Below are 115,343 nucleotides of genomic sequence, written 5' to 3'. Positions count from 1 at the left end.
CCAGCGGAGGAAAGTGGCGCTTTGAGTTTAGTACGTACGTATACTCAAGCTCCTCTTTCCCGTGGAAGAGGAGCTTTTTCGTTATTTAATAGAGAGCGATTTTACTAAGTTTTGTTCTTCTGTGGGAAAAGGTGGGTATTCTCCTAAAAAATTTTTAAGGAGGAATACGACATGAAGTTTTCTGAGCAGTTACGAAGAGAGGCAGATCCGATTTTTCAGGCAATCTTTGAACACCCATTTGTAAAAGGTATTGGGGAAGGAAATGTACCAAAAGAAGCACTTATTCATTATGTAGAGCAAGATTTTGAGTATCTCTCTACTTTTTGCAGAATTTATGGGCTGGCGGTTTCTAAATGCACCGACCGCGAAGATATGGCATTTTTCCAACAACAAATAGGATTCGTGCTAAATTCGGAAGTGCATCCACACAATAACTTTTGTGAAGTAGCTGGCGTCCGTTATGAAGATTTACAGAAAGCTCCACTTGCCCCAACTGCCCACCACTATACTCGGCATATGATGGAAGCAGCAGCAAACGGGACATTAGGCGAAACACTTGCAGCCCTCGCCCCTTGCCCTTGGACATATTGGGAGATTGGAAAAAAGCTAATCCAAGAAGTGAACCCAACACCTGATCATCCTTTCTATGAATGGATCATGTTTTACGGAAACAAGGAAGTGACTTCGATTACACAAGTATTCATGGACAAGATTGATGCTTGTGCATCAACAGCAGGTGAAGAAGAAAAGCAACGCATGCGAGACCACTTCATCACTAGCACTCAATTAGAACATCAATTTTGGACAATGGCTTATACGCAGGAAAAGTGGCCTGTTGCTTTAGATTTTATGAGGGTTTAATAATATAAAGGCTAAATTATACTAAAAATGCAGGCAATCATAATGATTACCTGCATTTTGTCGTCTATGTTTCATTATTGCATTGCAGCTTGATCCATGTAAAAGAGTTCCCAAAGATGACCGTCTATATCCTGAAAGCTCCAACCATACATAAAGCCATGGTCCTGCGGTTCTTTTGAGGGCTTTCCACCAGATTCCAAAGCAGCATGGACAATTTTATCCACTGTTTCCCTACTATCGACAGATAAAGCTATGATTGCTTCTGTGTATACGGTTGAATCTGCAATTTCCTTACCGGTAAACGTCTTGAAATGGTCCTCCGTTAATAACATCGCATAACTATGATCATTGATAACCATACATGCTGCTAGTTCATTTGTGAACTGTTGATTAAATTCAAATCCAAGACCAGAGAAAAACGCTTTGGATTTATTCAAATCTTTAACTGCCATATTAATGAAGATTTTTTCAGCTTGCACACCCATAACATCCACCTCATTATAAAGTTATTTATAATTCAAAATTTCGCTAGCCTACACTCCAATCCCTCTGAAAAAATTAAACTTAATATATTTGTAATAATGATAAGAGGCTCCTAATTAGCCTTTTATTTTAGTAGGAGTGTGTTACATCCAAGGACTTCATTAGTACCCTTTAGCAAGGATTAGCCGTTGTTCTATGTGCTACCTAAATGAAGATTAGCTTATTGTAGGAATTTATAAATTATGAAATAATTGGTATAAATTAACTTAATACACAATATTTACAGATTCATAGAATACTAGGGGGCTATATGTTGTACATCATACTATCCATCTCTTTGACCATTATTTTAGTTTGTGTATCACTCATATTGGATCCAATGGCAGGCGGTTTACTGGCATTCGGAATTATTGTGGGCATTTTACTTAAAGGTTTGTTCCTTCTAAAAGAAATACACAAAAGGCTCACAAAAGATGAACCCAAATACGATCCAGTCAAAGAGGCTTATGATAACTATTTGAAGGAAAAAGAAAGCAAAGGTCAAGGATAAGGGAATGCACAGCAAAAAAAGGGTCGCCGTGCCTGTCCCCATGGACCAGGTAAAGATATTGGAGATTAATTTAGTTGATATGGGGGAGTATTGATTGCGAAGGTTAATTATAGGTTGGTCACTTGTTTTAATACTCCTAGGAAGCTGCTCATCTCCCGAAATAAGTGAAGAACACTTAAGGTATTTGAATGACAATGGTTGGACAGTAAGTCGTGTATTGGAAAAAGAACCTTTTTCACTTCCAGATAATGAAGAATTGTTAAATGAACTACGTGAACAGGGTCTAAATCCGGATGAATTAGTAAAGCAAGAGACCTTATACATCCAAGTCGTACTATTAAAAGAGAGATGTGAGGGTAAATTAAAAGGCGTAATTTATAGTAATCAAGACAATGATATTGTTGGTGCTCAAATAGTAATAGAAGCTGTAAGTCCAGGTGTATCAAAACTTGTTGATACTACCACTTATATGAGCAGATGCAAAGTATTAATAAAACGAGACTAGATAATAGTTTACTAACAACTTAATTCTAATCGAAATTTTTGATATTAGGATTTACAACCATTCACTACTTATAAACTATCCTGCCCCGTTACTTTATAGAATTATAAGCAATCCTTCGTTATTGAAGCATCGTACCCGTTAGCTATGTTCATCAATCTAGGAGCTTTAACGGAATAAGTAGGTCAGTATCTCTAATAGGAGGAGTTATGATCAGATTAAAGAAAACTATTATTCAATTATTTTGTATTTCTCTACTTTTTGGCTGTACGTCCAATACAGAAGATAATGATTATTATGTGGAAGATATCGAAAACATTATAAACAGTAAATATTCAGAAGAAAGCGTATTAAAAACTCAATTAGAAGACAATAGAGACATTATTATATATGAAGCAGAGGAGTCCATATACTATTTTTACTTCTTGGATAATACGTTAAGAAACCACCATAGAATCTATTTAGAACTTGTTGATAAGGAAGGTATTTGGTGGACTGCTGGAACAGAAATAAACGGTGATTCCCATGTATAGGGGATTGTAAATGAAAACGAAGAGGTTCCAGTGGGGTTATCCAATCATGATATGAAATTTCTTTACTTAGATTTCGAGAATTACACTATTTTTTATATTGTTACAGAAGAGAAGATAAACTCTTCAATCCTATTTACTTATTAGTAGAATTAAAAGCACCATCAGCAACTGTACGGAAGTAAATCCGTTAAGGTATTCTAGCAGCTTTATTTATTCAGATAATACAGTACTAATCTTATCTAAAGGAGAATGACGATGGCTCAAATATCAATTCAAGAATTAACGGTGAAAAACATGTATAAATGTCTAGACCTAAAGTTAGCGGAGGATCAAGTTCATCGAGTTGCACCTAATGTTTATTCCATTGCAGAGTCTAAGGTAAATCCCAATCTTACACCGTACGCAATACATTTGGATGAGGAAGTTATTGGTTTTGTGATGACGGAAAATGATCCAAACGAGATGGAAGAGAGGAAGTATTGGATTCCTAGGTTCATGATCGATGTCTCTTATCAACGTAGGGGACTCGGGAAAGAGGCGATGCAACAAGTGGTTGATATGTTCAAAAAGAATGATGACTGTCATTATATTGGTCTCTCAACAGAGCCAGATAATTATTCGGCACTTCAATTCTATGAGTCACTTGGATTCGTAAACACAGGCGAGTTGTTAGAGGAAAGTGAAGTTATTTTACTATTAAAAGTATAGACGGTAAATTTACTAATGCAGAGGGGAAGGTTAGCGAAAGCAGGAAAGTGGATTGCTCCTGATATACGTATTAGACAGGACGGTTATAAATGGGAGGAGCTAATTTAATTGGATTTTGTCTACGTAGCATCAATTATTGTCGCAGTTCTTTGTATGTCCGTAGCTGCTTTTCAGGTGTTACTTTCACTTGGCTACCCTTTTGGTGAATTTGCAATGGGCGGATATTATAAAGTTTTGCCTATAAAATTACGAATGGTGAGTGCGCTAAATGCTTTCATCCTCATATTTATGGGCTTCGTTTTTCTGCAACATGCTAATGTTTTAAATAGTTTAGAATTTTTATCTACCAATATATTAGTCTGGGTCATTACAATTTTTCTTGGATTAAATACAATAGCGAATCTAATGTCTCGCAGTAAAAAAGAAAGACTCTTTATGACACCTTTATCAGGTTTTATTTTTATACTATGTTTATTTATTTCTTTAGCATAAGGAAGACAATGAGTTTCGGGGGTACTTATGAAAACACATTATTATTTAGGTTGGTTCAGCAATTTCATACCTGAGGATTTGGCGAGGGTGCTGCAGGAGGATATTACGGATACGAAATCGATTGCCATGATTAGCTCAAATCCAGCTATATATGAAGAGGAGGGTGCTACGGAACGTTCGTGGCTTGATGTGGCAGGAATTGCATTTGATGAATATGATTTAATCAACTACCAGGTTCAGAAGGGTGATGCCCAAGCATTGATTCAGAAGGCTTCCGTCATTTTCTTGTTGGGCGGGAATCCAGTAAAACAAAATGAATTTTTGATGGAATATGAGTTATCAGAGCCAATTAAACAAAGCAATGCAGTTGTGATGGGAGCTAGCGCTGGTGCAATCAATATGGCCGCTAAGTGGCTGTGCTCAAAAAAACTTGGGTTTGAAGTGGAAACAAGTTCTTTAATAGAAGGAGTTGGTCTGGACGATTTTTCCGTCCTATCTCATTATGATTTGGAAAATAACACAGATCTGGTACTAAGCGAGTTGTCTCCGTTATCCCAAGAAATGGACATATATGCGTCAAACAAGGATTGCGCTATACGTGTTAAGGGTGATCAAATCGACATTTACGGTAATGTCTATGTAATTTCTAATTCAGTTATTCTGAAATTGGATGAAACACTAAATTTATAAAGTACATAATACGAGGTGTGTAATATATGGGACAGAGTCCATTTCAAACCTTGTGCAAATTATCTTTGCAATAGGAGTCATTATCACTTTAACAGGTTTTTTCAAGAAATAGAGAGAGGGGAGTTTTCCATAGAGCGGCAGCTTGCATGCGTGTACGACTGAGAAATGAAATGAGAGTTCCATACTCCATAACCAGGCGCTACCTTTGTATTAAGGATTAGAGCTTATTTTTTTGATAAGGCGAGAATGCTGTAGCAGAACTTATGAAACTTTTATCATTTATACGCGTATATATTTCCAAAAGATGTAACCAAAGGAGGAGTGTTTCATGTCAGATCCATATATGGGTGGTGGCGATTTTATGTTTCAGATCGGGCCTATTTTTATTGGCATTGTTTTTGTGCTTATTATTGGTGTTATCTTAGTTTCAGTTTTCCAAGGGATTGGTCAATGGCACAAAAATGAGCAGTCTCCGAGGCTAAGTGTGCCAGCTGTTGTGACATCAAAACGAATAGATGTTACCAAAAGGTCCAATATGCATCATCATGACAACCATCACCACCATTCCTCCAGCGCACATACCAGCTATTATGTTACGTTCGAGTTCGAAAGTGGAGACCGCTCGGAGTTTCATGTTGCCGGTAAGGAGTATGGTTTACTCTCTGAAGATGACAAGGGAGTATTGAGCTTTCAAGGGACTAGGTATTTAGGATTTGAGCGGAACAAAGGGAGTATATCGGGAGGAGCGGAGTACCAAGGTGACTACAAGTGAAAAAGAAACTCTACTGTTGAATAGTGACAAAAACTTTAATAGATTACTTGAAATTATTGAATCTGTACCAAGTAGAAAAAGAGGCATCGCCATTGAAACGCAAGAAAGAGACAAGAATTTCCGTGATGTCGTCATGCACCTGTATGAATGGCATGCCATGCTGGAGAGGTGGTAAAGAGAAGGAATGGAAGGGGATACCCCGTCTATGCCGGAACCGGGTTATAAATGGAATAAGATCGGGCTACTCAATATGCGAACCTGGGGAAACTACCAAGACTTAACATTAAATCAAGCGATGGCAAAATGGAATTTTCGTTAACGTTTAATAATAATAAAGTAATTAAGGATGAGAACTATAATGGGAAAATACAAAGAATCTATTTGGCTTGTTGGGATACTAGGCTTTGCAGCATTTATGACTGATGTAATACAAAATAATATTGATTCATTTAGTGTTATTTTCATCTCAGCAGTAAGCGGCGGAGCAATGATAATACTTACGTTTTATTTATATAAAGTAAACCAAAAAGTAGTTGATTTGAATAAGAAACAATTACAATTTAACAAAAGAATAGTAATCTATCAGGAAAATAAAGAGTTTGATAGGTTGTTAGGTAGTTTAGTTTCATACCAAAACGATTTAAAAAATTTGACATATTTAACGTTACCCTATTTGTCAGTAGCTAAAAAAAAGATGATGTTACTTAATAATGATGAAATTTTATTTGGTCATTTATTACTATTAGAGAAAACAGTAAAAGGAGAATTGGAAAAAAGAACAAACATTAAAGGTCCGATACAGGAATCTTTAACAAGTGAGGAAACAGAGGACGAAAAATATGTTAGGCAAATTTTTTACAATTGTTTACCTAATTCAGTCAAAGCCTTTTATAAAATTCAAGATATGATTGATTCCTTTGAAAGGCTAATAAGTATTAGAGACCAGCAAGATTTTTATAGATATAGTTTAGATTATGAAGTAATAAAAAGTTCAGTCTTAAATTTAGAAAAAAGATTGATTTCAATACTTGCAGAATGTGATAAAGATAATTTAATTACGAGTATTGAAATGAAGAATTTAGATGCTGATAGTGTTTATGCATTATTAATTTCATTAAAATATTCAATTAATATGTTGCAGGAAAGAATACTTGCTGAAAGACACGACTTAACAATTTCAAGTTAGTTATAGCACCGTTTATGAATGGAAAATAAAGAAACAGTATCTTATTGCGTTCGTCTAGTATTCAATTGAGTTCTAGGTAAAACTAGTAAAATGAAACCATATATCCTTTCAAACGTAAAAATATAATGAGAGGGTGTTTGTATGTGAAGAAATTAAAGGAAAAAGGTAATTTATTTTTAAGAATTTGTTTAACAGGAATGATTATATTTCTAATTATTACTACATTCTTAGCTATTACTTTGAAGGAGTTAAATCAAAATACACAGCTGATTACGACAATTTCTTTAATTATGGTGCTTCTTAATATACCGGGAATTATTGATCAGCTTGCAAAGGAATTTAACCCAAAGAAAAAAGAGTACAAACTGTCTTGCAAATGTCCTAAATGTAAGCATTTAATTCAAATGGATATGAAAGAAAAGTAGTGGGTACATAAAAATGTTTAAAATAGGAAGGTAAATCATAGAGTTAGATAACGTGGTTGCGGATATAGGATTTTAAGTAATTTCCATAGTGATTTACATGAGTTTTTTAGCCATATAATAGGATTTGTTCATTCAGAAGAAGGAGGAATAAAAAATGAAAATTAATTGTTCATATTGCAGAAAAACATTAAATACGAATGATAAAGTGGTAATTGATGTATTGAACTCTTTATATCACTCAGATTGTTATAATGAAAATGGATTACATGAAATTCTTATTGATTGGAAAGATTTTGGTACACTTGAAGATATCTTCGAAAAGCATAGTTTATAAGTATATCCTAATCTCTAACTCTACCATAAAATAGAAGGTTACCCTAGATACTTGAGTATCATTGAATTATTGGTAAGAAGTGATTTGTAAAGAATGATTCAAGCTGCAACAAAACCCAAATTTACTTAAACTAACTTAAAACATTATTATATAAGTTATAAATCAGTAAAAAAAATTCTAAGGATGAGAGTTTTATGGCTGGATATATTTTTAATTTAGATAGTGAAGAGTCTCTGGTATATTGTATTGAAAATGGTATTTATGGGACAAATTTTAAGAAAATTCCTGATAATAATATATGGAGAAAGGAACATGAAGGGACCTTTGCTGACTATCTTAGTATGAAAGAACAAGATAATATCTACTTTTTTAGGGACAGGATGATTTATGGTATTGGGAAACTAATCAACGTTGGGCACGACTGTAAGTATTTGAATTTTCCCAATTCAGACTTGCCTTACTCAGTCGATTTTTTCGATATTAAGGATTCAATGTTAATCAACCAAACTCAACACAATGTGAACACAAGGTGCATGTGTACGTTCCATCCGTCACCTCACTTTTTCAAGAGGGGAATTGACATGGATGATGTATTGTCTTCAAACCCTAGCAGCTTTAGAATGTTAAGGGCATATTGGAAAACTAGTTTTATTAAAATTGATGATGAAGAAAATAAAGCATTGAAAGATATAATATTAAAAAGAAATGAAGAGTTCATCAATCAACAGGAAGGTATTTTTTGCTCTAAAATAGATACAACTTCTAATATAAAACAAAAAGTTAACGGAAGTTACTCAATTACGTCAGAAAATTTATTGTCATTGTGCTCCCATGGCAAAGTTATAAATCATGAAATGGCAATTGAAGCAGGAATAATTGATGTAATTTCACAAGGTATACCTTCACCTTTTGGGAGTTGGGACTATGTTTCTAGGCAAGTAGTTGCTTCACCATTTAAGCCTATAGATTATATGGACAGAATGGATGTATTTGGTTATAAATACATAAATGGCTTTGATACCATCTCCAAATACTTAATTATTGAAATTAAAAAAGGTCCCGGAACATTTGATGCTATTGATCAAATTATGAAGTATGTTGATTGGGTCAATCAAGAATATTCTTATGGAGATTATTCAATGGTAAATGCTTTTCTAGTTTGCTCCGGTTTTTCAAAAGAAGTTATAGACTATAAATACAAGGTCTGTAAACGGAACTATATTAAAGGGAGAAGGCCTGCAATTTCAGATGAGTGGTCAAATGTAAGGTTAATAAAATATGAGTTCGATTCATCTGAGAAAAAATTACGGTTTGTTGAAATAAAGTGAAAAAAGGCATCCATATTATTTGGATGCTTTTTCTAGATTATGAAACCATTCTAATCTCCACCGCATTCGGTAAATTTCCAACATGACTTATATTATTTTATGTATATGGAATAAATTAAATGGATTATCAAGCAAGCAATATACTAATATTTTACGAGATTGATAAATTAAATTTTTGACCAAATATAGTAGAATCATTCTAATGTCAATATATCAAAAGGGGAAGAATTAAGGTGAGATAGAAGCTTCAAATTTTTATTTCATCACCTACATTGATTTAAAGAATGAAAGACAAGCAACAATAGGAAGGGATACTGGATGTTAGTCATATTCTGCAGGTACGGACCAATTTAAAGCAGGAAATGAAGCCCTTTAAAAACGGTAAAATGATAGATTGATGAATGAGATGTATATCTCCGGATTTCACTCCTTGTATAGATACTTAATTATGAAATGCTGGCAAAAGGATCTTCTATCAAATTATTTAGATTAGTGTAGTTACCTGAATAATTTCCATGTTAAAGATATGGGGATTGGGAAGGCTTACAGTAATTATTTTAAAAAAATATCTTTCTAAAACTAGTTTAATTGATACTCAGAGGAAGATTGTCCTGTTTCTAAAGAAGTGGAATTGTTCTTGTTCTCTTTGTCATATCAAACTGGTTTATAGTTTACAGAAGATAGAAAAAATGGTATTTTGCTTATTGGAGACCCCTATTCTGGTTTTTAATCAGAAGGTTTCTTTAATTTTAAGGAATGTGGCTAATTAACGGGGATGATACATATCCTCTAAAAGTTGGTAAGTTTTTCTTTCTTTGCTGGCTTTGGCTTTGGAAAAAGTGATAATGTAATGGAGTTAGGGGTCTCCAGTATTATAAAAGATAGATGGAAGTGAAAAAATTGAATGATAAAATGGTAAAGGCTTTAATCAATAAGATATGGATTACACGTAAGTGCAGAATAAATACATCAGAGAGGCTTATTTTAACGAATAGAATTGCACAAATTTTTACTAACTATTATTCAATAGTAATTTTAAGTATTTCCATCTGGAGTCTATACTCAAGTAGTGAAAGTAATCATCTTTCCTTCATTTCAGTAATTGCCTCTTTATTTTTATTAGTTGGATCAATTGGGGTGAACTCATTAAATTATAAAGAAAGAATAGTTAACTTAAGAAGTTGCTATATAAAACTAGATGGGTTACTAACGGATTTAGAGATATTGCAGCATCAGTTATCTCGATTAAGTAATGAAGAGTCGATAAAGAAGTTTGAAAGAATAAGTGATAATTATAATGCTATTCTTGAAAGTGTAGAGAATCATAGTTCATATGATTATTTGAAATTTAAGATAACACAAAAAGAGTACCGTCACTGGTTTGACTACTTGAAACTCTATTTACTAAAATTTCTTTTTGTCATTTTAATATTACTTTTAACAATCATCCCTTTTTCACCAATCATTATTATTTATGGGGGGATTTAAGCTGAGTGCGTCAAAAATTTTTAATAAGTCATTTAGAAAAAAAGCTATTAAGAAGATTTATGAAGAACGGGTAAAATTAAAACCCTCTACAGGAATAGATGGAGTTAATGATGTCTCTTTTGGAAAACATATAGATTTATACGTAGAAGTAATAAATAGAAAAGTATTTAACGATACTTATAAATTTTCTCCCTATAAAGAAAAATTAATTAATAAAGGAAAGGGTAAATTTCCGCGAGTAATTTCAGTTCCAACACTTAGAGACAAGTTAACACTTGCTATTCTACATAATATTTTATCAGAAGTATTTGAAAAAGATATAGACGATGAGATAGTTCAAACTGTTATATCTAGGCTTCAGGTTACTCTGAAAAATCCTTCTTTTAACTACTTTATTAAGATAGATATTGAAAAGTTTTATGATAATATAGACCACGAAATTATTCTAAAAAAACTTAAAAGAAGAATCCGAAAAAAAGAGGTTCTTAACCTTATAACAAAATCCTTTAGTACACCCACTATTCTACCTTCTTCTAAAAAACCGTATGGGGTTAACTCAAAGGGAGTCCCACAAGGATTGTCAATTTCAAATATATTAGCCAACGTGTATATGAATGATTTTGATAATATATTCACCCAACAGACAAACCTTGCTTATTTTAGGTATGTTGACGATATACTGATTATATGTAATGAAAGCGATAAGAAAACGATTGAAACTTCAGTCAAAGAGCAAATAAAAGCCTTGAAGCTAAGTATAAACTGGGATAAAAATGTAGATGGTTTTTTATCTGAGGAATTTTCATTCCTGGGTTACTACTTTAAAAACAAGGTAGCAGGTGTAAAAGAAAATAATATTTATAAACTTGAAAAGAATATTATTGAAATTTTTACTCGTTACAAGTATTCTGATTATTCTAGGACAACTGAATTTATTTGGAGTTTAAACTTGGTGATAACTGGAGGGATAATAGACGAAAAAAAGTATGGATGGTTATTCTTCTATTCACAAATAGACGACCTAGAGGTTCTGTTTAAATTAGATTGGTTCATTGAAAAACAATTTAAAAGGTTTAAAATAACCCATATTAATAAGAAAGATATTAAGAGGTTTATTAAGACTTATTATGAAATTCATTTCAACAGGTCGACAAGTAAATATATTCCTAATTTTGATAAATACACGACTCCTCAAAAAAAAGAATTCTTAAGAGGTGTGGTGAAATATAAAAACTTAAATAAGTTAAGTGATGAAACAGTAGACAAAAATTTTAGGAAATACGTGTTTAAAGCTATAAAAAAACTAGAAAAAGATATACAGCATATTTCTTTCTAGTTTGTAAATAAAGTGCCTATGGGTGTACATGTGAAAAGAACAAGGGTGAGTAGTATTCCCCTGTTCTTTATGTTAAAGTACACTTAAAAAAAGGCTGGACAATTTAGAATGGCTTTATTAAGTACTACTTTCCAATAGTTCATTCCATGTTGGTTTTGCAAACTTTTAGTACTTATTTGAAGAGAGGCTTTCAATAATTCACCAGTAAGTCCTTCTTGTAAGGCGTATTGGTTTTGTTTATAGTAATCATCTACATAACTATTAGAAATACTCTCAAGCCTAGTAATTATTTTGAGTTGCTGTATATGGTTACCAATTATTTTATAAAGATAATCCTCATTCGGTGCTTCGAACATAAATTCAATAATAAAACTATTGTTGATTCTCTCTATGTTGGCAAAAAGATAAGTTTCTTCAGGTATTTCGTCAAAATAAAAGTTTATGAATAATCTTTCCCCATTAATTATATCTACAGTATGCCTATCCTTAATATTATTACATGCTGAACAACATGGTATAAGGTTATAGCTATGTATCGAGAATTCAGGATATATGCCTTGGGGGAGAAAGTGATCTAGTGTTTCAGGATTCCCAAAGCCACAGTAGCAGCATATCGCTTTTGAATGGACATCCCTTCTCTCCATTATGTTCTTAACTAACTTATTTCTATTAGCAGTTTCACTCTCGTAGCAACCTTTCAAGCAGTCTTTCTCATTTTTGCTAAATGTAATTGGTGTTATGTTTTCAAGGGATGTAAGATTATTCTCATATTCTTCATACCTTTCATGCACAATGTTTTTAACTCCACTGGGTGAGTTACTTGTAAGCATAACTCTACAAGAAAGATTTTTTGTTCCTACAATATCGTCATAAATTTCTGATGGAATCTCCTCTGTATATCTTTCTAACTTAACATGTCTCATATTTATCTATAAGTCCCTATTTTTTTGATTTAATAATATATTTAAATATGTCATAGCATGAAGGCTAAGTCCCAATGGGAAAAGTGAATTAATTTCTTCGGGTGTTTTGTTATCCACTAGCACAGCTTTTTCTAAGAGGGTTTTATAATTACTTTCTATAGCTCTAACATTAAATACGTCATTTATAATGGAAGAAACATTTTCACCGAAAGTTTCAGTGTTTAATCTATTTACAAATAGTAAATCTTCCTTAGTTCTTTCCATTTTATTTATATAATGGGAAGGGATTTCTTGTACTAGTAACGGTGAATGAGTTGAAATGATAGCATATGAATTAAATTCCTCTAATAATTTGTACAGCATTCTAACAAGATTAGAGATTGCATTTGGATGAAGATGGAGTTCTGGTTCATCAAATAACAAAATAGACTCATCTTCAATATTTGCTACTATCTCTGTAATTACAGAAACAATAATATTTTGACCAGAACTAAATTCCTGAGTGAATAAATCTTCTGGTGAAGTCAAATACCTGCTTGGGATCTCTGTATTTAAAAGTATTTCTTTCCACTTTTCTAAAAAATTTATTTTTTCCGAATTGCGATTTTTAATTTTTTGGTAGTTTCTTTTTCCGTTCTCCTTTAGTTCCTGAAGAGAGAAAGTCTTTCCTTTAGAGTCTTGTATTCCGCAATAAACATAATTATTTACTTTACGCATATTTGATAAATCATCAAAATTAAACTTTTCTTGCTTTTTTTCTGCTAGTTCTTTGTTTACATTGGAATGTTCATTATATGGTTTCCTAAAATTATCAAATGCACTAAAGGAAACAGCAATTACCTTGCTAAATAAAGGGATTGAAGGAGGCTCAAAAAGATCTTGTGCTTTGCTTGATTTTCCGCAAAGTGCGTCAGCAAATGAAGAAAGTAACTGAGTTTTCCCTGTTCCGTTTTTTCCGATTAGTATATTCATTCTATTAGGAAGAAAGCCGTACTTTTCATAATCAAATGAAATCTCGTTAGAGAACTCCGAATAGGGTGGCTTGTATTTGAATTTAAATTTAAAAATTTCTGAAGCAATGTCCTCATTCAAAAAGAACTTTTCGTATGCTGTTTTGTATGCTTTATTAGCTTCACTCGACCTAAGAAGAGAATCTTTAAAACCTTCAATTTCTAGAAAGTCTATTGCGTGTTTCCTATCAAAAGCAATATCCCTTAAGCCGTATAGAACCTCACTATAAATATTTTTAGGTAACTCGCTTAATTTTCTATAGTAATCCATTGTTTGTCCTAGAGAGCAATAATTATCAGACAGCTCTGTGAAACTAGCATCTAGAGATTGGCTAGTTATTAATTTTTCTTTGTGTAAGATTTTCACTTCGCCAAGTTTCTTTCTTTGTTTGTCTTGATCAAAATAATAGGCTGTAAAAAGTGTTTTATAACTAAAGTCGTCCCAATTATCACTGAGCAGTTCTATATAAGGTGTTTCTCTAACTGTTTCACCTATAGACCACGGTTTGTGTACTATAATAAATTTCATTATATATCCCTCATTATAAGTATTTTAAAGTTAATGATAATTTTACCATTTAAAGTATAAATTTTAAAAATAATGAGGAATAAAAATATCGATATATAACTAAAAAACTCAAAAGGAAAACATATAACCTTATTAAAGAAAACTCATTTGGAAACGGTCGTTATTAGGATTAGTGGGGAGTAACGTGTTAGGGATAGTCATTCAGAGGCTTTATTACGAGAATGTCATATTACATTGAGGGACTTTAAAAGTAGATGTTTAAAGCTTAAAGACAATTACCAAATGGCATATACCTTATTAATCATCTCCTCAAGGTGTTTAAGAAGGAATTATGGAACTCTGACTTTACGCTATGGTTTTTCAGGTCATAGGTAGCATATTAATTAAGGGCTATTTTGTGCCTGTTTTTTAGCAAACCACAATGTTTAACGAGAAGAGTTTTGTTCATTGCAATTACAGCTGAACACCAGAATCAATATTTATAGGTATTAGGCATGTACTTAAACAAGCACAAACCCTGATATAACAACGTTCAATATACATTCGAATCAAACTTGGTGCAACGGGTAGCACATGTGATTAGGTCTTTAAAAGGTGGGGGAGATTCTTCCGCGTACCAGAGTCTTTCAATCAACAAATTGTTTTATAATCAATAAACAATGATAACAATTGTGTTAAATAATTGGGTCGACGTGTTTTTAGCTTTTGTATTATTGTTAATGTGAATCTATTTATAATAGTTGACGATAAAATATTGTTTGTACTTTGATTTATGGTAGGTATAACAAAAATAATATTAACTATAAATATAACAATTCAAACTAAACAATATTAGCGGCTAGGTCGTGTAACTACTCTACTATATGCATTAGGTGATTATAAGTAATATTATGGTTTGCTATTGCAAAAAACTATAAGTCTAATTCCTTAGTTTATCTAAGGAGATTAGGCTTTTAATATTTTCAATTAAAAAATGTATTATATTCGCAAAAAAGTTTACGGAACGTAGTGAAGCATAATGGCGACAATGTACAACACATGGCATAGGTGGTGCATCACATTAGTTATTACTATATTTTCACTAAAGCATTAGTTTATTTTTTTTGATATAATGAGAACTTATATTATTGATATAATCATTTATAAATTTAATGTAAAATAGTTAATCTATTGTAGAATTTTTTGTATAATAAGTTTAAGTAACTAACCGAAAGGATGTTCGGTCTTAATGAATGTAATAGAATTATTTGCCGGTGTAGGTGGTTTTCGCATTGGGCTAGAGGCCGTAGGTGGATTTCAGGTTGTTTGGGGAAATCAATGGGAGCCATCTAAGAAAATACAACATGCCTTTGATTGTTATTCTCGCCAATTTCATAATAACGGAGTACATTCAAATGAGGATGTATCTACTGTAGATACAAATATTTTTAATGGGAAAGAAATAGATTTAATTGTTGGCGGATTTCCTTGTCAGGATTATTCAGTGGCAAGAAGCCTCAGCGGTGAAAAAGGCATACAAGGGAAAAAGGGGGTGCTCTTTTGGGAGATTGTTCGATTCGTAAAAGAAACAAGCCCAAAGTACATTTTATTGGAAAATGTTGATCGTCTCTTAAAGTCTCCTTCTAAACAACGTGGTCGGGATTTTTCTATTATGTTAGCTAGTCTAAGGGATTTGGATTATACAGTTGAATGGCGCGTTGTGAATGCTGCAGATTATGGGCAAGCCCAAAGAAGAAGAAGAGTGTTTATTTTTGCTACGAAAAATCAAACGCCATATGTATTTAATAATAGAATTCGTTCTGAAAGTGACATGTTACATGATGCAGGCTTTTTTGCGCAAGCTTTCCCAGTTAAAAGTGAAATTAGCGAAAAGAAAAAGCCTCAGTCATTTATTATGAAAAAAGACCTTGTTGAGATTTCAGACGAAGTTTCAATGAATTATTACAATGCAGGAATAATGAGAGATGGTCTGGTTTATACAGAAGAAGTAGCTCCTATTGAAGAAAAACCGGTATTACTTGGAGAAATCCTAGAATCCAATGTGGATGAAAAATATTATCTATCAGAGGCAGCTATAGAAAAGTTTGAATACTTAAAAGGACCTAAAAGAATTGAAAGAACATCTGCCACAGGTCATCAATATACTTTTTCAGAGGGTGGAATGTCTTTTCCAGAACCATTAGACAAACCTGGAAGAACTATGTTAACTAGTGAAGGAACAGTTAATAGAAGTACTCATGTTGTAGAAGATCCCTTAACAAAAAGATTGAGAGTATTGACACCAGTAGAATGTGAACGACTAAATGGATTCCCTGATAATTGGACTGAAGGCATGACAGAAAGAATGAGATACTTCTGTATGGGAAATGCCCTAGTAGTAGGACTAATTGAACGAATGGGCAAAAGGATAATTGAAATTGAAAGTGAAAATAGTCGTGGTCGCCAAGAAGAGTTGGATTTGGTATTTAAAGATTAAAAAACTGAGAGCCTGTGTGCTCCCAGTTTTTTTATTTATCCAAGATACTTAATACGTACTGTTTATCTAGCCAATAACACTGCTTTGTAATATATTGACCATCGGGCAGTTTTACTTTATCCTTGCTATCTTTAGCCTTTGGTCGAACATGACAAAGGTTATTAAACTTAGGACCAGGAAGATTATTATAAGTTTTACTCCCTATAATAGTTAACTTTACCCCGTATCTTAAAACATCGCCAATTTCATTCCATAACCCGTATAACTCTTCTTCAATTGTTTTTTGCGGCATATTCCACAATTTTATTCCTTCAAAATATGGGATTCTCTTTACTTTTGGCTGGTGCTCTTCGGTATAACGGAAAACTAAGAAAAGAAACTTTTGTCCTGCAAATAACTCGTAAAGTTCACTCTCTTCCCAATCCTCATGTAAAAATGTCTTGAAATCTATGTTTTTAAAAGACATATGTTCTCTTAAACTACCGTTAGGTTCTAGGCTAACAGTTTTAAATGTGATGTTTGCTTTTGCGAACTCTTCAATATCAGAAAGGTTATTTTTCTTAACCCCGAGCAGCTTTGTCATAATATGAGGGACCATGGATTTATTTCTGGAGTTGTATGGTATGCCTACTTCACGACAAAGTTGATCTATTCTCTTCCCATAGTGCGGCTTGAATCTCTCCTGTAAAATTTGCTCTAATGTTTTTTCTTTTAATTCCTGGTGAGTAGAAAGACTTTCTAAATGATCTGGTGTTAATTGCTTCCGTATAATACCTGTCATATAAGATGCCTTTAAAGCAAAGGCACGTTGTTTTGCTTTCAATGGAGAGAAAGGCTGTTTTCGAACGGAATCCTTGTTTGCGCCTTTTGTACATGCAGAGAGATACATGGTATCAGCTTCAGAAATTAGATGAGCTTCCCCGTTTTTAATTTTAGTTACTATTATCTCCCAGTCTCTTTGGATTACAGCCAAGTCTTCTTCAGAGAACTCGTTTAAAAATACTTTTAAAATTCTATAATCCCCTAAACTTTGTTCCTTCTCATATTGATAAAGCATAATTAACATTTTATTAGCTTTCGTATAAAAAGAAGAGGTTTCAAAGGTTAATTCAAACTCTTTCATATAATCAATAATATTTAATACTAGTCGTTCTTTCGAGGAAAGAGTTCCGTTCTTATTCTTCTTAATAGGAGTTACTTTTAACTCCACACCAAGTTCCACAAAGTCAGGCTCCGCGATTGAATTAACAGAGTAACCAAAGAAACTTTCTTCAATAATATGTCCTAAAGTCCCTTTAGATTTGATTTTTTTTATTCGTCCGGTATTATCTAATTCCCCAAATGTTTTACCTTCCGCTTGATACGCTTTGTCCATTAGTTCATCTATCGTTTCGTATTTCATCAGCATGCTCCTAAACAATAATATTTATAGTCTATAATAGTATCTTAGCAAAGGATAGTTAATTTCTGTATGATTATTAGTATTTTTTTACAAACAATCTTTGATAGAATAGAAATATAGACTAACCTCTGCTAGAGCATTCGTTTTTATACGAAACAGTAAATATTCCTCAATACTCAAATATGGTGGTGAAGATATGTCCAATTATCAAGTCAATAACACTAACATAAATGCGTTAGTTAGTTGGATTGAACAAGGAATCGTAGCTATTCCAGAAATCCAACGTCCTTTTGTATGGAAACCTTCTAAAGTAAGGGACTTATTAGATTCTTTATATAATGATTATCCAGTGGGTTATATAATTACATGGCAAAATCCAGACGCGCGACTCAAAGATGGTACAGTGTCACATGGAAAGAAAATTCTTATTGATGGGCAGCAAAGGGTAACTGCTATAATGGCTGCAGTATCGGGTAAAGAGGTTGTCACAAAAGAATATAGTAAAAGAAGGATTAAAATTGCTTTTAATCCTATGGAGCAAGCATTTGAAGTGCAAAATCCAGCTATACTGAAAGATAGGAGATGGATACCAGATATATCTGAAGTATTTGACCAAGGGTTTGATACATTTGGATTTATTCATCAGTATTGTAAGGCGAATCCTGAAATAAGTAATAATAAACTCAATGAAATTTTACAGAAGTTAACGAGTATGAAGTATAGCTCTATAGGGGTTATTGAACTTGCTCATACTTTGGATATTGAGGTTGTGACAGAAATTTTTATAAGGATAAATTCTGCTGGCGTTACACTAAGTCAAGCAGACTTTGCAATGTCAAAAGTATCAGTTAATGATGTACATAATGGACCTTTAATTCGGAAAACAATAGATTATTTTTGCCATTTAATTAAGAGTCCTTCAATATACGACAAAATTGTACACAATGATCAAGAGTTTGCAGAAACGGATAACTTTTACAAGATTAAGTGGCTTAAAGGTTATAATACAAATATTTATGAACCAAGTTATTCTGACCTCTTAAGGGTTGCTTTTACGTTTAAATTCCTTAGAGGGAGACTCTCCAATCTTGTAAGTTTATTGTCAGGTAGGGACTTTGAAACAAGAGAATATAAAGAAGATATTGTTAAAGATTCTTTTGAAAGACTTCATGATGGGGTACTAAAGTTTATAAGTGAAACTAACTTCAAACGGTTTATAATGATTCTGAAATCGGCGGGTGTCATAAATGCAAAGCTTGTACGTTCTCAAAATGCTTTGAATTTTGCCTATGCCTTGTTCTTGCTATTGAGAGAAAAGAAGGTAAATGACTCAACCATAAATAAAGTGGTAAGAAAATGGTTGGTGGCATCCTTATTGACGGAACGTTATTCAGGATCGCCTGAATCTATGTTTGATTTCGACATAAAACGTTTTAATTCATCGGAGAACCCTATGGACTATGTAACAAAGGTGGAAGCTGGGGAATTATCACAAGCATATTGGGACAATATTCTGCCAACTAATTTAGATACTTCCGTAACTAGTAGTCCTTACTTTAATCTTTTTGTCATGTCACAGATTTACGATAAAGATAATGCTTTTCTATCAAAATCTATTACAGTTCAACAGTTGATTGAAGAAAGAGGAGATGTTCACCACGTCTTCCCTAAAAAATATTTACAGAACAATGGATTTAATAATACTAGGCAGTACAACCAAATTGCAAATTACGCTTACACTGAACAAGTAGTGAATTTAGCAGTCAAAGCTCAATCACCAAAGGACTACATGGAAACAGTAAAAAAACAGATTGAGAACGATAGCAAAAAGATTGGTGAAATTGATAACAGGGATTATTTAACGCGAAATTTGGAAATGAACTGTATTCCGGATTCGATTTTTGACTTGAATCATAGTAACTATGAAGAATTCTTACAACAAAGAAGATCACTTATGGCGAAAAAAATTGGTGATTATTATAGTAAACTTTAACAACTAAGAACGGTATTTAAATTAGATGAATACCGTTCTATACTTTATAAATTTAGTCTGAGGTGTTACCCATGCCCACCTACAACAAACTAGTCCGAGATAAAATACCACAAATTATAGAAGCAACAGGTAAGAAGTACAAAACTGAGAGGTTAAATGACGATGATTACATAAAATATCTTAAACACAAGGGCTATGAAGAACTGGACGAGTACTGTGCAGCCCAATCAAACGAGGAAGCAGTGGAGGAACTAGCTGATTTACTAGAAGTTATCCATGCTCTAGCAAACTATCATGGTTTTTCAATGGAAGAAGTAGAGAAAGTACGTAAAGAAAAAACGGACAAACGCGGTGGATTCCAAGAGAAGATACTTTTAATAGAAGTCAAGGACGGTAAGCAGGATGAATCTTGATGAAATAAAAAATTCAATAAGTAATTTAACTATATGGAAAAAGGGGAACCAAAGGGCTCCACATAAGCCTTTACTGTTATTGTATGCTTTGGGACAGTTGCAGAAAGGTAATCCTAGGTTTTTGCCTTATGAGCAAGCTGGACAGGATCTAAAGTAGTTGTTAGTGGATTTTGGACCTATCAGAAAGTCTTATCATCCAGAGGAACCGTTTGTGAGACTTTCGAGAGATGGCATTTGGGAATTGGACAAGCCTGTTGATCTATCAAGTCCTAATAATAGGAAATTGATTGAGGATACTGTTGCTGGCGGATTTACCCCTGAGGTATATAAGACGTTAAAAGATAATATGAATCTCATTTCGGAGCTTGCTCAGATAATTCTTGAACAACATTTTCCTGCTTCCATTCATGATGATATTTTGAGTGCGGTTGGACTGGACTTCTTATTTACCTATACCAAAAAGAGAAAACGAGATTCGAAATTTAGAGATAAGATTCTTAGAGCATACGGGTATAGCTGTGCTGTTTGTGGGTTTAATGTTCGGCTGGCACATACTTTGGTAGGAGTGGAAGCTGCTCACATCAAATGGCACCAGGCTGGAGGCCCTGATGTAGAAGAGAACGGTATTGCCCTATGCTCCCTGCACCATAAGCTTTTTGATAGAGGCGTTTTTACAATCAATAATGATTGCAGAATGATTGTTTCACAGGATGCTCATGGAACAAATGGATTTGATGAATGGCTGATGCGATACCACGGGAATGAGATTTTAAAGCCGATAGAGGCAAGCTACTACCCTAAAGATGACTTTATTTACTGGCATGTGAAGGAAGTATTTAAGGGGCCAGAGAGATATATTATCAATTAAATACTGGTGTGAAAAAATAGAAGAATTGAAGGTGCACATTATGAAATCACTTAAAAGAATGCTCTACGAATTAACAATGGATAAGGATTTTGTGGCGTTAAAGTTCCTCATTGATCGACCGAATGTCTTTCATGTGGCTGGTGCCACTCATTTGGAAACTTGGCATTCAAGATTCTTGTCTTGGTTATTGGACCCTACCGAACAACATAATCTTGGTTATTATCCTTTTCAGCGATTTCTGATGGCTGTAGCTGACTCAGCGGATGCTGACATTGATGAAATTACCGATATTGCCATGCTGAATATGAAGCAATTCAGAGATCCAGAGGTAGTAGCGGAAAAAGATATTAATAAGCTGAATATCATGGAGCTGGATACACTAGAGGAAACAGCAGGTAGTGATGACAAGGGAAGACTCGATGTCTTTTTTAAAGTGAATATTGTGGATGATACAGATCCTATCCAGGTGAAAAAGTTAATTCTGGCAGTGGAGCAAAAAGTGTATGCAAGAGTAGACGTAAAACAATGTAACAAGTACTTGCGAAAGTTTGAGGAAACCTTTAAGGATGAGCAGTATTTGTTGGTAGGTTTGGTTCCAAAGAGTCAAATCAAGGAAAGCAATAAGGAAACGTTCGGAAGCTCCGAGTGGATTGGGATAGACTATCAGCAATTGGTGGACATCGTCTTAATGCCATGCCTGGAGAATCCCGATTTAAATGCGTTTGCAAAGCCTATTATCCAACAGTATTTAGACGCTTTACGTATGCCTTATAAAGGGAAACGCGAGAAACTTGCTACAATTGAAGAAGAGCGTGTGTTAGTCCGTTCCCTATATGATCGCTTTGAAGATGTATTTAAAGCTGTGACAAAAATAGCAGCAGAAGACGAAAGTGAAGAAAGAAACTATGTGAAGAATGTTGTGAACGATACTTACGGGGAAGTTTTTAGAACCATCAAGTGGATTCTGGATGAAGAGAGTGATATAGAAGAAACCTGGAACTTTGCCAATCCATTTCAGCGGAACATCTATAAAAGATGGGATGAACTTAGAGTCATCGTGAAACATAACAATGATGAGTTTGTTATTGTTGCGGACAAAGTCCCTGATCTCTTCAAGAGAACATTGCGGTGGATGGAAGAGCAAAACTTGCCACTAAGAGAACAATTGGAAGAAGGCATTATCCTAGGTGGTGGCAACAATGGAAAACGATATGCATTCGCATTACAACCTATTCACAAAGATAGGAAGAAGTTTGCGTCTATACACACCTACGAATCTATTCATACAGGTGAGACCTACTACATAGAGACAAAGATAAATCCGAAGAGTGCGATGTTAACTATTGCGAAGATGTTGAGGGAGTTAGGTGTTGGGGTGGAGACGCCGTTGTTGGAAAGTGACAAAGAAGTATTAGTTTAATATTTTTCAAAAAGACATGTGATGCATGTCTTTTTGTTGTGGAAAATAAAGGATGTTGTTGGTTTTTGTAGAATTTTAATTAAGGAAGAAAATTAAGTGAACATCTGTAAAAGGAAGGGCTTGAATGCTATGAATAAACCACACCTCAACCTCATGCACTTCTTTGAAGGCTTTGTAAAAAACTATCGGAAACTAAATTTGAATACGCAACATAACAGGTCCATGTTTACGCAGAAAGAAATAAATTATTTTGCAGACTTAGGGGAGATGCTGGGGTTTGAAAGCTTTATAGAAGATTCGAAGTTTGATAAGTCAAAAAATCGTTCGCGTCCTATGGATTTAGCCTGGTGGAAGTGGGACAAGCGAGAGGGGGCGGAGAACTATCACTATCTTGCGCTTCATCTAGAAAGAGAAAGTCTCCCGATGAAGGATGAAGAAACGGTTGAGAAGCTATTTTCTTAAACGGAAGAAGGCTTTATTCCTAATGACGTTGTGGGAATTCAATATGTGGATTCGGAAGAACGTATATCCTATTTAAACAATTTAGTCTTACATAAGAATAAGCAACAGCAATCTAATGCGCTTATGGTGTATAGGTATTTTGATGAAAGCTTACAGGTACAGATAGTATGGGCGTATCACTTTTCAGTAGATGGAATGTTGGAAGAAAGAAAAGCGGTTTGTAAGGAAGATGAGTTTGGTTATTTTAGTATGATTTTTGAGGAAGAGTTTACAGAAACAAAGAGTAAAAGAATACCGGAGTTGTTTAAGTAGTGATGAAAAGGTTAATACCAAGCATCTGGGAGACTAAAAGACTCACAATTGAAGACCTTTTAGAAGAAAATCGTAAAAGGGGGATAAGACTATGCAACATATCAACGAATTGCTAAGGGAATTTGACTTAACACACAAAAAATCATCCGTCACCGCTGAATTTAAAAACTCTATCAGACTAAACAAAATCAAAACTGATGAAACGGAAGTCCCACTTGGCTCTTCTAAAATAGGAGGCTCCCCAGACTTGCCTGCTGGTTGGGAGTTCCCTTGTTATGAAGACAACTATCTTACATTTATACTGCAAGTTAATTTGTCAGAAGCAAAGCCCTATGACATAGATAACTTGTTGTCTGAGAGCGGTATTTTGTATTTATTTTATGAAGCATTGGAGCAGCCTTGGGGATTTGAAGAGGACGAGGGATGCTTTAAGGTGCTTTATTATGATGGGGATCTCGGAGGCTTAGAGAGGAAGAAAAGCCCGAGTAGTAGGACGGAATTCGTTGCATTCCCGGCGTTCCAACTTTCGTTTGAGAATATAGTGACATTGCCGGAAAGTCCTGAGAATCTGGATTTTGCAGATGATGATGAAGAAGCGAATTATTTTGATTACCGTCAGGAGCTAGTGCAGCCAAAGGACGAGGATGGTAAAGTGGTACCGGCTCATTATATGTTAGGCGCCCCAATGAGTATTCAAAATGATGTGTTTGAGGAGCTTTTTGAGGATGGAAAGGACCCAGTTCTCTTGTTCCAGATTGATTCGGACGAAGAACTGGCAGATGTCATGTGGGGAGATAGTGGCATGTTGTACTTCTGTATGGAGAAAGAGGATTTGATGGCGAAGCGGTTTGATCGGGTGAGGTTTACGTTGCAGTGTTTTTAATAGATAAAGTTTATATAGGCTTATCGGAGGTATAAACTATGGATATTTTTGAGTATTTAGATGAATTACAACTAGATTTAAGAGAAAAATGCTCGGAGCAAATAGAAGATAAATTTTATGTTATTTGTTCTGAACTAGCTGGAACAGAGAAAGCAAATACAATTAAACAAGTAGATTTAAGTAAATATGTAAATGAACTAAAAAAAGGTCTTGAACTGTCTTTAAATATAGCACAAGAACAAACAGCTAGAGCCATTTATTTTGAATATGATTTAGATAATAATTGGGACAGTGCTTTTTTTATCTGTGCTGAATATAACAATTTAGTAGACGAAGATGACGATTGGGCTAGTGATTGGATAGAGGATTTTGATGGTCCAAGTTTAGAACAGTTCAGTAATATTTATGAAATGGATGGGTTCGATAGAAGTGATGTAGCAATTGGCTCAACTATTTATTTGGTTGCCAGAACGGTTACAGCATTTACAAAAGCATATAAATCAATTTCCGATGAAAATTCAACTGCTGTGTGCATCGGTTTTCACGACCAAGATCCTATTATAAGAATTAATGAATAGTGCATGGGTGTTGAAACTTAGTAAAAAAGGAGGTGCAAAATGACATCAATCAAAGGATACACGTGTAGTTGCTGCGGAGTATACCACGATGAACTTCCGATTAGTTACGGAAACCGCGCCCCAGCTTATTATGAAGTTGCCAATCCACAAGAACGGGAAGAAAGGTTTGAATTAAGTGAAGAGTTATGTGTGATGGACAATGAACACTACTTTATTCGAGGTTGTTTAGAAATACCTATAATTGGTACAGACGAAGAGTTTATTTGGGGAGCTTGGGTTTCCTTGAGTGAAGCTAATTATAAGAAAGTAAAAGAACACTGGAATAATCCAGAACTATTAGAACCAATGGTTGGTTGGTTTTCTACTGCATTGCCTTGTTATCCTGATACGATTAACTTGAAGGCAAAGGTCCACCACAGAACAGGTAGAATTAGACCATTTATTGAGCTTGAACCAACTGACCATCCTTTGTCAGTGGAAAGTAGAAACGGAATTTCAATCGAACGAATACAAGAAATAGCGGAAGAACTTTGTGTGAATAGTGAACACGAAGAGAAAGAGCATTGATTTTATTAGCAATGCTCTTTTGGTTAGCCCCTTTTAAATTGGTGTTAGCTCGAGCAAACCGAATGGATTATAGAATACATCCTCTTCCTCATACCTGGTATCATTGGTTAAATTGATAGTATATACGGCGGTATTCTCTCCTATGCTAAATGTTTCGCCACTTCTGAAAGTAGGATTTTCCACTATGCTGTATAGATTGACGTTATTGAGTAGGTCGGCAGCTTCTTCAGGTGGAAGGGAAGAGGGAATAACGGTATCTGGCAACCCGAATGCTTTCATGCCACAAGAAAAGTAGTGGCCTTCATCACCAATTAGGGTTACAAAGTGTGAATAAATAGGAAAGTATTCTTGTTCTGTGTTGAGCTGATTCCATTCTTCTTTTGTAAAGGCAATCCCTGTGGTCTCAATCTTCACGGCTAAACCACCAGATCGCAATAATCCTGCACCAACATCTACTACGTCGAGAACATCCTCGAACCTGTTGATATCTGCTATAACATAAACGGTGAAGGTGTGTTGTTCAATCTCATCTAATAGGCCATCATCAAACGTCTCTCGACTCGCATAGTAGAAAGCGTCCCTTAATCCTGGATCTTGTTCATACACTTCCACTTGAAAGCCTACATCCTTTTTCGCATTATGAATGATATGGCCAGCCATTAAGCATCCTTCGCTTTGAGAGGCAATAGCTTGTATCAATTCTGTCCTTGACTTCCATTTACCTGGTACCCCAATTATAACTTGAGCTTCCGACATAATCGCACATCCTTTTTATCATGATAGTTACTAATTTCTTCACAGCTGTACAAAACCCTCTATTCTATACGGCGGGTAAACTACTAATAAGAGGTGTCTACCATGCAACCGACAAACGACTGCCTAGGCTGCCGATTAGCCAACAAAAGCGAAACCATCTATATGGTCTACGAAGATGAATATGTCACATGCTTTTTAGACTACGATCCGTTTAATGAGGGACATACCTTGATTCTTCCAAAACAACATGTCCTAGATGTCGATGACCTCGATGAGGATACCGCCAATGCCATTATGAAAGCTTCTATATTAATATCCAAAGCGTTGAAGCGCCTATACCAACCGGACGGTATCACCATTACCCAAAATGGTGGCGTGTTTAATGAGCTGACTCATTACCATATGCATGTGGTGCCGAGGTATGAAGGGCAATGGTTTGGGGAGTTTTATCGTGAGGAAGATATAGGGGAAGTGAACGTTAGGGAGTTGGAGCGGGTTAGGGGGAGGATGGTGGAGGTGATTGAGGAAATAATTTAAAATTCCCTGTTATGAAGAGGTGTTTTTGACTTCAGATTTAGTAATGTTGCATTCATTACTAGCATTGTTGCTGCCTTTGTCACGTATAGTGGTGGTGGTTCTAGTTTTGGGGAAGCCACTGCAGCCATAGAGACGAATGGAAACTATGTGCCTTCCTCTGCCAAAGAAAAAATCAGCTACTTAAACCCTTTCTTCCTTGCATCGTGTTCTATTATTATGGGCTGCTTTGTGTCTTACTTTTTCTATTATTAATTCATCCATTGCTTTTATAAACAAAATGAAAGCTACAGCATCACCCGTAGCTTTCATTTTACACATCATAAATCATCAACATCTAACTCCCAAACCCCCTTTAGTAGCCGTCAAGATTGCTGAAGTACCCGCTATCTCCGCCCCAGTCCGTTTTTGTGGCTTTTTCTGAACGGTCGCTCCTGCTAAATTCGCTTTCTTCACACCTTCGCCCACTTCACCCATTGATTTTGTCAGACAAAAGATTTAGTTTGTAACATTATTGAGGTAATTTTATCTATTACTTTAGACTTATAGACTTATAGAACTTATAGGTAGGAGCTTGTATAATGATAGATAAATACATAGAGGGAAGTGCTAAGATGTCTATTGGAAGAGTTATTTACTACCATCGCAAAAAGCAAAATAAGACTCAAGACCAACTTTGCCAGGGCATATGTTCAACGACCCATTTAAGTAAGATTGAGAATAATTCCAAAGAGGTGAATCTGGAAACCCTGGAATTGCTTTGCAAACGACTTGGCATTTCGATCGAGGAAGAAAATAAGAAAACACAGATGTTAATGCGAAAGCTGTCACAATTTTATGAAGCGATGGAGAGGCTTCATAGAGATCATGCCGAAAGATTGAAAAAAGAATTGGAAGAGCATAGAGACTATATACAATGTACGGAAATGATCTACTTGTATGAATTATACAAGCTTCGATATTTACTTTTTACAAATAATCCTTCTGAATTTGAAAGAGTTTCTCAAAAGCAAAAAAAAAATATAAACAAGTACTCTGCGTTTGAAAAATACCTTTGGGATTTCTTTCAGGGAATTTATCATGCACAAAAACTTCAATATTTCGAAGCGATTTCCATAATGGATAAAATAGAGAATATTGCCGAACTTTTCAGCGATAAAGTAACCGATTTCTACTACTACAAAGCTGCTGTGCATGGACTATTAAAGCATTTTACGTTATCCCTCCACTACTCTCATAAGGCATTGCAAATCTTTCAAAATACCGGGAACATCTCTCGGATCCTGCATGTGAAGATAGGCTTATCCGCAAATCTAATTTACATCAATGACCTTGAACGGGCGGAAACCATGCTGGAAACCGCTTTAAATGATGCAGAAATGCTGAAGGATGATGCCACGAAGATAACTGCTCTTCATAACTTTGGTTTGTTGAATAAAAAAAAGGGGAGATTCCGCGAGTCGTTGGGTTACTTCACTCAGTCTCTTAACTTGAAAAACAAACATACTACCTCTTATTACGGCACCTTAATAGAAATAGTACAAATTTTGCTCGATTTAAATGAAAATGAGAAGGCCCTTACTATGTTGAAGGATGTCTTGAAGAATTTCAAAAATGAACAGTCCAGTAAGTATGTAGAGTTAATGGTTCTATATTTGGAGGCCATACAAGATGACAAAAGACTCACTGATTATTTAATCGAATGTGCTTTGCCCATGATGAAGCAGTATAACCTCTATAAAGCTGTAACATACTCCGAGCGGTTAGCAGACATTTTCAAAAATAAGGGAGATATGAACTCCTCCAATAAGTATTTACAAATATCGAATGAATTGTTAAAGAAATTACTCTTTAACCATACAAGCACAAAATAAGTAAGAGTCTGGGACAAAAGTATTTTAGTCTAAATGAAACCCGAACAAATTTTAATTTGAAATCTCAAATTAAAATTGTTCGGGTCTTTTTTCGTTTAGAAGATACATTTAGTTACTGGGGTGCACCAGCTGTTGATTGGAGCAAAAGGCGAAGACTCCTGAGGGAGATAGCGGTAGCTTGAGACCCCTCAAGCGTTGCGAGGAGGCTCAAGCACCGCCCCTAGGAAAGCGAAGCCATTTGTGGAAATCAACAGCGGTATTTAAAACCGATACCTAAGATAACCTATATTGTTCTGTCTTTTAATAGGCTTTTTTAGTTATGTCCCAGCCTCTTTATTTATTCCTTTTTTCAGGTGAAGTCTGAACTATTAGGTATTTATACCTGAAAATCAAGAGTTGATTGAGATTTGCTAGGTATAAAGACTATTCTGCGAAAAACTTTCCCAACTTTAATGTTGTGTTTCTTTATTGACCATCAGGAAATGCAACAATTAGGGAGCATTTTTATAAAAGTACTGTCGAACAATGTAAGGAATTTTCCCAATTAACAGAATTTAATTTCACCCGTACAATTTAAATCAGAAGATAGATTGCAGCTTTGATAAACGAAAGAGGGGCGAAATGATGAAGAAGAAAAGTTCAGGAAAAGTTTTGACTATTGCACTGGCAATGAGTCTTTTGGGCACATCAGGTATTCCGGTGAATGTTATGGCGGAAGGTACGCCAAATGCACCCGGGTTTACAGAGATCAAAGATGTTGAAAGCGTATTAATGAATCTTTCAGACGAACAAAGAAAAGCAATTAAAGAAATCCAAGCAACTCCACACTTTGACATCTCACCGAATATCAATACACAGAGCGAAGGGCTCGTCGATGTAATCGTAGAGTTTCATCAAGCACCAGCCAAAGTTGAAGTGATGAAGCAAGCGGCAAAAGGGATCCGTACTTCTGAAAAGGAAGCGGCTGTTAAGGTAGAGAAAGCTCACAAAAAGTTTAAAGAGAGCTTTAATTCTATGAAAAACAAAAAAGATGCAAGTCCTCAATTGAAAGAAGCAAAAATTACGAAAGAATATCGTTCGGCCATCAATGGTGTAGCGATGGCCATTCCAGGTAACGAGATTGAGAGCTTACTAGATTCCGGAGTCGTTAAACGGGTTTGGAAGGATGAGACGGTTCAGCTGGAACTTCCTGATATGGGAGAAGCAGCTTCTGAATCCAAAATGATGGATAGTATCCCTCAAATCAATGTGGACAAGCTTCATGCTGAAAACGTGACAGGTAAAGGCATCAAGGTGGGGGTACTGGACACAGGGATTGATTACAATCATCCTGATTTGAAAGATGTATACAAGGGTGGATATGATTTCGTCGATAACGATAATGATCCAATGGAAGCAACTTACGAAGACTGGAAAAATTCCGGTCTGCCTGAAAGACATCCTGCCTCGGGATCCGCTTACTATACCGAGCACGGAACACACGTATCAGGAACGATTGCCGGGGGGCAGAAGAACGGTGTCGATTATGCCGTAAAAGGTGTAGCTCCTGATGTGGAATTGTATGGCTATCGTGTCCTTGGACCTTATGGTTCCGGTGCAACATCAGGTATCCTTGCTGCCATTGAAAAATCAATTGCCGATCAAATGGATGTCATCAACCTTTCACTTGGTGCTTCAACGAATAATCCTTTATATCCAACTTCTGTAGCAGTTAATAACGCCATGCTGTCAGGAGTGGTGACAGTTGTCGCGGCAGGCAACAGCGGCCCTAATGAAGGAACACTTGGGTCTCCCGGTACAGCTACGTTAGGGATTACAGTTGGGGCAAGTGACTTTGCCATGGATATCCCTTCCTTTGAGTCCCTGAGTGCCAATGGAGAAACATTTGAGAATGTTTTATTAATGGGGAAGAATTTTTCAGATGACTTAGCATCTCTTGAAGGTCAGTCCAAGCAGTTGGTTTTTGCGGGTCTTGGATATGCAGCTGATTTTGAAGGGAAAGACTTATCAGGTAAAATTGCTCTGATTCAACGCGGGGAAATTACCTTTGTGGATAAAATCAAACATGCGAAAGAAGCAGGTGCAGAAGCGGTCATTATCTACAATAATACAGATGGAAACATTCCGGCTTATTTAGGAGAAGGAATAGACTATATCCCAACCTTCCGTATGGCAAAAGCGGATGGAGAGCGTTTGAAAGAGATAGGAAATAACACGGACATTACATTTGGCGATTTAGCAAGCGTTCAAACTGAGGGAGACAACCTTGCAGGCTTCAGTTCTAGAGGACCAGTTGCTGGCAGCTATGATATTAAACCAGATGTTGTGGCACCTGGCGTAGCAATCTTCTCAACCATTCCTGAATTTATCAATAGTCCGGAAGAAGGAGTGGACTACACAGCGTCTTACGCACGTTTACAAGGAACATCCATGGCAACCCCTCACGTCGCAGGTGTGGCAGCTCTCATGCTTCAAGAAGATCCAGATGCTACCCCATTTGATATAAAAGCTGCATTGATGAATACAGCCGAAGATTTAAATGGTGACGTATCTGTATTTGAACAGGGAGCCGGGCGTATAAATGCTTATGAGGCAGTTCATGCCGATGTATCTGTCAAAGTGTTAGGTAAAACAAAAAATCTAAATGAAAATGGTGAAGTAGTCGAGATTGATGATGAGACGGCATCGATTAACTTCGGAAGCCATTACAAAACAGGAGCTACTGTTGAAGCCAGCAGTAAGATGGTCATTGAGAATCGCGGAGAAGACAACAAGACATTCACCGTTGAAGTGGAATACCATGGAGAACGACCTGGTGTAATGGATGCAGCGGCAAATGGAATCCACGTGGATGTTCCAGCTAGTCTTAATGTTTCCAGCGGCACCGAGGAAATTGTTGCACCAACTATCACCATTTCTGAAAATGCAAAAGAAGGACGTTATGAAGGGTACATCCATTTGACGAATGCAAGTGATAGCAGCGAAACATACCAGGTTCCATTTGCTGTCCGATTGACGGAAAAGGGATTTGAGTACTTGGAAACAACCAGACCGTCACTTGCAAATAATACAGCAAAATGGCAGTATTATAACCCGGGAATTACGGCAGCTTTTCAGATGAAAAGTGCCTTCAACAGGATTGATATTTTGGTGAAAGATGGTCAATCTGGAAACGCCATTGGTTTAGTAGCTTCACTCACACAAGCTTCAGCAAAGCCTGACTTTAGATATTATATCCCTAATGTGTTTGCTGGATCTGTATATCCATTTACAGGGGATGAGGAAAATCCAATAGCTGACCAGTTTATTGATTTACCTGAAGGGGATTATGATCTTGAGTTCATAGGTTATGATGAAGATGGGAAAACGTACTCAATCGACACACCTGTCATCATTGACAATACAAAACCTCAAGTGACATTCGATAAAGCTCCTGATGTATATGAAATCAGTGAAGATATGTACACAGTAGAGAATGGACAGACAGCGTTCTTTATCCACGGAAATATACAGGATGAAACAGTGGATGTCTTAAAATCAAAAGGGATGGATTATGATCAATCATCCAACAAATTCTTAATATCAACCGGATTTCGTGAGTACTTCGATTGTTGTTTCCCGCCGGCTGATTCAAATGGAGATACTTATTTTGGCATTGAGCCTTCCGACATTTCAAACGGACCATTACGATTAAGTCTTGCAGCCACTGACATAGCATTGAATGTCAATTACCAAAGATATATCTTCCTACAAGAAGGAACGGAGTATTTAACTTCGGATTACAACAAGGAAGAAGTGAAACTCGGGGATACTTTCACAATGACCCTTAGCTTAAACAACGTAAAGAATCTCGTTTCTGGAAAATATACGGTTCAATATAAAGGGGATATGTATTCTTTTGAATCTGCGGAGTTAAATGAAGAGTTCAAGAACTATGCAGAGGAAAATGGGCTTCAAGTCTCGCTTCAAGAGCCAGATGTGAAAGATAGTGGCTATTATGACACTGTTACAGTTGGCGCAATGCTGGACGGTGAGGGGTATGACGGTTTTAGTGGGGACATGCCATTAGTGGATGTGACCTTTAAAGTTACAGCCGATAACTGGTATTACGGATTTGATAAATTGGAAGTTATAACGTCCACCTACATGAAATCCGGTCAAGAACAAGCAGTGAACCTCCCGTATTACAGTACATCGAAATTTGATTTCGTTAGTGAACATGCAGATATTCAAGGATATATCAGACCAGAAGCATTCCTAAAACCTAATTTACCATATGGTGTAGCTCAGACTATAGGAGCAAAGGTATATGCGTTATCACCAGATGGTGAGAGATATGAAGGTACGATTGCTCCAAATGGAAAGTATCAAATAACAGGGGTTCCCGCTTCACGGGAAACATACCATGTCGTTGTGGAAGTGCCTGGGCATTTGAAAACCTACACACCTGTTATCACTGGATTTGAATTGAACGGTGAGACTCTGGGAAGATATATTAACTCCGGGTCCAAGGTGAACCTTGCAGGAGATGTAAACAACGACAGTTTGATCGACATAAAAGATGTTCGTGATATCGTTGAATATTACGGTAAACAAAACCCTGAAGTTCCGACATTTGATGTCAATCAAGACGGTACAGTGGACGAGACAGACGTCCGTTTCATTGAAAAGAACTTCTTGACAAAAGGACCTGATGCACCAAAAGAAAAGCCACTGAAAGAAACAGTCGGTAAAAAGGATCTAGAATATTATTTAAATGAGATGGGATTAGAAGCCGCGGAATAAGAAGCTTACGTTTCTGACCATTGAGGAGGAAGGGATGTTTTTAACATTCCTTTCTCTTTTTTTATTAGCAAAGGAAGCGATGATTAAAATTTGCATCTAATACAGATTGTTAGGTCATAAGAAAAGCTACAGGTCAACGCCTGTAGCTATGTTCATACATCCTCGATCACCAACATATTCGATTCATCAAACTCCCAAGCTTCCCCATATGCAACTTCCCAATAGTAACCGTCAAGGTCTGTAAAGTATCCACTATAGCCGCCCCAGTCCGTTTTCTGCGGCTTTTTCTGGATGGTCGCTCCTGCTAACTCCGCTTTCTTCATGACTTCATCCACTTCATCTATTGATTTTGTATTATAAGCCAAGGTGATTCCAGGGAAACCTCTTCCGATCTCCGGTGGTTGCTGTTCATTCACATCTTTCGCTAATTCATCTACCGGATAAAGCGCAATCCGTGTGCCTTCATTTTTAAAGAATATTATGGCCGGAGCGGATTCTGGTCCTCTGACGGATGTTTCAAAGCCTAACTCCTTGTAAAAATGGTGCGATTTTACGATGTCCTTAGTGCCTAGTGTGATGATATTTACGCGATTCATTGTTTTTCCTCCTTTGAGATTCCTGTATGTGAATTATTCTACATGGAGGTGGGAAACCCTTTTTGGTTTAAATGTAAAGGCTTAAATACAAAAAACAGGATAGAATGAATACAAATTCTATCCTGCTATGGGTAAGGTATCTATTAAACTTGTACTATCCATTCTTTTAAGGTTGATATGCCAACACCGCTCCGACTACTGATAAAAACTAAAGGAATAGCCTTATACTTATATTTTAAATGTTTATTCAAATCCTTTTTCACTTCAAGAATATCCTCTTCTGTCAGGGTTTCTGAAGAAGATCTGCAAATGATCATCTTATGTTCGAATCCCTGAAGAATTAGCATATCAAACAGCTCCTGATCCTCAAAACGCAGTTTGCCACGAACAACAAAAATAATTTTGGAAAAGGCGTAAAACGGAAGATACGAATAGCTACTTACTGGATGCTTCCTGGTGCCATACCCTGGAGTATCAATAAAGACCGTTTCCTTGTATGTATGGAACAAAGGCACTTCCTCGTTAACAGTCCAGTCCGTGGCATCTGTCACCTGACTGATAAAGGGCTTTGGTATACACTTACCTTTTGTCAGCGAATGCAATAGGGTTGATTTACCAGCTCCAGGCAGACCTATCAATGCTATTTTACTTCCATCCACATGTTCTAACTCGTACCCTAATCGATTAAAATTTCTTTCCAGGGTACTGGGGTAGTATTGGTACTGATGCTTTGTACTTTTTTGGGAATCAATGATTTTCTTTGCTACAAAGCCTCCTACTGCTACTGCCGGTATCCACCACATTGGCGGTTTAGACCCTTGCTGCTTCTTTCATCAATTCTTTATTTAAAATCTCTTCAGCTAAAATGTGGACATCATCCAAGTACGCAAGACCCGCTGCAAGAGTCATGGCAAAAGAGGCGGAAGCGGCGATGGCTTGTCCAACAAAGGGAACGTATTTCGCCGTGCTTTTTACCGCCATACGGGTGGCATACTTTTTCAAGATAATCATGATCCCCTCCTTAGTAGCATATTCAATGACACGGTTTGCTATTGGAACAAGGGCAGGTGCCATATTCTTGATATTCTTCTCCTCGATGCCATAGGAATCGCGAAGTTCCGTGAAAAGCTTCAGCATAATGGAAACATCGACTGTAAGATCGACCCCTGGTATCGGGTTAAGCCCATTTGCAGCAGCCACTCCTGCAAAACGATACACCATCTTCTTACACTCTTCTTTCTTCTTAGTTAAATGCTCCAACGTGTAAGACTTTGCACTACGCGTGTATTTATCTTGTTGGGCTGGTCCGAGTGAATCTTGGATACCTTCCTGCAGGCGGTCGAAACCATAGCCGGTACGACAGCTGGTGAAATATACATTCACCGCTTCCCCAACTTGTTGTTGAACATCAATTTGTACTTCTTTTTCTAACTCCTCGACTTCCTTTTCAGGATCCCAAAGCTGATCATGCATATTTCGAACGAAAAGACATACGCGATTATTATCCTTCAACTCACGGAAAAACTTCGTGTCTGCTTCATGAAACTTCCCAGAAAATACGCATAGGAATAAATCAAAATCCTCGGGCTTAAATTCATTAAACCACTGATTTGGTGGGAATTTGGAAGTACCATAACCTGGAAGGTCCACTAGTACCATTTGATTATAAGGATAGATCCCGGCTGTCGTCGTAACATCTGTGGATGCACCAGTCTTTGCTAAGTTCTTTCCTATCAATTTGTTAATCAAAGAGGATTTTCCTGAACCGGGCTGGCCAAATAAAGCTATACGTAAAGAATGTTCTTGATCTTGTTCAAGCTTCTCCTTAATTGCTTGAATATCTTCATAAATGGTCATAGGTAATACCTCATCTCTATAATTTAGAAATCTATGAATATATTACCATAATACCATAATGCTAAATTTTTAAAATAGGGTCCTTGGTCAACTGAGGGGAGGAAGTATTAAGGGTCCTGAAAATTTAATAAAGGGTAGTTTACAAAATAGTCCAATTAGATTAAATTTATTTACATAGTAAAATATTCCTAATTTAATATTGGCAAACTACTTGAAAAAGTAGGACGCAAAACTAGAGGGGCTTATTCTTATTGGATTGCCAGCCAGTTGTATCTTCTTCTAGATTTTTTACGTCCTTTTTTAGGACGTTTTTTTATTGGATTAGAACGTTGGGGAGGACGGTTATGAATCAGGATTGGATACAGGAGCAAATAGATACAACTCATCATAGAGTGGCTATATTTTTGTTTCCACTTGTAATATTTTTTGGTTATTTACATCCATTCATTTTTGGAATAGGAATGGTGATATTCTTTCTTGTCACTTCTTTTAAATTGTTAAAATCGATGTTGTTTTGGATGATCATCTTAGGTGCCATATCTATTGTCCTACCATTTTTGGCTCCGGTTATTTTTCTTGTAATGATTGTCCTGTTTATCCTCCGAATAAAATATGTAATAGTCAATTGGCGTCCATTTGTATCCGGTATTTTCCTATATGGGATCGTAGGAGTTATGATTGGACGCTCTACATATTTAAGCACCTACGCTTTTCTTTCGATGGGCACTGTAATTGAAGGGGCAATTATGAGTGCAATAGCATTTGTTGGTTTGCGGACTATTTTACGTTGGCTATACAGTTTCAATTATACTAGTTATGGAGCTTTAGGGATAATGGGGAGTGTTCCAGTAATTATTATTGCCTTCGTATTGCCGTTTCTTAAATTGCATATCGGGGGAGATTTCTTTATGGAAAAGGCGGCGGTTGAGACCAAGCCTGTCACTGGAGAACCATTGGGGAGTAGAACCATTCCATCTTCTGGTGAGCCTCTTATTCACGTGAAAGAACACATTCGGACTGCTCCAGATGGCGACCCTACCAATAATCTATCCTATAACGGTCCTGATAAGAAAATGCCTTCTGGTGAAATAGTGACAGTAAAAGAACATGTGAGAACCGCTCCAGATGGAGATCTTACCAATAATTTATCTTACAATGGAAATTCTACAGCAGGGATTGTTATGGAAGAACAACCAGAAGAACTTAAATGGAAAAGAACTATTGTAGAAAATGCTCAAGCTTCTGTGCCAGGTCAAACTGCTGTCGACCAATTACTACGAGAATTAAAGAGACAACAACAGTCGTCCTAGTTGTATAAAAAAAGAATTATTCCCAACAAGCATTTCCATTGACATGTGTTCTACATTGAAAAAACCAAGAAAAAAGGAAAGAACCCATACGGAGTTCTTTCCTTATATAATGTTCTACCAAATCATCTCCGCAAATTCGGGGTGGTCGATGAATGGATTGCGATTTCCTTGGTAGTTTTCGAAAATGATATTGTTGCGGCGGATTTCTCTTGCATCCACTGGGTCTTGTGCGTGCCATTGTAATAGGACGGACAGTTTGCCGTGGTAAGGGGCACTGCCGTTGTTAACTAAGTTATTAAGCTCTAAATCTAGTTCCCCGCTGTCTCCTTCATAGCGAACCGCCATATAGAAAATCATCCGTGCTACGTCGCCTTTTACTTCATCACGCGGCTCCCAAGAATCACTGTCATAGTAGTTTCCTGGTGCTTCAGAATGCTGGCTTCCACCGTTATCAAAGTCAAGGTTTCCTCTGGAGGAATTTACCGTCACATCCGTTGGGCGCAGATGATGAAGGTCTGTTCCAGGACCTTGAGTTGTACCGAAGTTACCGTGGGATTTTGCCCACACGTGCTCGCGGTTCCAGTCGTCTACTCCGCCGCCGTTTAAGAACTTGGATTGAGAACGGCCGGTATACAATAAAAGAACATTGTTTGGGTTTGCTGGGTCTTCATCTGTATTACGCAACGCATCCCACACTGCATCATAGGATAGAGTCTGGTGATCGTCGATGATGTTATGTAGCGCTGTTTTTAATGCGGATCCTGTTTTCCCTTCTGCAGAACTGTAATAGGAATCATAGCTTGGTGGTGGGTCAGTAGGGTCTGTGGTCCCGCCATCCACTACCTCAAATGCAGAAGCATTTCTGACACCGGAATGAGAGAAGTATGCTGATAAAGAACCAGTGACCTTCAATTTTTTTCCCATTAGATCAGGGTTGCTCTGTAATCCATAGCCTGAACGGAAGGAAGAAGGAATCTGAACATAAATCATATTGGATGTGTTTGTTTCAGACGCGCTGTCAGCTAACGCTAATGCGTAGTCGTTAGGGAAATTGCTCGTAACCACTGTATTGGTTGCGGTTGGTTGTCCCACTACATAGCCTTCGACGGTCTGAGTAGAACCGTTTTGATTGGAGTTTGCTTGACTGACAGTAAACGGAGAGTTCCAAGTACCGGAACCTGCAGCGCTCATCTTATCAGGTACGGCGTGTGAGCATGCAAGGGTAAAAACAAATAAGAAAATAAATAAGCCTCTAACTCTTTTGTTAATTTGATTCAAACTGTTTCTCCTCCTAGTGGTTGCTTCGTTACATAAATAGCGTACATCAGGATGTTTGAAAATTGTGTAAAAATTGTGTAAATCGTAATAAATGAGGCTTTTAGCATGTGTTGGGAAAACCATGATGTTGTGTGTCCTGGGGAAATGTTACTGCTTTAGGTGGGAAATGGTACCTGTCTTCGTTATTATGGCGCAAGGAGTCCATCTCATTTAAACTTACGGAGGAGTTTAGCTCTTAAAGGATTTGTTACCCCTTTGGAGAATTTCTAAATTATCTTTATATAAAAAGAGGTGATTTTTATATGAAATTTCATCAAAAAGATTTCACAGAAGAATTAAAGACAAAAATTAACAACACTGAATCTGTTTTAAAAGAACATAATGTAGAATTGTCAAAAGATTATAAGTCTATTTTTTCAAAGAAGAAACTTATATTAAATGTTGATTTCGATAAAGAGGGAGAGGACCCTTTCGAGCCAGGTTATAGTTCTTCTTTAGTACTGGGTGTATCAGATAGAGCTAACAAAAATGGTGAACTAATGGACTTACATAGAATAAAAATCTGGGAATGTGAACGCATATTTTTAGGTATACCGATTTCAGCAAACCTGCCGGGAAGCAAGATTATCGGCGAACTTCTTGATGAATCAGTGGAAGAAATAAAAGAGGAATTGAAGGAATATATCGAAGAATTTTTGAATGAAGGTTGAGGGGACAGGCACGAAGAATATTTAGCAACTTTAACGAAACACAAAGAGACATGTCAATGCGACATGTCTTTTGGTGTTAGTGAATAGTGGATAGTGGAACTATAACCCTACTTCATCCACAGCATAAGTGGCATCCTCGTTGCTGAAACCTTCAAATTCTAGCTGTTGGATTAAGCCACTTCTTGAGAAGGCAGTGTAATCAAGGTAGTCTTGAGCCATTTGGACTGCTTGGGCTCGCCAATCTTCATTGAGTTGATCTACAGCAAATGTAGCATCCTCATTGCTGAAACCTTCAAATTCTAATTGTTCAATCAAGCCACTTCTTGAAAATGCAGTGTAATCAAGGTAATCTTCCGCCGTTTTCACTGCTTGGGCTTGCCAATCTACATTGAGTTTATCTGCAGCATAGGTAGCATCCTCATTGCTGAACCCTTCAAATTCTAACTGTGCAATCAAGCCGCTTCTTGAAAATGCAGTGTAATTAAGGTAGTCTTCCGCCATTTGAACTGCTTGGGTTTGTGACATGGTTTCCGCATTCTTTGCCGCTTCTTCGGCTTCTTTTCTAGCTTGCTCTTCAGCCTCTTTTCTGGCTTGCTCTTCCGCCTCTTTTCTGGCTTGCTCTTCAGCTTCTTTTCTGGCTTGCTCTTCAGCTTCTTTTCTGGCTTGCTCTTCAGCTTCTTTTCTAGCTTGCTCTTCGGCGTCTTTTCTAGCTTGTTCTTCAGCTTCTTTTCTAGCTTGCTCTTCGGCGTCTTTTTTAGCTTGCTCTTCGGCATCTTGGTCAGCTTCTTCTTTTACTGGCTCATTAGCGGTTTCCTCAGATTCTTCTACATTATCTCTTTGTTCGCTCTTAGTTTCATGCTCGCTTGTGGAAGGTGTGGTTATTCCAAATAAAATAAAAAAAGCTACGGTTGCAACTCCAAAATACATCGCCACATACTTTCTTTTCCTTTTGCCTTCAGGAGACCATGATAATACTATACTGGGCTTAATCATGCCAATAAGAAATGCTAAGATGGAAATAAGAGATAATATCAAAAAGAAATCATCCATCCGATCCCCTCCTAATCATTAACATAAACCAATATATGTTAATTGGTCGGGGGATATGAAAAGCGATGGAGTTAATTATAAAGAACGGTAGAAGTTGATAGATGGAGCAAATGGCTGGTACAACTGGGTTTAGCCCTCCCTAAGCTTTAGGTAATAATGGTAAAATTGATCATCCTTTTTATATCCATTTTTTACATATAATCGCTGAGCTCCTTCATTATCTGGTGTTGTTTCTAACGTGATACTTTTTGCGCCTGTTTGAATAGCAAATTCCTTTGCTTTTTGTAAAAGCATTCCTCCAACCCCGTGGTTTCTGGCCTTTGAATCTACAAACATGTCATTTAAGATCCACGCTCGCTTCATTGATATGGATGAAAAGGTGGGATAGAGTTGGGTAAATCCAACATATTCATGGTTCAATTTTGCAACGAATATTACTGAATCCTCATTTTCTAAGCGGTTTTTTATAAATGCCCTAGCTCCTTCTAAATCTGGTGTTTGTTGATAGAAAGTACGATACATATAAAATAAATTTGCAGCCCCTTCTAGATCTTTCATGGTAGCTTGATAAATCTCCATTTGCCGTTATCCCCCTTACTTTAAGTTAGTTATATTTTATAGGGTTTACGGATTTATTCACATTATTTTTAGAAGGTAATTTGCGTTCATTACATGATATTTTATTATAATAATAGTTAATTACTTTAAATTTTATTGGTGTGGAGGGAAGTAGCTTGGATGAGATAGATCAGAGTATCCTTCGTCATCTTCAGGAAAACGCAAGAATGTCGATGACAGAACTAGGGAAAAGGGTTGGGCTTTCGACCCCAGCAACAAATGAGCGGGTGAAAAAGCTAGAAGATAAAGAAGTGATAAAAGGCTACCGGGCCATTGTTGATCCCGAGAAACTTGATAAAAATGTGACGGCTTTTATTCTATTTGATACCAAACAAGGGAAGAAATTTAGGGACTTTTGCAGAGAGCATCCTGTTGTAGTGGAATGCCATCGACTGGCAGGTCAATATAGTTATTTGGTGAAGGTGGTAGGGGAGTCGGTTAAAGAGCTTGAGGAATTTATTGATGCGACTTTGCCTTTTGGAGAGCCGTCTACTTTGATTAAGTTGTCTTCGGTGGTGGAGTTTAAGCCGATGGTGTAAGGGGCAGGTTCCTCAGTTATTTGTGGTGGGTTGTGGTGCCTGTCCGTTCAAGTTTTCCGAGCTGTCAGTGTTTATATATAACTGAAGCTTTTATTAAATTGGAGAATGGTCAAATAGAAGGGTTCTATAGGCTAATGATGCCTTCCAAAGCAAACTAAGGGTAAATAAAAAACAGAAAGGCACAACTACCGATACCTTTCTGTTCATTCAAAAAATTATCAACTAAGTATACTTTCCTTGCCGTTAAATATGACAATGATCTGATTACGCCGTCTCCGCTCGAGCATATATTGCTGGAAGATTTGAAAAAGGTAAATAGAGAGAAAGTAAATGACGGCGACTATGTTGAGGGTTAGGCGTATTTTGAGCATAGCTAGTTGTTCAACCTCTATCAATCCACTCACCATAAAGGAAATCACCCAGCATCCTACTAACACCCAAAAACCTATCCAATATCCAAAGGTCCCGTTGTTCTTATCATGATGTTCCATTCTGCACCTCCAGATGGGATCTTAAATCATGACGCCGTTAAAAATGGTATGTGGGGTGGACGGTTAATATGTATGAAAAAGTAAGGAGTGATATGGTCGCATTGGTCAACAAACGTAAAGCCCTGTAGGTTTTCATAAATTTCTTGGTGTTTGGAAGAGAAGATTGATTTTTTAGTTGAAGAAGTGCCTTTTGGTAGTGTCTATTGCTAGAACATTCGGATAAAATAGAGTTGTACGTATTAAATACTAGGGGTGAAGCTTGTGTCTGTAGATGTTTATCTTGTATTTGATGGGAATTGTAGAGAAGCGGTTGAATTTTATGCAAAGGTGTTTCAAACAGAAGCTCCGCAGATTATGACCTTTGGGGAAAGCCCACAACATCCGGATTATCCACTTCCAGAGGAGGCGAAAGAACGCATCATGCATACCCGCCTCTCTATAGATGGAAGCAATGTGATGTTCTCCGACACCTTCCCGGGGCAAGAATATATTCAAGGCAACAATGTTACACTGGCACTGGTTAGCCATAGCACAGAAGACTTAACATCTTGGTTTGAGCAACTAAAAGAAGGCGGGAAGGTTGATATGGAACTGCAAGAAACCTTCTGGAGCAAGCTTTACGGGCAAGTAACAGATAAGTTTGGTGTACACTGGCAATTAAATTATGGAGAATAAAGATTTAATAAAAATGCCTTCGTTACTGAGGGCATTTTTTTGATATGGAAATAAATAGTTAAAGCCATCCTGGGACAAAATAAACCCTCCTGTTAATAACAAAGATAAGGATAGTTTAGATAAAAGAAGGGGAAAGTATACGGGCTGAGGGGACGGGCAAGATGACCAATTTGGGTTACGGTGCCTGTTCCTACGACATCATAATGAAACAGGAGGGATATTTACCATGGTGAAAAGAAACGGCAAAACAGACGCAGAACAAAAAAATAAAAAAGGCTTCGACGCTAGCCAAACAGACGCTGAATTCTCTAAGGAATTAGGCAGTGCTGCTGCTAACAAAGAGCATAAAGAGAAAGCCAAAAAAGAAAAAGCCTCTAAGAATCAAGGGGAATGGAATGGAATGAACTAAGGGTAGGGGTTTGTAGGCACGGCGACCCATTTGCCGTGCCTGTCCCTAAAGATTTTAATCAGCGTTCTTATAATATACCAAGTTGTCGGTCCACTCATCGTTTTCGAAAATAAAGCCTTTCCGTATACATTCAAATTTCATGCCGACACTTTCCGCTAATTTTACAGAAGGTGTATTATCCAAGTTAATGTGAGCTTCAATGCGATGGAAGTTCAACTGTTGAAAAGCGATGTCAAGTGCTGCTTTCACGGCTTCTTTTCCGTAACCTACTCTCCAATACTGATTATGAATGGTATATCCAATCCTCCCCCATTGGAAATCATCTCTGGCAAGAGTGGAAAAATCGATCATGCCGATGTGAGTCCCATCATTTTTTCTAAACACTCCAAATATATGAGCTTTGTCTGCCAGTGCCAACTCTTGATGTTTATCCACAAGCTTGTGAAACCATTCTAGTGTACAAATGCTCATATCCATTTTTCCTTCATCAAGCCGATGTTGGGAAGGTAGCCTGCTTTCATATTCGTGTAACCAGTTTTCATAGTCTACCTTCTTTAGTGGCCTTACTACTAATCTATCTGTCTCTGATAGAAAGTCGAATTTATCTTTTATAGTCAATGGAACATCTCCCTTAGCGTTTGCTATCTGTTTTATTGTCCAGATTTTTGATTTATTAGCCAACTTTTAATTTTATTATCCACTTTCTCATTATATTGTCCATTTGAGGTCACATAAATGCCATTCGACAAAATGTGATGGTGAAATTTGGAGTTTAATAGTTGCTGGTGGATATTCAATGATCCCATTAGGAGTGGCGTGCTCTGTATCCAACATCGCGAACGACTCTGCTGTTTTTGAGCGAAGTTTTGTTGGGTTTTGTCGCTTCTCTTGTATTTCGGGGGGACAAGAAAATTGAGGCCCCTACATCTAAAGTCGCACCTATCCCATCACCAAAGCCGTATCCAAACTTCCTTCCTTCGCTGAATGTTGCTAATTTCCTCTTCGATTATGATAAAAGTAACAAAGGTGGAGAGGGAGAACGGCAATGAAAAGTTTATATAAGGACACCAGGTTTAGATATATAATGTTAGCGAATTTGGCGTCATCGATTGGGAGTGGGATCACCATGATTGCGATTCCGTGGCTGTTGGTGACAAGTGATAATGGAAATGAAGTGTTTGGCTTTGTGGCAATTTGTATGACGGTCATCAACTTTATGCTTACACCATATTTGGGGTATTTAATTGATAAAATTTCTAGGAAGAGAATGATTGTAAGCAGCAAGGTGGTCAGTCTCATCGCTTTGAGTTTGTTTTCCGGTGTCGGCTTTGTGGGGCTGGATTACGATTTGTGGCATTACATCGTCATTTATATGATTGGCAGCCTGTATTACACGATTTTCTATCCAACGATGTTTGCACTAAATCAGGAGTTGTTTCATAAAAATCAGTTTAAGGTATTGAATGGCACGATGGAGGTTCAGGGGCAGCTGTCGAGCATGGTGGCCGGAGCGATTGCGAGTATTCTTCTATTAAAGTGGGACCTTCATTACATTTTGCTTTTGGATGTATGTACGTACGCAATTGCAATCTACTTTTTTGTGAGAATACCGTATGTTAGAACGCGAAAAGAAAAAGTAGTTTCAGTAAGCACCTCTGAAGCTATTAATTTTATGAAAAGAGAGCCGGTTTTGTTCCTGTTTCTGCTGGCCTCGTCCTTACCGTTCATTGGGGTCATGCTCACCAACTATTTGTTTCCTGTCTACTTGGCAGATGTGTTGAGAGTGGAAGGGGATATCTATGGTATCCAAGGGATGCTGTATGGGATGGGTGCCGTGTTGGCTGGGATTTTTGTTCCGATTGCCGCGCGGAGATTTGAGGATGAGAAGCTGGTTGCAGGGACGGTGGTACTTTTTACAGTAGCTATATCCGTTATGGTGTATCTACCTGTGGGCGGCTATCTGTTCATGATGCTGTTGATCGCCCTCGGTAACGGCGGTGCAAGGGTTGCTCGGAATGCCTTTATGATGGAGCGGATTCCCAATGAGATTATTGGCAGGGTCGATGGCTTGCTTAGAGCAGTGGGGCTGTTGTTGCGAATTGTGTTGTTGGGGTTGTTCACGGGGCTTGTTTCGATGGGGCAGATAATGTTGTGTTTTATGATTTTGACCGGAATTCTGGTGGCCGCTTCAGTATTTGTGGTCGTTTTTTCTAGGAAAGGTCTGCGAGTGGCTGGTCGGGAGGTCCTTAAAGTGTAATGGGAGCCAAAATGCATGGCTCCTTTTGGTTTGGTGGGGGTGGCGGGTAAGTTTATTGTCCAACTACTGGATTTATTGTCCAAACTCTTGAATTTATTTGCCGTTTTCTTATTTTATTAGCGACTTTAGGCAATATATTTGCCATTCGACAAAGTACGTCAAAAACCCCCCATATATTAAAGGACATTCCATACACTGGGTCTGCGTGCCTGTCCCCTCAACCCAAAGAGAATTCCTATTTCTTCCTAACTACTTATTGAACCCTTGTCTATCAATGATTTATGATAGAGAGGTAAGTTGGTACATATTTGTAAAATTAATCTAGTAGGAGGGGTACTATGGGAAGATTAATTCATTTCGAAATTCATGTGGATGACATGGAGCGTGCGAAGGGGTTTTATGGAGAGGTGTTCGGTTGGACGTTTCAAGATTGGAGCGAATATGCTGGAACTCCTTATTTTGGAGCGGTTACAGGGGACGAAGGAGCGCCAGGGATCAATGGTGCGTTGATGAAACGCAAAGGTGCTGCGCCTGAGGCCAATCAACCTCTAAATGGTTTTGCCTGCACAATGGGTGTGGAGGAGTACGATGTAACGGAAAAATTGATACTTGAGAACGGCGGTAAAGTGGCTTTGCCAAAGCATGCGTTGCCTGGAATGGCGTGGCAGGGTTACTACATGGACACAGAAGGCAATGTGTTTGGTATCCATCAGCCAGACCAGAATGCAAAATAGATAAAGTTAGAGACAAGACCTGAGTTGGGGTCTTGTTTTTTCTTTATGAGCTAGAAAGTCTTGAGAATCAGCCAGTTTGGTAGTTTAAGTGGGAGATTAAGGGACCAATGGATGACGAGCTAGCCCCAATTGAGGGGGATATGGTCCGTTGGGGTGACTTATTTTCCAAAAGCGGGTATTTATTTTCCGTTCAGGTGATTTTATTTTCCAAAGTTGCAGTTTATTTTCCGTTAGGCCCAATTTATTTTCCAAAACCACCGATTTATTTTCCGTTACACCTGTTTTATTTTCCAAAGCCCACAATTTACTTTCCCTCTTCCCAAAACCATCTCTGGGTCACCGAACCTGTCCCCTCAACCCACGGTTCAAAAACTCATTCAGCAACCCGGCCATCTCCTTAGGTGTCTTGTTCATCCCACTCTCCAACCAATTCTTTATCATATAAATACTCCCACTCACAAAGAATATACTTAGATATTCAAAGGTCTCCGCGTCGATTTGTTTACTAGGAATAAAATTCTTTAAAATGTATTCCTTCGCGATCATCATGCCTTTTTTCTGGAATTGCACTTCGGTGTTTTCGCTTAACAGAATACAACAAATATCACTTTTTGAAGCAATGTATTCAAAGATTTTCTCGGTCATTTGGTATGCCTCGTCTTCTTTTGAGAAATTATATTGGTTAAGCGTTTTGACCATGTCCTCGGTGAATTCGTCGTCAATGGAATCGAGGAGGTCGTATTGACTGGAATAGTGGGCATAGAAGGTGGAGCGGTTTATATCGGCTTTTGTACATATCTCTTTTATGGTAATGCTTGCAATGGATTTTTCCTTTAATAAATCTAACAAACTTTCCTTCAGCACCTTGCGTGTGTACTGCTTTCTTCTATCCATTTTTTCGCTCATCTTCATCACTACCTTTCTTAAAAAACAACACAATAAAACAATTTGTTGTCTATCTAACACTCAGAACCCAACTGTCTGTTGAATACCCAACACGGTGTCTAATATAATAATAAGATGAAAAGGGGTACGACACAAGAGAGGATGAACAACGATAAATATTGCATCACGTATTATAAAACATAAAAAGGCTGTTTTAATTGTGTTTGCGTTGGTGACCATCATCTCGACCGTGGCGCAGTTTTTTGTCTCGGTCAATTATAATATGGTAGATTATCTGCCGGATGATGCCCAATCGACAAAGGCCATGGAGATCATGGAAAAAGAATTTACAGGCTCTGTGCCGGATACGAGGGTCATGATATCCGATGTGACGATACAGGAGGCCGTTTCGTATAAAGAAAAATTAGAAGCTATCGATGGAGTGGCCGAAGTGATCTGGCTTGATGATGTGGTCGACTTGAAAACGCCACTTGAAATAGCGGATCAGGAGATGGTGGAAAGTTACTACAAGGACGGAAATGCCTTATTTTCTATCAGCGTCCGCAGTGGGGATGAGGTGGCGATCACAGATGCCATCTATGAATTAATTGGGGAAAATGGCGCGATTGCGGGGGAAGCTATTAATACCGCAACCTCACAAAAAATGGCCGGAAACGAATCCATGTATGCGGCCATGCTGCTTGTGCCTATCATTATTTTCATTCTGGTCATCTCCACAACATCTTGGGTGGAGCCGATATTCTTCCTTACAGCAATTGGGGTATCTGTCTTGATAAACCTAGGAACCAACATTTTTATTGGAGAGGTTTCCTTTGTGACGCAGTCTGTGGCGCCAATTTTACAGCTTGCCGTATCGCTTGATTATGCAGTGTTCCTCCTACACAGCTTTTCAGAATATCGTAAAAAAACCAACAATCCTGAAGAGGCCATGGAGCTTGCGATGAAAAAATCGTTTCCGGCCATTACGGCAAGTGCAGCGACAACATTTTTCGGATTTATCGCTCTGACGTTTATGGATTTTGAGATTGGTTCTGACCTTGGGTTGAATCTGGTAAAAGGAATCGTGCTGAGTTTTATCAGTGTAATGGTATTCCTCCCAGCATTAACGCTGTTCTTTTATAAATGGATGGATAAGACGCAACATAAGAGCTTCATTCCAAGCTTTGAGGGAATTGGGAACTTCGTGGTGAAGTTAAGGGTTCCTAGTTTACTTATTGTGCTTGCATTATTGGTGCCTGCGTTCCTCGCACAGACCAATACTTCTTTTACATATGGATTTGGTGAACTGCCAGACCATACAAGAGCAGGAGCGGACTATAAGAAAATCAATGAATCGTTTGGTGAGATCACACCTATTGTCCTCTTGGTACCAAAAGGTGAGGTGGCAAAAGAGGAGGAGCTTGTGGCAGAACTTGAAGCAATGGATTATGTCACAAGTGTGGTGTCCTACGTGAATATGGTCGATCCGGTAATTCCACCAGAGTACTTGGACGAAGAAGTTCGGAATGAATTTTACTCGGAAAATTATAGCCGGATCGTTATCAACACCAACCAGGCGACAGAAGGGGACATTCCGTTTGCGATTGTGGAAAATGTGGATAAAGCCGCATCGGCATATTACGGGGATTCCGCGCTCAGCCTTGGGGAGAGTGTGACCCTAAATGATATCAAAAAAACGGTAACTAAAGATAATATCTTGGTCAATGTACTGACGGTCGTGACGATTGCCATCGTGTTATTGATAGGTTTCCGGTCGATTTCCATACCGGTTGTATTGTTACTGGCCATTCAGTCGTCTGTGTGGATAAACTTATCCATTCCGTATTTCTCACAAACATCGCTGGTGTTCGTGGGATACCTCATCATCAGTACAGTGCAGCTAGCGGCAACGGTGGATTATGGAATCTTATTTACAGAAGCCTACACGCACCATCGCAAGGAAATGTCTGCGAGGAAGGCCATCATTAAAACGTTGGATGAGAAGACCTTCTCGATTTCCATCTCAGCAGCCATCCTTTCAAGTGTCGGGTTTATTTTATGGATTACGTCTTCTAACCCGATTGTCGGCTCGATTGGTCTGTTACTAGGAAGAGGGGCGTTGCTGGCGTTTATCATGGTGTTGTTCTTCCTGCCGGCGATGCTGCTTGTGTGTGATAGGTTCATCAAGAAAACTACCTATAAATCCAATTTTAAAGAGGAGAAGTGATGATGAGAAAGAAAAAAGTACTTTATGTTACACTTGCCGGAATGCTTTTCTTGCCTTCATTTCTTGGGAATGCGAGTGAGGTTTACGCTAAGGATCAACGGAATGTCCGGACTAAGGAAGAAGTGGTCTATGCCACACTGAAAGCAAACGGAGACCTTGGCCCAATCTATGTCGTGAATACCCTTGAGGTTGCGAAAGCTGGGGAAATACTCGATTTTGGTGAGTATAAAACAGTGAAAAACCTGACGGACATGACGAAGCTTGAGAAAGAAGGCGAGCGAGTTGTGGCCGATGTGGAACAGGAAGGGAAGTTCTACTACCAAGGGGACTTGGAAGAAGGAACGGAACTGCCTTGGGATGTGACGGTTACGTATCTTTTGGATGGACGCGAAGTGGAACCTGAAGAGCTTGCAGGGGAAAGCGGTCATGTAGAAGTACAAGTCGAGACAGCGGCTAACAACAACGTTCCATCAGTCTTTTATGAAAATTATTTGCTGCAAATCTCCCTGACACTGCCGAATACGTATAAGAATATCGAAGCATCCTCTGGTGGCATGCAGGCGAATGTCGGGAAAAATAAACAAATCACGTTTACGGTGATGCCTGGAAAAGAAGAGCAGCTTCGTGTGGAAGCGGATGTGGAAAACTTTGAATTTAACGGTGTCGAGATTGCCGCAGTCCCTTCCAGCCTTCCGATTGATACAACCGGAACGGAAGGGATGACCGATGATATGGCGGAGCTGTCTGATGCCATTGGGCAATTGAATGATGGCGTTGGCCAGCTGGAGGACGGGGTTTCTGAGTTGAACAACGGGGCCGCAAAACTTCGTGATGGCTCTGCACAATATAAAAATGGCATTAATCAGCTGAGTGGATCGTCTTCTGAACTTGTCGGCGCATCGAGTTCAATAAAAGAAGCGTTAGGAACAATCAACCAGGAACTATCCGCTGGTGCGGCCGACGTTGATCTGAGCAGTTTGACCGAATTGCCGGCTGGATTGCGTGAGCTTGCAAAAGGCTTGAATGATACGGCGGATGGTCTTGTTAAGTTACAGGAGAACTACGCGGGGGCATACGCCTCACTAGATGGTGCAATTACAGAAATTCCTGCAGGAGACCTATCCGAAGAAGAGATTGCCGGGTTATATGAGAGCGGTGCAGACCCTGCCGTTGTGGATAAGTTGGCAGCCAATTATGCAGCTGCTCAAAAGGTAAAAGGGACTTATGCACAGGTGCGGGAAGCATTTGCGGCGGTGGAGCCATCCTTGAGGCAAGTCGATGGAGCAGTAAGAGGGATAAGTGGCACGTTGACGACGATTGCGGATGAGCTATCGGCTTCACTAGAGGAAACAGATTTGAGCGGGTTGGCAGAGCTGACAAAAGGCATGGAAACATTAGCAGCCAACTATAGTCAGTTCCACTCCGGGCTAGTAAATTATACAAATGGTGTTGGCGAGCTATCCACATCCTATTCACAACTTCACACAGGCTTGATTGGTTTGACGGATGGTACGAGTGAACTTTCATCAGGAGTGAATGAGTTATCTGAGGGAACAGAGGAATTGTATTCTGAAACCAAAGATTTGCCTGCGAAAATGCAAGCCGAGGTCGATAAGATGATTCAGGAATACGATAAGTCGGATTTCAAACCAGTATCATTTGTTTCTGAAGAGAATGAGAAAGTAACTTCCGTTCAGTTTGTCATCAAAACAGAGGCAATCAAGATGGAAGAGAAGAAAATGAAGGAAGCGGAGCCTGAGAAGAAGAAGGGATTCTGGACTTTGTTGAAAGAGTTGTTTATGTAAAGGCTCTGTAAAACACCGCTGTTGATTTACGCACTAGGGTCCGCTTTCCTAGGGGCGTTTGGGGAGCTTCCTCGGCTTGCGAGGAGGCCACTGAAAAATCTTTGATTTTATAAATTGGTTAAACACCGCTTTTGATTTCCGCAAATGGCTTCGCTTTCCTAGGGGGAACTGCTGGAGCCTCCTCGGCTACGCCTGCGGGGTCTCCACCTAGCGCTAGCTCCCTCAGGAGTCTTCGCCTTTTGCTCCAATCACCAGCTAGGTTGCTGCATAAATCAACCATATGCTTTAACACTTTAACAGAGTCAAATAATAAAAGGGAGGTTACTACTATTACTCACAGTAGAAACCGCCCTTTCATTTCAGAACTAAATCTTACTTGGTTCGACGATATCTTTCCGTCTGTAAACACTTAAAATAATCCCTAAAATCGCGGAATAAAAAATCAGTGTGGTTCCGCCATAACTGATAAACGGTAAAGATACCCCTATTATTGGTGCTAAGCCTAACCCCATAAGAATGTTCCATATGGCTGGAACCGCAATTAAGGTAACTCCGCCTACTACTAAAATCCTTCCATAAGTATCCTTCGTCTTGCTTGCATTTCGTGAAATTTTCCATATAAAAACAATCAGTAAAATACAAAGAGCTATTCCAAATGCCCAGCCGAGTGAATAAACAAGATAAGGGAAAGCGAAATCTGTATGGGCGTCCGGAAGGGTTTGGATGGCACTATTCCCATTTAGACCAATTCCGAACCAGCCTGCGTCAGCAAGGAGTCCCTTGATTAAGATGTACATATAACCCGGTCCATTAAAATATTCTTCAGGGGAAAGAAAAGAAAAAAATCTTTCACTTAAAAGGCTACCACGAGAGGTAATTAAAATCAGCACAATAAAAAGTAGGCACGTGGTCAATTCTGCTGTAATCATGATGATCTCACCCATTTTCCGTATATGGGAAAAAATAAACATCATTAATACACATAAAAAATAAAAAATACTGTAAGGAAAGGAAGGAAGCATCATGAAAAGAATGAAAGGTATCCAGAAAAGTCCAAACATCATTACTTGTCTCCAGCCGTTAAACATGTCAGGTTTAGTGAAAATACCAGACCATGCAAGGAAAAACAAAAGCATAGAAATGGTAGCCGCATCCACCGTAAATCCGCCAATTGAGATCCATCTCTTGACTCCTCCTACTGAAAGGCCGAATACAGGTAGGTATAGAAGCACAAGCACGCCACTACTATAAAAAATCCACCACCAATTTCTCAGTTTTCTATAATCAAAGAATAGAAAAGCAATCAGGACGATTGTTCCGAGGCTGTACCAAATTGCCTGCTGTTTCAAAAATAATGAGCCAGGTGCATTCCCGATTAAGGGGAGAAAGCTGATCGCACCTATAATAAAAAATAGAATAATGAGCATCCAGTCCATTCTAGGTTTATGAAGCTTATTTAATTTTTCGCCAATTGAATAAGGATTTCCCATTTCTTGAACGGCTTTTTCCTCTGCTTTTTCTTTGGAATCCTCACGATTCTGGAATGACTGGCTTAGTTCTAAAAGGTGATGGTGGAGCTCTTTTCTAATCATGCTGTGAGCTTCTTTGGATTTTACTTTTGAAATTACTTTTGTTAAAAATTCATCAAAGATGGGCGAACTCATAAGGAGGCCTCCTCTAATATCTCTTTTAATAGAAACGGTTGTTTGGCATATCCTTTTTTAGAGGCGGCTGCCAAGTACTTCCGGCCTTTTGCAGTTAGTGCATAATACTTCTTATCCTCTCTCCACATAGAAGTAAGTACTTCTTTTTTCTCTAACAAATGTAAAAGTGTATATAGCTGTCCTTCATTGTGTAAAAAGCTGTGTTCTTCTTTTTGGAAAAGTTGTGTGGATATCTCAAAGCCATGTTTGGACTCCATTTGTAGAGATTTCAAAATGGAAAGGACGGTTTCTTCCTTAAATGATTGAAGCGTAGAGGATGATTGCTTGGACTGTATCGCTTCGTTCACTCTAGCTTTTCTTTCTTCCGTAAAAGAGAGATCCTTGAAAACATTCTTTTTCATAGACTTTTTGAAATTCAGAAATGGATCATTCATTCTTTAAACCTCCTCTATCAAGTGTTCTTTTAATATCTCTTTTGCGCGTTTAAGTCTTGTTTTTATCGTATTAACATTAACCGAGGTAATCTTGCTAATTTCAGCCAAAGGAAGTTCCTCATAGTAATGAAGGACCACCACTTCACGATATTTTACAGGCAATCCCATTACTGCATTGGTCAGGCTTTCTTCTTCGTTTTTGGATATAACCTCTACTTCCACATCCTTTGATTTGGAAGGTATATAGTCCAATAGTTTTTCATTGAGAATTAGCTTTCGATAATGCCAACTCCTTAAATAGTCTTTACAATGATTGCTAGCAATTCGGTATAGCCATGTTTTTATTGAAGCTTGATAATTGAATTGGTCTAGCTTCTCATAGCATTTAATAAAAATCTCTTGCGTTAAATCCTCTGCTATCGTCCGGTTCTTAACATATGTAAAAACAAGATGGAGAACCGCGTCTCCGTTCTCATTCATTAGCTCGTTGATAAGTTGTTCCTTATCTATCACATTTTCCTTAGAAACAACTACATGTTCTAGCTCGTTCATGTAGACAACCCTCCTTTCTCCATTTTAGACGATGCATTCACTGATTGGGTTTGGAAAAAAAATAAATAGTTTTTATAGCAAATAAAAGAGCCAATCCCACTTTAAGGATTGGCTCTTCTTCGCTTTACAGCACTCTATCAATAATCTTCTCAAACTCATCACTCACAGATCTTCTGTCATACAAGATCTGCTCATTTTTAAACGTCACGCTGCCTCTGTTCTTATCCAAATTCAACTTATCCACAACCATGGTGGCTTTCACACTTAGGTAAATCATTGAGAGAGGTGTTGGCGCACCTCTCTTTTTTTTATTATACACCAGAGTATTATGCAGCTACATCCTCTTTTACCTGTAAAAGGTTAGCTTGCTTCAGACGTCTTCTTACTGTAATCCCAATCCAACTTGCCAAGAATGCTTTAATCAATCCCACCACAATAAAAGGATAAACCCCGAACTTCAACGCATTTGCCCATGTCATATCCATCACCAATTTTAACTGAATAGTTCCCATCACAAGCGTAATAATCATCCCCACAGTGTTGGCGAGCATTGCCCATTTTAATGTAAAAGATGTTTTTTCTAATATGTAGCCAGTGAAAAATGCAGCTAGGATAAAGCCGAATATGTAACCTCCTGTAGGACCAACAAGTACTCCAGCCCCGCCTTTCATTTCTGCAAACACCGGTAAGCCGACTGCTCCAAGCAAAACGTAGCACACCATGGACATAGCCCCGTATCTACTTCCAAGGATGGTTGCTGCAAGTCCTACCGCAAGTGTTTGCCCGCTGATTGGCACGAGCGGTAAAGGGATTTCCATTTGTGCGAGTACCGCTGTAATCGCGGCGAACATAGAGCATAGTATTAGCCATCTTAATCTTTCGTTTTTTGCTGTCAATTGAGGTTCCTCCTATTATGTAAACTTTTAATAAATATAAGTTTACATAAAATGCGGATTAATTGGAAGGATTTTTTTGGATATGATGGTATGGATTAAGTGAGGCTATTTAGAGGGTTTTTATAGATGAACCTAGAACTTGTTACTATATCAATCTAGCTGGAGGGAAACAAACAATGATCAATAAGCTCGGTCAAGTCATGCTCTATGTAGATAATCAAGATGAAGCGTTGAGGTTTTGGACAGAGACAGTAGGGTTCCACGTCATTTCTGAAGAGGACAATGGAGAGGGAATGAGATGGATTGAGATAGCACCGTCAAAAAGTTCGGAAACAAGTATCATCCTACACAACAAGGAATTCGTTGCGAAAATGTCACCGGAACTTAACCTTGGTACGCCTTCTTTATTGTTTTTTACTGAAAATCTTGAAAGGTTATATGATGATTTATCCAGCAAAAGTGTGACAGTGGGGGAAATGGTAAATATGCCTTCTGGTAAAGTGTTCAATTTTGCCGACTTTGAAGGCAATTATTTTGCGGTAATGGAGAAGAAGTAGAATAGATGGTCTTAAGACCTTGGAGGAATTATCCTCTGAGGTTTTTTTTATTGATAACGGGAAAATGGAAAAATGGTAGGGGATCTACCTTATTATGTAAGCGCACCTTTCATTTCCTAGTGTAAACTAGAAGAGCGGGAGAACCGCTTTTTTCTTTTGAAAAACTGTAACCAATGAACAATCCTCACGTCCTTAAAGTAAGCAAATTTGCGATAGCTATAGAGAGATAGGTGAAATAAATGGAGGGAGAATGGTCAATTCGCAAGCTGGATGATTGGTATGAGCGTTATAGTGATGAGGTTTTTCGATATGTTCTGATGATGACCGGTGATCCAGAGATGGCGAAGGACTTGACGCATGATACGTATATTAAGGCTTATCAAGCAATAGATCGTTTTAAAGGAGAAACAAGTGAAAGGAATTGGCTGTACAGGATTGCCCGGAATGCGACAATCGATGAATTTCGGAAGCGGAAGCCTTTTCGGTTTGTGGCGGATTCCTTTGCCGCTACTGCGATGCTTTCGACAACAGAATATCTACCAGAGCAGATAACGCAGCGAGGGGAATATGAGGCGTATCTGTATCGTGCCTTGCAACAGTTGAAAAGGTCTTATCGGGAGGTCATTATTTTACGAAAAATAAAGGAGTTGACGGTGCGGGAAACCGCAGAGATCCTGGGTTGGAGTGAAGGCAAGGTGAAGACCACCTTGCACAGAGCGTTGGAAGCCTTGAAGAAACAAATGCTGAAGGAGGGCTATAACCATGACGCATGAAAAAGAGGAGAGTCGCTTGGAGCATACATTAAAAGGATATCAAGCGATCAGGATGGATGAGGAAGGAAAGAAGGAAATTCATGAACGAGTAATGGAGTCGGTTAGGCAACCGGAGAAAAGACAACAATGGAGATGGGATATGAGGCCAGTCGTTTCATTTATGTTGGCTGGGTTGTTGTTGGTGATTGGTGGGTACTTTCTTGCGACAGAGTTGATTTTTTCAAATGATACGGAAAAGAGTTTGACTGTGGAGGATGAGAATGACACTGAAGCTGTGGCTGGAGGGGTAACCCCGTATACCAATTTAGAAAAAGCGGCATCTGCTAAGCTTAGAACAGAGGTTCATATACCGTTTCATGCTGATGTTCCTTTACGGACTGCTTTTATCATAGATGACGGGTATTTTCTTGATGATGAGCGGTTTGTAGGCGATCCGGTAGTGGCAACTTTTGTGTATAGTACTCTTGAAGCGGGTGATGAGGAAGAGAAGTCAGAGGAACTTGCTAAGTTATTGCGGGGTACGGATCTAATTTATGGGGAGTTTCTTGTGAATGATAAACACATGGTGGGGCTGAACATATTAAATGGAGAAACTACTCATATTGATAGGATTAATTACAACCTTATTGGTGAAGAGAAGAGTATCGCTGGTAAAACGGTTTACTATAATTATTTGAAACATTCTATTCCAGATACGTTCAGAATAAGTTTCCGAGTGAACGAAGATGTGTATGCATTCTATTTTAATGCGGAAAGAGTGTCGGAGAGTTATGCGTATGCTTTTGTGGAGAAGTCGTTGAAGCAGATAGGAGAATGAGGGGTGGGAGGGTTCATTCGCATTAGCGGGAGAATCCTCTTTTATTGTTGTAATGTTTAGAAAAAAGACTATCACGAGTGTTGGTTGTGGATTAAAATGTAGAGTAAATAAAAGTGTGAAGGAGGTTATTGAAATGTTGTTATCCCTCTCATTTCTCACGATGCTTCTTGGTGTTTTTTATCTGTTTGCGGTAGAGAAACATCATAAATTATGGACGTATATGTTAAAGCCAGGGACCATGGTGATAATTATTTTTATAGCAATATTGCGGTTGGGCGATATATCTTTTACATATGGCTGGTGGATCCTAGCAGGATTATTATTTTCTATAATAGGTGATATTCTTCTGATGCTTCCAAAGGATCGTTTCGTATATGGATTAGGTTCTTTTTTGGCCGGTCATGTATGCTATGTTGTGGCTTTTTGGTATTTTCCTGGGGGTGATGCGGTAAATGTCTGGATTTCTGGAGCACTATTTCTTGTCGCAATTCTCTACCTTTTGAAACTTTCGAAAGGGGTTGTGAATTCGGGAGGCATTGTTCTTTTTCTAGCAGTCACAACGTATGTAGCGATCATCACGTCTATGGTATTAGCAGCATTCTATAGTCAACAGCCTCTAATCATTGCAGGCGCCATCTTGTTTTTCTTTTCCGATGCCATTCTTGCTTGGGATAGGTTTGTCGGTAAGCTGACCTATAGAAATTATCTTGTGATGATTCCTTATTATTTGGCACAATATCTATTTGCGATTTCTTTGCATTGGATTTAAATTTTTTTTATGTAGATGTACCTTAGCATCAATGAAAAATTAGCTTGGATATTATCTTTCTTCATGGGAAACGTAAAAGTATTAAAATTATCATTCTTGATGAAAGGGTGTCCCAATGGAGAGAAGGTTGGTAAATCTTTTAAATTTACTGTGTATGATTTCTTTACCATTTGTATTTAGAGGTTCAAAAATGAGAGAAAATTTACTGGTTTTTTTCCTAAAGGGAGTTATTTCGATTCTACTGGATTCTTATGTAGTGGGAACGAAAAAAATTGCTTATCCAGTAAGGCCTTTTCCCAAAATTTTTAGTACTAACATTATTTATGATTTATTGTTCTTTCCAATATTAAGTGTTATCTGGGTCAGAATATCCTACCATGATAAATGGAGTAGCTTGCTCCTAAAAAGTTTAATTTTTAGTGTTCCAATGAGTTTATGTCAATGGTGGCTAGAAAAAAACTCAAGATTATTTGAGTGGAAAAAATGGTCTGTTTTTCATACATTTGGAAGTGTTAATTTCACCTTGTTTTTGGTGAGAGGTATTATAGGCTTCTTGAAAAGACTAGATGTGATGAATCAAGAGAGTATAACCAATTCAATCAATCATTGCTCCACCCAAGGTAATTAAACTTTGGGTTTTTTATGCTTTTCATAATCAATAACTACATAGGAAAGATATTTCAAGCGTTATTTTAGACTGTTCAGGACAATATCTAGTCATCCTGTACCTTTTTATACTCCAATTTGTGGAAATGAAAAGTCAAAAACACTTTAATATGGTAAAGTTATTATTAGAATAGTAGAAAAATATAAGAGGAATGTTGAGGGGCATACTATGCTGAATGAACTTTTACATAAAAATCCTTTTGAACATGATGATACGGTAGAGAAGATATTATCTCGTTTGGTGGTAGAGTTGCAAGAGATGCTCTCAGAAGATGCAATTGTAACGACGATGATCTTTGATGATGTGACGCAAACATTGAATCCAGGACCGGGTTATGATGGGTTTCCGGAATGTTATGTGGAGAAGGCCAAAAATCTTCCGCTTGGCGTGGGCGGATGCGGGATAGCGGCGAACGAGAAGCGTATTGTCGTTTGCGAAGATATGCATACGGATCCGGTTTGGGAGCCTTTCTTGGAACTTACTAACTTGTCTAGAGTACGTGCTGTCTGGTCTATCCCTATTTATTATCGAGAGAAAATATATGGAACGTTTGCTATCTATCATCGTTATCCATATACTCCTACCGAAATGGATATACGTCTGTCCATTTTGATGAGTAAGCATGCGGTGACCGCCTTTACTTTTTTACGAAAACAGGAATTTGAAAATATGTATCAGCTCATTTCAGAACATGCGAAGGACATCATTACGCTAGCTTCACCTGACGGGACGGTTCAATATATCAATCCTGCCGTGACTGATATTCTTGGTTACAGTCAAAAGGATATCATTGGAGTGGATTTTGCCCAGTTCATACCATCAGAGGATCTAGAAACCGTACAAAGTTTTAATGGAGAAATTAACCGTGCTCAAACATCTTTAAGTAAAGAGTTTCGTGTTTTAGCAAAGGATGGCAGAGCGGTTTGGCTTGAAACTGTGTCAAAGCCAGTCTTGGATGAAAACGGAAAACTTAAGCAAATAATTAGTACTACAAGGGATATTTCTGAACGCAGGGAATCAGAAGTCGCGCTTGTCAATTCAGAGAAACTAACGGCAGTGGGGCAGTTGGCTGCAGGGGTTGCTCATGAAATACGAAATCCGCTGACTTCCTTAAAAGGATTCTTGCAGTTAATTAACATACAAAACGGAGTAAATCCTCAATACTATGAAATTATGGCAAGTGAGTTGGAACGGATTGAACTGATTTCTAATGAAATGCTAGTGCTTGCCAAACCACAAGCAAAATTCTTGGAAAGTGTGGACATGGTTAAGGTTTTGAAGAATGTCGTATTTTTGCTGGACTCACAGGCATTGTTCCTCAATATAGGAATCAAGCTGGAAGTAGCGGAATCACTGATGCATGACTGTGTGGAAAGCGAAATGAAACAAGTGTTCATCAACCTCTTGAAAAATGCCTTTGAAGCGATGCCGCGTGGTGGAGAGGTAACCATCCGTCTAAAGGAAACAGCTGAATCGGTTTATGTAGAATTTGAAGATCAAGGTGTCGGCATCTCTCCTGAAAAGATTAAGGAGTTGGGTAAACCGTTTTTTACAACAAAAGAAAAAGGAACCGGCTTAGGCCTGCTTGTTACAAATAAAATCATTAAAAATCATAATGGCTCGCTTGATTATAAGAGTGAATTGAATAAAGGAACGGTTGCAAGGATTACACTGGAAAAGCTAAACGCTGGCACAGCGGAAGTGAAGTTTACTGCAAATGTGATGGAATAGAGGAGAGTGCTGGGATAGTGAGCACTCTCTTAATTTTTTCCAGAAAATCCACTTGCAAGCTTGGAAGCAAGCGCTTTGGATTGGGCTCTCCTGTTTCGACGCGCTTTTGCACGTTCTTCCCCTGTTTTGTTTAAATAAATCTCTTCTTCTGTTTCAGGTTTGATGGAAGGTACAGAAGCGGGTTTTCCGTTATCGTCTAGTGCTACAAATGTTAAAAAGGCTGTCGCTGCAATGTTTTTAGTGCCTTTTGTTAAATTCTCCGCTGTCACTTTCACGAAAACTTCCATAGAAGAATTCCCTGTCCAAGTTACAAATGATTCAAAAATAACAGCATCAGTTGGCCGGATTGGGGACAGGAAATCCACTGAGTCCATGGAGGCTGTTACACATTCACATCGGCACATACGGGCAGCTGAAATGGAAGCAAGCATGTCTACATCAGACAATAGCTTTCCTCCAAAAAGAGTATTGTGATTGTTGATGTCGTTTGGAAACACACGGCTTGTTCGGATGACGCGGGTATCTTTGCAAGTTTTGCTCATGGAGAATCTCCTTGTCTGTTACTTGTTTGGGGTTTATTTTAGCATTATTTTCCTGATATGAGAAATTTGAACTCTCTATAGGCAAGGCTGATTTTATTAAATTTGGCGGTACAAAGGGTATAATAAATGTATTGACTAGACAGATGAGAGGAAGGGGATTAGATGACCATTACTAACAATATAGAATGGAAATTTGATAATAGCTATGAATCATTACCTGAATTGTTTTTTTCAAAAATAGAGCCGAATCCTGTGGATGCACCGAAGTTGGTTGTCCTAAACGAGACGGTTGCTAGTAAGCTTGGACTGAGAGCGGAAGCATTGCAAGAGGGTGTCGGTTTATCGGTGCTTGCAGGTAACACCGTTCCAGAAGGTGGTTCTGGTATAGCTCAAGCGTATGCGGGTCATCAGTTCGGCAATTTTACGATGCTTGGGGATGGCCGTGCCTTGTTGGTCGGGGAGCAGATTACTCCTTCAGGCGAGCGTTTTGATATTCAGTTGAAGGGTTCGGGGCGGACTCCATATTCCCGGGGCGGTGATGGACGTGCAACTTTGGGACCCATGCTGCGTGAGTATATCATAAGTGAAGCAATGCATGGCTTGGGTATCCCGACAACACGAAGCTTGGCTGTGGTTACTACCGGGGAAGAGGTCTTGCGGGAAGGTTTGTTACCTGGAGCAGTCATGACCAGAGTTGCGTCGAGTCATCTTCGTTTTGGAACATTTCAGTTTGTTGCTCAATGGGGTGACTTGGAAAAATTGCATGCTTTAGCAGACTATGCAATGAAACGTCACTATCCTGAGTTGGACGCAGGTGACTATCTTGGCTTTTTTAGAAAAGTAATGGAACGACAGGCAGAGCTGATTGCAAAATGGCAGCTGGTTGGTTTCATCCACGGTGTGATGAACACGGATAACATGACAATTAGCGGAGAAACCATCGACTATGGACCATGTGCGTTTATGGATATGTATGACCCGGCGACCGTGTTCAGTTCCATTGATGTGCAGGGGCGTTATTCGTATGAAAACCAGCCGCGAATAGGGGGCTGGAATTTGGCAAGGTTTGCGGAAGCGTTGTTACCGTTGTTTGATGAGGATCAAAAGCGTGCAGTTGAGTTGGCGCAAGAGGAGCTATATAAGTTCTCGGACCTTTATAAGGGGTATTGGCTTGCAGGAATGCGTGCGAAACTTGGGTTGTTTGGTGAGGAATCTGAGGATGAGGCATTGGTAGAAGGGCTGCTTGATGTGATGAAGGAAAGCAAGGCAGATTTTACGAATACGTTTCGTGAGTTGACATTGGGTGAGATGGATTTGGTAGAGAGGCCAGCTTTTAGTGAGTGGCATTCGTTGTGGCAGGAACGAGTGGGAAGGCAGTCTGCGAGTGCGGAGGCGGTTCGTGAGTTGATGCAGAAGAGTAATCCGTCCGTTATTGCGCGTAATCATCGTGTCGAGGCAGCATTGTTGGCTGCGGTGGAGCATGGGAATTACGGTGTGATGGAGAATTTGGTGAGGGTCTTGCGTGATCCGTATGCGTATTCGGAGGAACAGGAAGATTATTGTGTGGCGCCGGGTGCGAGTGTGACGGCTGGGTACCGGACGTATTGTGGGACTTAGTGTGATTTTCGTTTTGGCACGAACTAAGGGGATTTTGGCACGAACTCGAGTGGGTTTGGCATGAACTCGGTTGGTTTCGGCATGAACTTTAATAAAGCCTATGACGATTTGCTGTAGAGAGGCTGTCTCAAAGCCCGAACAGAGATTAAAACAGGAAAAACGGTAACAGAGAGGCTGTTTCAGAGCCCGAACTGAGATAAAAACAAGAAAAACGGTAACAGAGAGGCGGTCTCAGAACCCGAACTGAGATTAAAACAGGAAAAACGGTAACAGAGAGGCGATCTCAAAGCCCGAACTGAAATTAAAACAAGAAAAACGGTAACAGAGAGGCAGTCTCAGTTTAATAAGAAAAGGTCAAGGACTAATAAGCATCCTTGACCTTTTTTCTGATCTCCAACCTAAGTCAGCTGTTGCTCCGCAAACTCGCGATACAACTTATGCGACGCCACCAACTCCTGGTGAGTCCCCATCCCGGTAATCTCGCCTTTTTCGATAAAAATGATCTTATCCGCATTCACAATCGTAGACAGGCGATGTGCAATCACAAATGTCGTCCGGCCTTCCATCAGTCTTGTCAACGCCTGCTGGACGATTCCTTCTGACTGACTGTCTAGGCTTGCCGTTGCTTCGTCCATCATCAAGATCTTTGGGTCGCGCAAAAAGGCACGGGCGATTGCGATTCGTTGGCGTTGTCCACCAGATAGCATAACTCCACGCTCGCCCACTTCGGTATCGAGCCCTTTCGGAAACTCTTGAATGAACTGGTCGGCATATGCCATCTTGGCAACTTCCCATAAACGATCATCCGTCAAAGACTCTTTATTTTCCAAACCGTACGTCAAATTGTCTCGGATGGTTCCAGCCATCATCGGGCTGTCTTGGGAAACATATCCGATCTGCTGGCGCCATGCTTTCATGGATAAGGAGCGGATAGGTAACGCGCCGACGAAAATTTCCCCGGCTGTTGGTTCATAAAAGCGTTCAAGCAAACCGAAAAGCGTACTCTTCCCGCCGCCGCTCGGTCCAGCAAAAGCCACCATCATGCCAGGCTCTACATCAAAGGAAACATTGCACAAGATAGGCTCGTCTTCGTTATATCCAAAGGACACCCCTTTTACAAAAACAGGCTGGTTGGTGATATCCGACGCCAACCCCTCTTGTCCTGGCTCGTCATTAATTTCTAGAATATCAATAATTCTTTCCGTCGCACCTTTAGCCTTTTGTAACTGTGTAAAAAACATCGTAAAAGATGTAATCGGAAAAATAATTTGGAACAGGTAAAGTAGGAATGCAACAAGTGCCCCTGTTGTCATTGTGCCTTCAGCTACCCGAATTCCTCCGTAACCAATAATTACAACAATCACAAGCATGACGACCATATACATAAGCGGTCCGATTACGGCAAAAATACGAGCTTCTCTAAGTCCAAAAGTGAGTAGCGTGCGAATGCCGGACCTCCCTTTAATCTCTTCTACCGCTTCCGCATTGGAGGCCTTCATCAGACGAATCTCACTTAAAGTCTGCTGGACACTGCCGGTAAAATTGGCCGTTTCATCTTGAATGCCACGTGAGATCTTCGCCATTTTCGTACCAAGCGGAATCATGACCAGCGTTGTTACTGGCACGGAAATCAGCATAAGCAACGTCATTTTCCAGTCCATGATGAAGAGGATGATGACAGCACCGATAATGGTGATAATTCCTGTGATGAACTGCGGGAAGTGCTGTGAGATCAAATCTTTTACAATCCCTGTGTCGTTAACTACACGGCTGACCGATTCGCCACTTGTTTTTTTGTCAAAATAACTGACAGGCAGGCGGATCAATTTAAACCACATTTTCTCGCGAAGGCCGGCAACGATGCTTTGGCCGACATAGGCGAGGGAGTAGGTGGATAGTCCGTCAATCACAGCTTGTAAAATAAAGACGGCTGCAATTGCAACAATAAGTCCGACACTAAGTGATTCCATGGAAAAGCCGTCGACTAGTTGCTGGGTAAGCAAGGGAATGGTTAGTCCAACAAGTGTGGTTATTAGACTGCCGACTAATCCTAGTGTTAGTGCGAGTTTTGGGATATTGGTCGACATGATAAGGGCGGTGAATTTTTTCAAATTAGCATTCGAAGCTTGCTCCATTTATTGTGTGTCTCCTTTAATATGGGTTGTTTGATGATTGTACGTTTATTAGATAAGTAAGTTCCACTATCATTGTGACAGATTGAGGAACATGTTACCAATTTTATAGTTGACAACAGTATATCCAAAGGTTTATATTTTAATTAAACAGTGGTCAATAAAAAGGATGAGTAAGGAAATGACACCTAGAAAAGCGGTAACAAATGAATTAACACAGATGATGGTAATGAATGCAGCACGGGAGTTGTTTCGCAAGAAGGGGTATCAACAGGTTTCAATGCGGCAGATAGCTGCAGAGTTAGGCTATAGTCATGGTGCTATCTATTACCATTTTAAAAATAAAGCGGAACTTTTTTACGCCATGATTGAATCAGATTTTAAAGAACTGGATCAATGGCTGGACAATGTGATGCTGCAGGACCTCGATAACAAAACAAAATTAAAGCAAGTTCTCCTCGAATTCATACGATTTGGCCTCACGCATAAGAGCCAATATGAGATGATGTTTTTGCTTTCAGATGAGGAAGTTAAAAGCTATGTAAATAAAGGTCCGAATGAATCGTATGAAAAGTTTGCAGAGGCACTTTTAGAACTTAGCAATAAATCTATCAGCATCCAGCAAGCATGGTCTATTTTCCTTTCCTTGCACGGTTTCGTTAGTCACTATTGCTGGTGTGATGAAGACTATGAAGAAGTAAAAGGCTTGGCAGAATCGCATGTGAATTTTATCCTAGCATCTTTAGGATAAAATTTTTTAAAAAATATTGACCAGTGGTTAAAAATGAACAGGGGGTATATTTTTATGAAAAAAGCATTGGTGATAGGGGCTTCAGGTGGGATGGGGTATGCATTGGTAATGGAACTAGTTAGTCGCGGGGTGGATGTGGTGGCTTTTGCCAGAGGTATAGAGAAACTCGAGGAGTTATTTTCTAGTGAAGAAAAAGTGACACTCGTAGCTGGAGATGCAGGAATTAAAGAGGAGTTGAACTTTGCTGCTAAAGGAGTTGATGTCATTTTTCATGCACTGAATCTTCCTTATGAACAATGGAAGGATAAGTTGTTGCCAATTACCCAAAATATCATCCATGCAGCGGAAGAGAATGGTGCAAAACTAGCCATGGTAGATAACATTTATGCTTATGGAAAAAGCGGTGGTAACCGACTTACCGAAAATATGGAGAAAAAACCTCATACCAAAAAAGGGAAGCTTCGAAAGGTAATGGGAGAAACGATTCAACAGTCTTCTATTCCGTCTTTAATTTGCCACTTTCCTGACTTTTATGGGCCGAATGCTACTAATACTTACATGCACTTTACTCTGGATCAACTCCTGAAAAAAAGAAAGGGAGGTTTTGTCGGCCCGAGCGATATTGAAAGGGAATTTATTTTTACGAAAGATGGAGCTAGGGTGATGGTGGAGTTAGCTTTACAAGATGATGCCTATGGGCACTGTTGGAATATCCCTGCCGTGTCGACCATTACTGGGCGCGACTTTGAAAAAATGGTGAAAGGACAGCTAGGAAGTGATAAGCAACTTTACTACATTACAAAGCCAATGTTTGCTCTTTATGCCCTGGTTGCTGGAAAGGGAATGCGTGAGGCGGTGGAAATGCAGTATATCAACACGGAGCCTACCATTCTATCAGGAGAAAAACTAGAGAAGTTCCTAGGGACAATGGAGTGGACTCCATATGAAACGGGGATAAAAGAAACCATCAATTATATGAATAAGAAAACTGAGCAGTTGGTGTGACTAGTCTATAGGAATTGACGAAAGAGTGGACGAAAGAGTTAAGATAAAGCAAGGGGCAGGAAGCATAATTCCTGTCCCTTTTATAGTTACCTCGCTAGTCCTCTCTCGAATGCAGCCAAGTGATTGACAGAAGCATCTCGTAATCTGGTAAACACGACTCGCAAATCATTTGGAATGTCTAATGCGAGAAATTTTTCATACATGCCAATATTTTCGATTTCACCTTCCACACCAGCTGCATAGGCTTCTTTTATCGTTGGCGGTGTGGTGACGAATTGTGGAGAGATGTCTTGCGGTACAGGAACTTGATACTGTTGGAATAACGGTAACAGGGCACTGATGTGGCGCAGTTCAGCCTCTTGTATCTTTGCGAATGTCCTTATATATCCATAAGTTCCAAAGATTCTATTGTAGCGTGCTTGAGCGAGATATTCGTCTTGTAGCGCATAAGTAAGTATATCAGGAAGAGTTAATGATGCGGCATTATGGGCACCTTTTGCACCGTAGGTATCAGGTGTCTGACGGTAAAAGTAGGGATAAAACATGTTGTAACCTCCTACAAGTATTAGTTACTTAGTATATGCGCCTAAGAAAAAGAGGTGTAAACACACATTTCTGATGAAGAGCTGTTAGGCTTTACGTACCAGCTAGGTCTTATTTTCTGGGTTGCGGTGTTGGTATTCTTTCTTGCTTCTATATCGGACTTCTATACCGGAAATTTATCAAGGTGTGGGAAAAGCAAAACGGTGATGTTTGAGGGAGTCGGGAAGTTGCCGTACTTCCTTGTTTTTTTGTCGAATAAAAGAGGATTACGTTTTTCTTTATAGAAATAGGAAGTAATAAATATCTATAAAGGAGATCATTAAATGACTGTGAAATTTGTCAGCAATGGAGAAGTTACCAGTTTTCTAAAGGACCATAAGGATGAGTTCGAGGCTACTCTACTGTCAGAGGCTGTGAATGTCGCATCGAAAATTAATGATATTTTGCAAAAGGGAAATATCGATCTTCTTAAAAATGCTCAAACCTTGATTCAACGAGTGGTGGAGCAAAAAGAGACGGAAGTTATTGCCTTCGCTGAACAAGAAGGGATTGCATGGGCGAAGCATTCGCACTCCCTTACTTTATCATTTAAGCTTGAATGGGTTCAGGCTATCAGAAGAACTCTATGGAAATTCATCAATAGATTTATTGATGAAAGAGGAGAATATCTTACGCAAGAAGACTTCTTTGAAATGGAGAAGAAAATCAATAATAATATAGACTATTTTCTAAATAGTTTCTTCTTGAGCTATTCGCATTATAAGGATGAGCTGATCAGTTCGCAAAGGAAATTGGTTGAGCATTTATCTGTTCCTATTATCCCTGTAAGTGCAACGGTTGCTGTGTTGCCTTTGATTGGAAATGTGGATGACTATCGAATTCGCATCATTGAAGAGAAGGTTCTAATGGAGATTTCCAACTTGAAGTTGCAGACACTTGTTATAGACCTCTCTGGCGTCACCACTATGGACGAGAATGTCATTTCAAAATTTGAAGATATCCTGACTGGCGTTTCGATGATGGGGTGCAAAGCGGTCCTCACTGGTTTGCGTGCAGAACTTGTCAGGAAGATGGTCAGCATGGGAGTGACGTTCCATCAGTATGCAGAAACGCATGGTACGCTACAACAGACACTGAGGAAGTATGTTGTTGCGCAGGAACTTTAAAAGACTCCGGGAATCTGTAAAATGGGTTCCCGGAGTCTATTTGTGTAGAATTTGATAAACACCGCTGTTGATTTCCGTAATTCCCCCAACTTTCTATCCAAAACTTCCTACTTTTCTCCTATTGCTTGAACTACTCCGACATTATGTAGTAGAAAATCAGCTAAAATATTGTCGTTTTCAGGACTTATTTCCCGAAAAATAACCCCAAGAGGGATTTCGTTAGTTTTCTTTAATTTTATTAAATACAACAATATTAGCTACTTGCTGCCAAAAGGGGACATAAATATGCTAGTGGGGGAAATTATCAGGTATTATCGGGAACGAGCTGGACTAACACAGTCTCAATTAGGAGAAGGGATTTGTACGACAACTCACGTGAGTAAGATTGAGAGAGAGAAAACAACTTATTCCAGAGAGATTATTGCTTTATTTTCTGAGAGGTTGAATATTGATATACAGAATGAGTTGGCCTATCTTAAACAGGTTAAAAACCTCCTGCGAGATTGGCATAATGCTATCATATTGCGAAGGGAAAAGAAAATTGAGCTTTTGAAAGAAAGGCTTGAAGAGTCTACGATTGTCTATGCATCTAAGTATGCAACGCGCTATGAGCTATTAAATGCAAGATATCATCTGCTCCGAAACGAATGCGAGCTTGCATATGACATCATAGAAAGAATTGAAAAAGATGTCCCAGGTATGTTGCCATTTGATTATCATTTATATCTTCATGTTAAAGGATTATATTATTTGTCTTCTTTTAACATTGAAGACCATCAGAAAGCAATAAGTGTTCTTAACCAAATAAATATCAAGGAGTATGGAAATAAAGAGTATTATTTTCACTTAGGGACAGCTTACTTTAAGGTTAATTCGAAAGTTATGTCTTTCATTTATGTAGATAAGGCTTTAAAGCATTTTCAGGAAACGAACAATTATATGCAAGCGAACAGGGCTGAAACATTAATGCTGTTACAGTTGAGTGGCGATTTGTCTAGCGATTTTCAGTATTTAGTAGGGCGATATAGGCAATTGATCAGCAATTGTGACCAATACGGGTTGGAGGAAAATAAAGGCCTGTTACTGAATAATTTAGGCTTTGAATATTATAATAGAGGAATGTTTGAAGAGGCCAAATCTCACTTTGAAGAAGCGCTGTCACTTGCGGACGAAAATTCTAATAGCTATTTGGTTAGATTATATAACTTTGTAGATAGTTGTATGGAAGGAAATCTTGCCAAAAAGCGAGTTCTCCAGCGACTCATCAAGGAAGGTACAAACAAAGCGAAAGAATGCAGGAACACTTTGCATATTACCTTATTTAAATTATTAAAATTTCGCGTGGAAGAAAACTATGAGACGTATTACTCCTTCATGGAAGAAGTCGCTCTTCCGCAATTTTATTCTATGAAACATGTATCACTGATGAAACGTTATGGGAAACTATTGTTTCTTCACTATGTTGGAAGCAATAATCACGAAAAAGCGACGGAGGTATCTATATATATTTAGAAACCGTTTAGCGGATTGGGGAGGATTATTCATTTTTGCGTTCCGCTAAAGTCATATGTCTGACTTGTTTCAATTGGGAGAAGCTGTCTGTCACCTGTAAAAAAACTGTGGTAGGATAATTAAAAAATTAGATGAATATCACAGGGGATGACAGCATGCTGGAAGGGAAGATTATTAAATTTTATCGTGAATTTCAGGGGTTAAAACAGAAGGATCTGGGAGAAGGGATATGTTCCAGTACCCATATTAGCAAGATAGAACGTGGATTGACGGAGGTTTCCGATGAAACCATTGAATTTTTGTGCAAACGTCTGGGAATACAAATGGAATCCGAGATTAACTATTATAAGGAAATTGAACAACTGTTAAAAGAGTGGCAGGATGCTATTATAAAAAAGCTAAAAACGAGAGCGGAATCTATCAAACGAGAGCTCGAGGGATTCAACCTTTTACATATGCAGGACTTTTATCGTTTGTATACCCTAATATTGACCAAATACTATTTATACGTTGGGGAGGAGAGGATGACGGAAGGATTAATTGAAGAAATGTCAGTCTGGTCCGATCTGGCTCCTTATGAAAAAAATTTGCTTTTACATGTTAAAGGGATCTATCAACTATCCATGAAAAATAATTACGTGGAGGCCCTCGCATGTTTGAAAGAGATTAATCTGGAACACTACCCTAATCAAGAGTACTTTTATGATCTGGCTCTTGCCTACCACTCACTCAACTCGAGAGTATTGGCATTTTTTTATGCAAACAAAGCACTTCAGTATTTCACTAAAATACGCAGTTTCTCCCGTATCATTGAATCAGAGATGCTGATGGTCATTCAATTAGAACAATCCGAAGATCACCCGACTTTGAGCAAGGATTACCATAGACTAATAGAAATGACAGAAGACTATGGCCTCGATCATCAAAAAGCCATGCTATATCATAATGTGGCCTACCTTTATTTAAGAAATGCAGAATACAAGAAAGCCAGTCAATATTATAAAAAATCAATGGATACAAGAGATAAAAGCCACCCAAATTATTTAAGTTCTTTAGAGGGGTATTTAAATGCCTTGACGAAAGAAGGGCGAACCTCCAAGGAAGAACTGTTATCGTTAGTGAAACAAGGGTTGGAAATATCGAAATCTTCCAACTCTTCTACATTCAGTCATATTTTTATGATGCATCATCTCTACCTTTCAAACGAATCAGAGAAGTATTATGCATACATTGAAGAGGAAGCATTCCCATATTTCAAAGAAAAGGGATATATGCTACTGGTGGAGCACTATTCCGTCGTTCTTTTTGATCATTATATGGAGAAGCATGACATGGAAAAGGCCAACCGTTTCGCGGGTCCTGTCATAAATAAGTTCAGGCGTAATAATCAATTTGTGTGAGTGGTTTCTAAAAATAAAGCAGTGGAGCACGGTACCGTTGTAGGTGCCATGCTCCACTTTTTTGTTAACGAAGGCCGTAAGCTTTAATAATTTCTTGTGTAATCTTGTTGCCATTGTCATCCCATGCGGATGTTTTAAGGGAGACGCTTGTAGCTGTTTTCGGATTAGTGATGGATGCTGAGAAAGTATCGCCACTTCGATCCAACTTCACTTCTTTCCATGTTGCTCCCTCATCAAAGGACACTTCAAGCGTTGCACCTTCCACTTCTCCGTAACCAATTGCATCTTCTACTTTTGCTACAGAGATGACAAGTTCAGTAGGTGGATTCAATTGTGCATTCCCATTCACATCTGTCTCTACTTGGTAGTTCAGTGTAAGGAATGGAAGCAATGTTTTTAATGGTAGGAAAGTGTTGGATGTTCCTTGATTTTCCGTCCAAAAAGTCCATTCCGTGTGAGTGCGAACGGATGTATTCCAGCGTTCTGCATCACGTTTTGCTTCTGTTACTAGGCGGTACTGAGTACGTTCTTCCGGAGCGATTATGCTGCCTGGGATAGACTGCCCTTTCCCTTCTTTTACCAATTTATCACCTAGGTACAATTTATTTGTTTGATTTTGTACAGAGTGACTATAACCTTTTCCACCCGTGTTTCCTATTCCCGCATCTGCCCACGCTGGAATATTGAATTGCAAATAGTTGTTTTGTCGGTTTGGAGTCCAGTAACCTACCCCCAAAGCAGGACGAACAACAGGTGAAAACCAGTTTTCCACAAGGTTCTGCCCTTTTTCATATTCTGCTAGAGGTTGACGGATTTCCCAGCTTGCATCTAACACGTTTGCCTGGTGATACCAGTACGTATCCTTTGTAGCAGAAACATATTCTGTTCTAGTGGTAGGGAAAGAAATTTTGTTTAGGAAACCAATAGCACGTACTGTGTATGGTCTCATGTCGAATCGGAATTCTCCACCATCTGTTTCAATATGCGAGTTGTAGTTTGTTTCAATTTTGGCAAGCTCGTTGTTTTTTGGTTCAAACGATAATGTTGTCGGAATGAAATCTGGATGAACATAATCCAGGTCATAGACGTAAGGAGAGTCTTTTGTCCCTTCTGCATGAAGTTGGACATTGTCAGAACTAATCGCGTTAATTAGTTTTTCTCCTTCTGACTTACTGATGGCAGCTACGGTAATAGCTACATCTTTATAATCTGGTGTACGAACAAAAGTGTTAAATTCTACATCTTCGTAGTTGGCGATAATCAATAATTTTGCACCGGCAGCAACAGCTGCAGCAGCCTGATCGGATGCACTGATTGTCTTGCTACGATTCACAATCACCGCTTTTCCGTTTGCATCTAAGCCTTCATAATCAGCCTGTGTTCCTTCGCCGGCATAGATTGTCTGTAAATTATGCTTACCTTCCAGAAGAGTACTTCCAGGCATCACAATATCATCAAGCTCCACACCATTATAGGCCATGGTCAAGTAAGGCTTTATCAAACGCCAGCGCGTTAAGAATTCAAACTCACCAAGCGTTGTTTTTTCGGTTGGTGCGGCATATAGGTGATCGACCCATACAGGCATCAGATAGACGCTATGGACAGTTCCTTGGCCCATTGTTTGGTAATATTCCATACGCTGATGAACCGGTTCTGTTTTCTTAGGGACTTTCACAGTGATTTTATTTGCTTTTCTAGCATCCAATTCCACTGTCTTCGGTCCATCGAGTACCACTTCCGGCTCCCCTACAAGAGCAACTCCCATATGGTCTGTGTTTACATCCACGTCCATCATGGACATAACGGAATAGGTACCTTTTTTCAGGCGAAGTTCTCTTGTCCCTGGAACTGCGATCGATTCTGGTCGCATGTTTTCAGTAAACAAGACTACATATGCAAGGGCAGGTGAACCATCACGGTCTGCCGCATTCAGTGTTAATGTGTATCGCTCATCTTCTTTGACTGTGGCCATTGTCGTGTGTACCAGTTCTTCCCCGTTGGCACTGGCTGTTAAGTGACCTTGGTAGCGTTGACCGTTTTCCCCGTATGCAGGATCAACTGTCACTTGTACGTCAGCCGTTCCGTTAGCTGGAACAGTAACAGTGGATTGAGCGAGTGTCAGCATGCCTTCTGGAGCGGCATTGCCATTTGGATCTGCAAAAGTAGCTGCAAGATCTAGCGTGATATCTTGGTCACTTTCATTTGTGTAAGTGACGGTTTTCTCTACAGGTGCTGCCGCGTCATGCGGCCATTGGAAGAAACCAAATGAAACGGAACCTGTTGCTCTAATGTCTGTATTTAAAGCTTTCACAATATCAATACGTCCAGTCCCGATATGGTAAGGCTGGTAGTTTGGCAGTTTTTTCGCTGTATTCATTATTGTTTCTTTTAATTCTTGAGGAGTCGCTTCAGGGTTTTGTTGTAAAAGGATGGCTACTGCACCCGCGACATGAGGTGTAGCCATGGAAGTACCGTTTTTGCTTGTGTAAGAACCTGTTCCAGATGCGTATTGTGAACGCGCGGCCATGATTCCTACTCCAGGTGCGGAAACATCAGGCTTTAACGCCATGTCACCAAGTCTTGGTCCTTTGGAGGAGAAGCTAGCCAGTCTGTCTGATTTGTCTACTGCACCGATTGTAAGTGCGGCATCTGCAGCACCAGGAGATCCGACTGTGCCTTCACCGTAGCTATTACCAGCTGCAATAACAAATAACGTTCCGTGTTCTTCTGTAAGTGTGTTAACAGCTTGCGCCATCGGGTCCGTGCCGTCACTACCGACTTGGCTACCAAGACTCATGTTTACGACATCCGCATTTTGAGCGGCCCATTCCATTCCTTCGATAATCCAAGAAGAAAGCCCTGAACCAGAGTCACTAAGTACTTTTCCGACTAGTAATCTAGCGTCTGGTGCTACCCCTTTGTTTTGTCCGTCAGAAGCGGCGCCAGTTCCAAGGATAGTAGAGGCAACATGTGTGCCGTGTCCGTTTTTATCTTGAACTTCTTCACCAGGTACAAAACTTACTGATTGATCTAGTTGAGGAGCGATGTCTGGGTGTGTCGGGTCAATACCTGTATCAAGTACGGCAACTTTAATGCCTGCCCCAGTAAGGCCAGACTCCCACGCTGTATGAGTTCCAATCTGTGGCACACTTTGGTGAAGGGTTGCTTCGACTTTAGCGTCCAGCCAAATCTTTTCGATTGCGTAGTTCAGTTTAGCGGTTTCCGGCTTTGATGCGTCAGTCTTTTTCGAATGCACATCATTCCAGAAAGTTGTTGCTTCTTCTTTGTTTGTTTCTAAAGCAGCAGCATTAATACTTTTAAGGTCACGTTGTTTCTTGGCTCCTTTTGGTGTTGCTTTTGTAGAAGCGGCTCTTGCTTTCGTTTCCTCGTATTCGACGATGACAGGAACAGTAGAGCTGTTGCTATCGTCAAACTTATATTCTACTAGTTTCGTAATGTTGAAAAGGTTGTGGTCAAGCTTTCCTTCTGCCAAGTAAGGCATAACGGCGTTCGGGTAAACATACGTATCTTCTCCAGCTGTGATGACGCGAAATCCATCATCATTATTCTCAGCAGGTTCTACGTTAATGACACTTTGTCCAGTTGGCAGGGCGGTTACGTGAACAATATCACCGGTTATCAATGTGATTTTTGAGTCACCTGTTCCTAGTGGATCGTTGATGATGGTTGGTTCGTTTTCAGATGTAGATTTGGTAACTGCTCCAAGTGCCTGAGGTTGAAAAAGGGATGTGGCAAGCATGAAAACGGCGATGATTGCTATAAAGAGTGTTTTTAATGTTGGCTTTCGCATTTGCATTCTCCTGTCTAATGATTGTTTGATAGGTTATGTAATTCATAGAAGTTGATGGTTTGGTAGAGTAGAATTGCTAGGGAATTCACCTCCTAGTGTGTTTTGTGTGACAATTTGTTACAAGATTCTAGATGCTAATCTTTGAAGAGTAGTAATGTGGGTGATGAATCGTGATGCGAGGTTAATTGAATTGTAAGGGCTGTATGAGTGTGTTGACAAATGGTGTTTTAAGTAGGTCTAGAGAATCATTTGCAAGCCAAGAAATACAGAAAAACGCTCAAAAATTTGCCCTGGAATGTTTCATAAGTACTAAAGGAGGGGTGGTGAGTTGGGGTTTTGAGGAAGGTGGAGGTTAAAAGGGGGTTTGACCCGCTGTGCGTTAATGCGTTAAAGAGGGGTCTGACCCGCTGCACGTTAATGTGCTAAAGTTTCAACGGTTTATAAAAGATGAGGGGTATCGAAGGATGGGAAGGGATGAAGACATTTTTAGGTGGGAATAGTGGTTGTAATGGTCTTCATGGCATAAAAGAAGACAAGCGAGAGTTAGAGTTTTTACATCCAATTCCCGCCTGTCTTCCATATATCTTATTTCTATACTATTATGCCGCAAAGCTGCTTTACGAACAGTCACCGTCATCCGATTTAATTGACCTTTCCACTAGCTCTTGAAGCTTCAACCATTCCTGGCCAGCGTTAGAGGCAAAGGTCTCGTCCTTGCTTAAGCTATCCATTGCACTCTCTACAAGGAATCGTCTAGGAGCAGTGCGGTTTTTACCGCTTAACTCATCTTGAATAAAGTCCAAAAGCTCTACCTTCCGCCCATAATCAGGCCCACCGGAAAGACTTTTTTTCAATTCAGTTACCATATGGGCTATAGCATGAGGAAGTGGTAACTCCTTATCCCCTTCATTCGGTACCCAGCGTGCCATCGATTCTGCATCTACCAAAACCTCACCTGAGTCTGCTACATCCTCCACTATCTTCACCAAGCGATTGACACTATATTGCACAACTCTATGGATGTCCAGTTTCTTATCATGGGTCATCGTGTAGTATCTGATGCCATGATTCAGTATTCCGAGGTACATAATGGCACAATCCCATAAGTATTCACGCTTTTCCTCTCCGAATATCTCCAAGAAGCGTTGATGCACCCACCTCAACATCCTTAGTTGACTTTTCTGGATGAAATCCTTTAACTCGGAATCGTTAATAAAGATGACTTCTTCAAATAAAGAAATTAGTTTGTTTGCCCGGTTTGTTTCCATTTGTAGTTCAAACTGTTTGATAAAGATGTTTATATCAGACGGATCCTGTCCAATTAATAGGTCGTCCCGTTCTTTTTCCATACTTTTATATAACGTTTTGAACAGTGCAATTAACAGTTCGTTTTTAGAAGAAAAATAATTGTACAAGGTTCCTTTTGCAATCCCGCTTTCATCCAGAATGTCCTGGATGGAAGTCGCTTGAAAGCCTTTTTCAATAAAAAGTTTATGAGCACATGTGAGAACATGCAATTTGCGATCCTTCATTTTATCACCTAACTAAAGTAGACTGGTGGTACAAAAATAATAGTACACGAAATAGAACCTTTATACAAATAGTAAATTAACAAAGTTTTCAAGATTGATAAATTTGAACCGATGGTATAAAATTGGTTTAGATGAAATAGTAGTATAAAAATGTACTGTTAGTATAAATGGAGGAGAAACAATGCAGCAAGCAGCACCAAACACAACGATAAATCGTCCGCCATATGGAATTTTGGCTATTTTAATGATTGGCGCATTTATTGCTTTTTTAAATAATACCTTATTAAATATTGCCCTGCCGTCCATAATGGCAGAGCTTCAAGTGGGACCGTCCACGGTTCAATGGCTGACTACTGGCTTCATGCTGGTGAATGGGGTATTGATCCCGACCACAGCTTTCTTAATCCAAAAGTATTCTGTACGGAATTTATTTATTGTTGCAATGGGTCTCTTTGCCGTTGGGACAGTGATGGCCGGTTTTGCACCGGTGTTTGGGGTTCTTCTAGCAGGCAGAATGATGCAAGCCTCCGGGTCGGCCATTTTAATGCCACTATTGATGAATGTGATGCTAGTCAGCTTCCCAATCGAAAAGCGCGGAACCGCTATGGGTGTGTTCGGACTAATTATGATGGGGGCTCCTGCCATCGGACCAACGCTCTCCGGTTGGTTAATTGAACATTACGATTGGAGAATGCTTTTCCACTTCGTTTCTCCGATTGCGTTTGCGGTCTTGTTATTAGGTGTATTTTTATTGAAGGATAGAAAAGAAAAGCAGGATATCCGCTTGGATCAGGTTTCCGTTGTCTTATCGAGTATAGGTTTTGGTGGATTATTGTATGGTTTCAGTTCTGCTGGATCGAAGGGATGGGATAGTCCACTCGTTTACGGAACCATTGCAATTGGTACGTTATCGTTAGTTTGGTTCATTTTACGACAGCTTGGAAAAGAAAAGCCGATGCTGAACTTCCGAATCTACAGATACCCGATGTTCGCTTTATCATCAGCTATTTCAATGGTTATTACGATGGCGATGTTCTCAGGGATGATTTTATTACCTATTTATGTGCAGACGATCCGCGGAATTTCGCCATTGGATGCAGGTTTATTGATGCTGCCGGGTGCAATTGTAATGGCTTTGATGTCGCCGGTCACAGGAAAGTTGTTTGATAAATACGGCGGCCGCGCACTTGCCATAACTGGTTTATCCATTACCGTTGTGACGACGTATTTCTTTAGTCAGTTGACTTTTGAAACGACCTACACGCAACTGTTGATTTTATATACCGTTCGAATGTTTGGTATGTCGATGGTGTTTATGCCGGTTTCCACGAACGGATTGAACCAGCTGCCAACACGATTCTATCCACATGGTACCGCCATGAATAACACGTTACAGCAAGTGTCGGGTGCGATTGGAACGGCGCTGTTAGTAACGTTGATGTCAACGAGGGCGGAAAGCGTTGGTCGCGAGCTGTCAGGAGATGCAATGGCTGCTTTGGGTGCGAACCCGTCAACAGAGGCGATTGCAGGAATGCAGCAGCAGGTCATGATGCAAGGAATGCTAGAAGGAATCAATTTTGCCTTTTTCGTTTCGACGTTTATTGCGGTGGTTGCGCTCGTGTTGTCTTTCTTTATTAAGAGAGCGACACAGGCGGAGGATCCAGAGGCAGAAGTGGAGCCTGAGGCAATTGGCGAACTGACTGGAGCTAGTGAGCGTAAGGTGAAGACGGAATTGGTGGGGAATAATTAAGTTTTTTTGAGGGAGGTCCGCTTCCACCTTTTGGGTGGGGGCGGATTTTTTTGTGTTTGTGGGCTAAGGTGCGTGTCAATTGATGTGTGTTTGTGTCGAATGGCATTTATATGGGGAAATTGGCTAATAAATCACGAAAGTGGACAATAAAGTTGAAAATTGGCTAATAAATCACGAAAGTGGACAATAAAATGAATATTTGGCTAATAAAACTACGTGTCTAGTTTTTAATTCTAACAATTTTCACGCATAATGGATATTGGAGAAATTTTACTAAAGAGAGGAAGATACAACTATGATAACGGAAGTAGCATTTTTTAATATAAATGAAGGAATGGAAGCTGGATTTGTAAAAGATTTTGCGGTAGTAGCTGAAGAAACGATTGCTTTCTCAAAAGGCTATATCGCCCACACTTTACATAAATGCATCGAGACAGAAGGAAAGTATATGGTGCAAGTGGAATGGGAAACTCTTGAGGACCATATGAAGGGGTTTGTGGGATCTGACTTATTTAAAGAATGGATTAAGAAAATGGATCATTACTTTAAACCTGATATATATATGGAGCATTTTCAACTAATAAAGTAATTCGAGATAAGCATAAATTAAAACAAGGGGAAATGGAAATGCCAAGTTCTACAAAAAGCTATGATCAGAAACTTAACATCGAAACGACTGATATACAGATGGGTATTCACCGCTCTTTTACCTATCATCGCTATGAGCCGACTCCCTATGAAGCGCTTGACCGGCTGTTTGAAACATACTTGGTAGATTCCTGTCATCACGTGGTTGACTTTGGTTGTGGAAAAGGCAGGTTGAATTTTTATTTGGCACATCGGTTTGGACCTAGGGTAACCGGAATTGAAATGAATGAGACATTTTACGAGACTTGTATGAAGAATTTAAACGTGTATAAAGGTAAGGGAAGACAGAGGATAATGTTTGAAAAGTGCTTGGCCGAAGAGTATAAAATACCGGAAACGGCCAATGTGTTCTATTTTTTTAACCCGTTCACCATAGATATTTTCAGGAAAGTGGTGGGTAATATTCTCTTCTCCATAGAACAACATAATCGGCCTATAGAGATTGTACTTTACTATCCGGCTCCTGATTTTGTGTTCTTCTTGGAAAATCACTCGTTGTTTACTCTTAAGCTAGAGGTCCAGCTTGATGAAATTGAGAAAAATGCGAATGAGCGCTTTTTGGTGTATGAGTTGGCGTTAAACGCAAGCTAAAACAGGGCTCATTTGCGTGATTGCTCGTTTGACATGAATTCGGGTGATTTCGGCACGAACTCGAGTTTGTGCCGAACACCATTTGGCTAAAAAATGGATTATAAAACTATAGAATCGGTATAAATGTTTATGATGAATGTGCTGAGATCACCTCGTTCCACAAGAAAAGGAGGTTACACATGCAAAAACGTTTAGAAAAAGCGTTAAGGTCAGCCAAAGCAAGCATGGAGGCTTCTGGTTTTCAAATTAATGAGCAACACACAGAATTGGTTCGCCGCAACCTCTTTGGAGAGCTTACTGACGAGGAGTTTAATAAGGAAGTAATGAAACTGGTTAATGCGAAAGGGGGACAAGATGACAGAGGATCCACATAACGAGGGAAACTATCATTTATACATATACGGGTTTTTGGCAATAGCATTCATCTTAAATCTATTGCTGCATCTAGTTTATCCCATCCTCCCAAAGATGAGCGCTACTAGCTATCAAAGCTTAAACGAGTTATCTGGTGCTACGTTTTTCATCTTTTATTTTTTCATTTTAGTGTTTGTCATAGTGGTTGGTGGGATGGTTTATTTTGTTACCGTCCTTTTAATCCGTTATTTGAAACTAAAAAAGACAATTATTCATATAGCTTTATTTGCTGTGGGAGGCTTTTTCTCGGGATTTATTTTACCGGAGTTTCCTACAACGGAGATGATATTTTCTGGGATTCATATAAATGTAATGATAAAACTCTATATTGTTTGTGGCTTTCTTATGGGGGCTGGGTTAGCAGGGGTTTATATGGTCGTGAAAAAGAAGAGTACATAAAACTAAAGGGGAGGAATTATGTTGAAACAATACCTTGAAACGTACTATGAAAAACTCCGCCAAAATAAAGAAGTAGCCAGGGAATATTACTTCCAACACTTGTTTGATAGCGTCTGTTACGACTTTAAGAAAAAGGTTGCCGAAAAACAGGCAAACCAAGAAATACAGGAGTACGACTACCTGATTATGACTGTCGGCTATAACATCGAGCCACTGGTATTATGGATTAAGGCGTTGAACCCTAAGCGAATGTTCTTCCTGTGCTCGGAGGATACGGAGCAGTATGTGGATGAAATTTGTAAAAGGGCTGAGCTGATTCATACCCAGTGCGATCATGAAGTCATACGGAAAACGAATGGCACAGATGTTTATGAGATGATTAACAAGTTCATTGAAAAGAATAGAATTATGCAAGAAAACCAGCTTAATAGTGTTGCGATTGATATTACAGATGGTACGAAAAGTATGGTGACCGGCTGCACGCTGACGGCAAATCATCTAGGGATAGACCTGCTTTATATCCATAAAGAGGATTCTAATAGCGGGTATCTTGGTAAAGAGGAGCCGATGATTCTCCAGGATCCGCTTGTGGTGTTTGGACAGAATGAATATAAGCGTGGGATTGCTAAGTTCAACAGTGAGGATTTCGAAGCGGCGGCAGAAATTTTTAAGGCGATTAAGGAGCGAGTGATCAATCCTCGTAAGTATGAGGTGCTTGAAAATCTGGCTGTTGGCTATGCTCATCTGGAATCGATGCGTTTTGATCAGGCACATGAGTACATAAGGAAAGCGGTGGAATGGGCGGAGCGGATGGAGTTATCCGAGGTGCCGACCTTTGATTTGCGAAAGCAGCTGAAAGCGATTGAGCCGCTGATGACATTACACGACCGCTCGGACCGTGAGAAACTGAGCAATGACGAGCTTTATTGGCATCTATACGCTTATTTGTTTGAGATGACGAAGCATTACAAATCCAATAACAAACACGATATTACGGCCCTTTTGACGTATAGGTGTTTGGAGATGACGGTTCAGAGGTTGTTGTTGAAACATGGTATTTACACGGCCAACGCAAGCTTCAGTCATCTCGATCAGCAACAATTGTTGAAAGACTATAATGTGTTGGGGGAGCAGGTATTTTCGAATTACCGTCCGCTGCATTATTTTCCTAACAAAATAACCCTTATGAGCGGAATGATTTTGCTAAGGGCATTGCAAGAGCCATTGATTCGCGATATCGGCCTTGCGGATATGAATAATATGATTATCCTACGGAATAAAAGCCGTCTCGTTCACGGGTTTGAACTGTTGACAGAAGAGCAGGTGGAAGGGTTCTATAACCGAATTAAGGGCTTGAGTAACTTTGTGTGGAATCATGATAAACACAAGCTGGAGGTTGCGGTAGGTTTTGAGGAGTTTTCCAGTGCCTATTCGTTTGTAAATATTAGTTTGAGGAGTAGGTTAGTAAGTGTGTGAGATTAGTGGAAGCATGCGGAGGATGGGGTCTCTTTTGCATGCTTCTTTTATTTTGTAGGGGGGGTGAATTCGAGTTGTAGTTTACTAGTTTAGTTGGTTTGGCACGAACTCGGGTGATTTTGGCATCAACTTGCCCCGTTTTGGCACGAACTCGGGTGATTTCGGCACGAACTTGTCCACTTTTGGCACCAACTCAAGTTTGTACCTGAAATAACACAAAGAAAACCACCATTCCACTCAAAAATTGGTTGGCAAGAGTGAATTCCCTACTATTCCTCTGAAAATATCTCGAAAATCATCGTTTCCAACGCATCAAAATCCTCCCGAGCGACCATTTTATACTTACATTTCCCACTGCGTAAATAACTGTAGATAATCTGCGCCTTATCAATTTCAAACCGGCTTACCCCACGCTCTGCAGCAGGTCCGATATCCGCCAGTTCACGTGAAAGCCTAGCGGAGATATCTCTACGTACCTTCTCGTCCACTCCGTTCTCACCGCCATAAACCTCACTAAACAACACATCCGTCCTCCTGATCACAAAGCATTTTACCCTGTTTTCATCTAGTCTTTCTGCCACCAGCATTAGGTGATTTCCTTCCGTAAAATCCATCACATCTTCTTTTTGCAATAGGGCCTGCAGGGATTGAATGCAGTTGCGGTATCTGGCTGCACGCTCAAAATCCAAGTTGGCTGCAAGCTGCCTCATCTCCCGCTGAATGTCTTCCAGCAACTCCATACTTTCCCCATTAAGCAAGTGTATGAGCTCTTCCACGATGGCATTGTATTCTCCGACCGCTTTGCCACCGAGACAAATGCCACGGCAAAGGCCAAGGGAATAGTTTAGGCAGGGAGAACCGTTGATGGCGGGATTAGAACAATCTAATCGGTATACATCTTTCAACCCCCGTATTGCAAAACTCACTGTTTTCCTGCTTGTATATGGCCCAAAGCTCCAGCCATCGCCGCCACGCAAGGGCTGGGTGGATGGACGGAGACGATAGAGCTTGCCGACTTTTCGGATGGTTAGATAGAGGAAGGCCTCTGGTGTTTTCATTTGCCGGTTGTATTGTGGGCGGATTTCTTGGATGAGCTGCCATTCGAGCAGTAGTGCATCAAATTCTGTGTCTGTCTCGATTATCTCTAGATCATGGATATGCTTGACAAGTTTTCGGACTTTATTGGTGTGGGTAGCAGATTCTCTGAAATAGGACTGTACGCGTTGACGTAGACGTTTTGATTTTCCTACATAGATGACTTGGCCGGCAGAGTCTTTCATTAGGTAAACGCCTGGTGTTGCAGGAATTTCTTTAATTTTATTAAAAAGACTCATGACCAATCACCTCTCTATGGGGCTGTTTTTGTAATGCATGTTAAATTTGCCGATATATGAATTACTGTCGGGCTCTTTTGGCTGTCATATGAAGCATACTACTTGCTATTTCTATAGTACGTAAGCAGTAAAAAGTCCAACTGCCGACTTTTTACTAGAGAATAGCAACAATCTTTTAGAAGAAAAGATCTCTCTAGGAAGATAGTTCTATGTTTAAATTTTCAAAACCTTACAAAAACGTGCGTGTTCATGTAAAATTAGAAGTGTCATTACTTAATAGAGTATCAAAGAAAATAGGGAATCGACAAGAAATAAGAGGGGGTCATGCAATTGAGCAGGGAAACATGGAAAAAGGTATTTAGTACGATTCCGGATGTGGAATTGGTGGAACTAGTGGACTTTTGGTCAATCCAAGTAAAAGGCTTCCGTCAAATAAATCAGGAAAATATAAAACACGCAAGGGCGATGGTTATCGCAGAAGCCCTGAAACCGCGAAATTTAAAAATGATAAAAGCATATTACACGATAAACGATGATGATACAGATGAACCTGCAGACAAAGGGGACGAAATTACGTTAGATGCATTAATAGAGCTATATGAAGAAGGCAAAGAGCTTCATCTGATTCTTGGGGGCTTATATGCAAGTGAAGAGGAGAAGTTTGAAAAGCTTGCATTCGAGTTTGAAGAGACGTTGATAGAAAAATATGAGGTAGATGAGTTAAGTTGTCTTTTAAATAGACAGGAAACAAAGGAAGAGAAAGTTTCACCTGAGAAGGTAGATTCCACCTCCACAGTCGAGTGGGAGAAAAAATGGAATAAATCCGAAGATAAGAACAGAGATTTGCGTGCGAAAATCGGTGAGTGGGAAAAAAAGTACTCGCAGTTGAAACAGCAATCTAAGGAAGAGAAACAATCAGCGCTGAGCGAAAAGCTTAAACTGCAGCAGGAACTTGGAACCGAACGAGCGCAGCACAGGGAGACGGTGGAAAACAACAAGAAAACCGCCGAGGAAAATGAAGCGTTAAAGGAGGAAGTGGCAAAGTTGAAGGGAGAAATTTCTCACTTGAACGCGATGTTGCTTCATCAACAACAAGAGGTGGCCGCAACAACGACAGCTAGAACAGAAGAAAAACCACCTGCCACAACGGATCAAAAGAAAATCGTCTTGGTGGGAGATCCTAAAAATAAATTGACAGAAAATTCAGCAAAACATACTTTTCGAGTGTTGGAGCTGAAGGATGTTGCGGATGCCTTAGAATCGGATTTGCTTGAAAAATGTGATGAGGTTTGGATGATGACATATCTTGTGCCGCCCCAGATGAGACGGAAAATAAAACGAACGGTGCATAAAAGTATAAAAGAATTTAGCGATTTTCCGACAATGAAACGTTATATAGAGAAAGGTTGAGAGCGATGAATAAGGTTTGGGAAAATGACTTAGTTGGTGTGCTGGCAGATGTCGATCAGAGCGAGTTGCTCTACAGGGACTCGATACTAATAAATAAGCAGGACAGTCTCCAGTTTTTTGTCCGGATCATTTCACAGCCTGCCGAAAGCTTTCCGAATGTCAAAGCGGTGACAGGATTCTATTCTGATTTGGAAAAATGGGGATTTGAGGATGATTATACGCAGCCGGAATTTATCCGAAAAGAAAAGTTACGAGAATGGCTTGATGATCGGCTGTTAATTTTCAAGGTGGAAAAACGCATTCGTTACAATCATGAAGAAGTGTATAACATGTTCGGGGTACGGGTGATGCCTAAGCTTCCAAGCTATGAAAAGGATTTAAAGTTAATTCCTGTTCCTATTTTCAGCAAAAAAGTAAATGGGATGGAGCAGGATGTATTTATCTCAAGGCTTGTGGAGAAGAAGTTCGTCGGCCGTATTACGGAAGTGTCGCATGAGGCGAACGACACACCGCCGATTGTATTGTGGAGAGAAGAAACGGAAGAAGACGAGCAGTTTACCGTTTATGGAGTATTGGAAAAACATCAGTATGCACATGGTGGATTCAACTTTGAATTGCGCGATGAGTTGAAGAGGCTTACCTTGGAGGAGGAATGGCTGGATGAGTTCTACATAACGGATGAGAGCCCGCATGTTGCATTTGTACCAATTGGGCTCTTTCAAAAGTTACTGCATCTTTTAGAAGAACAAGATGCGGTGCAGGTGGCAGATTCCTCTGACCGAGAGACCCTCCCTCTAGAGGTGGCAGTTTCCTCTTTAGACAAACAAACCTCACCTGAAATTCAAAGCGGCAGGCAGGAGGTTGCCGTTTCGGTTATGGAAAAGCCGACAAGCGAAAATAGCGTACCTGTCCCAAAAGGAAATGAGAAGGAGCAGGAGTTTTTGGAGCTTCTATTTAGCCACACGCAGGATGCGGGACTCATTTATCGGAAAGAGAATCTAATTAATTTTCACACTTCCATGAAGTCGTCTTCTCTTGTCATTTTGTCAGGAATGAGTGGAACTGGCAAGACAAAATTGGTGGAATTGTATAGCCAGTCACTTGGTTTAAAAGGAGAGCAGCTTACTGTCATTCCAGTAAGCCCGTCTTGGACATCGGATTCAGATTTAATCGGCTATGCGGATACGCTGAACATGGTGTATCGTCCTGGGGATTCGGGGCTGATCAATGCGCTTCGTAAGGCGGAAGATGACAAGGATAAACTGTATATCATCTGTTTTGATGAGATGAACTTGGCAAGAGTGGAGCATTATTTCTCCCAGTTCTTATCGATTTTGGAGATGGATCATGGGAAGCGTGTGCTCAGGTTATATAACGATGATTTGGAGAGCAGATTGTACAATTCCGCGCAATACCCACCGACCATCGTTATTCGTGAAAACGTTCTGTTTGTCGGCACGGTCAATATGGATGAGTCTACCTATCATTTTTCAGATAAAGTATTAGATCGTGCGAATGTCCTGTCGTTAGATGTGATGCCATTCACCGAGATGAAACAGCTTCCGGAAAAGAAAAAAGGGATGGTCGCACGGGCAGATGAAGTGGATTATGATACGTTTGAATCTTTTCAATATAAAAATAGAGGCTTAAGTCTTCATGATGATGAACTGGGATTGTTATGGGAAGTACATCAGTTGATGCAGAGTGTGAACAAGCAAGTCGGGGTGGGGCCGCGGATTGTAAAGCAGATTGATCAGTATTTGGGCAATCTTCCGGCGCAGGAATATATTTTACGAGAGGATGCTTTTGACCTCCAAGTTGTCCAACGTGTTTTGACAAAAGTGAGGGGGTCCGAAGATCAGCTTCGAGACTTGCTTGGTCGATATAACCGTGAAAAGGATACCGTAGAAGGCAGTTTAATCATTCGGTTATTTGACCGCTACTCGAATATTTCCATCTTCAAGGAGAGCAGAAATGTCATTAAACAAAAAGCGAAAGAGCTGAAATATAATGGATACACCATGTAGCACGCAGCCTTTTTCGGTTATTTTCACACATGTTTTTCAAAATGGATCTCGGGAGGATACGGAGGTTCAAAGCTTTGTAGAGCACCTTTCTGACTGGGATGAAGCCGTACATGTTTACACGGAGATAAGAGAGAACGTCAATCTTGAGCTTCGTTTTCGATGTCAAGACTCAGGTGCAAGATGTTATATGGACGGATTTGATGGGCTCGGGGATGATAGGTTGCTGGTTGATCAGGAGTCAGAGGAGAATTATCTTGGCTGCGATGGAATGGTGACACTTTTCAGGCATTCCACATCAGACAATTATTATCCTTATATTCCCGGCCTGTACAGCTTGAGGGTGGAAACGTCGGATGGGAGGACGTTCTACACGCTAGTAAAGGTCATATCTAACAGACTTTTTGACGATCAGCTTGCAACGATGCGCTCTGAAGTGGAGGAGAAGCTAAAGGGTGTTGCACTAGACGTCATTCGCAAACAGCATAGTCCGAAAAGTTTAACGGCACTCCGGATTGATCCGAAGTTGTTTCGGCAGTATCAAATGTTGCAGCATTATTTTACAGATATCTATGCAATTGTTTCCGATCTTGCGCAAAGGGTGAGGTCATCAGTTGCGAAGGAATACCAGATGCAACCTGCTGAGATGCCGGCGCATGTGGACGTTGTGTCCATTCAGCATCGGCTGAAGCGGCCTGACACGATGAACTTGGTGAAATCGGTGCAAAAGCGGATAAATTATGACCTGCCGGAAAATCAGATGTTAAAATCTATTTTAGAAAAGTGGAATCAATTATTGCATGAATTTGTAGCATGTATGGACACGACCATTAAAGGGTTATCAAGTCGAAAGGATTACTCGTTCTCCATATCCCTTCCATTGGAGAGGAAGCGTCGCCTAGTGGAGGAATTGAAAGAATATCGCGGAAAAGCGATGCGAATGAGTGGTGCGTTAAATCTTGTGAAATCCAGTCACTGGTATCGAGAGGTGTCTTATAAAAAGGCACTTTCGGTTCCAATGGTGATGTTTGTGGATGTTCGATACCGAAAGCTATATCAAATTGATCAAGCTCTTCAGGGAGAGGAGATTCCGGTTCATACTGGGCTTGGCCAGCAGTGGAAACGGACCGACCAGTTATATGAGATTTGGGGTTGGCTGCAGGTGGTGGATGTTTTTGGCGCTGGGACCACTGGAGAGCATGGTGAACTTGGAGGCCTCAAGATAACTAGTGAGCCTCTCGCAAAGGATAATATGATTCAATATAGGTTTGGTGATATTTCTCTGCATATTACCTATGACGGAACCATCCCGAGCAATCCGGAAGCAACGGATAAATGGACGGTCCCTGTCTACACCACCGGTACGAATAATAACCCGGATGTGCGGATGGATTTGTTCTTACAGGAAGTTTATATCGGCACCATTATGATGGACATGAAGTATCGCAAGCGCCATGCGCTGACAGATTCAATGAGACAGCTGACGAGTTATGCCGATAATGTGAGGTCTCCCTATATTTACGGGAAAAAGCGTTGGCAGAAGTATCGACCTGTTCATCAGGTGCTTGTGTTCTATCCAGAAAAGCACGGTGGCATCGAAGTGGAAGAACTGGACGGAAAGAGTATCAGTCTTGTCCCATTGACTCCTGCTGAGGATCAGACAGTTTTTCAGGAGACATTGAGGTGGCTTGTGGCGGAGATGCTGTTGGAGGCAGAGGAGGAAGGGATACGGTAGTGACCTGGCTGAAAGGACAGAGGGGGATGAAGGATTCTGTGACAAAGCTCCCGTTTTGGGGAGCTTTGTTTTTTGTTAAGTAGGCTAAAATGGATATATTAGTTTTACAATGGATAAATGACTTTTACGATGGATATAAATTTTTTACAATGGATAAATCCCCTTTTACAACGGATAAATCATTTTTACAATGGATAAGACCATTGGTTGGTGTTTTCCGCTAAAAAACCACCTCCCATTTTCCGATAAAACACCCTCTTCCATGGAGGATTCACCCATCGTTTATATAATACTATTAATATAGTTGAAATAAAGGAGGATGAAAGCATGGCAGTGAACACACTTATGACATGGACCTTCATGTCAGAAACAGCTGTAACTCGAGACATTGAGGATATTTTAATAGAAGGGGAAAGGGCAGAAATTGCTTACAAAACTATCCGTGATGTAGCTGTTGTCACCAATAAACGAATTATTATTGCGGATCGTCAAGGTCTTACTGGCAAAAAAGTTGAGATGTACACCATTCCTTTTAAATCTATTGTGATGTACTCTTCGGAAAACGGAGGTACGTTTGATACCAACGCGGAGCTTGAGCTTTGGACAAAGGCAGGTACCTTCAAGCTGAATATTAACAAGAAAGTGGACATTCGCAAATTAGACCGATTAATTGCTGAGCAAATCCTATAAACCTTACTCTCATTAATCAAATAGACCATGCACCTCCCCACACTCTTTCTGCATAAGTTATTAGGCAGAAGTCTAGTTAGGGGAGGTTTTTAAATGTTTTCACATCAGAATTTTGGTCAAAATCCTTATGCATATCGGCAAACGCCAACTGATGAGCGGCTGATTTTTTTCTATCCTCGTCCAAGGCCATATTATCCTTATCCTTATTATTATCCATATTATCCGGCGCCATATTATTATCCATATTACTACCCTCGCCCACGTCCTTATCCGTACTATAGAGATGACGAAAATGAGATGCGGGCCAGCTGGCGAGAGTGGGAGGATCTTGGCTCGCCTTTACTTGGGATGAAAGGGGCACCTGCTGTTTCATCATGGTCTGCCAATCGTCTTGACACATTTGTGCGTGGAGAAGACAATCGTTTATGGCAAAAGTTCTGGAACGGAAGGCGCTGGAGTCGATGGAATGACCTTGGCGCACCACGAGGCGGCTTGAGAAGTTCTCCGGCAGCTGTATCTTGGGGACAGAACCGGATTGATGCGTTTGCCCGCGGTGCCAATGAAGGAATGTGGCACAAATGGTGGGATGGACAGCGTTGGAGTCAGTGGGAGGATCTTGGCGCACCTCGTGGCGGCTTTAAAGGAACACCATCTGTATCTTCTTGGTCTGTCAACCGTTTAGACTGCTTTGTACAAGGAATGGACAATAACATGTGGCACAAGTGGTGGGACGGATCTAGCTGGAGTCAGTGGGAAAATCTCGGCTCTCCGCGAGGCGGCTTGACGGGATCCCCAGGGGCAGTGTCATGGGGGCCAAACCGCATCGATTGCTTTGTCAGAGGATTGAATGAGCGTATGTGGCACAAATGGTGGGACGGTAGAAGCTGGAGTCAGTGGGAGAATCTCGGTACCCCAAGAGGTGGATTTGAAGGAGCACCAGCTGCAGCATCATGGTCACCAAATCGGATTGATGTTTTTGTAAAAGGCGATGATAACCGCATGTGGCAGAAGTATTGGAATGGCCAACGTTGGAGTGAGTGGGGCAATCTTGGTGCACCTCGTGGTGGTGTGCGATCCCATCCAGCAGCCGTGTCTTGGGGAATGGGCCGAATTGATACTTTTGTAAGAGGCAACAACAAGAAAATGTGGCACAAGTGGTACGCTTAATTAACAGAAAATTATTGAAATTAATAAAAGTTGGAGATAAACTGGTAATACCAAACATAAATTTGGTATTACCAGTTTTATTTTTATAAAAGGAGGGGCTCTCATCCATATGCGAATAAGCGATAAAGTCGAAAAGCTATTTATTCAAAAAATCCTAAAGGAAGAATTCCCATCAGGCAAACAGATACCATCGGAACGTGAACTCGCAACGACATTTGAAGTGGGGCGACCAGTCATTCGTGAAGTACTGCAACGGCTTGAACGCGATGGATGGCTCACGATCCGCCATAACCAACGTGCTACCGTGAATGATTATTGGAAAGAGGGAAACCTCATGACAATCGCCCACATTTTGAATGAAGAGGACAGTATTCCGAACGAATTTATCATCCATCTCCTCGAGCTGAGAAAAAATCTTTCTCCTTCCTATGTAAAAGGAGCGGTCTTACATAAACCTATGGAGGTCATATCTTTATTAAAAGAAAGCGAAAGGGTGGAGGATAATCCGGTTTCTTTTGCTGAGTACGACTGGCGTCTTCAAAGAGGGCTTGCAGCTGCTGCGCCGAATCCTATTTATCTTCTGATCCTTAATAGCTTCGGGCATCTTTATCTTAATCTTGCAACCTACTACTTCCATGATGCCTCCAATAGGGAAGCCTCAAAAAACTATTACATGAAGCTGATGAAAGCTGCTTTAGAAAAAGACGGGAACAAGGCGGAACAGCTTGTTCATAACATGATGGAGGAAAGCATCAAGATGTGGGAGGAACAAACCGCTGTAAAATAATATAAAACTAGGGGGAAGAGAGATGAAGGGGTACTACAGAGAATTCTTTTTGTTTCCGGATATCACCATTTTAATGCTACTGATTGTTGCGAGTATGGGGTGGCAGGTTTGGAGTGGGTTGACTTGGGGAGCGTTAGCGGTTTTTGCGTTTGGAATGCTGACCTTCATGTTCAGCGAGTATCTTACACACCGGTTTGTGTTTCACTTGAAGCCGCCGAAACATCCATTTTTACTTAAAATGTTAAAACGTCTCCATTATGACCACCATACTCACCCGAATGATTTGCATTTATTATTTTTACCACTTTGGTATAGCTTACCCAATCTGTCGGTACTTGCTGTTATCTTCTATTTAATTGCTGGCAGCTGGGGATTGACGGTTGCATTTGCAAGTGGGTTGATGATGATGCTCTTTCTTTATGAGTGGAAGCACTATGTTGCACACCGTCCCATCAAACCCCGAACGAAATTTGGCAAATGGGTGAAAAAGACTCATATTCTTCATCACTATAAAAATGAGAATTTTTGGTACGGGGTGTCTACGCCTTTTGTGGATGTACTGTTTGGCACACTCAAAAATGAGAAAGATGTGGAAACGAGCAAAACGGCGAAAGATTTGGAAAAACGAGTGTAAATACAAACCCGGGAGGATGCCCCTTTCCACAGTAAAGCTCGAAAATAGAAGCATCGTTTACCATTCGGTAGCAATCCTCCCCTTTTGAAAGGTGAGTGGGCCTCGAAGGTATATACTGCCGAATATACTGGAATATCATTCCTCCTCCCTTTTTCCAATCTATCAGTATTGTGGTTTAATTAATAGGCATTGTAGGGAATAGTTTAAAGATTATAAAAAAAGGGATGTTGATGCTTATGGACAGGTCAGTTTTTAAAATTTCGGTGGGGATAGCCGTATTGTTTGTATTAATAGGTGTTTTAATTCCAGAACAGCTTGGAAATGCGATGGGAATTGCGCAAGCTTTTGTTTTGGAAACGTTTGGGTGGTTTTATCAATTAGTTGCCACGTTCTTCCTCTTATTTGCCGCATTCATGATCTTCAGTAAATATGGAAAAATAAAACTCGGAAAAAAAGATGATAAGCCTGAATACAATCGCCCGACATGGTTTGCGATGCTTTTTTCCGCCGGGATGGGAATTGGGTTGCTCTTCTATGGCGTATCAGAGCCAATTTCTCACTTTGCGGCACCGCCACTTGGTGAAGGAAGCACGGAACAGTCTGCAATCTTAGGGATGAGATATACATGGTTGCATTGGGGGCTTCATGCTTGGGCCATTTACGCAATCGTTGCGATGGCGCTTGCCTATCAAAAATTCAAAAATAATGCACCTGGATTGATGAGTGCAACACTTCGCCCTGTACTTGGTGAAAAGGTGAAAGGACCTATTGGGAAAACAATTGATGTTGTTGCCGTATTTGCTACATTGTTCGGCGTAGCGGCATCACTTGGACTAGGTTCGCAACAGATAAATGCCGGGCTGGAGTATTTAGTCGGCATTCCGAATAACTTTATGGTACAGTTCATCATCATGGCTGTTATCACTGTACTTTTCATCGTTTCAGCAACTACAGGTATTTCAAAGGGAATCAAGTACTTGAGCAATATTAATATGTCACTTGCGGTTGTGCTGTTTTTGGCCATGCTGATTCTTGGACCAACTCTTTTCTTATTAAATATGTTCACTACTACCTTAGGAAGCTATGTTCAAAATGTAGCATTGATGGGCTTGCGATTATCACCTTTTGATGCCACTGAAGCTGCATGGACACAAGGCTGGACCGTATTTTACTGGGCTTGGTGGATATCTTGGACACCATTTGTCGGTATGTTCATTGCACGTGTTTCTAGGGGAAGAACCATCAGGGAGTTTACAATAGCCGTTCTTCTTGTACCGAGTCTGGTTTGTGCCCTTTGGTTTACTGTTTTTGGAGGAACCGGGATACATTTAGAATTTGTTCAAGGTCTGAATGTCTCGGATCAAAGTCTAGAAACGGCATTATTCTATGTTTTTGAACAGCTGCCTTTTGGAGCGCTGTTATCCGTATTAACGGTAGCGTTAATCACCACATTCTTCGTCACATCTGCTGATTCCGCCACCTTTGTCTTGGGAATGCAGACAACTGGCGGGAAACTGAACCCTCCAAATAAAATTAAAGTCGTATGGGGAATTATCCTAGTCGCTTCAACGCTAGTGCTGATGGCCTCAGGAGGACTGGCTGGTTTACAGACTGCAATCATTGTTAGTGCCCTGCCTTTAACATTTATCGTTTTAGTTATGTGCTATGGGTTGTTAAAGGAGCTAAACAAAGAGTGGAAGCTTGAAAAAGGTAGAGATAAGGAAGTTAAAAAAGTAAGTTGAGAATAGAGGCCTGCCTAAATTTTGGGCAGGCCTTTTGCGTATGGATACCACTACCAACACCCCTTAAAGCGTTAAAGGGACTTGGAACCCACGCTCATCCACGATAATAATTTCATATTCACCCGAACCCCAAAGATATCTTTATTTATTTATAATATTCTGAAAAAACCTTTATTTCCAGTATAAAAGAAAATTTGTCCAAAATATGAAAACGTTTTTATGGTAAATAGAAAGTTTTTTCTGTATAATTTAAGTGTGAAAGTAATAGGCAAGGGTATAAGATTTATAGATGATCTAATTTAGTACCTGAACCTTTATATAGTAACTATTTCAGAGGCATTTTAAAACGTCACAGCCTAAGATGGAGGCATATAATAATGAGTAAGGTCGAAGTTGAACAAATTTGGGAGCGCTTTTATGGACCAAATATGGGTTATGTGTATGACATGTATGAAAAGTACCAACAAGATCCGGAATCAGTAGACGGATCTATTCGTGCGCTTTTTGAAGAACTGGGCCAACCGCCTGGAATGGATTCCATTTCCATTTCTAACGAAAAAGCAGCAATCGGGGCAATCAGCCCTCAAGCTGTACCTCAAATGGCAATCAAAAAAGTAATCTCTGCCAACAAGCTTCTGCGTAATATACGTGAGCTTGGGCACCTTGCTGCCAACATTAATCCCCTGCACAAGGAGCCGCAAGATGATGTTGGTTTCCTTGACGTAGAGACATACGGATTAAGCAAACAGGACCTTGTGCAAATTCCAGTTGATCTTGTATGGGAAGCTGCACCAGAGGCAATTTCTAATGCTTGGGAGGCATACGAGCACCTAAAGCGCATTTATACAGGGACGATTGCTTACGAATTCGGCCATATTCATGATGAGGAAGAGCAAACATGGCTGAACTCATATATTGAGAATACGAGAATTGAGCGTCCGTTCACTAAAGAACAGCGAGTTGAACTTCTTGAAAGGTTGATATCGGTTGATGGCTTCGAAAAGTTTTTACATAAAACTTTCGTTGGCCAGAAGCGTTTCTCGATCGAAGGGTTGGATATGCTTGTACCGATGTTTGACAAATTAATTCAGTCCGGCTGTGAAGATGGAACGAAAAATATCAGCATCGGTATGGCGCACCGTGGGCGTTTGAATGTACTTGCGCATGTTCTTGGTAAGCCTTACGAGTTGATTTTCTCTGAATTCCACCACTCACCAAATAAGGAGCTGGTTCCTTCTGAAGGTTCCCGAGGAATCAACTTTGGTTGGTCGGGCGATGTAAAGTACCATATGGGTGCGGACCGTCAAGTGACAGGTGAAAAGGAACAAGTGGTGCGCATCAATCTTGCTCACAACCCTAGTCACTTAGAATTTGTCAATCCTGTTGTTCAAGGGGTGGCACGTGCTTCCCAGGAAGACCGTTCGGAAAAAGGTTATCCAAAACAGAACAAGCAGTCTTCCTTCAGTGTTCTAGTACACGGAGATGCAGCGTTCCCTGGTGAAGGTGTCGTTGCTGAAACGTTAAACCTGACAAAGCTTAAGGGATATGCAACAGGTGGAACAATCCATATCATTGCAAACAATCTGTTAGGATTCACTACAAACTACGGGGATTCCCGATCCACGAAATATGCAAGTGATCTTGCAAAAGGGTATGAGATCCCGGTCATCCATGTGAATGCGGACGATCCAGAAAGCTGTCTGGCAGTTATGGTGTTTGCTTATGAATACCGTAAGAAATTCAAAAAAGATATCGTGATTGATCTTATTGGTTACCGTCGTTTCGGGCACAACGAAATGGATGACGCCAATGTGACGCAACCACTTTTATATGAAAAAATCAATAACCATCCGGTAATTGCTGAGATGTACGGTAAAGAGCTTGTTAACAGAGGCATCCTTTCTGAGGAAGAAGTCACAGCGAAGAAGACAGAATTTATGCAGAAGCTGCAAGGAATTTTCGATGAACTCCGCAAAGAGGACGAAGGCAATGTGAAAATTAAGCAGGTTCCAAAGCCAATCAGTGATCAAGTTCCTGAGCTGGAAACGGCAGTGCCGGAAGACTTGTTGAAATCCATCAACAGCAACCTGGTGAAGTTCCCGGAAACGTTTACTGTATATCCAAAGCTTGGTCGTATTTTGAAAAAGCGTGAAAGTCTACTTGCAAACGAAAACAAAGTGGACTGGTCCTTAGGTGAGACACTTGCTTTTGCATCCATTCTTGCGGACGGCACGCCAATCCGTTTAACAGGACAAGATAGTGAGCGCGGAACGTTCTCACACCGTCACCTTGTGTTGCACGATAATAAAACGGGAGAGCGCTTCATTCCGTTGCATGAACTACCGGAAGCAAAAGCTTCTCTATCCCTATACAACAGTCCGTTATCTGAGACGGCAGTTCTAGGTTTTGATTACGGATATAGTGTACAATCCCCTGAGTCCCTTGTCATTTGGGAAGCACAGTTTGGTGATTTCGTAAACGTAGCTCAAGTAATCATTGACCAATTCATCGCATCCGGAAGAGCGAAGTGGGGTCAGAAATCTAGTCTTGTCATGCTTCTGCCTCACGGTTATGAAGGACAAGGACCGGAGCATTCCAGCGGACGCGTGGAGCGTTTCTTGAACTCTGCTGCAGAGAACAACTGGATTGTGGCGAATGTGACAAGTGCTGCACAGTACTTCCACCTACTAAGAAGACAGGCTAAGCTGACGACGAAAGAAGATGCAAGACCACTTATCGTCATGACACCGAAGAGCTTATTGCGTAACGCAATGACAATCTCAGATGTGTCTGAACTGACAGAAGGCAGCTTCAAGCTGTTGGTGGAAGAAAAGCGTACAGGTCAAAACAAAGATAAAGTGAAGCGACTTGCATTATGTACAGGAAAAGTGGCGATTGACCTCGCTTCTAAAGTGGATGAAATGGGCAGTGAAGAAGTGGAAGCCCTTCATATCGCACGCGTGGAGCAATTATACCCATTCCCTCATAAGGAAGTAGAAGAGCTTGCCGCACAATTTCCTAACCTAGAAGAGATTGTATGGGTTCAGGAAGAGCCGAAGAACATGGGTGCATGGCCGGTTGTGAAAGCAAACCTTCATGAAATAGCAAATGTCGGCATCTCTGTGGATTACATTGGACGTCCAAAGCGATCCAGTCCGGCAACAGGTGAGCCACACATTCATAAACAAGAACAAGCATGGATTGTTGAAGATACAGTGAACGTACACAAAGGGCTTGGAGGGGAAAACAAATGATCGAAATTAAAGTGCCAGAACTAGCAGAATCAATTACAGAAGGTACAATAGCAGAATGGACAGTTAAAACAGGTGACGCAATTGAAAAGGGAGAAACAATTGCAGAGCTTGAAACAGATAAGGTAAACGTAGAAATCAAAAGTGACTTCAGCGGGGTAATCCAAGAGCTTTTAGCAGAACCAGGTGACAATGTTGTTGTAGGACAAGTCATTGCGAAGCTTGGAGAAGAAGGCACAAGCGCTGCTACTGAAGCAGCACCGAAAGCAGAAGCACCGAAAACAGAAGAGGCTCCTAAAGCTGAGCCTGCTAAGGAAGCAACACCTGCCGCAGAGGAAAAGAGAACTGGGAAGTCCAGAACAGTTGCTTCACCTGCAGCACGCAAAAAAGCAAGAGAACTTGGCATCGATCTTGACGAAGTTTCCTTCCGAGATCCAATGGGACGCGTTCGTGTAGAAGATGTGGAAGCACACAACCAAGCTAAAAACGCACCAAAGGCCGAAGCTCCATCCAAGCCAGCAGCTGCACCATCTAAACCTGCTGCAGCAACGCCGGTTCAGGACGACGCACGTGTAGAGCGCATCAAAATGAGCAGAAGACGTCAAACAATCGCTAAGCGTCTAGTAGAAGCACAGCACACAGCAGCGATGCTAACGACATTCAATGAGGTTGATATGACGGCAGTAATGGACGTTCGTAACCGTCGTAAAGATGCTTTCTTTAAAAAGAATGGTGTCAAACTCGGCTTCATGTCTTTCTTTACAAAAGCGGTTATCGGCGCGCTTAAATCTTTCCCATTGTTAAATGCGGAAATCCAAGGCGACGAAATTCTGTTAAAGAAATTTTATGACATTGGTGTAGCTGTATCAACAGAAGAAGGACTAGTAGTACCTGTTGTACGCGACGCTGACAAACTAAGCTTCGCCGGTATTGAAAAAGAAATCGGTGACCTTGGTAAAAAGGCTCGTGACAATTCCTTAGGATTAAAAGATCTTCAAGGTGGTACGTTCACCATTACTAACGGTGGAATATTCGGTTCTCTTTATTCCACTCCTATCCTAAACACACCACAGGTTGGTATTCTTGGAATGCACACCATCCAACGCCGTCCTGTCGTTGTGGATGACAACGATACAGTGGAAGTAAGACCGATGATGTATATCGCTCTTTCTTACGATCACCGTATCGTCGATGGAAAAGATGCTGTACAGTTCTTAGTACGTGTTAAACAATTGCTAGAAGATCCGGAAGACTTATTGTTGGAAGGTTGATAGTTAGGAGAGGGCTTATCGCTATGATAGGTCCTCTTTTATATGTGTTCCTGAAAATGGAAGGGTAATTTGTGAAGAATATTGTCGGAATACTAGCAATTCTGCGAAAACATGCAGTATAATCATCCATATACACAAAAAAGAGATTCAGTCACACAAGGGGGAAATATACTATGAAGAAAGTTCTATCCTTATTTTTAATAGGGCTACTAGTTGTGGTGCTTGCGGCATGCACATCAGATGATAAGAAAGCAAATGAAGAAGGGTTTGCAGAAGAAACTGAGGAAAGAGAAGATGAAGAGAGTTTAATTCCAGTTGGTGAAACTGCTGAAACAGAAGGTGGGAGCTTTACGTACCACGCGAGAAACAACCGTCTAAAACCAATCGAAACAGACTCTTTCAACATTAATGTGGACAAAGTATCTGTCATGAGTGGCAAGCTTGCTGGAGGATTCAAAGATTACATGGGGCAAGAAGAAATTGAATATATTCAATTCGATTTGGAAGTAGAAAATAAAACGTCCGATTCTCTTAATTTTGAAGCTTATCAAGCTAGCATCGTGACAAATACAGGGGAAGAGGTTGCTGCACCTGATTCCAGACTGACAACCAAGAGTGAGGATACTATAGAATTGAATGAAAAATTTGCTGGCGGCGAAAAGAAGCAAGGAGCTATATTCTTTCTATTAGAAGAAACAAAAGCAGAAGATGTGGAGTGGGTGCAGATTAATATGAAAGCACCTGTGGATGAGAACAACGAAAAAATCGGAGAAGATATTCAAATAAAAGTAAAGCTATAAGAGATTGTATATAAGGCAGGGGCGACTCTGTCTTTTTTGAATTTACATATAGGCGTAAAAAAGGAGGCATTACTTATGATCAGAACTGCTCTACTTAGTAAATGGCATGTACATGCACAAGAATATGCAGAGGAAGCGATCCAGAACGAACACATTACCCTGACACACGTCTGGGATGAGGAAAAAGAAAGAGGACTAGCATGGGCAGAGGAGCTGAACCTTGCCTTCGAAGAAGAAATAGAGGAAATATTCACGAACCCTGAGATTGATGCAGTTATTATTGCTTCTCCAACAAACATGCACACGGAAATCATTACAAAAGCCGCACAACATGGCAAGCATGTTTTTACCGAGAAAGTGCTCGCAGAAACGGAAGGGGATGCGAGGTCTATTTTGAAAAAGATAGAGGAACACGGGGTCAAACTGATGATTTCACTTCCTAGATTAACAGCAAACTATTATCTATACGCTCAAAAGGTAGTGGATGAAGGATTATTGGGAAAACTGACTACCATTAGGTGCCGAGTTGCCCATAATGGATCCGTTCCGACAAAGCAGAATCCTAATGGCTGGCTGCCACAGCATTTTTACGATAAGGAACTCTGCGGCGGCGGTGCCTTCATCGATCTTGGCGCCCATCCCATTTATTTGACTAACCGACTAGGCGGACAAGCAAAAGCAGTAACAGCAAGGTTTAAACAAACGTTTGATTATGAGGTAGATGATAATGCAGTTGCCATTGTAGAGTACGAATCAGGTGCACTAGGAATCTTAGAAACAGGGTTTGTTTCTTCAGGTAGTCCCTTTCAATTGGAGATTTATGGAACAGAGGGAACCTTAATGATAGAAGACGATACCATCCGAATCAAAAGTGTAAAGCATGAAGAAGGCTGGTATACACCATCTGAAGTTGAAATGCCTGAGCCCGCTCCATCTGCTATGATGCAATGGGTCACGGAAATTTTATCAGGTATAAAGCCTGACATCAGCCACCAAGACGCATATTTGCTCACTTTAATAAATGATGCAGCCCGTCGTTCCAATGAAGAAGGTTGTAGAATAGAGTTGAAATGAAGTGATACACATATAAAAAAGGTGTCCCTGATAGTCGGGACACTGAAAAAGTCTTTGATTTTAGAAATTTTTTAAACACCGCTGTTGATTTCCGCAAAAGGCTTCGCTTTCCTAGGGGCACTGCTGGAGCCTCCTCGGCTACGCCTGCGGGGTCTCCACCTAGTGCTATCTCCCTCAGGAGTCTTCGCCTTTTGCTCCAATCACCAGCTAGGATTCAATAAAACTTTACGTTATCAGTTTTTCAGTGGCCTCTGATAGTCGGGACACCTTTTTCCTATTCTTCTTTCTCCGCTTCATCCATATTAAACCAAAGTGGGTCCATCTCATCCACATCACCGTTATAGTTAATAAGGATCTCTTCGCCCGCTTTAATGTCCTTATAGGCAAAAAAGTCAAAGACATGCTCATCAAAGTTGATTTCATACCTTGCATTTGGTTCATAGGAATGGTTGAAAAGCATTCCATAGCCGAGCAAGATGGCAGAGTGGTTAATGCCATATTCAAACGCGTAGTCCGCTAATAATGTCTTTTCGATATGTTCATGCTGTTCATTTGGATAGGATATTACCGGTGCGGAATGAAACAGAGTACCCTCTTTGATATCTTCCGTTGCAAATACACCTCTATTGAATTCCCCATCACTGACTGGAGAGCTTTTTACTTCGATCATGGTCATCACCTTCACGTTTCCGAAAAATTTCCTGACCTATTAAGGGTGCCACTTTCTGCAACGGAATGCAACTGGTTAGTTTAAACAAATGAAAAAAGCTATCTCACAACGCCTTTGTGAGATAGCTTTTGTTACATTCCAACAAAAAAGTACTGTTTATTGGAAGGTTCAATTGTAGAAACTTGTTTTGTGTAATCAACCCAGAATACCTGTTGTATTCTCTTATCTGCTTCTGCCTTTAATGCCTGCTCAATCTCTAGCATAAGATTTCGAGCTATTTCCACAGGTATTTGAAAATGCTCTGCTGCCTGCACATATGGATGGCGTTTCACAAGCAAATCAAAATATTGATCAGGAGTTTCTGCTTGATCTTCATAGGCATTTTCCACGTCTTGAATATAATGGTAAAAGAGTTGCTTTTCAGGGGGAAGCTCCGCCACACTGCATTTTATAAGGTATCTATACAAGCTTTCCTTCATTTAAAACACCTCACCATCTGTAAATGGTTTCTCATAGTATATGCATCAGAAGCGCTGGAAGATGCTAACTTACCAACTTGCCTTCTTCACGCCAGGAACCTGCCCCTTGTGTGCAAACTCACGAAATGCAATACGTGACATCTTGAATTTGCGAATATAGCCTCGTGGTCTGCCTGTTACCTCACAACGATTTTTCAAACGCGTTGGGGAAGAGTCCCGTGGCAATTTGCGAAGACCTTCCATATCCCCTTTTGCTTTTAACTCTCTGCGGATATCAGCATACTGCTCAACTAACTGTTGACGCTTTCTTTCTTTTGCTACTTTAGATTTCTTCGCCATTATCTTTCTCTCCTTTCAATGAAAATAGTAATCGTTACGATTTATTAAAACATATATTTTATTGGAGTTCAAATAAAAAGTAATGCTAATGAATCCTTAATCTAAGCAATTTGGATAATAACGCATGTTTGAAAGACGTGTTGGATACTTTGTTGAGTCCAGATTTGATACACCTAGAAGAAGCAAGCGAACACTTCCACAAAATAATTTTTACTCGTCTACATTTGGAATGGTATAATTAAATAAAGGTGAGCCTAAGCATGTTCCTTTGTTTAGGTTTTTTTATTTTCTATAGGGGTTTTGCCCTTTACATATGACTATGACTTATTAACTATGGAGTGATGATTATTTATGCGAATGCGGACGCGTCTTATAAAAAGCATCCCCAATATGTTTACACTGGGGAATTTATTTTGCGGTTTCTTATCGATCGGCTTTGCCGCAAGTGGAGAATATAGTAACGCTGCTATCTTGATCCTTATTGGAATGATGCTTGATAGTATGGACGGTCGCCTGGCGAGGATGTTAAATGCGGATGGAGAGCTGGGGAAAGAGCTCGATTCCTTGGCAGACGTCGTTACATTTGGTGTGGCACCCTCCTTTTTAGTGTATTACACTTACTTTTATCAATTTGGTATCCTAGGTATGGCCATTGCAGGATTATTTCCACTGTTTGGGGCATACAGACTGGCTCGTTTCAATATAAGTACAAGTAAATCTTCCGGAAAATACTTCACGGGAGTTCCGATCACTGCAGCTGGAGGTATCCTTGCACTGTTGACCCTATTTGGAAATCTAATTCCACAGATTGTGACAACGGTTATCTTTACAGCCTTTTGTTTTTTGATGGTTAGTAAATTAAAAATACCAAGCTTCAAGGATGTCCCGTTACCAAAGTATGGAACGATTGTTACATTGTTCTTAGGAGCGTCTTTATTTATCGTTTATAAAGGAACTTACGCACAATACCCTTACCTAATTTATATTGCCATTCCGCTGTATTTCGCATATCTTGCATATAGATTTGTACGTGTGCGCGGAAAGAATAGAAGAGAGACGGATTGAGTTTGAGTGAACTTACCTTTTTAAAAAGGTAAGTTTTTTTATTTAGGCTCTGTTAAAGCAAATTGTTGATTTTTGCAACAACCTAGCTGTTGATTGGAGCAATAGGCGAAGACTCCTGAGGGAAATAGCGTTTAGGGGAGACCCCGCAGGCGCTTTTCCGAGGAGGCTCCCCAAACGCCCCTAGGAAAGCGAAGCCTAGTGCGGAAATCAACAGCGTTGTTTAACAGAGCCTTTATTTAAAAAAACAGTAGAACTTTACGTTAACGTCAATGGTAGACTATAACTATAAATATCTAAATTTTCAGTAAAGGGAAGTCGTCATCATGTATACAATTTCGCAACTAGCCAAAGAATTTCACATATCTACGAGGACGGTCCGATATTACGAGGAGTTGGGTCTACTGGAACCTTCTCGAACTGAAGGAAACCAGCGAGTTTTTTCTAAAAGAGAGTATGCCCGCTTGAAGCTGATTACGAGGGGAAAACGGTATGGTTTTCAGCTTGATGAGATTAAAGAGATGGTTACATTGTTTGATAAAGACCGAACGGGTACAAAGCAACTTCAAAAAACCATCGAATACGGGACAAAGAAAGTAGCGGAAATCGACGAAAGAATACGAGAGCTCAACGAGTTAAAGGATGAAATGAATGAATTGCTTACCGATTTTCAAAAAAGGTTAGGAGGAGAAACGCATGACTATAACGCGTAATTTTTTTACAGAGGATAAGCATTTGCAGCAAGTTCTCAAAAAACACTTAGAGCCGACACTTTTTGAATGGGCAGAGAAAGAGCTCATAGAGTTTGGGGAGAGTTGTGCGAATGAGATAGAGGAGCGTGCAGTCCATACAGATAGGGAAGGGCAACCGAGGCTTATAAAATACAATAGGATGGGCAATGACGTTTCAGAGGTGTGGGTAAATGAAGGGTATAAAAAGACGGTACAGGAAACCTATAATAGAGGGATTGTCGGATATGTGCATAGGGAAATCCCGGAGCTCGGCCAAAAAGGAGACTACCTATACTCATACGCTCAGGGCTACCTGCTTTCCCAGACAGAGCCTGGTTTCTACTGTCCGGTTACGTTGACCATGGCTACAGCCTACCTACTTGAGCATTATGCCGATGAACACGTAAAAAATAAATTCCTGCCGCATGTCATTTCAACTGGTGAAGTGGAACTTTTTGAGGGAGCGACATTCTTGACGGAAAGGCAAGGTGGTTCCGATGTAGGGGCGAATGAGACGGAGGCTGTGCCAAACACAAATAAGGATACCTTTCTTTTGACTGGTGAAAAATATTTTGCATCGAATGCCGGGCAGTGTGGTGTTGCGATGGTGTTGGCTAGAATACCAGGAGCACCTAAAGGAACGAAGGGACTCAGTCTTTTTGCAGTTCCTTGGAAAAAGGAGGATGGCAGCGGTAAGTTGAATGGTATTGAAATTCGTCGTTTGAAGGATAAACTCGGTGTCAGAGCAGTTCCTTCTGCAGAAGTTCTCTTTAACGATGCAGAAGGGTATCTAGTTGGAGAACCGAGCAAGGGCATCCATTATATGATGGAAGCTTTGAATTTGTCGCGTGTCTGTAATGCGATTGCGTCTCTTGGAATCATGCAGAGAGCATACACAGAAGCGCGTAATTATGCAAGGAGCCGTGTCACGTTTGGTGATCAGTTGATCAATTTTCCTATGATACGAGAATCTTTGGTCGACATGGCGATAAAGCAAGAGGTGGAGACGAGTGCTTGTTTTGAGCTTGTGGCACTTTTCGATCGGGTTATGCGGCATGCTGGGGCAAAAGTATCCGAAGAAGAGATTGCGTTGAATCGACTTCTGATTGCATTGTTGAAAAAAGAAACCGCAGAACAGGCCGTCCACTTTTCCCATGAAGCAATTGAAATGCATGGAGGAAATGGTTTTATTGAGGACTTTGTTACCCCGAGGTTGCTTCGGGATGCCCAGGTATTAACTGTATGGGAAGGAACCGCGAATATTCTTGGGATGGAAGTGCTCAGGTTGATGGGGCGCTATAAAGTAGAACGTATTTTCATAGAGTCTATGAGAGATAGGCTGGCGGCAATTCAAGTCGATAACTCCATGAAGGAACCGGTGGAGGAGGCACTTGTGAAACTTCAGGAGCTATGCAATTTTACGAGCAGTTGTGCGCCAGAGATTCAAACCGTCTACTCGAAGAAGATTGCTAGCCTGATGGTGAAGATTTTTGAAAGTGTGGTAGCTTTGGACGGCGCTAATTCTGGTGATGCTCGTGAACTAGCAAAGGCAGAACTGTTCCTTCAAATGACTTGGAAAGAGTCAGATTTGTGGTTTGATCGTAAAAATAAGAAACTTCAATACTTCGACTTAATCGTAAACTGGGAAAAGAGCTCGGTTGTAGCGGAATAGAGGATATAAAAACAGGCAGCCCAGAGTGGCTGCCTGTTCTATTATTATGCTACACGCTTTTCTACACTGCTAGACTTAATGTTACGATGTTTCCATAGTTGACTGACAAACCATCCAAGTATAACGAAGGTCAATGCAGAACCTATAAGTAACGAAGTGTTATAATCCATTCCAAATCCTTCTGGTGCGTAGAAAATATACGTGCAAACCACTCCTGACATGAATAGTGCCGGAACGCTTGCAATCCAGTGGAATTTATTTTCTTTTACAAGATACATAGCCGCTGTCCAAAGCATTACAGTGGCAACAAGCTGGTTTGTCCATCCCACATATCTCCAAAGGAAGGTATAGTCAATCGTAGCAAGGTAAAGGGCAGGTACAGCAAGCAATAAGGTTACTAGTAAAACTTTCACCTTACTTTCCATGTTGAAGAATTTAGCGAACACTTCTGTCAAAATCATACGGGAGGAGCGTAATGCGGTATCACCTGTTGTAATGGGAAGGATGATAACGCCAAGGATAGCAAGAATCCCACCTAGTGTACCTAGTAAAGAAATAGAAATTTCATTTACCACATAAGATGGGCCGCCAATGGCAAGTGCTTCTTGCAGGCCACCTGTTCCATTGAAGAATGTCATCCCTGCTGCTGCCCATACTAGTGCAATCATTCCCTCTGTAATCATCGCTCCGTAAAAAATCTTACGACCGTGTGATTCCTTCTTCATTGTGCAAGCAACGATGGGACTTTGTGTACAGTGAAAACCAGAAATCGCTCCGCAAGAGATGGTCACCATTAATAGTGGCCAGATTGGCAACTCCTGAGGATGTAGGTTTGCAAAAGTCAGGTTTGGAATTTGTTTATCCGTGAACAAGAGTGCAACGGCAATGGCAACTGCCATGAAAAGCAATATGGCGCCAAGTAATGGATATATTTTACCGATTACTCGATTGACCGGTAATAGAGTAGCCAATAAAAAATACCCGAAGATTAATAGCAAGGCCATCATGAAGCTAAGTGGTGTTAATTGAGCGATTAGTTGGGCGGGTCCTGCAGTAAAAGCCGCCGCCACAAGTACCATTAATATAAGGGAAATTACATAAATACATGACTTCACTACATTACCAAGATATTTTCCAACAATGGTCGGATATTGAGCCCCGTTATGACGTAGCGATAACATACCGGAAAAGTAATCATGAACCGCACCGGCAAAGATGCTTCCTACCACGATCCAAATGAAAGCTACCGGACCATATAATGCACCAAGGATGGCACCATAGATAGGACCCAATCCAGCGATATTTAAGAGCTGAATTAAATTCCCCTTCCACCAAGGCATTGGAACAAAGTCAAAATCATCCCTTTTCGTATAGGCAGGAGTAGGGGTCTGATCATTAATAACGAAAACACGTTCTACGAATTTTGAATAAAAAACATAACCTAGAATTAGAAAAATCAATGCACCAAAAAATGTGATCATGCTGCTCTCCTCCTGTTGAGTAAAAATTACAATTTCAAACATTTTAACACGTTTAAGCAGAAAAACAACAGATTGTTCTGAAAAATTTAAACTTTTTGTAAAATAATTGGTCTGCATGTCGGATAGGAGTTATTGAGAGGGTTAGTAGTTTGAATATTCGACAAATTTGCTTTGGTCATTGATTTGGAATACAATGAAAGCTGATTAATAGACAACTCAGAGATTCGAGAGTGATATCGGTGGAAACTTACTATCAAAGACATAAATTGATGATAAACTTACTTGTCGTATTCCTATTAGGCTTTGGCCTTTTTATCGTACATGTGCAAACTCCGGTTCATTTTTTAACAACGAAGCCAACCCTATTTGTTTTACTGGTAGTTTCACTGGTGCTGTTAACTATTAATACCGTTCCTCTTCCGCCAAAAGGAAATTCACTCAGTATGGACTCTGCCATTTTTCTAGCGATTTTGTTTGTATTCGGTTTGAATCTATCCTTATGGACCTTGTTTGCCAGTGGAGTAGTATATGGATTACTAAAGAGGGATATAGCCTGGTGGAAGCATCTTGTGAACTTCGCCATGTATACTCTAATGATTACAGGAGCACATTATATCTTTATATGGACAGGTGGGGCGATCGGATTTTTTCAAGCTTCCAATCTTTTATCTTATTTGACCACCTTAATTAGTTATTTCTTTATTAATATATTAATTATTGGCGTTTTCTTTTACTCTATGAATCATCCCCAGTTAATCCAGGAAATGAAAAGCACACTGCAGAAATCTGTTTCCAATTATGCTATCTCATTGGCTTCTGCGCTCTTATTAGCATTGTTGTTTGAATCAAATGCCGTGCTTGGGGTGATTATTTTTACTGTGATTATTTTATTGGTATCAAAAGGATTCAAGGAATACTTTTACCTCAATGAAGAAATAAACAAGGACCGTTCTTATCGGCAACAAATTCTCAATTCCTTGCCTGTTGGGATTATTACAGCGGATGACAAGCAATCTAACTTTTCATTGAACACTTCTGCTTCCTGTTTATTGGACCTGACTGCTCAAGAAATCACAGATGTCATTATGATGAAACAGCGGCCATTGTTCAATTCATCTTTCTGGGAAATCATGCTATCCAAGCGAATTTGTCAGAATGTTAAAGTTGGTTATTCAAGAGGCGGGGAAGACCTGCACTTACTTGTATCGCAGTCTGTATTGCATGACGAGGAAGAAAACATAATCGGAAGAATATTTTATTTTATTGATATAACAGAAACAGAAGAACTGGAGAAAAGGATGCATCAATCGGAAAAACTTGCTGCCTTGGGAGAACTTGCTGCAGGAGCGGCACACGAAATTAGGAACCCATTGGCAGTGTTGCATGGCTTCTTTTCTCTGATGAAACAATCCTTTACAAAAGAGGAGCTTGAAAGATACCAGGTGCCTTTATTAATGAAAGAGTTGGACAGAATTAACGCCATTATTGAAGATATGTTGCTCATGGCTAGACCGGGAGCACCAAGACTCGAGGCAACAACATTCAAGTCAATCATTGAAGAGATTCCCACATACCATGACATGGTTAAAAATGAGGTTGAACTGAAGGTCATGCTCGATGACACGGAAATCATGGTTGACCTCAAGCAGATGAAGCAAGTCATCTACAATCTTTATCGAAATAGTAGTGAGGCCCTTATTGACAAGGGAGTCATAACAATCTCTTCCCAAAAATGTAACAGGAATTATCTTATATACTTTAAGGACAATGGTCCCGGTATAAAAGAAGAAATGAAAAAATCCCTTTTTCACCCTTTTCATACTTCCAAAGAAACCGGCACTGGGCTTGGTCTGACAATTGTCCAACGAATTATCGAGAACCATCAAGGGAGTATTGAAGTATATGAGACATCGTCTAAAGGGACGACTTTCCTGATAACCTTACCTTTATCACCTTAATAAAAATGTAGGAGTGTCAGCATGTACCTATCCGTTAAAGAGACAGCCGAATATTTATCCTGTTCAGAGTCTTATGTGAAAACCCTCATCCAAGAAAAGAAAATCCGAGCATTGTATGATGGGGCCAATTATATGATAAACAAAGAACAATTTGACACGCACATGAAACAAATGGAAAAATATAAAGAATTGATTGAAGAAGTAAGAAGCGAACCAATTCCTGAGGATATTGATATAAAGGATGAGGATTGAGGAAAAGGCACCTGGTTAGGGTGCTTTTTTTATTTTACTTGACTATCAATAATTAAATGTTTAAACTTTTAAACGTAACAACAGGTAAAAACTTGTCTATTTCATTCTATTTGTAAGACAATAGAAATAACATAATTTGAATATGCGAAAACAGGAGGAATCTTGTATGACGACAGCAACAACTAACATAAACGAGACGGTTGAAACATTACTTGCCAATCATAGGAGTTATTTTGAAAAAGGGGAAACGAAAGATATTGAGTTTCGGTTGAAGCAACTGGCAACGTTAAAGAAGGCCGTTCAGAAATATGAAGAGGAAATAATAGATGCTTTAAAAAAGGATTTAGGGAAATCAATATTTGAAGCATACGGCTCTGAAGTTGGGTATATCCTCGACAGCATTGGCTTTTTTATGAAGAACTTAAAGAGTTGGGCAAAAGTGAAAAAGGTCAAAACTCCACTAGTTCATACTGGTTCCAAAAGCTTAATTTACTCTCAACCATATGGGACGGTATTGATTGTAGGGCCCTTCAATTACCCGTTCCAGTTAGTATTAGAGCCTCTAATCGGGGCAATATCAGCTGGAAACTGCGCTGTGATTAAGCCTTCAGAATTCACACCGACGGTATCTAGTGTGCTTTCAAAAATGATAGGAGAGTTTTTTGACAAAGAGTATATCAGTGTGGTGGAGGGAGCGAAAGAGGAAACATCCGCCCTTATACATGCGCCGTTTGATTATATCTTTTTCACAGGAAGCGTAGAGGTTGGCAAAATCGTGATGCAGGCTGCGGCCAAACGACTTGTCCCGGTTACGCTGGAGCTTGGAGGTAAAAGCCCTTGTATCGTCCATAAAGACGCCAATATTGAGGTGGCTGCGCAACGAATCGCTTGGGGGAAATTTATGAATGCCGGCCAAACTTGTGTGGCACCTGATTATATCCTTGTCCATAAGGATGTACGAAAGAAACTTGTAAAGGCATTGAAAAAAACGATACATGATTTCTACGGAGACAATCCACAGCAAAGTAAGGACTACGGACGTGTGGTGAATGAACGTCAATTTGACCGGCTAACTTCTTTAGTCGATAAGGAAAAAGTGGTTGTTGGCGGACGCATAGATCGGGAAGAGCTTTATATGGAACCGACTGTGATGGACGGTGTTTCGTGGGAAGATAGGGTGATGAAGGAAGAGATATTTGGCCCAGTTTTACCTGTTCTAGAATACAAAGACCTGAAAGACGCCATGAGACAAATTAATAACTATCCAAAGCCCCTGGCATTGTATGTGTTTACTGAAAATAATGAGGTAGAGGAACAGGTTATTGAAGGGACTTCTTTTGGAGGAGGATGTGTGAACGATACGGTCACGCATTTGACCAATCCATACTTGCCATTTGGGGGAGTGGGTACATCAGGCATTGGTTCCTATCATGGGAAAGATAGCTTTGATACTTTTTCCCATAAGAAAAGTGTAATGAAAAAGAGTACGAAATTTAATCTAAGTTTTCTCTATCCTCCTTATTCCGATAAAAGCATCAAAATACTAAGGAAGTTTATGAAATAGTATAGCTTGTAATCACTAAAATCAGGAAGTTCTTTACATTTCTTTTAAAAGTCTTCTGTGTTAATATTTAGATAGACGAAATATATAGTAGACGCAGCCTTTCTTTTGGAAAATGAATCTTCGTATGTGGAGGTTCATTTTCCTATTTATTAGGAATTGTTACGCAGGCAGTCTTTTTATAATAGGAGAGTGTAAGAATGGTACCGATTCAGAAAAAAGAAGTGTTATGGACGAAATCGTTCATCATGTTGATGGTAGGAAACTTGTTTGTGTTCATGTCTTTTCAGATGCTGATACCAACTCTCCCTCCTTATGTTAAATCGTTGGGTGCAACGGGCTTTGAAATTGGATTGGTCACAGCCTTATTTTCCATTGGTGCCGTCTTGAGCAGACCGTTTATCGGGTATATGTTGGAGTACCGGGCACGAAAACCGCTTGTGATGATTGGTGCAGTTGCATTGCTTGCTGTGACGATCATCTACCCGTTGTCCCAGATAGTGGTTATTTTCCTATTGTTTCGCTTGGTTCATGGTCTGGCATGGGGCTGGTCCACAACCGTGAATGGGACGGCTGCGGTAGATGTTATTCCACGTAGCCGTTTAGGTGAAGGGATGGGATACTACGGATTGTCGATTACAATCGGAATGATTATTGCCCCGAGCTTGGGAATCTATCTTTATCAGGTAACCGAGTTTTCTAATTTGATTATGGTTAGTGCTGTTCTTGGTTTGATTGCGCTTGTGCTTTTAGGGGTTGTTCAATACCAGACACCGCCTTCTGTGGAAAAGACGGAGAAGGAAGACCTTACGTTTTCCTATTTCGGTTCGCTAGTGGAAAAGAGCAGCTGGTATCCCGCATTTGTTACATTAATTGCGACGTTTGGCTACGGCTCGATTGTCACGTTCATCGTTATATTTGGGGAAGAACGTGGCATTGATCAGATTTTCCTTTTCTATTTAGTAAATGCAATCATGGCTTCATTATCTCGTCCGGTAGCAGGTAAATGGTTTGATAATCATGGGCCTCGGGGCTTGGTGCTCTTGTGTATGTTCCTATCGTTTGTTGGAATGTGGGTACTTTCCTTTGCGCACTCCAATTTCTTTATTGTGATAGCTGGTGCATTGTTTGGGGTTGGATTCGGATCTTTGATTCCAACTTTGCAATCATGGACATTATCCATGACACCTGAAAACCGCCGCGGTGTGGCAAACGGCATGTTCTTCTCCTCCATAGATCTGGGAATTGGATTAAGCGGAATCATTTTTGGTCTCCTTGCCCAATTCGTCCAAACCGCCGCACTCTTCCAAATCTCCAGCACCTTCATGCTCCTCGCCATGCTCTTCGCATGGATAGAAGGAAAACGAAGAAAACGAACACTGCTTGAAGAGGTGAGGGAAGGGGCTTAAAGAAAAGGGGTCTGACCCGCTGTGCGTTAAAGTGTTAGAGAGATAAAGAGGGGTCTGACCCGCTGTGCGTTAAAGCGTTAGAGGGGTAATGAGGGGTCTGACCCTCACACTGTTAAAGCGTTAAAGTAAAAAAGCGTAACCGGGTCACCACCAGGTTACGCTTTTTCGATTTGTTTGACCCTGCCGACTTGTCCGTCTTGGAGGCGGACTTTGATGCCGTGTGGGTGGTTGGGGGATTTGGTTAGGATGTCTTTGACGATCCCGCTTGTAAGTTTGCCTGTGCGTTGGTCTTGTTTAAGTACAATTTTAACTGATTGGCCGATAGCGATATCTGACCGTTTTTGTCCATTCATTTCTAGAGCCTCACGTTTTCATATTTACTAATAGTTATTATAACATAACAGAGCTCCTACATTCTTAGTACCCCATTTCTCTCCTCACCTCAAGCAGTAGGTCTGGGCGATTGGTCAGTATCCCATCTGCCCCTCGTTCAAGCAAGTAGCGCATGGTTTCCTTATCATCAATAGTCCAGTAGTGCATCTGCACGCCGCTTCTTTGGGCATCGCCTATTAGCCGTTGATTTGTCAGATTGAATATACTCTCTTGTAAAGGCACTTGAAAGGCATCTACTTCAGGCTTATAGAGATTGCGGGCAAATAGCTTGTGAAGAAGGACGAATCTAGTGATTTCCTGTCTGCCACCAACAAGTGCCACCTTCCCATCTGTTAAACGATTAAATGTCTCCAGAATTTGCTGGTCGAAAGATGCGACAAGCAACGTATCTTCTCTGTTATACTGTTTGGTCAACTCCCATAGTTTACTTGCAATCTCCTCATATTTTTCAGGAGGATTGGTGTCCTTGATCTCGATCTCAATTCGTGTGTTAGGGAAGGATTGAAACATTTCTTCCACGGTAGGGATGGTAGCTCCTTTTCCTCGAAAACTGTTATTGCCTTCAAGATCAACGAAATGATAGCCTGCATCCAATTGTTTTATTTCCTCTAAGGTCAGCTCTGCTACCGTTCCTTGTCCATTTGTAGTCCGATCGACAGTGGGGTCATGGATTGCAACAAGGTGCCCGTCCTTGGTGATGTGTATATCTGTTTCTAAAACATCTACCCCCATTTCGACGGCCTGTTCAAAGGCGATCATCGTATTGGAAGGGGCGAGGTGCTCCCCGCCTTGATGGGCAATGACTAACGGGATTCCTCCATTATCAAAAAAAGGTTTTGATGCTTGTTTGTTAATTGGAAAAAAAGTGAAAATAAGTCCTAGTGTGCCAAGCGTACCGGCGATGGTCCCTAGGGCTATCCAGACTTTTCTTTTCTTACGGGGTTTCTTTTGTGAAGGAATGGTAATTTCGGCCATGTGTATACAACCACCTTTCTCTTTTCGTCTACTAATACTTTAATTATAGAATACTCGGAAAATAACAAAAAGAGGGCAGCCGTAATTTTTCCGGCTCCCTTTGGTTTAGGTTTTTGAAACTGTAATTCACGCCGCTGTTGATTTCCTCAAACGGCTTCGCTTTCCGCGGGGCGACCCTGAGCCTCCTCACGACGCTTCAGGGGTCTCAACATTGCCGCTACTTTCCCGCAGGAGTCTACGCCTTTTGCTCCAATCAACAGCTAGTAAACGAGCTCACTCTAAAAACCCTAATTCCCTAGCTACGTCGTCTACTAGTTCTTTTCGGTTGTATTCTTGATACAGTCCCATAGCTAATCGGGTCGGGCAGCCAAAGAAGAAGCGTTCGTACAGCGTTTGGCGGGAACCGAATGCACTCATGCTGACATCCCATGCTAATCGGAACAGCTTGATGCGGCTCTTTGCATCAGTAGTGGCTGATTGAAGGTATTGGTCAATGTCAGCGCGAATTGGAGATTCCAAGTCAGCTTCTGTCGGGATGGATACCAGTCCGCTGGCACCAAGCAGCTGCAGAATTTCCATGAATCTTGGATACACTTTAGGAAACTGCACGACCGCAACAGATAGGGGTGTGACGTCCGGAATCATTGTCCCGTGTTTATCCGGTTTAGCGTTGATTTCTGAAGCGAGGAGCAAGGCTTTATGATTTTCCACTGCAATGATCATCTCGCTTATTTTTTCTTTTACATGCCCATACTCACCAATCGCGATGGTGTTGACTAATAGTTGTGCAATCCCTAAAACAAATTCAGCTTTCATCACCTGTCTTGAAACGACCTGGTGGGTGACAAGCGGTTTAAAATTACTAAGCGAATACAATTTATTGGCGACATCAATATTTTCCGATACAAATACTCGTTCCCACGGCACCAAAACATTATCTAGCACGACAATTGCATCCATCTCCTCAAATCTCGACCCAAGTGGATGGTTGAATGGAGAAGAGTCATAAGAAAAAGATTCCCGGCAGATAAATTTCAGACCCTCTGTGTTACTTGGAATACTGAATGCATAGGCGAAGGGCTCTTCAAACATTTTTAAGCCAGAAGACGAGATGATAATCTCATCCGTGATCCCACCTTGTGTAGCCAAGAGCCGAGCGCCTTTTATGACAATCCCTTCCGATGTTTTATCAACCATCCGTGCCGCTACAATATTATCATCATCCTCATAATGAAAAGAAGAGCGGTTTACTTGTGGGGAAATGAATGTATGAGTAAAAGAGAGATCATTTTCTCTAGCGTACTCGTAGAAATTCTTAAGGTTTTTTGGAAATTGCGGACCTTGTTCCTCCAGTAGGTCCGCAGAGGAAGCCAGAGCCATCAAGGTGGAGTTTTTATAGTCAGGGGAACGCCCCATCATTCCAAAGGTTGATTTTGCCCAAACCTGAACCATCTTTCTTCTTTTCTCCAGATCCTCTTTAGTTGTTGGCCGGAGAAAAGAGGTTCCTACCAGATTTCCGGTTGTATCAGATTTATATGTCATAATGTCTTTGTACTTTTCATCGTGTTGCATATCAAACAAAGCAGCTTGACTTCTCATTACACCTGAAAAAGCCGGGTGTTCTGAAATATTGCCCTGGACCTGTTTTCCGTTATGCCATACATTTGCCTGAAGCGAGTTGATCCGGTCCAAATACTGTTTGCCATTGATTATTCCCATGCATCTCACCCTTTGCCCAGATTACTTCTTTCAATGTATGCATATGGGATTGTCTGATTTACAGATGTGCATCCATCAAAATTTTGAACGGCCCTGATGGCGTGGTATAGTGAGGAAAAGAAGGTCTGGAGGGAGAGAAAATGAAGCAGGAATGGAAGGAACTTGATACACCGACCTTATTATTGGATAAGGGGATTCTAATGGAAAATATCTGTAAAATGGACGATTTTGCTCGTATGCAGAATGTGAATTTGCGTCCCCATATTAAAACGCATAAATCCGTGGAGATTGCCAAACTACAGATAGAGCATGGGGCCATTGGCATCACCACTGCCAAAATACAAGAAGCAGAAGTGATGGCGGCTTCAGGGATTAAGGATATTTTGGTCGCATATCCGATTTCAAGCCCAGCAAAAATAGATAGAATCATTTATCTTTTAAATCAAGGGATTGATCTGAAAATTACAGTAGATAATTTGGAACAGGTGAAGTTGCTTCAAAAAGCATTGGAAAAAACAAAGCACACGTTAGAAGTGTGGATTAAAGTGAATTCCGGTTTGAACCGATGTGGTGTAGAGCCAGGAGAGGGAGCCTTAGAGCTTGCCAAAGCAATAATCTTATTATCCCGGCTTCGAATTGGTGGAATCTTCACCCATGCAGGTCATTCTTATGGCGCAAGGGGAGAAGGAGAGCTAGAACGGATTGCTCTAGTTGAAGCAGATGCGGTGGTCAAAAGCGCGGAAGCATGTGAAAACGCAGGTATTCCTATCCTGGTAAGAAGTGTTGGTTCTACCCCCACGTATCGCATTTCCGGATCAGTCGATGGAATTACAGAAGTACGACCAGGAAACGCCGTCTTTTTTGATAGCATTCAAGTGGGACTTGGAGTAGCAGACAGATCAGAATGTGCGTTAACTGTTTTGGCCTCGGTCGTAGGTGTTTATGAAAATAGAATAGTCTTGGATACAGGTAGTAAAACGTTGTGTCTGGATAAGGGAGCACATGGATTGGACTCTGTTAAGGGGTACGGCTATGTGGTGGAACATCCGGAGCTGACCATTGAGAGGCTCTCTGAGGAGCATGGGGTGGCGGTCTTTGAAGGTAGCTGCGGATTGCGATTGAATGATAAAGTCCGCATTATTCCAAACCATGCGTGTACAGTGGCTAATATGTTTGATGAATATGTGGTTGTGGAAGGAGATTACGTTGTGGATAAGTGGAAGGTGGATGCGAGGGGGATGCGGAAGTAAGAAGGCGTAAGCGTCGTGAATTCTGAGCAGGCTGTTAGGTAAGGGCGGCGTTTCGTTCTAGAATATCCTATTTTTTAAGGGGAATAGGTGCTTTTGATACGGTTTAAAATGGTTCGGACATTTAAGTTTGTGTTTCGGACATTTAAGCTTCTTGTTTTATATAGCTTTGGTCAAAAAAGCTCTCCCTTCGGACAAGAAAGGAGAGCTGTTCGGTCATTTCAAAATCTCGTTCGGTCAAATTTCCAAAAACTTCGGACAACTTCGCGGAAACTTCGGACAACTTTCCAAAAACTTTGGAGGTAGTATGAAAAGTGGACACAGGGATTGGCGTCATGTTTTAATCAAAACTAACAGATAAAAGGACGTGTTAAACATGACGAAAAAGAAAAGCTACTCTCCAGAGTTTAGGG

104 protein-coding genes, 2 pseudogenes and 2 riboswitches (1 of these 108 running past the window's edge) are annotated in these 115,343 nt (G+C 40.0%); of the genes and pseudogenes, 75 read left to right on the top strand and 31 right to left on the bottom strand.

The genetic code is table 11. The annotated features are described in order from the left end of the window. A riboswitch (TPP riboswitch) is annotated at window positions 1–29 on the top strand; it begins 75 nt to the left of the window's first position. A 142-nt stretch (window positions 30–171) separates the two neighbouring features. After that, the gene (gene tenA, locus HC179_RS17340; protein ID WP_168865455.1) at window positions 172–861 is read left to right on the top strand and encodes a thiaminase II; all 690 of its coding nucleotides are present in this window, start codon (window positions 172–174) and stop codon (window positions 859–861) included. Between the two features lie 74 nt (window positions 862–935). On the opposite strand, the gene HC179_RS17335 is transcribed toward tenA, so the two are convergent. Next, window positions 936–1,346 (bottom strand): VOC family protein, encoded by a 411-nt coding sequence (locus HC179_RS17335; RefSeq protein ID WP_168865454.1) that lies wholly within the window; start codon window positions 1,344–1,346, stop codon window positions 936–938. Between the two features lie 308 nt (window positions 1,347–1,654). On the opposite strand from HC179_RS17335, the gene HC179_RS17330 reads away from it, so the two are divergent. The 14 genes and pseudogenes from HC179_RS17330 (at window position 1,655) to HC179_RS17260 (ending at window position 11,688) form a co-directional block, all read left to right on the top strand. Beyond that, a complete protein-coding gene (locus HC179_RS17330) occupies window positions 1,655–1,894 on the top strand; it encodes a hypothetical protein (protein ID WP_240948567.1) in 240 nt (79 codons plus the stop codon). Window positions 1,895–1,988: 94 nt separating this feature from the next. After that, window positions 1,989–2,399: a hypothetical protein gene (locus HC179_RS17325; protein WP_168865453.1), complete on the top strand. Its 411-nt coding sequence runs from the start codon at window positions 1,989–1,991 to the stop codon at window positions 2,397–2,399. 206 nt (window positions 2,400–2,605) lie between these two features. Next, entirely contained in the window at window positions 2,606–2,929 is a 324-nt protein-coding gene (locus HC179_RS17320) for a hypothetical protein (protein WP_168865452.1), read from the top strand. A gap of 255 nt (window positions 2,930–3,184) precedes the next feature. Further along, window positions 3,185–3,637, top strand: coding sequence for a GNAT family N-acetyltransferase (locus HC179_RS17315; RefSeq protein ID WP_168865451.1), 453 nt, complete (start codon window positions 3,185–3,187; stop codon window positions 3,635–3,637). A gap of 108 nt (window positions 3,638–3,745) precedes the next feature. Beyond that, window positions 3,746–4,129: a hypothetical protein gene (locus tag HC179_RS17310; protein WP_168865450.1), complete on the top strand. Its 384-nt coding sequence runs from the start codon at window positions 3,746–3,748 to the stop codon at window positions 4,127–4,129. A 27-nt stretch (window positions 4,130–4,156) separates the two neighbouring features. Then, on the top strand, window positions 4,157–4,819 hold the full coding sequence (locus HC179_RS17305) for a Type 1 glutamine amidotransferase-like domain-containing protein (protein WP_168865449.1): 663 nt from the start codon (window positions 4,157–4,159) through the stop codon (window positions 4,817–4,819). Window positions 4,820–5,147: 328 nt separating this feature from the next. Beyond that, window positions 5,148–5,591 (top strand): DUF2500 domain-containing protein, encoded by a 444-nt coding sequence (locus HC179_RS17300; RefSeq protein WP_168865448.1) that lies wholly within the window; start codon window positions 5,148–5,150, stop codon window positions 5,589–5,591. Continuing rightward, a pseudogene (locus tag HC179_RS17295) lies at window positions 5,578–5,910 on the top strand (ClbS/DfsB family four-helix bundle protein). Before HC179_RS17300 ends, HC179_RS17295 begins: the two are co-directional and overlap by 14 nt. A gap of 39 nt (window positions 5,911–5,949) precedes the next feature. Next, window positions 5,950–6,777, top strand: coding sequence for a hypothetical protein (locus tag HC179_RS17290; protein WP_168865447.1), 828 nt, complete (start codon window positions 5,950–5,952; stop codon window positions 6,775–6,777). A gap of 143 nt (window positions 6,778–6,920) precedes the next feature. After that, a complete protein-coding gene (locus HC179_RS17285; protein WP_168865446.1) occupies window positions 6,921–7,202 on the top strand; it encodes a hypothetical protein in 282 nt (93 codons plus the stop codon). Between the two features lie 154 nt (window positions 7,203–7,356). Continuing rightward, a complete protein-coding gene (locus HC179_RS17280) occupies window positions 7,357–7,536 on the top strand; it encodes a hypothetical protein (RefSeq protein ID WP_168865445.1) in 180 nt (59 codons plus the stop codon). Window positions 7,537–7,730: 194 nt separating this feature from the next. Continuing rightward, window positions 7,731–8,864, top strand: coding sequence for a PDDEXK family nuclease (locus tag HC179_RS17270; RefSeq protein WP_205825373.1), 1,134 nt, complete (start codon window positions 7,731–7,733; stop codon window positions 8,862–8,864). A 900-nt stretch (window positions 8,865–9,764) separates the two neighbouring features. Next, window positions 9,765–10,352, top strand: a complete 588-nt coding sequence (locus HC179_RS17265) for an SLATT domain-containing protein (RefSeq protein WP_168865444.1) — start codon at window positions 9,765–9,767, stop codon at window positions 10,350–10,352. After that, window positions 10,339–11,688 carry a reverse transcriptase domain-containing protein gene (locus tag HC179_RS17260; protein WP_168865443.1) on the top strand — a complete coding sequence of 450 codons (1,350 nt, stop codon included), beginning with the start codon at window positions 10,339–10,341 and terminating at the stop codon, window positions 11,686–11,688. Before HC179_RS17265 ends, HC179_RS17260 begins: the two co-directional genes overlap by 14 nt. A gap of 83 nt (window positions 11,689–11,771) precedes the next feature. Here HC179_RS17260 and HC179_RS17255 read toward each other — a convergent pair whose 3' ends face one another. Then, a complete protein-coding gene (locus HC179_RS17255; protein WP_168865442.1) occupies window positions 11,772–12,611 on the bottom strand; it encodes an HNH endonuclease in 840 nt (279 codons plus the stop codon). A 6-nt stretch (window positions 12,612–12,617) separates the two neighbouring features. Then, window positions 12,618–14,150, bottom strand: coding sequence for an AAA family ATPase (locus HC179_RS17250; RefSeq protein ID WP_168865441.1), 1,533 nt, complete (start codon window positions 14,148–14,150; stop codon window positions 12,618–12,620). Between the two features lie 1,228 nt (window positions 14,151–15,378). Between HC179_RS17250 and dcm the strand changes: the two genes are divergently transcribed. Next, window positions 15,379–16,626, top strand: coding sequence for a DNA (cytosine-5-)-methyltransferase (gene dcm, locus HC179_RS17245; protein WP_168865440.1), 1,248 nt, complete (start codon window positions 15,379–15,381; stop codon window positions 16,624–16,626). 31 nt (window positions 16,627–16,657) lie between these two features. Here the strand turns inward: dcm and HC179_RS17240 are convergent, their stop codons facing one another. Further along, window positions 16,658–18,028 carry a Sau3AI family type II restriction endonuclease gene (locus tag HC179_RS17240; protein WP_168865439.1) on the bottom strand — a complete coding sequence of 457 codons (1,371 nt, stop codon included), beginning with the start codon at window positions 18,026–18,028 and terminating at the stop codon, window positions 16,658–16,660. A gap of 196 nt (window positions 18,029–18,224) precedes the next feature. Here HC179_RS17240 and HC179_RS17235 point away from each other — a divergent pair, with 196 nt between their 5' ends. The 9 genes and pseudogenes from HC179_RS17235 (at window position 18,225) to HC179_RS17200 (ending at window position 25,524) form a co-directional block, all read left to right on the top strand. Next, window positions 18,225–20,021 carry a DUF262 domain-containing protein gene (locus tag HC179_RS17235; protein WP_168865438.1) on the top strand — a complete coding sequence of 599 codons (1,797 nt, stop codon included), beginning with the start codon at window positions 18,225–18,227 and terminating at the stop codon, window positions 20,019–20,021. Window positions 20,022–20,092: 71 nt separating this feature from the next. Beyond that, window positions 20,093–20,434: a nucleoside triphosphate pyrophosphohydrolase gene (locus tag HC179_RS17230; protein WP_168865437.1), complete on the top strand. Its 342-nt coding sequence runs from the start codon at window positions 20,093–20,095 to the stop codon at window positions 20,432–20,434. Beyond that, a pseudogene (locus tag HC179_RS17225) lies at window positions 20,424–21,302 on the top strand (phosphorothioated DNA-binding restriction endonuclease). The gene HC179_RS17230 and the pseudogene HC179_RS17225 overlap by 11 nt, the downstream one beginning before the upstream one ends. Before the next feature lie 40 nt (window positions 21,303–21,342). Next, on the top strand, window positions 21,343–22,722 hold the full coding sequence (locus HC179_RS17220; protein WP_168865436.1) for a PD-(D/E)XK nuclease family protein: 1,380 nt from the start codon (window positions 21,343–21,345) through the stop codon (window positions 22,720–22,722). Window positions 22,723–22,851: 129 nt separating this feature from the next. Beyond that, entirely contained in the window at window positions 22,852–23,184 is a 333-nt protein-coding gene (locus HC179_RS21080; RefSeq protein WP_240948566.1) for a hypothetical protein, read from the top strand. A gap of 45 nt (window positions 23,185–23,229) precedes the next feature. Further along, complete coding sequence (locus tag HC179_RS21075; protein ID WP_240948565.1) at window positions 23,230–23,496, top strand: hypothetical protein; 267 nt, start codon at window positions 23,230–23,232, stop codon at window positions 23,494–23,496. 91 nt (window positions 23,497–23,587) lie between these two features. After that, window positions 23,588–24,379: a YwqG family protein gene (locus HC179_RS17210; protein WP_168865435.1), complete on the top strand. Its 792-nt coding sequence runs from the start codon at window positions 23,588–23,590 to the stop codon at window positions 24,377–24,379. A 38-nt stretch (window positions 24,380–24,417) separates the two neighbouring features. Next, window positions 24,418–24,957, top strand: a complete 540-nt coding sequence (locus HC179_RS17205; protein WP_168865434.1) for a hypothetical protein — start codon at window positions 24,418–24,420, stop codon at window positions 24,955–24,957. A gap of 39 nt (window positions 24,958–24,996) precedes the next feature. After that, window positions 24,997–25,524, top strand: coding sequence for a DUF2199 domain-containing protein (locus HC179_RS17200; protein WP_168865433.1), 528 nt, complete (start codon window positions 24,997–24,999; stop codon window positions 25,522–25,524). Between the two features lie 33 nt (window positions 25,525–25,557). Here the strand turns inward: HC179_RS17200 and HC179_RS17195 are convergent, their stop codons facing one another. After that, window positions 25,558–26,280 (bottom strand): DUF4261 domain-containing protein, encoded by a 723-nt coding sequence (locus tag HC179_RS17195; protein WP_168865432.1) that lies wholly within the window; start codon window positions 26,278–26,280, stop codon window positions 25,558–25,560. A gap of 102 nt (window positions 26,281–26,382) precedes the next feature. Here HC179_RS17195 and HC179_RS17190 point away from each other — a divergent pair, with 102 nt between their 5' ends. The 3 genes from HC179_RS17190 to HC179_RS17180 all read left to right on the top strand — a co-directional run bounded on the left by HC179_RS17190 (window position 26,383) and on the right by HC179_RS17180 (window position 33,473). After that, window positions 26,383–26,817, top strand: a complete 435-nt coding sequence (locus tag HC179_RS17190) for an HIT family protein (RefSeq protein WP_168865431.1) — start codon at window positions 26,383–26,385, stop codon at window positions 26,815–26,817. Between the two features lie 578 nt (window positions 26,818–27,395). Continuing rightward, window positions 27,396–28,688: a helix-turn-helix transcriptional regulator gene (locus HC179_RS17185; protein WP_168865430.1), complete on the top strand. Its 1,293-nt coding sequence runs from the start codon at window positions 27,396–27,398 to the stop codon at window positions 28,686–28,688. A 624-nt stretch (window positions 28,689–29,312) separates the two neighbouring features. Then, complete coding sequence (locus HC179_RS17180; RefSeq protein WP_168865625.1) at window positions 29,313–33,473, top strand: S8 family serine peptidase; 4,161 nt, start codon at window positions 29,313–29,315, stop codon at window positions 33,471–33,473. A gap of 152 nt (window positions 33,474–33,625) precedes the next feature. Here HC179_RS17180 and HC179_RS17175 read toward each other — a convergent pair whose 3' ends face one another. The 3 genes from HC179_RS17175 to HC179_RS17165 all read right to left on the bottom strand — a co-directional run bounded on the left by HC179_RS17175 (window position 33,626) and on the right by HC179_RS17165 (window position 35,926). Continuing rightward, a complete protein-coding gene (locus tag HC179_RS17175; RefSeq protein ID WP_168865429.1) occupies window positions 33,626–34,069 on the bottom strand; it encodes a VOC family protein in 444 nt (147 codons plus the stop codon). Window positions 34,070–34,212: 143 nt separating this feature from the next. Next, window positions 34,213–34,872: a GTPase domain-containing protein gene (locus HC179_RS17170; protein WP_168865428.1), complete on the bottom strand. Its 660-nt coding sequence runs from the start codon at window positions 34,870–34,872 to the stop codon at window positions 34,213–34,215. Between the two features lie 7 nt (window positions 34,873–34,879). Further along, the gene (locus HC179_RS17165; protein WP_168865427.1) at window positions 34,880–35,926 is read right to left on the bottom strand and encodes a GTPase; all 1,047 of its coding nucleotides are present in this window, start codon (window positions 35,924–35,926) and stop codon (window positions 34,880–34,882) included. 191 nt (window positions 35,927–36,117) lie between these two features. Further along, window positions 36,118–36,201, top strand: a riboswitch (cyclic di-GMP riboswitch). Between the two features lie 69 nt (window positions 36,202–36,270). On the opposite strand from HC179_RS17165, the gene HC179_RS17160 reads away from it, so the two are divergent. Then, complete coding sequence (locus HC179_RS17160) at window positions 36,271–37,236, top strand: hypothetical protein (RefSeq protein WP_168865426.1); 966 nt, start codon at window positions 36,271–36,273, stop codon at window positions 37,234–37,236. 114 nt (window positions 37,237–37,350) lie between these two features. On the opposite strand, the gene HC179_RS17155 is transcribed toward HC179_RS17160, so the two are convergent. Continuing rightward, window positions 37,351–38,427, bottom strand: a complete 1,077-nt coding sequence (locus tag HC179_RS17155) for an endonuclease (protein ID WP_240948580.1) — start codon at window positions 38,425–38,427, stop codon at window positions 37,351–37,353. Between the two features lie 389 nt (window positions 38,428–38,816). On the opposite strand from HC179_RS17155, the gene HC179_RS17150 reads away from it, so the two are divergent. Beyond that, window positions 38,817–39,224, top strand: a complete 408-nt coding sequence (locus HC179_RS17150) for a hypothetical protein (protein WP_168865424.1) — start codon at window positions 38,817–38,819, stop codon at window positions 39,222–39,224. Window positions 39,225–39,323: 99 nt separating this feature from the next. Here HC179_RS17150 and HC179_RS17145 read toward each other — a convergent pair whose 3' ends face one another. Beyond that, entirely contained in the window at window positions 39,324–40,274 is a 951-nt protein-coding gene (locus HC179_RS17145; RefSeq protein WP_168865423.1) for an Ltp family lipoprotein, read from the bottom strand. 129 nt (window positions 40,275–40,403) lie between these two features. After that, window positions 40,404–40,853: a GNAT family N-acetyltransferase gene (locus HC179_RS17140; RefSeq protein ID WP_168865422.1), complete on the bottom strand. Its 450-nt coding sequence runs from the start codon at window positions 40,851–40,853 to the stop codon at window positions 40,404–40,406. A 155-nt stretch (window positions 40,854–41,008) separates the two neighbouring features. Here HC179_RS17140 and HC179_RS17135 point away from each other — a divergent pair, with 155 nt between their 5' ends. Next, window positions 41,009–41,431 carry an Lrp/AsnC family transcriptional regulator gene (locus HC179_RS17135; protein WP_168865421.1) on the top strand — a complete coding sequence of 141 codons (423 nt, stop codon included), beginning with the start codon at window positions 41,009–41,011 and terminating at the stop codon, window positions 41,429–41,431. A 218-nt stretch (window positions 41,432–41,649) separates the two neighbouring features. Here the strand turns inward: HC179_RS17135 and HC179_RS17130 are convergent, their stop codons facing one another. Beyond that, window positions 41,650–41,922, bottom strand: coding sequence for a hypothetical protein (locus HC179_RS17130; RefSeq protein WP_168865420.1), 273 nt, complete (start codon window positions 41,920–41,922; stop codon window positions 41,650–41,652). A gap of 261 nt (window positions 41,923–42,183) precedes the next feature. Here HC179_RS17130 and HC179_RS17125 point away from each other — a divergent pair, with 261 nt between their 5' ends. Beyond that, window positions 42,184–42,597 carry a VOC family protein gene (locus HC179_RS17125; protein ID WP_168865419.1) on the top strand — a complete coding sequence of 138 codons (414 nt, stop codon included), beginning with the start codon at window positions 42,184–42,186 and terminating at the stop codon, window positions 42,595–42,597. A 226-nt stretch (window positions 42,598–42,823) separates the two neighbouring features. Next, window positions 42,824–43,006: a hypothetical protein gene (locus HC179_RS17120; RefSeq protein ID WP_168865418.1), complete on the top strand. Its 183-nt coding sequence runs from the start codon at window positions 42,824–42,826 to the stop codon at window positions 43,004–43,006. A gap of 54 nt (window positions 43,007–43,060) precedes the next feature. Here HC179_RS17120 and HC179_RS17115 read toward each other — a convergent pair whose 3' ends face one another. After that, window positions 43,061–43,624, bottom strand: a complete 564-nt coding sequence (locus HC179_RS17115) for a GNAT family N-acetyltransferase (RefSeq protein ID WP_168865417.1) — start codon at window positions 43,622–43,624, stop codon at window positions 43,061–43,063. 427 nt (window positions 43,625–44,051) lie between these two features. Between HC179_RS17115 and HC179_RS17110 the strand changes: the two genes are divergently transcribed. Further along, entirely contained in the window at window positions 44,052–45,263 is a 1,212-nt protein-coding gene (locus tag HC179_RS17110) for an MFS transporter (RefSeq protein ID WP_168865416.1), read from the top strand. Window positions 45,264–45,601: 338 nt separating this feature from the next. Continuing rightward, complete coding sequence (locus HC179_RS17105) at window positions 45,602–45,997, top strand: VOC family protein (protein WP_168865415.1); 396 nt, start codon at window positions 45,602–45,604, stop codon at window positions 45,995–45,997. A 336-nt stretch (window positions 45,998–46,333) separates the two neighbouring features. Here HC179_RS17105 and HC179_RS17100 read toward each other — a convergent pair whose 3' ends face one another. Then, window positions 46,334–46,903: a TetR/AcrR family transcriptional regulator gene (locus tag HC179_RS17100; RefSeq protein ID WP_168865414.1), complete on the bottom strand. Its 570-nt coding sequence runs from the start codon at window positions 46,901–46,903 to the stop codon at window positions 46,334–46,336. 262 nt (window positions 46,904–47,165) lie between these two features. On the opposite strand from HC179_RS17100, the gene HC179_RS17095 reads away from it, so the two are divergent. Together HC179_RS17095 and HC179_RS17090 are read left to right on the top strand one after the other, a co-directional pair. Further along, a complete protein-coding gene (locus tag HC179_RS17095) occupies window positions 47,166–49,109 on the top strand; it encodes an efflux RND transporter permease subunit (protein ID WP_240948579.1) in 1,944 nt (647 codons plus the stop codon). Further along, on the top strand, window positions 49,109–50,914 hold the full coding sequence (locus HC179_RS17090) for a YhgE/Pip domain-containing protein (RefSeq protein WP_168865413.1): 1,806 nt from the start codon (window positions 49,109–49,111) through the stop codon (window positions 50,912–50,914). Before HC179_RS17095 ends, HC179_RS17090 begins: the two co-directional genes overlap by 1 nt. 365 nt (window positions 50,915–51,279) lie before the next feature. Here HC179_RS17090 and HC179_RS17085 read toward each other — a convergent pair whose 3' ends face one another. The 4 genes from HC179_RS17085 to HC179_RS17070 form a co-directional block, all read right to left on the bottom strand. After that, window positions 51,280–52,578, bottom strand: a complete 1,299-nt coding sequence (locus HC179_RS17085) for an FtsW/RodA/SpoVE family cell cycle protein (RefSeq protein ID WP_168865412.1) — start codon at window positions 52,576–52,578, stop codon at window positions 51,280–51,282. Continuing rightward, window positions 52,575–53,012: a PadR family transcriptional regulator gene (locus HC179_RS17080; protein WP_168865411.1), complete on the bottom strand. Its 438-nt coding sequence runs from the start codon at window positions 53,010–53,012 to the stop codon at window positions 52,575–52,577. Before HC179_RS17080 ends, HC179_RS17085 begins: the two co-directional genes overlap by 4 nt. A gap of 3 nt (window positions 53,013–53,015) precedes the next feature. Next, window positions 53,016–53,564, bottom strand: a complete 549-nt coding sequence (locus tag HC179_RS17075; protein WP_168865410.1) for a sigma-70 family RNA polymerase sigma factor — start codon at window positions 53,562–53,564, stop codon at window positions 53,016–53,018. Between the two features lie 326 nt (window positions 53,565–53,890). Continuing rightward, window positions 53,891–54,460, bottom strand: a complete 570-nt coding sequence (locus tag HC179_RS17070; protein WP_205825372.1) for a biotin transporter BioY — start codon at window positions 54,458–54,460, stop codon at window positions 53,891–53,893. 176 nt (window positions 54,461–54,636) lie between these two features. Here HC179_RS17070 and HC179_RS17065 point away from each other — a divergent pair, with 176 nt between their 5' ends. From HC179_RS17065 to HC179_RS17040, 6 genes are all read left to right on the top strand, one after another. Continuing rightward, window positions 54,637–55,017: a VOC family protein gene (locus HC179_RS17065; RefSeq protein ID WP_168865409.1), complete on the top strand. Its 381-nt coding sequence runs from the start codon at window positions 54,637–54,639 to the stop codon at window positions 55,015–55,017. Between the two features lie 239 nt (window positions 55,018–55,256). Then, window positions 55,257–55,790, top strand: coding sequence for an RNA polymerase sigma factor (locus HC179_RS17060; protein ID WP_240948564.1), 534 nt, complete (start codon window positions 55,257–55,259; stop codon window positions 55,788–55,790). After that, window positions 55,780–56,607: a hypothetical protein gene (locus tag HC179_RS17055; RefSeq protein WP_168865408.1), complete on the top strand. Its 828-nt coding sequence runs from the start codon at window positions 55,780–55,782 to the stop codon at window positions 56,605–56,607. The genes HC179_RS17060 and HC179_RS17055 overlap by 11 nt, the downstream gene beginning before the upstream one ends. Before the next feature lie 133 nt (window positions 56,608–56,740). Continuing rightward, window positions 56,741–57,376, top strand: coding sequence for a lysoplasmalogenase (locus tag HC179_RS17050; RefSeq protein ID WP_168865407.1), 636 nt, complete (start codon window positions 56,741–56,743; stop codon window positions 57,374–57,376). A gap of 190 nt (window positions 57,377–57,566) precedes the next feature. Further along, entirely contained in the window at window positions 57,567–58,004 is a 438-nt protein-coding gene (locus HC179_RS17045; protein WP_346775155.1) for a CBO0543 family protein, read from the top strand. Window positions 58,005–58,211: 207 nt separating this feature from the next. After that, window positions 58,212–59,774 carry an ATP-binding protein gene (locus HC179_RS17040; protein ID WP_168865405.1) on the top strand — a complete coding sequence of 521 codons (1,563 nt, stop codon included), beginning with the start codon at window positions 58,212–58,214 and terminating at the stop codon, window positions 59,772–59,774. 29 nt (window positions 59,775–59,803) lie between these two features. On the opposite strand, the gene HC179_RS17035 is transcribed toward HC179_RS17040, so the two are convergent. Then, window positions 59,804–60,316, bottom strand: coding sequence for an acyl-CoA thioesterase (locus HC179_RS17035; protein WP_168865404.1), 513 nt, complete (start codon window positions 60,314–60,316; stop codon window positions 59,804–59,806). 162 nt (window positions 60,317–60,478) lie between these two features. On the opposite strand from HC179_RS17035, the gene HC179_RS17030 reads away from it, so the two are divergent. After that, window positions 60,479–61,933: a protein adenylyltransferase SelO gene (locus HC179_RS17030; RefSeq protein ID WP_168865403.1), complete on the top strand. Its 1,455-nt coding sequence runs from the start codon at window positions 60,479–60,481 to the stop codon at window positions 61,931–61,933. Window positions 61,934–62,331: 398 nt separating this feature from the next. Here the strand turns inward: HC179_RS17030 and HC179_RS17025 are convergent, their stop codons facing one another. Further along, window positions 62,332–64,068 (bottom strand): ABC transporter ATP-binding protein, encoded by a 1,737-nt coding sequence (locus tag HC179_RS17025; protein WP_168865402.1) that lies wholly within the window; start codon window positions 64,066–64,068, stop codon window positions 62,332–62,334. 178 nt (window positions 64,069–64,246) lie between these two features. Here HC179_RS17025 and HC179_RS17020 point away from each other — a divergent pair, with 178 nt between their 5' ends. Both HC179_RS17020 and HC179_RS17015 read left to right on the top strand, forming a co-directional pair. Beyond that, window positions 64,247–64,816, top strand: coding sequence for a TetR/AcrR family transcriptional regulator (locus HC179_RS17020; protein WP_168865401.1), 570 nt, complete (start codon window positions 64,247–64,249; stop codon window positions 64,814–64,816). Window positions 64,817–64,870: 54 nt separating this feature from the next. After that, window positions 64,871–65,821: an SDR family NAD(P)-dependent oxidoreductase gene (locus tag HC179_RS17015; RefSeq protein WP_168865400.1), complete on the top strand. Its 951-nt coding sequence runs from the start codon at window positions 64,871–64,873 to the stop codon at window positions 65,819–65,821. Window positions 65,822–65,907: 86 nt separating this feature from the next. On the opposite strand, the gene HC179_RS17010 is transcribed toward HC179_RS17015, so the two are convergent. Then, window positions 65,908–66,366 carry a DUF2202 domain-containing protein gene (locus HC179_RS17010; RefSeq protein ID WP_168865399.1) on the bottom strand — a complete coding sequence of 153 codons (459 nt, stop codon included), beginning with the start codon at window positions 66,364–66,366 and terminating at the stop codon, window positions 65,908–65,910. A 321-nt stretch (window positions 66,367–66,687) separates the two neighbouring features. On the opposite strand from HC179_RS17010, the gene HC179_RS17005 reads away from it, so the two are divergent. The 3 genes from HC179_RS17005 to HC179_RS16995 all read left to right on the top strand — a co-directional run bounded on the left by HC179_RS17005 (window position 66,688) and on the right by HC179_RS16995 (window position 70,442). Beyond that, window positions 66,688–67,530 carry an STAS domain-containing protein gene (locus HC179_RS17005; protein WP_168865398.1) on the top strand — a complete coding sequence of 281 codons (843 nt, stop codon included), beginning with the start codon at window positions 66,688–66,690 and terminating at the stop codon, window positions 67,528–67,530. A 285-nt stretch (window positions 67,531–67,815) separates the two neighbouring features. Beyond that, window positions 67,816–69,042 (top strand): helix-turn-helix domain-containing protein, encoded by a 1,227-nt coding sequence (locus HC179_RS17000; RefSeq protein ID WP_168865397.1) that lies wholly within the window; start codon window positions 67,816–67,818, stop codon window positions 69,040–69,042. Window positions 69,043–69,197: 155 nt separating this feature from the next. Beyond that, entirely contained in the window at window positions 69,198–70,442 is a 1,245-nt protein-coding gene (locus tag HC179_RS16995) for a helix-turn-helix domain-containing protein (RefSeq protein WP_168865396.1), read from the top strand. A 64-nt stretch (window positions 70,443–70,506) separates the two neighbouring features. On the opposite strand, the gene HC179_RS16990 is transcribed toward HC179_RS16995, so the two are convergent. Further along, on the bottom strand, window positions 70,507–74,253 hold the full coding sequence (locus HC179_RS16990; RefSeq protein ID WP_168865395.1) for a S8 family serine peptidase: 3,747 nt from the start codon (window positions 74,251–74,253) through the stop codon (window positions 70,507–70,509). A gap of 617 nt (window positions 74,254–74,870) precedes the next feature. After that, window positions 74,871–75,785, bottom strand: a complete 915-nt coding sequence (locus tag HC179_RS16985; RefSeq protein ID WP_168865394.1) for a TetR/AcrR family transcriptional regulator — start codon at window positions 75,783–75,785, stop codon at window positions 74,871–74,873. Between the two features lie 181 nt (window positions 75,786–75,966). On the opposite strand from HC179_RS16985, the gene HC179_RS16980 reads away from it, so the two are divergent. The 6 genes from HC179_RS16980 to HC179_RS16955 all read left to right on the top strand — a co-directional run bounded on the left by HC179_RS16980 (window position 75,967) and on the right by HC179_RS16955 (window position 81,063). Continuing rightward, window positions 75,967–77,535, top strand: a complete 1,569-nt coding sequence (locus HC179_RS16980; protein WP_168865393.1) for a DHA2 family efflux MFS transporter permease subunit — start codon at window positions 75,967–75,969, stop codon at window positions 77,533–77,535. Window positions 77,536–77,830: 295 nt separating this feature from the next. Continuing rightward, complete coding sequence (locus HC179_RS16975; protein WP_168865392.1) at window positions 77,831–78,124, top strand: antibiotic biosynthesis monooxygenase family protein; 294 nt, start codon at window positions 77,831–77,833, stop codon at window positions 78,122–78,124. Window positions 78,125–78,162: 38 nt separating this feature from the next. Continuing rightward, window positions 78,163–78,774 carry a methyltransferase gene (locus tag HC179_RS16970; RefSeq protein WP_168865391.1) on the top strand — a complete coding sequence of 204 codons (612 nt, stop codon included), beginning with the start codon at window positions 78,163–78,165 and terminating at the stop codon, window positions 78,772–78,774. A gap of 179 nt (window positions 78,775–78,953) precedes the next feature. Continuing rightward, entirely contained in the window at window positions 78,954–79,148 is a 195-nt protein-coding gene (locus tag HC179_RS16965; protein WP_168865390.1) for a hypothetical protein, read from the top strand. Next, the gene (locus tag HC179_RS16960) at window positions 79,129–79,587 is read left to right on the top strand and encodes a hypothetical protein (protein WP_168865389.1); all 459 of its coding nucleotides are present in this window, start codon (window positions 79,129–79,131) and stop codon (window positions 79,585–79,587) included. The genes HC179_RS16965 and HC179_RS16960 overlap by 20 nt, the downstream gene beginning before the upstream one ends. An 18-nt stretch (window positions 79,588–79,605) precedes the next feature. Further along, window positions 79,606–81,063, top strand: coding sequence for a TIGR02710 family CRISPR-associated CARF protein (locus tag HC179_RS16955; protein ID WP_168865388.1), 1,458 nt, complete (start codon window positions 79,606–79,608; stop codon window positions 81,061–81,063). A 269-nt stretch (window positions 81,064–81,332) separates the two neighbouring features. Here the strand turns inward: HC179_RS16955 and HC179_RS16950 are convergent, their stop codons facing one another. After that, entirely contained in the window at window positions 81,333–82,397 is a 1,065-nt protein-coding gene (locus HC179_RS16950) for a GIY-YIG nuclease family protein (RefSeq protein WP_168865387.1), read from the bottom strand. Window positions 82,398–82,727: 330 nt separating this feature from the next. Between HC179_RS16950 and HC179_RS16945 the strand changes: the two genes are divergently transcribed. From HC179_RS16945 to HC179_RS16890, 12 genes are all read left to right on the top strand, one after another. Then, window positions 82,728–83,807, top strand: coding sequence for a hypothetical protein (locus HC179_RS16945; protein WP_168865386.1), 1,080 nt, complete (start codon window positions 82,728–82,730; stop codon window positions 83,805–83,807). A gap of 5 nt (window positions 83,808–83,812) precedes the next feature. After that, window positions 83,813–85,834, top strand: coding sequence for an McrB family protein (locus HC179_RS16940; RefSeq protein ID WP_168865385.1), 2,022 nt, complete (start codon window positions 83,813–83,815; stop codon window positions 85,832–85,834). After that, on the top strand, window positions 85,818–87,566 hold the full coding sequence (locus HC179_RS16935) for a DUF2357 domain-containing protein (protein WP_168865384.1): 1,749 nt from the start codon (window positions 85,818–85,820) through the stop codon (window positions 87,564–87,566). The genes HC179_RS16940 and HC179_RS16935 overlap by 17 nt, the downstream gene beginning before the upstream one ends. 327 nt (window positions 87,567–87,893) lie before the next feature. Beyond that, a complete protein-coding gene (locus HC179_RS16930) occupies window positions 87,894–88,256 on the top strand; it encodes a PH domain-containing protein (RefSeq protein WP_168865383.1) in 363 nt (120 codons plus the stop codon). 93 nt (window positions 88,257–88,349) lie between these two features. Further along, window positions 88,350–89,423: a PLL family lectin gene (locus HC179_RS20935; protein ID WP_205825371.1), complete on the top strand. Its 1,074-nt coding sequence runs from the start codon at window positions 88,350–88,352 to the stop codon at window positions 89,421–89,423. 109 nt (window positions 89,424–89,532) lie between these two features. Continuing rightward, window positions 89,533–90,210, top strand: coding sequence for a GntR family transcriptional regulator (locus HC179_RS16920; protein ID WP_168865382.1), 678 nt, complete (start codon window positions 89,533–89,535; stop codon window positions 90,208–90,210). 22 nt (window positions 90,211–90,232) lie between these two features. Beyond that, on the top strand, window positions 90,233–90,844 hold the full coding sequence (locus HC179_RS16915; protein WP_168865381.1) for a sterol desaturase family protein: 612 nt from the start codon (window positions 90,233–90,235) through the stop codon (window positions 90,842–90,844). A 236-nt stretch (window positions 90,845–91,080) separates the two neighbouring features. After that, a complete protein-coding gene (locus tag HC179_RS16910; RefSeq protein WP_240948563.1) occupies window positions 91,081–92,586 on the top strand; it encodes a glycine betaine uptake BCCT transporter in 1,506 nt (501 codons plus the stop codon). Between the two features lie 377 nt (window positions 92,587–92,963). Continuing rightward, the gene (locus HC179_RS16905) at window positions 92,964–95,840 is read left to right on the top strand and encodes a 2-oxoglutarate dehydrogenase E1 component (RefSeq protein WP_168865379.1); all 2,877 of its coding nucleotides are present in this window, start codon (window positions 92,964–92,966) and stop codon (window positions 95,838–95,840) included. Then, window positions 95,837–97,108 carry a 2-oxoglutarate dehydrogenase complex dihydrolipoyllysine-residue succinyltransferase gene (gene odhB, locus HC179_RS16900; RefSeq protein ID WP_168865378.1) on the top strand — a complete coding sequence of 424 codons (1,272 nt, stop codon included), beginning with the start codon at window positions 95,837–95,839 and terminating at the stop codon, window positions 97,106–97,108. The genes HC179_RS16905 and odhB overlap by 4 nt, the downstream gene beginning before the upstream one ends. 173 nt (window positions 97,109–97,281) lie before the next feature. After that, window positions 97,282–97,908 carry a hypothetical protein gene (locus HC179_RS16895; protein ID WP_168865377.1) on the top strand — a complete coding sequence of 209 codons (627 nt, stop codon included), beginning with the start codon at window positions 97,282–97,284 and terminating at the stop codon, window positions 97,906–97,908. Between the two features lie 75 nt (window positions 97,909–97,983). Next, entirely contained in the window at window positions 97,984–98,982 is a 999-nt protein-coding gene (locus HC179_RS16890) for a Gfo/Idh/MocA family protein (protein ID WP_168865376.1), read from the top strand. A gap of 274 nt (window positions 98,983–99,256) precedes the next feature. Here HC179_RS16890 and HC179_RS16885 read toward each other — a convergent pair whose 3' ends face one another. The 3 genes from HC179_RS16885 to rpsN form a co-directional block, all read right to left on the bottom strand. After that, window positions 99,257–99,652, bottom strand: coding sequence for an SET domain-containing protein (locus tag HC179_RS16885; RefSeq protein ID WP_168865375.1), 396 nt, complete (start codon window positions 99,650–99,652; stop codon window positions 99,257–99,259). A gap of 131 nt (window positions 99,653–99,783) precedes the next feature. Beyond that, a complete protein-coding gene (locus HC179_RS16880) occupies window positions 99,784–100,131 on the bottom strand; it encodes a hypothetical protein (RefSeq protein WP_168865374.1) in 348 nt (115 codons plus the stop codon). 69 nt (window positions 100,132–100,200) lie between these two features. After that, a complete protein-coding gene (gene rpsN / locus HC179_RS16875) occupies window positions 100,201–100,470 on the bottom strand; it encodes a 30S ribosomal protein S14 (RefSeq protein WP_168865373.1) in 270 nt (89 codons plus the stop codon). Between the two features lie 351 nt (window positions 100,471–100,821). On the opposite strand from rpsN, the gene pssA reads away from it, so the two are divergent. The 3 genes from pssA (at window position 100,822) to HC179_RS16860 (ending at window position 103,935) form a co-directional block, all read left to right on the top strand. Next, entirely contained in the window at window positions 100,822–101,535 is a 714-nt protein-coding gene (gene pssA, locus HC179_RS16870) for a CDP-diacylglycerol--serine O-phosphatidyltransferase (RefSeq protein WP_205825370.1), read from the top strand. Window positions 101,536–101,858: 323 nt separating this feature from the next. Next, on the top strand, window positions 101,859–102,245 hold the full coding sequence (locus tag HC179_RS16865; protein WP_168865372.1) for a MerR family transcriptional regulator: 387 nt from the start codon (window positions 101,859–101,861) through the stop codon (window positions 102,243–102,245). Then, a complete protein-coding gene (locus HC179_RS16860; RefSeq protein WP_168865371.1) occupies window positions 102,229–103,935 on the top strand; it encodes an acyl-CoA dehydrogenase family protein in 1,707 nt (568 codons plus the stop codon). Before HC179_RS16865 ends, HC179_RS16860 begins: the two co-directional genes overlap by 17 nt. A gap of 44 nt (window positions 103,936–103,979) precedes the next feature. On the opposite strand, the gene HC179_RS16855 is transcribed toward HC179_RS16860, so the two are convergent. Then, the gene (locus HC179_RS16855; RefSeq protein ID WP_168865370.1) at window positions 103,980–105,416 is read right to left on the bottom strand and encodes a carbon starvation CstA family protein; all 1,437 of its coding nucleotides are present in this window, start codon (window positions 105,414–105,416) and stop codon (window positions 103,980–103,982) included. Window positions 105,417–105,655: 239 nt separating this feature from the next. On the opposite strand from HC179_RS16855, the gene HC179_RS16850 reads away from it, so the two are divergent. The 4 genes from HC179_RS16850 (at window position 105,656) to HC179_RS16835 (ending at window position 110,596) form a co-directional block, all read left to right on the top strand. Beyond that, window positions 105,656–107,374 (top strand): ATP-binding protein, encoded by a 1,719-nt coding sequence (locus HC179_RS16850; protein ID WP_168865369.1) that lies wholly within the window; start codon window positions 105,656–105,658, stop codon window positions 107,372–107,374. Between the two features lie 21 nt (window positions 107,375–107,395). Beyond that, on the top strand, window positions 107,396–107,626 hold the full coding sequence (locus tag HC179_RS16845) for an excisionase family DNA-binding protein (RefSeq protein WP_168865368.1): 231 nt from the start codon (window positions 107,396–107,398) through the stop codon (window positions 107,624–107,626). 166 nt (window positions 107,627–107,792) lie between these two features. Next, complete coding sequence (locus HC179_RS16840) at window positions 107,793–109,190, top strand: aldehyde dehydrogenase (RefSeq protein ID WP_168865367.1); 1,398 nt, start codon at window positions 107,793–107,795, stop codon at window positions 109,188–109,190. 197 nt (window positions 109,191–109,387) lie between these two features. Further along, window positions 109,388–110,596: an MFS transporter gene (locus tag HC179_RS16835; protein WP_168865366.1), complete on the top strand. Its 1,209-nt coding sequence runs from the start codon at window positions 109,388–109,390 to the stop codon at window positions 110,594–110,596. 155 nt (window positions 110,597–110,751) lie between these two features. Here the strand turns inward: HC179_RS16835 and HC179_RS16830 are convergent, their stop codons facing one another. From HC179_RS16830 to hpaB, 3 genes are all read right to left on the bottom strand, one after another. After that, window positions 110,752–110,949, bottom strand: coding sequence for a YwbE family protein (locus tag HC179_RS16830; protein WP_168865365.1), 198 nt, complete (start codon window positions 110,947–110,949; stop codon window positions 110,752–110,754). A gap of 64 nt (window positions 110,950–111,013) precedes the next feature. Beyond that, window positions 111,014–111,964 carry a glycerophosphodiester phosphodiesterase family protein gene (locus HC179_RS16825; RefSeq protein WP_168865364.1) on the bottom strand — a complete coding sequence of 317 codons (951 nt, stop codon included), beginning with the start codon at window positions 111,962–111,964 and terminating at the stop codon, window positions 111,014–111,016. A gap of 273 nt (window positions 111,965–112,237) precedes the next feature. Next, window positions 112,238–113,683 (bottom strand): 4-hydroxyphenylacetate 3-monooxygenase, oxygenase component, encoded by a 1,446-nt coding sequence (gene hpaB / locus HC179_RS16820; RefSeq protein WP_168865363.1) that lies wholly within the window; start codon window positions 113,681–113,683, stop codon window positions 112,238–112,240. Window positions 113,684–113,823: 140 nt separating this feature from the next. Here hpaB and HC179_RS16815 point away from each other — a divergent pair, with 140 nt between their 5' ends. Then, window positions 113,824–114,933 (top strand): D-TA family PLP-dependent enzyme, encoded by a 1,110-nt coding sequence (locus HC179_RS16815; protein WP_168865362.1) that lies wholly within the window; start codon window positions 113,824–113,826, stop codon window positions 114,931–114,933. Window positions 114,934–115,343: the final 410 nt, after the last annotated feature.

It is taken from the genome of Bacillus sp. RO1 (assembly GCF_012524115.1).
Taxonomy (GTDB): Bacteria; Bacillota; Bacilli; order Bacillales; family Bacillaceae_I; genus Sutcliffiella_A.
This window is presented reverse-complemented; position numbering and strand designations above follow the sequence as displayed.

Excerpts from the sequence above, each read along its gene's own strand:
- tenA (WP_168865455.1), top strand. The coding sequence starts at position 172 with ATGAAGTTTTCTGAGCAGTTACGAAGAGAGGCAGATCCGATTTTTCAG.
- HC179_RS17335 (WP_168865454.1), bottom strand. The coding sequence starts at position 1,346 with ATGGGTGTGCAAGCTGAAAAAATCTTCATTAATATGGCAGTTAAAGAT.
- HC179_RS17330 (WP_240948567.1), top strand. The coding sequence starts at position 1,655 with ATGTTGTACATCATACTATCCATCTCTTTGACCATTATTTTAGTTTGT.
- HC179_RS17320 (WP_168865452.1), top strand. The coding sequence starts at position 2,606 with ATGATCAGATTAAAGAAAACTATTATTCAATTATTTTGTATTTCTCTA.
- HC179_RS17315 (WP_168865451.1), top strand. The coding sequence starts at position 3,185 with ATGGCTCAAATATCAATTCAAGAATTAACGGTGAAAAACATGTATAAA.
- HC179_RS17305 (WP_168865449.1), top strand. The coding sequence starts at position 4,157 with ATGAAAACACATTATTATTTAGGTTGGTTCAGCAATTTCATACCTGAG.
- HC179_RS17300 (WP_168865448.1), top strand. The coding sequence starts at position 5,148 with ATGTCAGATCCATATATGGGTGGTGGCGATTTTATGTTTCAGATCGGG.
- HC179_RS17290 (WP_168865447.1), top strand. The coding sequence starts at position 5,950 with ATGGGAAAATACAAAGAATCTATTTGGCTTGTTGGGATACTAGGCTTT.
- HC179_RS17280 (WP_168865445.1), top strand. The coding sequence starts at position 7,357 with ATGAAAATTAATTGTTCATATTGCAGAAAAACATTAAATACGAATGAT.
- HC179_RS17270 (WP_205825373.1), top strand. The coding sequence starts at position 7,731 with ATGGCTGGATATATTTTTAATTTAGATAGTGAAGAGTCTCTGGTATAT.
- HC179_RS17260 (WP_168865443.1), top strand. The coding sequence starts at position 10,339 with ATGGGGGGATTTAAGCTGAGTGCGTCAAAAATTTTTAATAAGTCATTT.
- HC179_RS17255 (WP_168865442.1), bottom strand. The coding sequence starts at position 12,611 with ATGAGACATGTTAAGTTAGAAAGATATACAGAGGAGATTCCATCAGAA.
- HC179_RS17250 (WP_168865441.1), bottom strand. The coding sequence starts at position 14,150 with ATGAAATTTATTATAGTACACAAACCGTGGTCTATAGGTGAAACAGTT.
- dcm (WP_168865440.1), top strand. The coding sequence starts at position 15,379 with ATGAATGTAATAGAATTATTTGCCGGTGTAGGTGGTTTTCGCATTGGG.
- HC179_RS17240 (WP_168865439.1), bottom strand. The coding sequence starts at position 18,028 with ATGAAATACGAAACGATAGATGAACTAATGGACAAAGCGTATCAAGCG.
- HC179_RS17235 (WP_168865438.1), top strand. The coding sequence starts at position 18,225 with ATGTCCAATTATCAAGTCAATAACACTAACATAAATGCGTTAGTTAGT.
- HC179_RS17230 (WP_168865437.1), top strand. The coding sequence starts at position 20,093 with ATGCCCACCTACAACAAACTAGTCCGAGATAAAATACCACAAATTATA.
- HC179_RS17220 (WP_168865436.1), top strand. The coding sequence starts at position 21,343 with ATGAAATCACTTAAAAGAATGCTCTACGAATTAACAATGGATAAGGAT.
- HC179_RS21080 (WP_240948566.1), top strand. The coding sequence starts at position 22,852 with ATGAATAAACCACACCTCAACCTCATGCACTTCTTTGAAGGCTTTGTA.
- HC179_RS17210 (WP_168865435.1), top strand. The coding sequence starts at position 23,588 with ATGCAACATATCAACGAATTGCTAAGGGAATTTGACTTAACACACAAA.
- HC179_RS17205 (WP_168865434.1), top strand. The coding sequence starts at position 24,418 with ATGGATATTTTTGAGTATTTAGATGAATTACAACTAGATTTAAGAGAA.
- HC179_RS17200 (WP_168865433.1), top strand. The coding sequence starts at position 24,997 with ATGACATCAATCAAAGGATACACGTGTAGTTGCTGCGGAGTATACCAC.
- HC179_RS17195 (WP_168865432.1), bottom strand. The coding sequence starts at position 26,280 with ATGTCGGAAGCTCAAGTTATAATTGGGGTACCAGGTAAATGGAAGTCA.
- HC179_RS17190 (WP_168865431.1), top strand. The coding sequence starts at position 26,383 with ATGCAACCGACAAACGACTGCCTAGGCTGCCGATTAGCCAACAAAAGC.
- HC179_RS17185 (WP_168865430.1), top strand. The coding sequence starts at position 27,396 with ATGATAGATAAATACATAGAGGGAAGTGCTAAGATGTCTATTGGAAGA.
- HC179_RS17180 (WP_168865625.1), top strand. The coding sequence starts at position 29,313 with ATGAAGAAGAAAAGTTCAGGAAAAGTTTTGACTATTGCACTGGCAATG.
- HC179_RS17175 (WP_168865429.1), bottom strand. The coding sequence starts at position 34,069 with ATGAATCGCGTAAATATCATCACACTAGGCACTAAGGACATCGTAAAA.
- HC179_RS17170 (WP_168865428.1), bottom strand. The coding sequence starts at position 34,872 with ATGTGGTGGATACCGGCAGTAGCAGTAGGAGGCTTTGTAGCAAAGAAA.
- HC179_RS17165 (WP_168865427.1), bottom strand. The coding sequence starts at position 35,926 with ATGACCATTTATGAAGATATTCAAGCAATTAAGGAGAAGCTTGAACAA.
- HC179_RS17160 (WP_168865426.1), top strand. The coding sequence starts at position 36,271 with ATGAATCAGGATTGGATACAGGAGCAAATAGATACAACTCATCATAGA.
- HC179_RS17155 (WP_240948580.1), bottom strand. The coding sequence starts at position 38,427 with ATGAGCGCTGCAGGTTCCGGTACTTGGAACTCTCCGTTTACTGTCAGT.
- HC179_RS17150 (WP_168865424.1), top strand. The coding sequence starts at position 38,817 with ATGAAATTTCATCAAAAAGATTTCACAGAAGAATTAAAGACAAAAATT.
- HC179_RS17145 (WP_168865423.1), bottom strand. The coding sequence starts at position 40,274 with ATGGATGATTTCTTTTTGATATTATCTCTTATTTCCATCTTAGCATTT.
- HC179_RS17140 (WP_168865422.1), bottom strand. The coding sequence starts at position 40,853 with ATGGAGATTTATCAAGCTACCATGAAAGATCTAGAAGGGGCTGCAAAT.
- HC179_RS17130 (WP_168865420.1), bottom strand. The coding sequence starts at position 41,922 with ATGGAACATCATGATAAGAACAACGGGACCTTTGGATATTGGATAGGT.
- HC179_RS17120 (WP_168865418.1), top strand. The coding sequence starts at position 42,824 with ATGGTGAAAAGAAACGGCAAAACAGACGCAGAACAAAAAAATAAAAAA.
- HC179_RS17110 (WP_168865416.1), top strand. The coding sequence starts at position 44,052 with ATGAAAAGTTTATATAAGGACACCAGGTTTAGATATATAATGTTAGCG.
- HC179_RS17105 (WP_168865415.1), top strand. The coding sequence starts at position 45,602 with ATGGGAAGATTAATTCATTTCGAAATTCATGTGGATGACATGGAGCGT.
- HC179_RS17100 (WP_168865414.1), bottom strand. The coding sequence starts at position 46,903 with ATGAGCGAAAAAATGGATAGAAGAAAGCAGTACACACGCAAGGTGCTG.
- HC179_RS17095 (WP_240948579.1), top strand. The coding sequence starts at position 47,166 with ATGGTAGATTATCTGCCGGATGATGCCCAATCGACAAAGGCCATGGAG.
- HC179_RS17090 (WP_168865413.1), top strand. The coding sequence starts at position 49,109 with ATGATGAGAAAGAAAAAAGTACTTTATGTTACACTTGCCGGAATGCTT.
- HC179_RS17085 (WP_168865412.1), bottom strand. The coding sequence starts at position 52,578 with ATGAGTTCGCCCATCTTTGATGAATTTTTAACAAAAGTAATTTCAAAA.
- HC179_RS17080 (WP_168865411.1), bottom strand. The coding sequence starts at position 53,012 with ATGAATGATCCATTTCTGAATTTCAAAAAGTCTATGAAAAAGAATGTT.
- HC179_RS17075 (WP_168865410.1), bottom strand. The coding sequence starts at position 53,564 with ATGAACGAGCTAGAACATGTAGTTGTTTCTAAGGAAAATGTGATAGAT.
- HC179_RS17065 (WP_168865409.1), top strand. The coding sequence starts at position 54,637 with ATGATCAATAAGCTCGGTCAAGTCATGCTCTATGTAGATAATCAAGAT.
- HC179_RS17060 (WP_240948564.1), top strand. The coding sequence starts at position 55,257 with ATGGAGGGAGAATGGTCAATTCGCAAGCTGGATGATTGGTATGAGCGT.
- HC179_RS17055 (WP_168865408.1), top strand. The coding sequence starts at position 55,780 with ATGACGCATGAAAAAGAGGAGAGTCGCTTGGAGCATACATTAAAAGGA.
- HC179_RS17050 (WP_168865407.1), top strand. The coding sequence starts at position 56,741 with ATGTTGTTATCCCTCTCATTTCTCACGATGCTTCTTGGTGTTTTTTAT.
- HC179_RS17045 (WP_346775155.1), top strand. The coding sequence starts at position 57,567 with ATGAGAGAAAATTTACTGGTTTTTTTCCTAAAGGGAGTTATTTCGATT.
- HC179_RS17040 (WP_168865405.1), top strand. The coding sequence starts at position 58,212 with ATGCTGAATGAACTTTTACATAAAAATCCTTTTGAACATGATGATACG.
- HC179_RS17035 (WP_168865404.1), bottom strand. The coding sequence starts at position 60,316 with ATGAGCAAAACTTGCAAAGATACCCGCGTCATCCGAACAAGCCGTGTG.
- HC179_RS17030 (WP_168865403.1), top strand. The coding sequence starts at position 60,479 with ATGACCATTACTAACAATATAGAATGGAAATTTGATAATAGCTATGAA.
- HC179_RS17025 (WP_168865402.1), bottom strand. The coding sequence starts at position 64,068 with ATGGAGCAAGCTTCGAATGCTAATTTGAAAAAATTCACCGCCCTTATC.
- HC179_RS17020 (WP_168865401.1), top strand. The coding sequence starts at position 64,247 with ATGACACCTAGAAAAGCGGTAACAAATGAATTAACACAGATGATGGTA.
- HC179_RS17015 (WP_168865400.1), top strand. The coding sequence starts at position 64,871 with ATGAAAAAAGCATTGGTGATAGGGGCTTCAGGTGGGATGGGGTATGCA.
- HC179_RS17010 (WP_168865399.1), bottom strand. The coding sequence starts at position 66,366 with ATGTTTTATCCCTACTTTTACCGTCAGACACCTGATACCTACGGTGCA.
- HC179_RS17005 (WP_168865398.1), top strand. The coding sequence starts at position 66,688 with ATGACTGTGAAATTTGTCAGCAATGGAGAAGTTACCAGTTTTCTAAAG.
- HC179_RS17000 (WP_168865397.1), top strand. The coding sequence starts at position 67,816 with ATGCTAGTGGGGGAAATTATCAGGTATTATCGGGAACGAGCTGGACTA.
- HC179_RS16995 (WP_168865396.1), top strand. The coding sequence starts at position 69,198 with ATGCTGGAAGGGAAGATTATTAAATTTTATCGTGAATTTCAGGGGTTA.
- HC179_RS16990 (WP_168865395.1), bottom strand. The coding sequence starts at position 74,253 with ATGCGAAAGCCAACATTAAAAACACTCTTTATAGCAATCATCGCCGTT.
- HC179_RS16985 (WP_168865394.1), bottom strand. The coding sequence starts at position 75,785 with ATGAAGGATCGCAAATTGCATGTTCTCACATGTGCTCATAAACTTTTT.
- HC179_RS16980 (WP_168865393.1), top strand. The coding sequence starts at position 75,967 with ATGCAGCAAGCAGCACCAAACACAACGATAAATCGTCCGCCATATGGA.
- HC179_RS16975 (WP_168865392.1), top strand. The coding sequence starts at position 77,831 with ATGATAACGGAAGTAGCATTTTTTAATATAAATGAAGGAATGGAAGCT.
- HC179_RS16970 (WP_168865391.1), top strand. The coding sequence starts at position 78,163 with ATGCCAAGTTCTACAAAAAGCTATGATCAGAAACTTAACATCGAAACG.
- HC179_RS16965 (WP_168865390.1), top strand. The coding sequence starts at position 78,954 with ATGCAAAAACGTTTAGAAAAAGCGTTAAGGTCAGCCAAAGCAAGCATG.
- HC179_RS16960 (WP_168865389.1), top strand. The coding sequence starts at position 79,129 with ATGACAGAGGATCCACATAACGAGGGAAACTATCATTTATACATATAC.
- HC179_RS16955 (WP_168865388.1), top strand. The coding sequence starts at position 79,606 with ATGTTGAAACAATACCTTGAAACGTACTATGAAAAACTCCGCCAAAAT.
- HC179_RS16950 (WP_168865387.1), bottom strand. The coding sequence starts at position 82,397 with ATGAGTCTTTTTAATAAAATTAAAGAAATTCCTGCAACACCAGGCGTT.
- HC179_RS16940 (WP_168865385.1), top strand. The coding sequence starts at position 83,813 with ATGAATAAGGTTTGGGAAAATGACTTAGTTGGTGTGCTGGCAGATGTC.
- HC179_RS16935 (WP_168865384.1), top strand. The coding sequence starts at position 85,818 with ATGGATACACCATGTAGCACGCAGCCTTTTTCGGTTATTTTCACACAT.
- HC179_RS16930 (WP_168865383.1), top strand. The coding sequence starts at position 87,894 with ATGGCAGTGAACACACTTATGACATGGACCTTCATGTCAGAAACAGCT.
- HC179_RS20935 (WP_205825371.1), top strand. The coding sequence starts at position 88,350 with ATGTTTTCACATCAGAATTTTGGTCAAAATCCTTATGCATATCGGCAA.
- HC179_RS16920 (WP_168865382.1), top strand. The coding sequence starts at position 89,533 with ATGCGAATAAGCGATAAAGTCGAAAAGCTATTTATTCAAAAAATCCTA.
- HC179_RS16915 (WP_168865381.1), top strand. The coding sequence starts at position 90,233 with ATGAAGGGGTACTACAGAGAATTCTTTTTGTTTCCGGATATCACCATT.
- HC179_RS16910 (WP_240948563.1), top strand. The coding sequence starts at position 91,081 with ATGGACAGGTCAGTTTTTAAAATTTCGGTGGGGATAGCCGTATTGTTT.
- HC179_RS16905 (WP_168865379.1), top strand. The coding sequence starts at position 92,964 with ATGAGTAAGGTCGAAGTTGAACAAATTTGGGAGCGCTTTTATGGACCA.
- odhB (WP_168865378.1), top strand. The coding sequence starts at position 95,837 with ATGATCGAAATTAAAGTGCCAGAACTAGCAGAATCAATTACAGAAGGT.
- HC179_RS16895 (WP_168865377.1), top strand. The coding sequence starts at position 97,282 with ATGAAGAAAGTTCTATCCTTATTTTTAATAGGGCTACTAGTTGTGGTG.
- HC179_RS16890 (WP_168865376.1), top strand. The coding sequence starts at position 97,984 with ATGATCAGAACTGCTCTACTTAGTAAATGGCATGTACATGCACAAGAA.
- HC179_RS16885 (WP_168865375.1), bottom strand. The coding sequence starts at position 99,652 with ATGATCGAAGTAAAAAGCTCTCCAGTCAGTGATGGGGAATTCAATAGA.
- HC179_RS16880 (WP_168865374.1), bottom strand. The coding sequence starts at position 100,131 with ATGAAGGAAAGCTTGTATAGATACCTTATAAAATGCAGTGTGGCGGAG.
- rpsN (WP_168865373.1), bottom strand. The coding sequence starts at position 100,470 with ATGGCGAAGAAATCTAAAGTAGCAAAAGAAAGAAAGCGTCAACAGTTA.
- pssA (WP_205825370.1), top strand. The coding sequence starts at position 100,822 with ATGCGAATGCGGACGCGTCTTATAAAAAGCATCCCCAATATGTTTACA.
- HC179_RS16865 (WP_168865372.1), top strand. The coding sequence starts at position 101,859 with ATGTATACAATTTCGCAACTAGCCAAAGAATTTCACATATCTACGAGG.
- HC179_RS16860 (WP_168865371.1), top strand. The coding sequence starts at position 102,229 with ATGACTATAACGCGTAATTTTTTTACAGAGGATAAGCATTTGCAGCAA.
- HC179_RS16855 (WP_168865370.1), bottom strand. The coding sequence starts at position 105,416 with ATGATCACATTTTTTGGTGCATTGATTTTTCTAATTCTAGGTTATGTT.
- HC179_RS16845 (WP_168865368.1), top strand. The coding sequence starts at position 107,396 with ATGTACCTATCCGTTAAAGAGACAGCCGAATATTTATCCTGTTCAGAG.
- HC179_RS16840 (WP_168865367.1), top strand. The coding sequence starts at position 107,793 with ATGACGACAGCAACAACTAACATAAACGAGACGGTTGAAACATTACTT.
- HC179_RS16835 (WP_168865366.1), top strand. The coding sequence starts at position 109,388 with ATGGTACCGATTCAGAAAAAAGAAGTGTTATGGACGAAATCGTTCATC.
- HC179_RS16830 (WP_168865365.1), bottom strand. The coding sequence starts at position 110,949 with ATGAATGGACAAAAACGGTCAGATATCGCTATCGGCCAATCAGTTAAA.
- HC179_RS16825 (WP_168865364.1), bottom strand. The coding sequence starts at position 111,964 with ATGGCCGAAATTACCATTCCTTCACAAAAGAAACCCCGTAAGAAAAGA.
- hpaB (WP_168865363.1), bottom strand. The coding sequence starts at position 113,683 with ATGGGAATAATCAATGGCAAACAGTATTTGGACCGGATCAACTCGCTT.
- HC179_RS16815 (WP_168865362.1), top strand. The coding sequence starts at position 113,824 with ATGAAGCAGGAATGGAAGGAACTTGATACACCGACCTTATTATTGGAT.